The organism is Amycolatopsis samaneae (assembly GCF_039541975.1).
GTDB classification, from domain to species: domain Bacteria; phylum Actinomycetota; class Actinomycetes; order Mycobacteriales; family Pseudonocardiaceae; genus Amycolatopsis; species Amycolatopsis samaneae.
Genome location: NZ_BAABHG010000012.1, coordinates 113,653 through 226,601, shown reverse-complemented (window position 1 = coordinate 226,601; position 112,949 = coordinate 113,653). Strand labels below are relative to the sequence as shown.

General features: G+C 70.5%; 105 protein-coding genes and 1 pseudogene (2 of these 106 only partly in view). 63 read left to right on the top strand and 43 right to left on the bottom strand.

The window, feature by feature from the left end; all coding sequences use genetic code 11:
- Window positions 1-758, top strand: the 3' portion of a protein-coding gene (locus ABD987_RS29995) for a putative T7SS-secreted protein (protein ID WP_345401331.1). The gene continues 451 nt to the left of window position 1, outside the view; only the last 758 of its 1,209 coding nucleotides appear in the window; its start codon lies off the left edge, out of view; the stop codon is at window positions 756-758.
- A gap of 17 nt (window positions 759-775) precedes the next feature.
- Window positions 776-1,705 (top strand): hypothetical protein, encoded by a 930-nt coding sequence (locus ABD987_RS29990; RefSeq protein WP_345401328.1) that lies wholly within the window; start codon window positions 776-778, stop codon window positions 1,703-1,705.
- A gap of 108 nt (window positions 1,706-1,813) precedes the next feature.
- Here ABD987_RS29990 and ABD987_RS29985 read toward each other — a convergent pair whose 3' ends face one another.
- Window positions 1,814-2,404 carry a cysteine hydrolase family protein gene (locus ABD987_RS29985; protein WP_345401325.1) on the bottom strand — a complete coding sequence of 197 codons (591 nt, stop codon included), beginning with the start codon at window positions 2,402-2,404 and terminating at the stop codon, window positions 1,814-1,816.
- Window positions 2,405-2,533: 129 nt separating this feature from the next.
- On the opposite strand from ABD987_RS29985, the gene ABD987_RS29980 reads away from it, so the two are divergent.
- Window positions 2,534-3,520 (top strand): GlxA family transcriptional regulator, encoded by a 987-nt coding sequence (locus ABD987_RS29980; RefSeq protein WP_345401322.1) that lies wholly within the window; start codon window positions 2,534-2,536, stop codon window positions 3,518-3,520.
- Window positions 3,521-3,543: 23 nt separating this feature from the next.
- On the opposite strand, the gene ABD987_RS29975 is transcribed toward ABD987_RS29980, so the two are convergent.
- On the bottom strand, window positions 3,544-3,969 hold the full coding sequence (locus tag ABD987_RS29975) for a DUF6416 domain-containing protein (protein WP_345401319.1): 426 nt from the start codon (window positions 3,967-3,969) through the stop codon (window positions 3,544-3,546).
- A 117-nt stretch (window positions 3,970-4,086) separates the two neighbouring features.
- Here ABD987_RS29975 and ABD987_RS29970 point away from each other — a divergent pair, with 117 nt between their 5' ends.
- The gene (locus ABD987_RS29970) at window positions 4,087-4,287 is read left to right on the top strand and encodes a CopG family transcriptional regulator (RefSeq protein ID WP_345401316.1); all 201 of its coding nucleotides are present in this window, start codon (window positions 4,087-4,089) and stop codon (window positions 4,285-4,287) included.
- Window positions 4,287-4,667 carry a type II toxin-antitoxin system death-on-curing family toxin gene (locus tag ABD987_RS29965; RefSeq protein ID WP_345401313.1) on the top strand — a complete coding sequence of 127 codons (381 nt, stop codon included), beginning with the start codon at window positions 4,287-4,289 and terminating at the stop codon, window positions 4,665-4,667. The genes ABD987_RS29970 and ABD987_RS29965 overlap by 1 nt, the downstream gene beginning before the upstream one ends.
- Window positions 4,668-5,136: 469 nt before the next feature.
- On the opposite strand, the gene ABD987_RS29960 is transcribed toward ABD987_RS29965, so the two are convergent.
- Entirely contained in the window at window positions 5,137-6,498 is a 1,362-nt protein-coding gene (locus tag ABD987_RS29960; RefSeq protein ID WP_345401310.1) for a M20/M25/M40 family metallo-hydrolase, read from the bottom strand.
- Between the two features lie 166 nt (window positions 6,499-6,664).
- Here ABD987_RS29960 and ABD987_RS29955 point away from each other — a divergent pair, with 166 nt between their 5' ends.
- Window positions 6,665-6,970 carry a DUF1330 domain-containing protein gene (locus ABD987_RS29955; RefSeq protein ID WP_345401307.1) on the top strand — a complete coding sequence of 102 codons (306 nt, stop codon included), beginning with the start codon at window positions 6,665-6,667 and terminating at the stop codon, window positions 6,968-6,970.
- A 470-nt stretch (window positions 6,971-7,440) separates the two neighbouring features.
- Here ABD987_RS29955 and ABD987_RS29950 read toward each other — a convergent pair whose 3' ends face one another.
- On the bottom strand, window positions 7,441-7,731 hold the full coding sequence (locus tag ABD987_RS29950) for a 4a-hydroxytetrahydrobiopterin dehydratase (protein WP_345401304.1): 291 nt from the start codon (window positions 7,729-7,731) through the stop codon (window positions 7,441-7,443).
- Between the two features lie 180 nt (window positions 7,732-7,911).
- On the opposite strand from ABD987_RS29950, the gene ABD987_RS29945 reads away from it, so the two are divergent.
- The 3 genes from ABD987_RS29945 to ABD987_RS29935 are packed head-to-tail and all read left to right on the top strand — an operon-like array spanning window position 7,912 to window position 11,641.
- On the top strand, window positions 7,912-8,967 hold the full coding sequence (locus tag ABD987_RS29945) for a thiamine ABC transporter substrate-binding protein (protein WP_345401301.1): 1,056 nt from the start codon (window positions 7,912-7,914) through the stop codon (window positions 8,965-8,967).
- Window positions 8,964-10,595 (top strand): ABC transporter permease, encoded by a 1,632-nt coding sequence (locus ABD987_RS29940; protein ID WP_345401298.1) that lies wholly within the window; start codon window positions 8,964-8,966, stop codon window positions 10,593-10,595. The genes ABD987_RS29945 and ABD987_RS29940 overlap by 4 nt, the downstream gene beginning before the upstream one ends.
- On the top strand, window positions 10,595-11,641 hold the full coding sequence (locus ABD987_RS29935; protein WP_345401295.1) for an ABC transporter ATP-binding protein: 1,047 nt from the start codon (window positions 10,595-10,597) through the stop codon (window positions 11,639-11,641). Before ABD987_RS29940 ends, ABD987_RS29935 begins: the two co-directional genes overlap by 1 nt.
- A 41-nt stretch (window positions 11,642-11,682) precedes the next feature.
- Here ABD987_RS29935 and ABD987_RS29930 read toward each other — a convergent pair whose 3' ends face one another.
- The 7 genes from ABD987_RS29930 to ABD987_RS29900 form a co-directional block, all read right to left on the bottom strand.
- A complete protein-coding gene (locus ABD987_RS29930; protein WP_345401292.1) occupies window positions 11,683-12,288 on the bottom strand; it encodes a hypothetical protein in 606 nt (201 codons plus the stop codon).
- A 41-nt stretch (window positions 12,289-12,329) separates the two neighbouring features.
- Window positions 12,330-12,950 carry a hypothetical protein gene (locus ABD987_RS29925; RefSeq protein ID WP_345401289.1) on the bottom strand — a complete coding sequence of 207 codons (621 nt, stop codon included), beginning with the start codon at window positions 12,948-12,950 and terminating at the stop codon, window positions 12,330-12,332.
- A 6-nt stretch (window positions 12,951-12,956) separates the two neighbouring features.
- Window positions 12,957-14,297 (bottom strand): putative T7SS-secreted protein, encoded by a 1,341-nt coding sequence (locus ABD987_RS29920; RefSeq protein ID WP_345401286.1) that lies wholly within the window; start codon window positions 14,295-14,297, stop codon window positions 12,957-12,959.
- Window positions 14,294-14,668, bottom strand: a complete 375-nt coding sequence (locus tag ABD987_RS29915; RefSeq protein WP_345401283.1) for a hypothetical protein — start codon at window positions 14,666-14,668, stop codon at window positions 14,294-14,296. The genes ABD987_RS29920 and ABD987_RS29915 overlap by 4 nt, the downstream gene beginning before the upstream one ends.
- Before the next feature lie 363 nt (window positions 14,669-15,031).
- On the bottom strand, window positions 15,032-15,916 hold the full coding sequence (locus ABD987_RS29910; protein WP_345401280.1) for an ABC transporter permease: 885 nt from the start codon (window positions 15,914-15,916) through the stop codon (window positions 15,032-15,034).
- The gene (locus ABD987_RS29905; protein WP_345401277.1) at window positions 15,913-16,920 is read right to left on the bottom strand and encodes an ABC transporter ATP-binding protein; all 1,008 of its coding nucleotides are present in this window, start codon (window positions 16,918-16,920) and stop codon (window positions 15,913-15,915) included. The genes ABD987_RS29910 and ABD987_RS29905 overlap by 4 nt, the downstream gene beginning before the upstream one ends.
- On the bottom strand, window positions 16,917-18,023 hold the full coding sequence (locus tag ABD987_RS29900; protein ID WP_345401274.1) for a LolA family protein: 1,107 nt from the start codon (window positions 18,021-18,023) through the stop codon (window positions 16,917-16,919). Before ABD987_RS29900 ends, ABD987_RS29905 begins: the two co-directional genes overlap by 4 nt.
- A 142-nt stretch (window positions 18,024-18,165) precedes the next feature.
- Here ABD987_RS29900 and ABD987_RS29895 point away from each other — a divergent pair, with 142 nt between their 5' ends.
- From ABD987_RS29895 to ABD987_RS29885, 3 genes are read left to right on the top strand one after another with little or no spacing between them, the layout of a single operon-like run.
- Window positions 18,166-18,903, top strand: coding sequence for a response regulator transcription factor (locus ABD987_RS29895; protein WP_345401271.1), 738 nt, complete (start codon window positions 18,166-18,168; stop codon window positions 18,901-18,903).
- Window positions 18,900-20,216, top strand: a complete 1,317-nt coding sequence (locus tag ABD987_RS29890; protein WP_345401268.1) for an ATP-binding protein — start codon at window positions 18,900-18,902, stop codon at window positions 20,214-20,216. The genes ABD987_RS29895 and ABD987_RS29890 overlap by 4 nt, the downstream gene beginning before the upstream one ends.
- A gap of 11 nt (window positions 20,217-20,227) precedes the next feature.
- A complete protein-coding gene (locus ABD987_RS29885; protein ID WP_345401265.1) occupies window positions 20,228-20,656 on the top strand; it encodes an NUDIX domain-containing protein in 429 nt (142 codons plus the stop codon).
- 61 nt (window positions 20,657-20,717) lie between these two features.
- On the opposite strand, the gene trpS is transcribed toward ABD987_RS29885, so the two are convergent.
- The gene (gene trpS, locus ABD987_RS29880; RefSeq protein WP_345401262.1) at window positions 20,718-21,683 is read right to left on the bottom strand and encodes a tryptophan--tRNA ligase; all 966 of its coding nucleotides are present in this window, start codon (window positions 21,681-21,683) and stop codon (window positions 20,718-20,720) included.
- Between the two features lie 288 nt (window positions 21,684-21,971).
- Between trpS and ABD987_RS29875 the strand changes: the two genes are divergently transcribed.
- Complete coding sequence (locus ABD987_RS29875) at window positions 21,972-22,271, top strand: YciI family protein (protein ID WP_345401259.1); 300 nt, start codon at window positions 21,972-21,974, stop codon at window positions 22,269-22,271.
- 48 nt (window positions 22,272-22,319) lie between these two features.
- On the opposite strand, the gene ABD987_RS29870 is transcribed toward ABD987_RS29875, so the two are convergent.
- Window positions 22,320-22,478 (bottom strand): hypothetical protein, encoded by a 159-nt coding sequence (locus ABD987_RS29870; RefSeq protein ID WP_345401256.1) that lies wholly within the window; start codon window positions 22,476-22,478, stop codon window positions 22,320-22,322.
- Window positions 22,479-22,690: 212 nt separating this feature from the next.
- Here ABD987_RS29870 and typA point away from each other — a divergent pair, with 212 nt between their 5' ends.
- Window positions 22,691-24,619, top strand: coding sequence for a translational GTPase TypA (gene typA / locus ABD987_RS29865; RefSeq protein ID WP_345401253.1), 1,929 nt, complete (start codon window positions 22,691-22,693; stop codon window positions 24,617-24,619).
- A 183-nt stretch (window positions 24,620-24,802) separates the two neighbouring features.
- Here typA and ABD987_RS29860 read toward each other — a convergent pair whose 3' ends face one another.
- The gene (locus ABD987_RS29860) at window positions 24,803-26,035 is read right to left on the bottom strand and encodes an MFS transporter (protein ID WP_345401250.1); all 1,233 of its coding nucleotides are present in this window, start codon (window positions 26,033-26,035) and stop codon (window positions 24,803-24,805) included.
- A gap of 148 nt (window positions 26,036-26,183) precedes the next feature.
- On the opposite strand from ABD987_RS29860, the gene ABD987_RS29855 reads away from it, so the two are divergent.
- Window positions 26,184-27,056, top strand: coding sequence for a helix-turn-helix transcriptional regulator (locus tag ABD987_RS29855; protein WP_345401247.1), 873 nt, complete (start codon window positions 26,184-26,186; stop codon window positions 27,054-27,056).
- A 109-nt stretch (window positions 27,057-27,165) separates the two neighbouring features.
- The gene (locus ABD987_RS29850; protein WP_345401244.1) at window positions 27,166-28,017 is read left to right on the top strand and encodes an oxidoreductase; all 852 of its coding nucleotides are present in this window, start codon (window positions 27,166-27,168) and stop codon (window positions 28,015-28,017) included.
- Between the two features lie 194 nt (window positions 28,018-28,211).
- Here ABD987_RS29850 and uppS read toward each other — a convergent pair whose 3' ends face one another.
- A complete protein-coding gene (gene uppS, locus ABD987_RS29845) occupies window positions 28,212-28,976 on the bottom strand; it encodes a polyprenyl diphosphate synthase (RefSeq protein WP_345401241.1) in 765 nt (254 codons plus the stop codon).
- A 183-nt stretch (window positions 28,977-29,159) separates the two neighbouring features.
- On the opposite strand from uppS, the gene ABD987_RS29840 reads away from it, so the two are divergent.
- From ABD987_RS29840 to ABD987_RS29825, 4 genes are all read left to right on the top strand, one after another.
- Window positions 29,160-30,893, top strand: coding sequence for an ABC transporter family substrate-binding protein (locus tag ABD987_RS29840; RefSeq protein WP_345401238.1), 1,734 nt, complete (start codon window positions 29,160-29,162; stop codon window positions 30,891-30,893).
- A gap of 285 nt (window positions 30,894-31,178) precedes the next feature.
- Entirely contained in the window at window positions 31,179-32,987 is a 1,809-nt protein-coding gene (locus ABD987_RS29835) for an ABC transporter family substrate-binding protein (protein ID WP_345401235.1), read from the top strand.
- Window positions 32,988-33,164: 177 nt separating this feature from the next.
- Window positions 33,165-34,181 (top strand): ABC transporter permease, encoded by a 1,017-nt coding sequence (locus ABD987_RS29830; protein WP_345401232.1) that lies wholly within the window; start codon window positions 33,165-33,167, stop codon window positions 34,179-34,181.
- Window positions 34,174-35,103 (top strand): ABC transporter permease, encoded by a 930-nt coding sequence (locus ABD987_RS29825; protein ID WP_345401229.1) that lies wholly within the window; start codon window positions 34,174-34,176, stop codon window positions 35,101-35,103. The genes ABD987_RS29830 and ABD987_RS29825 overlap by 8 nt, the downstream gene beginning before the upstream one ends.
- Before the next feature lie 190 nt (window positions 35,104-35,293).
- Here ABD987_RS29825 and ABD987_RS29820 read toward each other — a convergent pair whose 3' ends face one another.
- Window positions 35,294-37,054: an ABC transporter ATP-binding protein gene (locus ABD987_RS29820; RefSeq protein ID WP_345401226.1), complete on the bottom strand. Its 1,761-nt coding sequence runs from the start codon at window positions 37,052-37,054 to the stop codon at window positions 35,294-35,296.
- 116 nt (window positions 37,055-37,170) lie between these two features.
- Between ABD987_RS29820 and mshB the strand changes: the two genes are divergently transcribed.
- Genes mshB through ABD987_RS29805 form a run of 3 tightly spaced genes read left to right on the top strand, consistent with a single transcriptional unit; the run spans window position 37,171 to window position 39,243 of the window.
- Window positions 37,171-38,010 carry an N-acetyl-1-D-myo-inositol-2-amino-2-deoxy-alpha-D-glucopyranoside deacetylase gene (gene mshB / locus ABD987_RS29815; protein WP_345401223.1) on the top strand — a complete coding sequence of 280 codons (840 nt, stop codon included), beginning with the start codon at window positions 37,171-37,173 and terminating at the stop codon, window positions 38,008-38,010.
- Window positions 38,011-38,012: 2 nt separating this feature from the next.
- Complete coding sequence (locus tag ABD987_RS29810) at window positions 38,013-38,462, top strand: hypothetical protein (RefSeq protein ID WP_345401220.1); 450 nt, start codon at window positions 38,013-38,015, stop codon at window positions 38,460-38,462.
- Window positions 38,455-39,243: a hypothetical protein gene (locus tag ABD987_RS29805; RefSeq protein WP_345401217.1), complete on the top strand. Its 789-nt coding sequence runs from the start codon at window positions 38,455-38,457 to the stop codon at window positions 39,241-39,243. The genes ABD987_RS29810 and ABD987_RS29805 overlap by 8 nt, the downstream gene beginning before the upstream one ends.
- A 10-nt stretch (window positions 39,244-39,253) precedes the next feature.
- Here the strand turns inward: ABD987_RS29805 and ABD987_RS29800 are convergent, their stop codons facing one another.
- Entirely contained in the window at window positions 39,254-40,018 is a 765-nt protein-coding gene (locus ABD987_RS29800) for a site-2 protease family protein (RefSeq protein WP_345401694.1), read from the bottom strand.
- Between the two features lie 311 nt (window positions 40,019-40,329).
- On the opposite strand from ABD987_RS29800, the gene ABD987_RS29795 reads away from it, so the two are divergent.
- Both ABD987_RS29795 and ABD987_RS29790 read left to right on the top strand, forming a co-directional pair.
- On the top strand, window positions 40,330-40,566 hold the full coding sequence (locus ABD987_RS29795; RefSeq protein WP_378214284.1) for a WhiB family transcriptional regulator: 237 nt from the start codon (window positions 40,330-40,332) through the stop codon (window positions 40,564-40,566).
- Between the two features lie 135 nt (window positions 40,567-40,701).
- Window positions 40,702-44,019: a glycosyltransferase gene (locus tag ABD987_RS29790; RefSeq protein ID WP_378214279.1), complete on the top strand. Its 3,318-nt coding sequence runs from the start codon at window positions 40,702-40,704 to the stop codon at window positions 44,017-44,019.
- Window positions 44,020-44,337: 318 nt separating this feature from the next.
- Here ABD987_RS29790 and ABD987_RS29785 read toward each other — a convergent pair whose 3' ends face one another.
- A complete protein-coding gene (locus tag ABD987_RS29785; RefSeq protein WP_345401691.1) occupies window positions 44,338-44,805 on the bottom strand; it encodes a metallopeptidase family protein in 468 nt (155 codons plus the stop codon).
- 86 nt (window positions 44,806-44,891) lie between these two features.
- Here ABD987_RS29785 and ABD987_RS29780 point away from each other — a divergent pair, with 86 nt between their 5' ends.
- The 6 genes from ABD987_RS29780 (at window position 44,892) to ABD987_RS29755 (ending at window position 50,091) form a co-directional block, all read left to right on the top strand.
- Complete coding sequence (locus ABD987_RS29780; protein WP_345401209.1) at window positions 44,892-45,245, top strand: DUF3499 domain-containing protein; 354 nt, start codon at window positions 44,892-44,894, stop codon at window positions 45,243-45,245.
- 76 nt (window positions 45,246-45,321) lie between these two features.
- A complete protein-coding gene (locus ABD987_RS29775; protein WP_345401206.1) occupies window positions 45,322-46,677 on the top strand; it encodes a phosphomannomutase/phosphoglucomutase in 1,356 nt (451 codons plus the stop codon).
- 86 nt (window positions 46,678-46,763) lie between these two features.
- Window positions 46,764-46,985, top strand: coding sequence for a Trm112 family protein (locus tag ABD987_RS29770; protein WP_345401203.1), 222 nt, complete (start codon window positions 46,764-46,766; stop codon window positions 46,983-46,985).
- A complete protein-coding gene (locus ABD987_RS29765) occupies window positions 46,969-48,063 on the top strand; it encodes a hypothetical protein (protein ID WP_345401200.1) in 1,095 nt (364 codons plus the stop codon). The genes ABD987_RS29770 and ABD987_RS29765 overlap by 17 nt, the downstream gene beginning before the upstream one ends.
- Window positions 48,064-48,139: 76 nt before the next feature.
- Window positions 48,140-49,363 carry a mannose-6-phosphate isomerase, class I gene (manA, locus tag ABD987_RS29760; RefSeq protein ID WP_345401688.1) on the top strand — a complete coding sequence of 408 codons (1,224 nt, stop codon included), beginning with the start codon at window positions 48,140-48,142 and terminating at the stop codon, window positions 49,361-49,363.
- A 161-nt stretch (window positions 49,364-49,524) separates the two neighbouring features.
- On the top strand, window positions 49,525-50,091 hold the full coding sequence (locus tag ABD987_RS29755) for a hypothetical protein (RefSeq protein WP_345401197.1): 567 nt from the start codon (window positions 49,525-49,527) through the stop codon (window positions 50,089-50,091).
- 222 nt (window positions 50,092-50,313) lie between these two features.
- Here ABD987_RS29755 and ABD987_RS29750 read toward each other — a convergent pair whose 3' ends face one another.
- Window positions 50,314-53,436: an AfsR/SARP family transcriptional regulator gene (locus ABD987_RS29750; RefSeq protein WP_345401194.1), complete on the bottom strand. Its 3,123-nt coding sequence runs from the start codon at window positions 53,434-53,436 to the stop codon at window positions 50,314-50,316.
- A 234-nt stretch (window positions 53,437-53,670) separates the two neighbouring features.
- On the opposite strand from ABD987_RS29750, the gene ABD987_RS29745 reads away from it, so the two are divergent.
- The 3 genes from ABD987_RS29745 to ABD987_RS29735 all read left to right on the top strand — a co-directional run bounded on the left by ABD987_RS29745 (window position 53,671) and on the right by ABD987_RS29735 (window position 57,147).
- Window positions 53,671-54,591 carry a cation diffusion facilitator family transporter gene (locus tag ABD987_RS29745; protein WP_345401191.1) on the top strand — a complete coding sequence of 307 codons (921 nt, stop codon included), beginning with the start codon at window positions 53,671-53,673 and terminating at the stop codon, window positions 54,589-54,591.
- 76 nt (window positions 54,592-54,667) lie between these two features.
- The gene (locus ABD987_RS29740; RefSeq protein WP_345401188.1) at window positions 54,668-56,188 is read left to right on the top strand and encodes an amino acid permease; all 1,521 of its coding nucleotides are present in this window, start codon (window positions 54,668-54,670) and stop codon (window positions 56,186-56,188) included.
- 275 nt (window positions 56,189-56,463) lie between these two features.
- The gene (locus ABD987_RS29735; protein WP_345401185.1) at window positions 56,464-57,147 is read left to right on the top strand and encodes an LPXTG cell wall anchor domain-containing protein; all 684 of its coding nucleotides are present in this window, start codon (window positions 56,464-56,466) and stop codon (window positions 57,145-57,147) included.
- A 90-nt stretch (window positions 57,148-57,237) separates the two neighbouring features.
- On the opposite strand, the gene ABD987_RS29730 is transcribed toward ABD987_RS29735, so the two are convergent.
- On the bottom strand, window positions 57,238-59,532 hold the full coding sequence (locus tag ABD987_RS29730) for a hypothetical protein (protein WP_345401182.1): 2,295 nt from the start codon (window positions 59,530-59,532) through the stop codon (window positions 57,238-57,240).
- Between the two features lie 85 nt (window positions 59,533-59,617).
- Here ABD987_RS29730 and ahcY point away from each other — a divergent pair, with 85 nt between their 5' ends.
- A complete protein-coding gene (ahcY, locus tag ABD987_RS29725) occupies window positions 59,618-61,090 on the top strand; it encodes an adenosylhomocysteinase (protein ID WP_345401179.1) in 1,473 nt (490 codons plus the stop codon).
- A 90-nt stretch (window positions 61,091-61,180) separates the two neighbouring features.
- Here the strand turns inward: ahcY and ABD987_RS29720 are convergent, their stop codons facing one another.
- Window positions 61,181-62,179, bottom strand: coding sequence for a hypothetical protein (locus ABD987_RS29720; RefSeq protein WP_345401176.1), 999 nt, complete (start codon window positions 62,177-62,179; stop codon window positions 61,181-61,183).
- A gap of 248 nt (window positions 62,180-62,427) precedes the next feature.
- Between ABD987_RS29720 and ABD987_RS29715 the strand changes: the two genes are divergently transcribed.
- On the top strand, window positions 62,428-62,712 hold the full coding sequence (locus ABD987_RS29715; RefSeq protein WP_345401173.1) for a hypothetical protein: 285 nt from the start codon (window positions 62,428-62,430) through the stop codon (window positions 62,710-62,712).
- Between the two features lie 107 nt (window positions 62,713-62,819).
- Entirely contained in the window at window positions 62,820-63,461 is a 642-nt protein-coding gene (locus tag ABD987_RS29710; RefSeq protein WP_345401685.1) for a dTMP kinase, read from the top strand.
- A gap of 16 nt (window positions 63,462-63,477) precedes the next feature.
- Here ABD987_RS29710 and ABD987_RS29705 read toward each other — a convergent pair whose 3' ends face one another.
- Window positions 63,478-65,844: a GcvT family protein gene (locus tag ABD987_RS29705; protein ID WP_345401170.1), complete on the bottom strand. Its 2,367-nt coding sequence runs from the start codon at window positions 65,842-65,844 to the stop codon at window positions 63,478-63,480.
- A 256-nt stretch (window positions 65,845-66,100) separates the two neighbouring features.
- The gene (locus ABD987_RS29700; protein WP_345401167.1) at window positions 66,101-66,886 is read right to left on the bottom strand and encodes an IclR family transcriptional regulator; all 786 of its coding nucleotides are present in this window, start codon (window positions 66,884-66,886) and stop codon (window positions 66,101-66,103) included.
- A gap of 302 nt (window positions 66,887-67,188) precedes the next feature.
- Between ABD987_RS29700 and mtrA the strand changes: the two genes are divergently transcribed.
- The 7 genes from mtrA to ABD987_RS29665 all read left to right on the top strand — a co-directional run bounded on the left by mtrA (window position 67,189) and on the right by ABD987_RS29665 (window position 78,203).
- The gene (gene mtrA / locus ABD987_RS29695; protein ID WP_345401164.1) at window positions 67,189-67,866 is read left to right on the top strand and encodes an MtrAB system response regulator MtrA; all 678 of its coding nucleotides are present in this window, start codon (window positions 67,189-67,191) and stop codon (window positions 67,864-67,866) included.
- A 7-nt stretch (window positions 67,867-67,873) separates the two neighbouring features.
- Window positions 67,874-69,658 carry an MtrAB system histidine kinase MtrB gene (gene mtrB / locus ABD987_RS29690; protein WP_345401161.1) on the top strand — a complete coding sequence of 595 codons (1,785 nt, stop codon included), beginning with the start codon at window positions 67,874-67,876 and terminating at the stop codon, window positions 69,656-69,658.
- Window positions 69,655-71,385, top strand: coding sequence for an LpqB family beta-propeller domain-containing protein (locus ABD987_RS29685; protein WP_345401158.1), 1,731 nt, complete (start codon window positions 69,655-69,657; stop codon window positions 71,383-71,385). Before mtrB ends, ABD987_RS29685 begins: the two co-directional genes overlap by 4 nt.
- A 369-nt stretch (window positions 71,386-71,754) precedes the next feature.
- A complete protein-coding gene (locus ABD987_RS29680; RefSeq protein WP_345401682.1) occupies window positions 71,755-72,519 on the top strand; it encodes a ComF family protein in 765 nt (254 codons plus the stop codon).
- Between the two features lie 537 nt (window positions 72,520-73,056).
- The gene (gene hpf, locus ABD987_RS29675) at window positions 73,057-73,749 is read left to right on the top strand and encodes a ribosome hibernation-promoting factor, HPF/YfiA family (protein ID WP_345401155.1); all 693 of its coding nucleotides are present in this window, start codon (window positions 73,057-73,059) and stop codon (window positions 73,747-73,749) included.
- A 207-nt stretch (window positions 73,750-73,956) separates the two neighbouring features.
- Window positions 73,957-76,872 (top strand): preprotein translocase subunit SecA, encoded by a 2,916-nt coding sequence (gene secA / locus ABD987_RS29670; protein WP_345401679.1) that lies wholly within the window; start codon window positions 73,957-73,959, stop codon window positions 76,870-76,872.
- Window positions 76,873-76,979: 107 nt separating this feature from the next.
- Window positions 76,980-78,203 (top strand): cytochrome P450, encoded by a 1,224-nt coding sequence (locus ABD987_RS29665; RefSeq protein WP_345401152.1) that lies wholly within the window; start codon window positions 76,980-76,982, stop codon window positions 78,201-78,203.
- Window positions 78,204-78,444: 241 nt separating this feature from the next.
- On the opposite strand, the gene ABD987_RS29660 is transcribed toward ABD987_RS29665, so the two are convergent.
- Window positions 78,445-78,918, bottom strand: a complete 474-nt coding sequence (locus ABD987_RS29660; protein ID WP_345401149.1) for an Rv3235 family protein — start codon at window positions 78,916-78,918, stop codon at window positions 78,445-78,447.
- 169 nt (window positions 78,919-79,087) lie between these two features.
- Between ABD987_RS29660 and ABD987_RS29655 the strand changes: the two genes are divergently transcribed.
- The gene (locus tag ABD987_RS29655) at window positions 79,088-79,492 is read left to right on the top strand and encodes an HAD-IA family hydrolase (RefSeq protein ID WP_345401146.1); all 405 of its coding nucleotides are present in this window, start codon (window positions 79,088-79,090) and stop codon (window positions 79,490-79,492) included.
- 1 nt (window position 79,493) lies between these two features.
- Here ABD987_RS29655 and ABD987_RS29650 read toward each other — a convergent pair whose 3' ends face one another.
- The gene (locus ABD987_RS29650) at window positions 79,494-80,264 is read right to left on the bottom strand and encodes a TrmH family RNA methyltransferase (RefSeq protein WP_345401142.1); all 771 of its coding nucleotides are present in this window, start codon (window positions 80,262-80,264) and stop codon (window positions 79,494-79,496) included.
- A gap of 34 nt (window positions 80,265-80,298) precedes the next feature.
- Here ABD987_RS29650 and ABD987_RS29645 point away from each other — a divergent pair, with 34 nt between their 5' ends.
- Window positions 80,299-81,705: a WS/DGAT/MGAT family O-acyltransferase gene (locus ABD987_RS29645; RefSeq protein ID WP_345401139.1), complete on the top strand. Its 1,407-nt coding sequence runs from the start codon at window positions 80,299-80,301 to the stop codon at window positions 81,703-81,705.
- Window positions 81,702-82,193: a DUF6912 family protein gene (locus ABD987_RS29640; RefSeq protein WP_345401137.1), complete on the top strand. Its 492-nt coding sequence runs from the start codon at window positions 81,702-81,704 to the stop codon at window positions 82,191-82,193. The genes ABD987_RS29645 and ABD987_RS29640 overlap by 4 nt, the downstream gene beginning before the upstream one ends.
- On the opposite strand, the gene lepB is transcribed toward ABD987_RS29640, so the two are convergent.
- The 4 genes from lepB to rsgA all read right to left on the bottom strand — a co-directional run bounded on the left by lepB (window position 82,190) and on the right by rsgA (window position 86,019).
- Window positions 82,190-83,095, bottom strand: a complete 906-nt coding sequence (lepB, locus tag ABD987_RS29635) for a signal peptidase I (RefSeq protein ID WP_345401134.1) — start codon at window positions 83,093-83,095, stop codon at window positions 82,190-82,192. The two genes, ABD987_RS29640 and lepB, sit on opposite strands and share 4 nt — an antisense overlap.
- A 99-nt stretch (window positions 83,096-83,194) precedes the next feature.
- The gene (locus tag ABD987_RS29630; protein ID WP_345401132.1) at window positions 83,195-83,986 is read right to left on the bottom strand and encodes an SCO4651 family lipoprotein; all 792 of its coding nucleotides are present in this window, start codon (window positions 83,984-83,986) and stop codon (window positions 83,195-83,197) included.
- A gap of 82 nt (window positions 83,987-84,068) precedes the next feature.
- Window positions 84,069-84,938, bottom strand: a complete 870-nt coding sequence (locus ABD987_RS29625; RefSeq protein WP_345401129.1) for an SCO4651 family lipoprotein — start codon at window positions 84,936-84,938, stop codon at window positions 84,069-84,071.
- Between the two features lie 76 nt (window positions 84,939-85,014).
- The gene (gene rsgA, locus ABD987_RS29620; RefSeq protein WP_345401676.1) at window positions 85,015-86,019 is read right to left on the bottom strand and encodes a ribosome small subunit-dependent GTPase A; all 1,005 of its coding nucleotides are present in this window, start codon (window positions 86,017-86,019) and stop codon (window positions 85,015-85,017) included.
- Between the two features lie 116 nt (window positions 86,020-86,135).
- Here rsgA and ABD987_RS29615 point away from each other — a divergent pair, with 116 nt between their 5' ends.
- Window positions 86,136-86,903 (top strand): SOS response-associated peptidase, encoded by a 768-nt coding sequence (locus ABD987_RS29615; RefSeq protein ID WP_345401126.1) that lies wholly within the window; start codon window positions 86,136-86,138, stop codon window positions 86,901-86,903.
- Window positions 86,900-87,508 carry an alpha/beta hydrolase family protein gene (locus ABD987_RS29610; RefSeq protein ID WP_345401123.1) on the top strand — a complete coding sequence of 203 codons (609 nt, stop codon included), beginning with the start codon at window positions 86,900-86,902 and terminating at the stop codon, window positions 87,506-87,508. The genes ABD987_RS29615 and ABD987_RS29610 overlap by 4 nt, the downstream gene beginning before the upstream one ends.
- Window positions 87,509-87,666: 158 nt before the next feature.
- On the opposite strand, the gene ybaK is transcribed toward ABD987_RS29610, so the two are convergent.
- Entirely contained in the window at window positions 87,667-88,143 is a 477-nt protein-coding gene (ybaK, locus tag ABD987_RS29605) for a Cys-tRNA(Pro) deacylase (protein ID WP_345401120.1), read from the bottom strand.
- 191 nt (window positions 88,144-88,334) lie between these two features.
- Between ybaK and ABD987_RS29600 the strand changes: the two genes are divergently transcribed.
- Window positions 88,335-88,970 (top strand): sigma-70 family RNA polymerase sigma factor, encoded by a 636-nt coding sequence (locus ABD987_RS29600; protein ID WP_345401117.1) that lies wholly within the window; start codon window positions 88,335-88,337, stop codon window positions 88,968-88,970.
- Window positions 88,967-89,299, top strand: a complete 333-nt coding sequence (gene rsrA, locus ABD987_RS29595) for a mycothiol system anti-sigma-R factor (protein WP_345401114.1) — start codon at window positions 88,967-88,969, stop codon at window positions 89,297-89,299. The genes ABD987_RS29600 and rsrA overlap by 4 nt, the downstream gene beginning before the upstream one ends.
- A gap of 61 nt (window positions 89,300-89,360) precedes the next feature.
- Here the strand turns inward: rsrA and ABD987_RS44620 are convergent, their stop codons facing one another.
- Complete coding sequence (locus ABD987_RS44620) at window positions 89,361-89,435, bottom strand: 50S ribosomal protein bL37 (RefSeq protein WP_098515123.1); 75 nt, start codon at window positions 89,433-89,435, stop codon at window positions 89,361-89,363.
- Between the two features lie 263 nt (window positions 89,436-89,698).
- On the opposite strand from ABD987_RS44620, the gene ABD987_RS29590 reads away from it, so the two are divergent.
- Window positions 89,699-91,216 carry a sensor histidine kinase gene (locus ABD987_RS29590; protein WP_345401111.1) on the top strand — a complete coding sequence of 506 codons (1,518 nt, stop codon included), beginning with the start codon at window positions 89,699-89,701 and terminating at the stop codon, window positions 91,214-91,216.
- A 402-nt stretch (window positions 91,217-91,618) separates the two neighbouring features.
- On the opposite strand, the gene ABD987_RS29585 is transcribed toward ABD987_RS29590, so the two are convergent.
- The gene (locus ABD987_RS29585; RefSeq protein WP_003059797.1) at window positions 91,619-91,873 is read right to left on the bottom strand and encodes a WhiB family transcriptional regulator; all 255 of its coding nucleotides are present in this window, start codon (window positions 91,871-91,873) and stop codon (window positions 91,619-91,621) included.
- Between the two features lie 258 nt (window positions 91,874-92,131).
- Window positions 92,132-93,070, bottom strand: coding sequence for a diacylglycerol/lipid kinase family protein (locus ABD987_RS29580; protein ID WP_345401109.1), 939 nt, complete (start codon window positions 93,068-93,070; stop codon window positions 92,132-92,134).
- A 348-nt stretch (window positions 93,071-93,418) separates the two neighbouring features.
- Here ABD987_RS29580 and ABD987_RS29575 point away from each other — a divergent pair, with 348 nt between their 5' ends.
- Window positions 93,419-93,907, top strand: a complete 489-nt coding sequence (locus ABD987_RS29575) for a hypothetical protein (protein ID WP_345401106.1) — start codon at window positions 93,419-93,421, stop codon at window positions 93,905-93,907.
- 258 nt (window positions 93,908-94,165) lie between these two features.
- Here ABD987_RS29575 and ABD987_RS29570 read toward each other — a convergent pair whose 3' ends face one another.
- Window positions 94,166-94,648 (bottom strand): GNAT family N-acetyltransferase, encoded by a 483-nt coding sequence (locus ABD987_RS29570; protein ID WP_345401103.1) that lies wholly within the window; start codon window positions 94,646-94,648, stop codon window positions 94,166-94,168.
- Window positions 94,648-95,238, bottom strand: coding sequence for an acid phosphatase (locus tag ABD987_RS29565; protein WP_345401100.1), 591 nt, complete (start codon window positions 95,236-95,238; stop codon window positions 94,648-94,650). Before ABD987_RS29565 ends, ABD987_RS29570 begins: the two co-directional genes overlap by 1 nt.
- A gap of 132 nt (window positions 95,239-95,370) precedes the next feature.
- Here ABD987_RS29565 and ABD987_RS29560 point away from each other — a divergent pair, with 132 nt between their 5' ends.
- Window positions 95,371-95,847, top strand: coding sequence for a hotdog fold domain-containing protein (locus ABD987_RS29560; protein WP_345401096.1), 477 nt, complete (start codon window positions 95,371-95,373; stop codon window positions 95,845-95,847).
- Here ABD987_RS29560 and ABD987_RS29555 read toward each other — a convergent pair.
- Window positions 95,844-96,275, bottom strand: coding sequence for a hypothetical protein (locus ABD987_RS29555; RefSeq protein WP_345401093.1), 432 nt, complete (start codon window positions 96,273-96,275; stop codon window positions 95,844-95,846). The genes ABD987_RS29560 and ABD987_RS29555 overlap by 4 nt on opposite strands.
- On the opposite strand from ABD987_RS29555, the gene ABD987_RS29550 reads away from it, so the two are divergent.
- Both ABD987_RS29550 and ABD987_RS29545 read left to right on the top strand, forming a co-directional pair.
- Window positions 96,261-96,560 carry a hypothetical protein gene (locus tag ABD987_RS29550; protein ID WP_345401090.1) on the top strand — a complete coding sequence of 100 codons (300 nt, stop codon included), beginning with the start codon at window positions 96,261-96,263 and terminating at the stop codon, window positions 96,558-96,560. The genes ABD987_RS29555 and ABD987_RS29550 overlap by 15 nt on opposite strands.
- Window positions 96,561-96,633: 73 nt before the next feature.
- Window positions 96,634-98,250: a GMC oxidoreductase gene (locus ABD987_RS29545; protein WP_345401087.1), complete on the top strand. Its 1,617-nt coding sequence runs from the start codon at window positions 96,634-96,636 to the stop codon at window positions 98,248-98,250.
- On the opposite strand, the gene ABD987_RS29540 is transcribed toward ABD987_RS29545, so the two are convergent.
- The 3 genes from ABD987_RS29540 to ABD987_RS29530 form a co-directional block, all read right to left on the bottom strand.
- The gene (locus ABD987_RS29540) at window positions 98,243-98,683 is read right to left on the bottom strand and encodes a MarR family winged helix-turn-helix transcriptional regulator (protein WP_345401084.1); all 441 of its coding nucleotides are present in this window, start codon (window positions 98,681-98,683) and stop codon (window positions 98,243-98,245) included. The genes ABD987_RS29545 and ABD987_RS29540 overlap by 8 nt on opposite strands.
- 13 nt (window positions 98,684-98,696) lie before the next feature.
- Window positions 98,697-99,107, bottom strand: a complete 411-nt coding sequence (locus tag ABD987_RS29535; RefSeq protein ID WP_345401081.1) for an SRPBCC family protein — start codon at window positions 99,105-99,107, stop codon at window positions 98,697-98,699.
- 66 nt (window positions 99,108-99,173) lie between these two features.
- The gene (locus tag ABD987_RS29530) at window positions 99,174-99,782 is read right to left on the bottom strand and encodes a dTDP-4-dehydrorhamnose 3,5-epimerase family protein (RefSeq protein ID WP_345401078.1); all 609 of its coding nucleotides are present in this window, start codon (window positions 99,780-99,782) and stop codon (window positions 99,174-99,176) included.
- A gap of 377 nt (window positions 99,783-100,159) precedes the next feature.
- On the opposite strand from ABD987_RS29530, the gene ABD987_RS29525 reads away from it, so the two are divergent.
- Window positions 100,160-101,365, top strand: a complete 1,206-nt coding sequence (locus ABD987_RS29525; protein ID WP_345401660.1) for an NAD(P)-dependent malic enzyme — start codon at window positions 100,160-100,162, stop codon at window positions 101,363-101,365.
- A 374-nt stretch (window positions 101,366-101,739) separates the two neighbouring features.
- On the opposite strand, the gene ABD987_RS29520 is transcribed toward ABD987_RS29525, so the two are convergent.
- Window positions 101,740-103,158 (bottom strand): bis-aminopropyl spermidine synthase family protein, encoded by a 1,419-nt coding sequence (locus ABD987_RS29520; RefSeq protein ID WP_345401075.1) that lies wholly within the window; start codon window positions 103,156-103,158, stop codon window positions 101,740-101,742.
- Between the two features lie 107 nt (window positions 103,159-103,265).
- Between ABD987_RS29520 and ABD987_RS29515 the strand changes: the two genes are divergently transcribed.
- The 5 genes and pseudogenes from ABD987_RS29515 to ABD987_RS29495 all read left to right on the top strand — a co-directional run.
- Window positions 103,266-104,354 carry an ABC transporter ATP-binding protein gene (locus ABD987_RS29515; protein WP_345401072.1) on the top strand — a complete coding sequence of 363 codons (1,089 nt, stop codon included), beginning with the start codon at window positions 103,266-103,268 and terminating at the stop codon, window positions 104,352-104,354.
- Window positions 104,354-105,049 carry an ABC transporter permease gene (locus tag ABD987_RS29510; RefSeq protein WP_345401069.1) on the top strand — a complete coding sequence of 232 codons (696 nt, stop codon included), beginning with the start codon at window positions 104,354-104,356 and terminating at the stop codon, window positions 105,047-105,049. The genes ABD987_RS29515 and ABD987_RS29510 overlap by 1 nt, the downstream gene beginning before the upstream one ends.
- Window positions 105,046-105,750: an ABC transporter permease gene (locus ABD987_RS29505; protein ID WP_345401067.1), complete on the top strand. Its 705-nt coding sequence runs from the start codon at window positions 105,046-105,048 to the stop codon at window positions 105,748-105,750. The genes ABD987_RS29510 and ABD987_RS29505 overlap by 4 nt, the downstream gene beginning before the upstream one ends.
- Window positions 105,747-106,643, top strand: a complete 897-nt coding sequence (locus ABD987_RS29500) for an ABC transporter substrate-binding protein (RefSeq protein WP_345401064.1) — start codon at window positions 105,747-105,749, stop codon at window positions 106,641-106,643. The genes ABD987_RS29505 and ABD987_RS29500 overlap by 4 nt, the downstream gene beginning before the upstream one ends.
- Before the next feature lie 529 nt (window positions 106,644-107,172).
- Window positions 107,173-108,339: pseudogene (locus ABD987_RS29495) on the top strand (S8 family peptidase); the annotation flags it as partial.
- Window positions 108,340-108,429: 90 nt separating this feature from the next.
- Here ABD987_RS29495 and ABD987_RS29490 read toward each other — a convergent pair.
- On the bottom strand, window positions 108,430-108,669 hold the full coding sequence (locus tag ABD987_RS29490) for a DUF397 domain-containing protein (RefSeq protein WP_345401061.1): 240 nt from the start codon (window positions 108,667-108,669) through the stop codon (window positions 108,430-108,432).
- Window positions 108,656-109,531 (bottom strand): helix-turn-helix domain-containing protein, encoded by an 876-nt coding sequence (locus tag ABD987_RS29485; protein ID WP_345401058.1) that lies wholly within the window; start codon window positions 109,529-109,531, stop codon window positions 108,656-108,658. Before ABD987_RS29485 ends, ABD987_RS29490 begins: the two co-directional genes overlap by 14 nt.
- Window positions 109,532-109,650: 119 nt before the next feature.
- Between ABD987_RS29485 and ABD987_RS29480 the strand changes: the two genes are divergently transcribed.
- A complete protein-coding gene (locus tag ABD987_RS29480; protein ID WP_345401055.1) occupies window positions 109,651-109,965 on the top strand; it encodes a hypothetical protein in 315 nt (104 codons plus the stop codon).
- A gap of 75 nt (window positions 109,966-110,040) precedes the next feature.
- Here the strand turns inward: ABD987_RS29480 and ABD987_RS29475 are convergent, their stop codons facing one another.
- Window positions 110,041-112,949, bottom strand: partial view of a multifunctional oxoglutarate decarboxylase/oxoglutarate dehydrogenase thiamine pyrophosphate-binding subunit/dihydrolipoyllysine-residue succinyltransferase subunit gene (locus ABD987_RS29475; RefSeq protein WP_345401052.1) — the 3' portion only. 802 nt of this gene lie beyond the right edge of the window; the window shows 2,909 of its 3,711 coding nt (coding positions 803-3,711); its start codon lies off the right edge, out of view; it ends in the stop codon at window positions 110,041-110,043.

Sequence of the window (112,949 nt, the reverse complement as noted above, 5' to 3'; positions counted from 1 at the left end):
GAGAGGCCAAGCGGCAAGCGGCCCGGGAGCAGCTGAACCGGGCCCGAGAGCAACTGGCTCAGGTCGGCGATGGCACGTCCCAGCTGCTGCACGACTCGGCGCAGGCGGCGCCTCAGGACTCGCAGAAGCAGGCGGACGCCAACTTCTACGGCGGGATCTGGAGCAGCATCAAGGGATTCGGTGAAAGCCTGTGGACGCTGGTCAGCGATCCGGGCGCGACCATCTCGGCCATGGCCCACAACATCACCCACCCGGTGCAGACTCTGAAGGACATGGTGGCCTGGGACGACTGGGCCTCCGGGCATGGTGACCGTGCCCTGGGCAAGGTCACCGGTGACGTGCTGGTCGGTGCTGCCACCCTTGGCGCGGGCAAGCTTCTGAAGTCGGCGGTCAAAGGCGCGAAAGGCACGCGGTATGTCCGAGACGGACCACTCCCCGAGGCCGGTCGGCTGATCGACAACGGGCAGGAGTGGACGGGGACCGGGCGAGGCGGCGGAAAAATGCCCACGGAGGGTGGGCCGCCGAACGGTGTCTACTATCGCAAGGATCCGCAAACCAGAAAAGTGACCAACTATTCCGTCTACGACGAGAACGGGAAGATTATCAAACGGGTGGACCTGGAGGGGCGCTCGCATGGCGGTGTCGATACGCCTCACGTAGTAGACTACAAGTTGAATCGGAATCCGCGGACCGGTCAGGAGTTCCCCGGTGAGGCTTCCAAGTTGCCTCGGCCCGCGAATCCCGACGAGATCCCGTGACGAAGGAGCGGCGGACCGTGAGCCGACCACGTAAGTTTCCCCGGTTTCTCGACGAGTGGCGCGAAGCCAACGGCGAGGGCTTCACGCCGCTGAGCTACCTCAACCAGCCGGACGCGGTTCCGTTCGCCATCGCTGCGCAATGGCTGTTCTCCCCTGACTTCGCGGAATATCGGGGCGGGATCTTCCGCACTGAGCTGCCGCAGGGGCTGACCGAGGATACCAGGCGAATCCTGGACCAGTGGTTCGACAAGTTCGGCGGCGATGTCGGCAAGGTGGAGCGGATTGCCAACCAGCTAACCTTGTGGGACCTCTTCGCCGCCACTGATGTCGAGCCGTATGACGAGGAACTTCGGCAGTTCGCCAGGTCTATCGGGCGATCGTGGAATGCGCTCCTGAAGACCGAGTTTCCGGACCGAGACTTCACTGTTGACGTATGCGACGAAGACGGTTCCTATGGTCCTCAGGTCACTTTCTCCAGTGTTCTGATTGTTGCCGACCAGTCGCCCGTGGTTGTTTATGAGACTGACTCGGGCTCGGCGGATACTACTGTCCACGGTATTCATGTCGACTTGCCGAGAACTGTTCTTGAACACTTGGCCGGGCGGCGGCTCGTTGATGAAGTTGACCTGCGTGGTGTCCTGGGCGTCGAAGGGCGACCTGACTTCGCCGGTGTTCAGCGCAGGATCGCCGGATTTCTGGTCGACGCGTCAGGTCGCCACCTCGCATTGACGGCATTCGAACAGTTGTGGTTCAAACAGCGTTCTTTTGCGATTCAACTGCTGGCTGGGCTGCTCCCGCAGCTCGACGCTGCCGGTCAATCCGGCCGGACCGTCAGTGTCGACCTGGTTGACCTTTCCGGCCGAGCCAAGGAGGAAGTGATCAACGAACTTCAGCGGCTCCGGGATCCGCAGCTCTCCGCACCGGTTTCAGTCTTCCGATACTCCTGACTATTCCCGCTGATCTAAGTACGTGCGTTTGCTGCTAGTGGAACAAGGCAGTTGATGACAGAGGCTCTCGGGTCACCGGCGGAAGGGTGACCCCGCCGGGGCGTCCGCTTACTTCAGATCGGAAACGGTGGGGACGACCACGCCGTACAGGTCGGTGATGGTCGCCAGCGCGCTGTGGTGCAGCTGCTCGGCGCTCACCTCCGCGACCGGCGTCGTCAGTGGCCGGGTGGCGCAGGCCTCGGCGACGACGGTCGGGTGGTTGCCGCGCAGGAACGCGCCTTCGGTGGTGAACGTGACGCACATGTTGGTCATGAACCCGGCGATGATCACGTTTTCGTGCCCGGCGGCGTCGACCCGCTCGCCGAGGTCGGTGCCCACGAAGGCGTTCGGCGCGCCCTTGACGACGACCGGCTCGCCCTCGGCCGGGGCGACGTCCGGGTGGATGGCGCCGATCTCGGCCCGCACGTCGTACGGGGTGCCCTCTCCGCTGTCGTGGACGACGTGGATCACCTTCGCCCCGGCCGCGCGGGCCCTGCCGAGCAGATCCTTGGCGGCGGTCAGCGCCGGCCGCCATCCCGCCAGCTCCATTACGCCGCGGGTGTAGGTGTTCTGGTAGTCGACCAGGATCAGCGTCGATTCGGCCAGTGTCGCCGGGGTCTGGTCGAACCCGCTCAGCTCCCGCAGCGTCGTCCTCGCCATGTTCGGATGTCCTCTCGTTCCGTTGTCTCCGCCTGACGTCCGGCCAGGCACAACCGACGCTAGGCTCGGGCATGGATGTCGGCAATGACATGCAAGGCGCAGAAACCGACATGACACCGGAGGGGCGTGATGGAGACACCCGAGAGACTCATCGTGGTGGTCCTGTTCGACCGGATCGACCTGCTCGACGTGACCGGTCCCGCCGAGGTTTTCTCCTTGCTCCAAAGGGAAATGGCGCCGCCGACCGGCTACCGCGTGGTCCTCGCCGCCGCGACGCCGGACCCGGTGACCACCTCCGCCGGGGTGCGGGTCCTGCCGGACGTGACCTTCGGGGAACTGTCCGGGAAGGCGATCGACACCCTGGTCGTGCCGGGGGCGGTCACGACCGGGGAGAACCGGGAGATCATCGCCCGCTGCGACCCCGAAGTCGTCGAGACGGTCCGCCTGCTGGCCGGGCACACCCGCCGGGTGGCGTCCGTCTGCGTCGGGGCGCACATCCTCGCCGCGGCGGGGCTGCTCGACGGCAAGCGTGCCACCACGCACTGGTCCACCGCCCGGCAGCTCGCCGAGGAACACCCGGAGGTCACCGTCGACGCCGACCCGATCTTCATCCGCGACGGCGCCGTGTGGACCGGGGCCGGGCTGAGCGCCTGCCTCGACCTCGCGCTGGCGCTGGTGGCCGACGACTTCGGCCAGGAGGCGGCCTCCCGGGTCGCCCGCCAGCTCGTGATGTTCCTGCGGCGGCCGGGCGGGCAGAGCCAGTTCAGCGTGTCACTCGAACCGGCGTCCGCGACCCGGCGGGTCGACGAGCTGCGCCACTACATCGCCGCGCACCTCGCGAAGCCGCTGACGGTCGCGGACCTCGCCGCGCACGCGCACGTCACGGACCGGCAGATCACGCGGGTGTTCAAGGCCGAGCTGGGGATGACTCCCGCCGCCTATGTCGAGCACGCCCGGGTCGAGGCGGCCCGGCAGCGGCTGGAGACCACCGACGAGACCTTGTCGCGTATCGCCGGGGCTTGTGGCTTCGGCACGGTTTCGACGCTGACGCGGTCGTTCCGGCGGACGTTGAACACGACGCCGGGCGAGTACCGGGAACGCTTCCGGATCGCGTAGCCGCTTTAAGCGTGAGGCGTCCGTCAGGAGACGGCGTCCCTGGCCTGGCGGAACAACGCGGCGAGCTCGGCGGTCATCCAGTAGCGGGCGGTCTCGCCGTCGGGGTAGTCCCACCGCCATGGCAGTTCGCGTCCGGCTGACAGGCAGTGTTTGCCGGGCGCGCCGAGCAGCCCGGCGATACTGCGCCTGCCGTGTGGAGCGTCGAGGAGCGTACCGAGCTCGTTCCCGCTGAACTTTCTGCCAGGGTTGTCCATGAGCACCGTGAACAGGCTTCTCGCTCGGTCGCTCAAGCTTCTCCAAAGCGTGGTGGCGGGCTCGACATCGCCGGGCCGCCACTCCACGAGAAGCGCGTCTTCGTCGGCCTCCCACTGCTCCGCCAGCCAGTTCCCGTACATCGTGTAGAAGTCCGCGATCCGGTCCTCCGGGACCTTGACCGTCACGTCGATCATGGGCTGCCTCCTACGCTCGGGTGATCCGGAGCGGCATCCTAGCCCGACGCGGGGACAGTCTTTCCCGCTGGCACAAAAGGAATCGCCGGTCGTCTCGCCCGTCGGTAGGTTGACGACATGGAGATGACACTGCGTTTGACGGAGGAGCAGGCGCACGCGCTCAGGCAGCTCGCCGAGACCGACGGCGTCGGTGAGCACGAGGCGGCGGTGCGCGCGATCACCGACGCTGCCACGCGGGCGCGGGCCGGGCGGGTCGCGGCCCTGTCCCGGGAGGGGCGCGCTCGGTACGCGTCGCTGCTCGATCGCCTGGCGCAGTGATGGTCACGTATCTGACCCTGGACGATCTCCTCGCGCTGGCCGCGGATCTCGGTGCGCCGGGCGTGCGTGACCCCGGGCTGCTGGAGGCGGCCGCGGATCGGCCGCGGACCTCTCTCATGGGCGAGGACGCCTATCCGGAGCTCCCCGAGAAAGCGGCCGTGCTGCTGGAGTCCGTCGTCCGCAACCACCCGCTCGTCGACGGGAACAAGCGGTTGAGCTGGATGTCCGCGTTCGTTTTCTGCGGACTCAACGGCCTCGACCTCGACGCTCCCGAAGACGACGCCTACGACCTGGTGATCGCGGCCGCGACCGGGGCAAGGGCGCACCGGGAAATCGCTGTCTCGCTGGCGGAGTGGGCACGTCCTGTCGTTGTCCCGTAAGGGAAAACGGGTTGGAAACGCGGACCCGAGGAACGCCGCGCACGTCACCTGATCGCGATGTGTAACGACAAAGCGCGACGGTCCGACGTCCTCGCAAACGAGGCGTTTCGCGGACCAAGGGGAACAGATGGAATGCCCACGATGCGGCCTGCTTGTCGGCTTGGGCTGTGCCTGCACAGCCGACCGGCGCCCCCGCTCCGGGAAACGGAAGAGGGAGAGCTCCCGGCCAGCGTCGGCTGCTCGGCCCTTCCGGGAACTGCACGGCCTGTTCCGGCAGGGCAGGCTTGCCTGGAGTGACCTCGATTCCGCTGAACGCGCTTCGCTGAGCCCGGAGCAACGCCGCCGGCTGCTGGACGCCGAAAACGACGTCCTCCAGCGCGGCGACCAGGACCTCCACGGGTCGACCTCGGTGTCCGCCAGGTCAGGTGGTCTGCCGACGCTCGGTCGTGACCGCTGACACCGGAGTCCGCTACGACCGGAGCAGGCGGTAGGCGGCCGCGCCGATCAGTTCCAGCGACACCTGAAGCCGTTCCAGGCTCACGTTGTCCGCGATGGTGTCCTCCGGGGTGTGATACGTCGGCTCCAGCGCGGCCGGGCCGCTTTCGCCACGCCAGCTGAAGTTCGCCGCGGCGATGCCGCGTTCGAAGAACGGGACGTGGTCGCTCGACCCGCGGGCCACCGGGCCGTGCACGCGCGGGTCGTAGCCGAGGCGCCGGGCGGCGTCCGCGACGGCCCGGGTGGTGGCGTTGTCGGCGCCGTCGACCGAGAGCAGCCAGTAGGCGGTCGCCGGGTCGTAGCTCGTGGCGACCATGTCGTTCTGGAAGCACCCCCTGATGCGCTTAGCGTCCACATCGGACAGTCCGGCGACGTAGTGTTTCGAGCCGATCAGGCCGTATTCCTCGGCTCCCCACAGGGCGAACCGCACCGCCTTCGTGGTCGGCAGGTGCCTTAGGACGCGGGCGAGTTCCAGGCACAGCACGGTGCCGCTGCCGTCGTCGTTCGCGCCTGGGGAGCCGGGGACGCTGTCGTAGTGGGCGCTCACCATGACGACGCCATCATCCCGGCCGGGGAGCGTGCCGGAGCGTTCGGCGAGCACGTTGTGCGAGATCAGGTTCCGGTGCTGGGCGGCCGAGGCGCGCACGCGCACCGGGCCCTCGGCGAGCCGCTTCCGGAGGCGTTCCACCTGCACCTGCGCGAGTCCGAGCACGGGCACGGTGACCGGGGTGGCGAGCGTGGGTGAGAACGCGGACAGCTTGCGCGCCGGGTCCGCGCCGACCCGGCCGAGCAGCACGGCGACCGCGCCGCGCTGCGCGGCGAGCAGGTACGCCTCCGCGTTGTTCTGCACGGCCGCGATGAGGACGATCTTGCCGGTCAGATCGGCGGGCAGGGTGTCCCCGGCGCCGACGTCGACCACGGCCGCCTCCCGCGTGACGTCCTGCAGCCCCTGCGGCGACGAGCCGGTCTGCCAGGTGTCGTGTCCCGCGCGCAGCGTGCCGAGGAACTTGTCTGCGATGGGGAAGGGCTGCACCGTGACCTGGTAACGCAGTTCGCGCAGTACGCGGGCGAGGTAGTCCTTCGCGCGTAGTTCCCCTTCGGTGCCGGCGACCCGGGGGCCGATCCGGTCACTGAGCACGCGCAGGTGTTCCATCGCGCGTCGCGCCCGTACGCGCGCGACGACCGGGTAGTCGCCGAAGTCGAGCGACGGCCCGTTCGGCGTCCCAGGGCGCTGCCGGTTCGCGGCGACGGCGGCGGGCGGGTTCAGCCCGATCGTCGCCGCGCCCGCCAGCACCGCCGCTCCCGCGAGCACGTCACGTCTGCGCAGACCCGCCATGGCACACCCTCACTCCGTCGACGCCGTGTCTGCGTAGCTAAGAGCGCCTCGAAGGGGAGCACAACCTCCGATCGGCCCTTTTTGTCCGTTTCGGAGTGTGCTTTGGCGTGGATACCGGTATCCGCCGCACCAGGTTCCGCTCGGAAAACGCGGCCATTATCAGGATATGAGCGCGTACGTGATCTCCGAATCCGAAGTCCTCGACGAAACCCTGGCGCAGCGCTACCGCGAGCTGGCGGCGGCCTCGATCGCGCGGTACGGCGGCACCTATCTGGCGCGCGCGGTGGATCCCGAGGTGGCCGAAGGCGAGTTCCCGCCCGCGCGTCGCGCGTTCGTCATCGAGTTCCCCGACCTCGCCCGGGTGCGCGAGTGGTACGACTCGCCGGAGTACACCGAGGCACGGAAGCTCGCCGCGAAGGCGCTCAAGCGGCGAATGCTGTTTGTCGATGGCGTGGTGCCGCCCGCAGGCTAGCTTTGGCGGCATCCGCCGGAGCTGACGGCCGCGCGGGACGCCTTCGACCGGGCGGCCGTCAGCCGAGCGCGCCGAGCACGATGATCGCGATCAGGGTGATCGCGGTCGCGAACACGGTGATCCACGTGCGCTGCGCGGCGTTGAGCGTGGTGGTGTCGTTCATGGGCTGTCCCTACGGAGCGAGGCCGGTACTTCCGCAGGAAAAGCGCGCTGATCAAGGCAAGCGTTACCGGCGGACGAGCAGTGTGGCCAAGGTCACTTCCCTGCTCGTCCGGTCAGGTGACAGGGGCGTCAGTTGTCCGACTGGCGGTGCCGCGCGGTGAACCACAGCACCCCGCCCGCGGCCGCCACCATCGCCACGAACGCCATGCCACCCACGATGATCGCCTGAGTCATCCCGCATCCTTCCGTCACGTCTTCGATGGGGAGACGCGCGAGGGTGACGATCATGTTGTCGCAGGTAGCGAAGGTCACAACGCCGCGATGACCCCGTCGATCTCGGTGGCCAGCGCGAAGTCCTTCGCCGTCAGCCCGCCCGCGGAGTGGGTGCTCAGCCGGAACACGAGGGTGCGCCAGCGGATGTCGATGTCGGGGTGGTGATCGGCCGCCTCGGCCAGGATGGCGACGCGGTCCACCACCTCGATCGCCTGCGGGAAGCTCGCGAGCTCCACCTTCAGCTCGATCGTCGACCCGTCGCGGCGCCAGCCCGCGAGGTCGGTGAGTGCCATGTCGGCCTGTTCTTCGGTGAGGAGTTCCGCCATGTCTCCATGGTGCTGCCTCCTCCGCTACGCTGCACGGTTGCCACGGGAGTCCGGTATGACCGGGCTGAGAGGCGGGCGTGTGCCGTCCGCGACCGTTCGCACCTGATTCCGGATCATGCCGGTCGGGGAGGGCCCTGCGTGCTGGGCGGCCTCCCGCCCGGCGAAGCAGCAGGAGGACAGATGAAACGCAGGGCCGTGCAGACGGCGGTCGCGCTCGGCACGGTGACCGTGCTCGCCGGTGCCTGCTCCCTGTCCGGCGGGTCGGGCCAGACAGGGCCGCAGACGGCGACGGTCACCCTGGTGACCCACAACTCGTGGGCCGCGCCGCAGGAGGTGCTCGACGCCTTCGAGAAGCAGTCCGGGATCAAGATCTCGGTGCTCAAGCAGGGCGACGCCGGCGCGCTCACGAACAAGCTGGTGCTCACGAAGGCCAGCCCGCTCGGTGACGTCGCCTACGGCGTCGACTCGACCTTCGCCTCCCGTGCGCTGTCCGAGGGGATCTTCGAGCCGTACACGAGCCCCGAGGCGGATCGCGGGCCGCAGCGCTACGCCGTCGACCAGGAGCACCGGATGTCCGCGGTCGACGTCGGTGACGTGTGCGTCAACATCGACACCGGGTACTTCCTCGCCAAGGGGCTGCCCGCGCCGGCCTCGTACGCCGATCTCGCGGACCCGAAGTACAAGGACCTGATGGTCGCCGAGGACCCGGCGACCGCGTCGCCCGGTCTCGCGTTCCTGCTGGGCACGATCGCGCACTTCGGCGAGGATGGCTGGCAGGCGTACTGGAAGAAGCTGAAGGCCAACGGGCTCAAAGTGGACAGTGGCTGGGAGGAGGCCTACACGAAGGACTTCTCCGGCTCGTCGGGCAAGGGGCCGCGGCCGATCGTGGTGTCCTACGCCTCGTCGCCCGCCGCCGAGCTCGGCGAGGACGGGAAGCCACGCACCAAGGCGCTGCTCGACACCTGCTACCGGCAGGTCGAGTACGCCGGGGTGCTCGCGGGCGGCAAGCAGGTCGAGCGGGCGCGCAAGGTCGTCGACTTCCTGCTGTCCCAGCAGTTCCAGGTGACGGTCGCGGCCAACATGTACGTCTACCCGGCGCGGCAGGGTGTGGACCTGCCCGCGGGCTGGGCCCAGGCGGCGCCGCTGCCGCAGCAGCCCGCCCAGTTGCCCGCGGACAAGGTCCAGGCTGGCCGGGAGAAGTGGATCTCCGAGTGGCGTTCACTCGTGGGGGCGTGACACCCAGGGCGGTGCTCACCGCCCGCGGCACGGGACTCGCGCTGCTCGGGGTGCTGCCGCTGGCGTTCCTGGTGGTGTTCTTCGCCTGGCCGGTGGTGGCGATCGTGGGCCGGGGGTTCACCGCGGGCGGGGTCGGTGCCGTGCTGGGCGACGCCGCGACGTGGCGGCTGGCCGGGTTCACCGTGGCGAGCGCGGCCGCTTCGACGGTGCTCGCCGTGCTGGCGGGCCTGCCGGTCGCGTATCTGCTGGCCAGGGTCCGGCTGCCCGGGGTGGGGCTGGTCCGCACGCTCGTGCTGGTGCCGTTCGTGCTACCGACCGTGGTGGTCGGTCTCGCGTTCCGCACGATCTGGCCGGACGGCGGGGTGCTCTCGCTCGTGCTGGCGAACGCGTTCTTCAACGTCGCCGTGGTCGCCAGGACGGTCGGTGGCCTGTGGTCGCAGGTGGACACCCGGGCCGCGGAGGCCGCCCGTGCGCTCGGCGCGTCGCCGTGGCGGGCGTTCCGCTCGGTGACGCTTCCGGCGCTCGCCCCGGCGATTTCGTCGGCGGCCGCGGTCGTGTTCCTCTTCTGTGCCACCAGCTTCGGGGTGGTGCTGATCCTCGGCGGCGCGCGGTACCGGACGCTGGAGACCGAGATCTACCTGCGCACGGTCGACCTGCTCGACCTTTCCGGCGCGGCCGCGCTCTCGCTCGTCCAGTTCGCCGCCGTGGTCGCGGCGCTGGTGGTGGGCGCGATCGCGCGCAGGCGCCGGGACGGCGCGGCGCGTGTCCGGTCCGGTGTGGACGGTGCGCGACGCCCTCGTGGCGGTGAGTGGTGGGTGGTCGCCGCGGCGGTGGCCGTGGTGGGGCTGCTGCTCACGCCGATCGTCTCACTGCTCGTAGCTTCGGTGTCCACACCGGACGGCTGGAGTCTCGCGGGGTTCCGGGCGCTCGCCGGGACCGGGGTGCGCGGCACGTTGCAGGTGACCGGCTGGGAGGCCGCGTCGAACTCGCTGCGCGCCGCGACCGACGCGACGCTGCTGGCCATGACGATCGGGGTGCTCGCGTCGGTGGTGCTGGTCGCGTTGCGCCGGGCGCCGGGACGGCTCGCGCGGGGGATGGGCGAGACGATGGACGCCGCGCTGATGCTGCCGCTCGGGGTGTCGGCGGTGACCGTCGGTTTCGGCTATCTCGTCACGCTCGACGCGCTTCCCGGTGATCTGCGGACCTCGCCGCTGCTGGTGCCGCTGGCGCAGGCGCTGGTGATCATCCCGCTGGTGGTGCGGATGGTGCTGCCGGTGCTGCGCGCGGTCGACGTCCGGCTGCGGCAGGCCGCGGCCACGCTCGGCGCGAGCCCCGGCCGGGTGTGGCGGGAGATCGACCTGCCGCTGACGCTGCGCTCGCTGGTCGCGGCGGCGGGGTTCGGCTACGTGGTGGCGCTGGGGGAGTTCGGTGCGACGAGTTTCCTGGCGCGGCCGGACGCGCCGACGCTGCCGGTGGCGATCGCGGGACTCCTCTCGCGGCCGGGGGAGCTGAACAACCAGATGGCGTACGCGGCGTGCGCGCTGCTGATGGTCGTGACCGTGCTCGCGGTCGTGTTGATCGACCGGTTCGGCGCGGTGCGCGGCCGGAGCGCGGTGGGAGAGTTCTGATGTCGTTGTCGGTACGGGATCTCACCGTCCACTATGGATCTTTCGCCGCCGTGCGGGACGTGCGGCTCGACATCGCCGACGGCGAGGTGCTGGCGCTGCTGGGCCCGTCGGGGTCCGGGAAGTCGACGTTGCTGCGCGCGATCGCGGGCCTGGAACCGGCAACGCGGGGCACGGTGAACTGGGACGGCGAGGACCTCGCGGCGGTCCCGGTGCACCGGCGCGGGTTCGGGCTGGTGTTCCAGGACGGGCAGCTGTTCGGGCACCGCGACGTCGCCGCGAACATCGCCTTCGGCCTGCGGATGCACCGGGTGCCGCGTGCCGAGCACGCCGCGCGGGTCCGGCGGCTGCTGGACCTGGTCGGGCTGGCCGGGTACGAGCGGCGCCGGGTGACCGAGCTGTCCGGTGGTCAGGCGCAGCGGGTCGCGCTGGCCCGCGCGCTGGCGCCGGAACCGCGCCTGCTGCTGCTCGACGAGCCACTGTCCGGTTTGGACGCGGGACTGCGGGAGCAACTGGCCATCGATCTGGCGGCGTTGCTGCGGCGCAGCAAGATCACCGCGCTGCTGGTGACGCACGACCAGGAGGAGGCGTTCACCGTCGCGGACGGGGTGGCGGTGCTGGACGGCGGCGAGATCCGGCAGGAAGGCGCCGTGCGAAGGGTGTGGCAGGGGCCCGCCGACGACGGTGTCGCGCGCTTCCTCGGCGTGACCACCTTCGTCGACGGTGTCGCGTCCGGTGGCTCCGTGCGGACGGCACTGGGCGAGGTGGCGCTCCCGGAGGTCGGCGACGGGCCGGTGCGGCTGGGCCTGCGGCCGCACGCGCTGCGACTCGCGGGGTCCGGAGGCGCAGGCTCCGGGGTCACCGGCTTCGGGGTCGCGGGCGAGGTCACGGCCGCGGTGCACCGGCGCGAACACCTGCGGCTGGTGGTGGCACTCGGCCTGCCCGAGATGTCCACTGTGGACGCCGTCGCCCCGGTGACGGCGGACCTGCGCCCCGGCGACACCGTGCGCCTGACACTGGACCCCGACGGCATCGCCGTGGTGGGCTGACCCTCATCGCGCGCGGCTTGACGGCGTGATCGCCTGGGGCCTCAGCCGGGGTTGCCGGCCCATTCGAAGGTGCCGAAGATTCCTCGTGCCAGATCGGCCACGTGCACCCAGTCCTCGGTGTTGTTGCTGGTCACGGCGAGGCCAAGCAGCACCTTCGTGCCGGGAATCCACGCGGTGATCGCGTGTTCGGTGATCTCCACGGTGTCCTCGCCCGCAGGGACGTCGCCGGACGTGACGGACTGCGTGACCACCGCCGGGCCAGCCGGGAGCTCCACTACCTCGACCGGCCCGTTCGCGGTGCCGTGGTGCAGTTCCTCCAGGCCGGCGATCGCGACCTCGGCCGAGGAGTGGTCGGATTCCAGGCAGAAGCAGTTGACCAGCGCCATGATCGGCCGGCCCGCGTCCTCTGGGGACCGGAAGAACCCCGCGGCGGTGTAGCTGGAACCCCCGGCCTCCGCCGCGGCGGCCGTGGTCGCCAGCATGACGGTGCTTTCCGCGAGCCCCTGATCGATCCCCGCGTCCGGGTGCAGCCCGAAGCGTTCCGCGATCGCGGCCGCCAGCGACCGGAAGCCCTCCTCGTCGAGGCTGCCGACCGGCAGTTCGATGAACCCGTCCGGCAGGGACAACGAGAAACCAAGTTCGGTCATGGCACGGTCCACCCATCCGTTCGACGTCGAGGCCCGGGAGGTCAGTGATCCCAGTGGACACCCCATCTGAGGTTGCTGCTCGAGTAGATTTTTCCGTCCCAGCACACGTATTCGTCCATGGTCACTGTCGAGCCGTCGGGCCAGCGCAGTGCGCGGTGCTCGCCGTCCGCGGCCGGAACCTTCGGCCCCTCGCCCGACCAGAGATGGGTCATCCCGGCGAAGTCTCTGCCGTGCGTTTCCAGCGTGGCGATCGTGACTCGTTTCGACGACCAGAGAACATACAACGTGTCGACGATCATCGCCTGCTGGTTCTTCCTGTTCACGTCGGAGAACTCCACCGCGGCGGAGTCAGGAGCGCCTTCGACGACACATCGCCGGTAGGAAACCGAGACGTCGCCGCCCAGGATCGCCAGTACGGACACCACGACGTCGCGGATCGGCAACAGGGTCCGGCCGAGGAACCAGCGAATACTGTGCTCGTCGGCGATCGACCCGTTCCGCCGCCGGCCGGCTACCTTGTAGGCCGGTCTGAAGTTGTCGATCTCGATACTGCGCACGTACCGCTCACCCCACTCCCGTGAGGCGTAGGCACGCAGGTAGGCATGCCGGTCGTCCAACGCGGACATGTCCGCCCAGGCGGGGAAACCGTCCGGATTCGTCATTGGTTGTCACCTCCCTCCGGTCACCTTGTCCACGCCGTAGTGCCAGCCTTCCTTGACACCCGTGCCGATCGCGGTCTGCGTCGCGATCCCGGTGATCAGGCCGGCCTTGGAGAACGGGTCCGCCACCCGGACGCCGACGAGCCTCGCGGTCTGCACCGCGTTCACGTGCGCGTACTGCGCGGCGTCCTGAACCGCTTTCGCCGGGTTCTTGAGGGCACTCAGTGAGATCGGCTCGACGACCCTGGGGGTGGCGATACCCGCAGCCTCCGAGGTCACCTTCTTCGTGATCTTCTGGCCGATCCCCGGGATGTTGTCCAGCACCTTTTCGGCGGTCTTGCTCACCCGGCCGACCCCGACCGTCACGCTCTTCTTCGTCGCCTGGATGGCCGCGTTCTTCGCTCCGGCGAGAGCCCTCCCGCCGGGGATGACGCCGATGGCGTCCATGCCGATGCTGCCCCAGGACACGTCGGCCCCGGCGGCCTTGGCGAGCAGCTTCGTGCCCGCCGCGGCGGCACTGACCCCGACAGCGGCGGCCGCGGTGACCTGGCCGACACCCGGGATCCACGAAGTGGCCAGCGCGACCAAGCCGAGCACGTTGCCGACGGTGGAGAGCACGTCGCCGATCTTGGCGATGACGTCGGCGTGCTTCTTGATCCAGTCCCAGGCCTTGCCCGCCAGGTTCTTGATGCCGTCGACCATCTTGCCGATGGCCTCGCCGATCCGGTCGAGGAGTCCCGGTTCTTCCGGGGCCTTGTCCTTGGCCTTGCGGAGTGCGGCGGCGACCTGGCCTGCCAGGTCAAGGTGCTGGGCGAGCAGCCGTTTCGCGCTCTCTTTCAAGGCGTCCAGGTCGCCCTGTGCCTTGTTCAGCTGTTGCTGGGCGTGCCCGAGTGCTTCCTGTGCCTGTTGGAGCTGTGCCGGGTCGGTGAAGGTCTGCCCGGCGAGCCGGAGGTTGGGGTTGGCCTGTGCCGAGGTCACCTGGGCCTGGGCGGCCTCAGCCTGGTGTTCCAGGTCGGCGGCCTGACGTTGCATGGTGCCCAGGTCCTCGGCCCACCTGGTCAAGGTGCCCGACGCGCCGGAGAGCGACTGGTGCGCCTTGTGCAGGTAGTCGGGGACCTCCCCGACGGTTTTCTGGAAGGATTGCGCACCGTCGCCTTCCCAGAACCCGTCGGACTTGCCGAGCCGGGTCAGATCCTCGTAAGCCTGGCCCATCTCGGCCGCGACCTGCCCCAGGGTGGTGGCCACATCCGCGACCCTGGCCACGGTGCCGGGCGCGGGGTCGAACCCCAGCGCCGGATAGTGACCGGTCTGCACCGGTGCGGCGGCGTCCAGGGCCCGGTCCAGGTTCATGCCCGCCCGTCCAGCCGGTCGCTGATCGCCGACTGCCCGGCGGGCGGCGCGGTAGTGGGCGGCGGCGCGGGCTGCCCACCACCGCCCTTGCCGAGCGCTTCGGTCACTTTCTGTTCCATTTCGGCGTAGAACTTCCTGGCCTTCGTCAGGCCGTCGGCCACGGTTCCGGAGAACTCGGCGATCTTGCCGATGCCGTACTCCCAGCGGTCCTGGAAATCGCCGCCCGCCGAGTCGATGTCCCGGCTGCCCATGTCACGGGGCGAGGTGTTCTTCAGCTTGTTGTTCGCGTTCGTCATGCGTTCCTTGGCCTGCTCCAGCGTCGTGATGAGTGATCCCATTCGATCCAGATCGACCCGGTAGCCGCCCGACATCCATGTCTCCCCTCGTTGGTACCGGTCATCTCACGAGCACGCGGTCAACGTGCGTGGCGAAGCTGATCCAACGGACCCGATGGTAGCGACTCGCGCACTTCTTGTCCGGAATACGGCGAATGCCGATAGGGGGATTTTCGGTGTTTCGGTGACAGTTTGTTTCACTTGTGTCGGTTAACTGTCGAATGATTGTCTCGCCGGTTCACGGTGCGTGGTTCGGTTTGTGTCGCTATCGGACGATTGACACGGGCGAGAACTGTATGGATCGCGAAGAGGAAAGGTTTGAAGGCAAACAAAGGGCGTTCAAGATCCGTTCGTGACGAAAGATCTTGAACGCCCTTCCGAGCGGCGGGCGACCGGACGTTATCCGTCCCGTGTGGACAGTCGGGCGTAGGCCAGCGACAGGCCGATCACGATGTAGCACGCGGCGCGCAGCGCGCCTTCGCCGAGCATCGACGTGCCGATCGGGTCCTGGAGGACCTCGGCGGGCGCGACCGACCAGTTCTGGGTCAGCAGGAACGGGTGCAACCACTTCAACGAGGACAGGAACCCGAGGATGGTGAACACGATGTCGGTGGCCAGCACCGTCGCGACGACGAGCATCGGGTGCTCGGTCCAGGTCGAAATCGCCAGTGCCACGGCGCCGACGGCCCACAGTTGCAGCACGATCCATCCCGCGATGAGCAGGATGCGCAGGAGCGCGCCGCCGAGCGACAGCGTCGTCCCGGACAGCGTGAACAGTGAGCCGCTGCCGTTGATGACGAGCCCCGTGAGCACGCCGGTGATCACCATGGCCAGCACCGAAACCACCGAGACGGTGGCGACGCCGAACGCCTTGACCGCCAGCAGCCTGCCCCGGCTCACCGGGGCGATCAGCCAGCCGCGCAGGGTGCCGTGCGCGGTCTCGCCCGCCACCGCGTCGGCGCCCGCCATCGCGGTCGCCAGTGGCAGCAGCAGGGTCAGCGTCATGGTCAGCGCGGCGATGGGCAGGATGAAAGCGTTGTTGACGGCCGAGGCGATCAGCGCGCCACCGCTGTTGTCCGGTGGCCCGTCGTTTCCGGGAGTCTCCGACACGAACGTCAGCCCGATGCCGATCACGACGGGGATCAGCGCGAGCAGCCCGAGCACCGCGAGCGTGCGCGGGCGGCGGAAGATCCAGCGCAGCTCGGCGCGGACGAGCCTGGCCAGCGGCACGGTGTCGTGCCCGGTGCGGGAGGGCGCCAGTGGCGCCGCGAGAGCCTGCGTCATGATTCCCCCTCGGCGGCCGTGTCGTCCATTGTGGACGAATCGGCCTGGGTCAGGCGCGCGAACAGGTCTTCCAGGCCGGTCCGTGCCCTGGCCGCCTCGTGCACGGCGACACCGGCGCGGACGAGCACCTCCAGCACCCGGGGAGCCGGGGTGGCGGTGAGGTCGGCGCGGACGCCGTCCGGCGTGAGCCGGGCACCGATCCTGTTCTCCCGCAACGTTTCCATCGCCAGTTCGGCGTCCGGGGTCCGGACCAGCAGCGCGGCGTTGCCGGATTCGAGCAGGTCCGTGAGCTCGCCCTGGGCGACCACGTTCCCGGTCTGCAGCACCGCGACGTGGGTGCAGGTCGCCTCGACCTCGGCCAGCAGGTGGGAGGAGACCAGCACGGTGACGCCGTCCGCGTGCAGTTCGGCGATGATCCGGCGGATCTCCCTGGTACCCGCCGGGTCGAGGCCGTTGGTCGGCTCGTCCAGTACCACCATCCGGCGCGGTACGAGCAGCACGCTCGCCAGCCCCAGCCGCTGTTTCATCCCGAGCGAATAGCCCTTGTACCGGCGGCGCGCGGCGACGGTGAGCCCGACGCGCTCCAGTGCCGCGTCCACCGCCGCCGGGATCGCCGCCGACGCGAGCCGGGGTTCGGCCGCCGCGAAGCGCAGCAGGTTGTCACGCCCGGACAGGAACGGGTGGAAGCCCGGCCCCTCGACCAGCGCGCCGACGTCGGGCAGTGCGTGCGCGGCGCCGTCGGGCATCGGCCTGCCGAGCAGTTCGACCTCGCCCTCGGTCGGGCGGACCAGGCCCAGCAGCATCCGGATCGTGGTGGTCTTGCCGGAGCCGTTCGGCCCGAGCATGCCGAGCACGGCCCCCTCCGGGACGTCGAGGTCGACGTGATCCACCGCGACGGTGCCCCGGTACACCTTGCGCAGCCCCCTGGTCCGCGCCGCCAGCGGAACCGCCGGGGCGGCTGCCTCGTTCGAGACAGCCGCCCCGGCATCGACCGTGCTGGTCACTTCGTGCCCAGCGCTTCGTAGAGGACCTGCTCCGGCACCGCGCCCGCGGCGAAGCGGCCGTCGTCGGTCAGCACGCCGGTGCCCACCTTCGTGGTGATCAGGTAGCCGCTGCCCCACGGGCCGTTGACCTTCTTGGCGAACCGCTCGAGCAGCGCCTTCGGGTCGGCGTTGCGGCCTTCGTGGCCCTGACCTTGGCCCTGGCCCTGCGGCGCCTTGAAGTTCAGCGCGTCCGCGGGCAGCTTACCGGTGATGACGGTGTCCCAGCCGTCCCCGAGGACCTTGGTGCTGTCGGCGAACTTCTCGGCCTCGGCACGGGTCTTGTCGTCGATCTTCGGCTGCTTCTCGGTCACCTTCGCGCCCGGCGGCGGGGTGAAGGTGAACAGGTCCGCCGGCTGGTCGGCGAACTTGATGTCGTCGAACGCGACCTCCAGCGCGGGCGTGGTCGTGCCGTTGCTGAGCACCGAGAGCCGCAGCGGCATCCTGGTCTGCGAGTCCACCGCGACCCGGATCTCGCGCAGCAGCGTGCGTTCCGTCGGCTTCGGCGTCAGGACCAGCTCGTACGCCGAGCGGTTGGCCACCGTGGCGGTGCCGTTGACCGCGATGTTGCTGGACTCGCGCACCTTCGCCAGCAGCTGCGAAGCGGCGGTGCTCGGGTCGGTGACCTGCGCGTCCTGGTGGGCCTTGGCCTTGTCGAGCGCCTCGGCCGGGATCGTCGTCTTGGTGACGCTGTTGTTCTTGGAGCTGTAGTCCCAGAGCGTCGTGCCGTCGCGCACGAACGTCTCCTGCGTGGTGCCGCGGGTGACCGACACCTTGCTCTTGCCGTTGCCGTCGGTGAACACGTGCGCGGAGTCGGCGTTGAGCGCGCCCATGCCCGGCAGCGCGTTCCCGGCCGCGGGCAGCCCGAGGTTGTTGGTCACCTTGAGCGTGCCGTCGAACGCCCCGTGCTTGGCGTTCACCACGGACTGGACGAGGTCGTCCGCGCTGACCGGCGGCAGCACGGGGGCGTCCCCGGCGCTCGCGGGCATCGCGGCGAACACCAGCCCGCCGACGCCGAGCGCGGTGCCCACGACCGCCGCGGTGATGGCCTTCTTCTTCGGATCCATGCGTCTCTCCCTGTCTCCCCGGACCCAGTGTGCCCGGCTCCCAGCGACGACACTTCCCCCTCGCGACTGAGATATCCCTGAAGGTCCACCCCCTCGGCTGAGATGGCGCTGAGAGCCTGCCCGTGATCCGGGCGAAACGGGAATGATGAGGGGCGTGAAACCTCGGGTACTGGTGGTCGACGACGAGCCGGGCGTGCGCAAGGCGCTGCAGCGCGGGCTGCGCGCGGAGGGGATGGACGTCGTCACGGCGGCGGACGGTCCGAGCGGGCTGGAGCTGGCGCGGACCGGCTCCTTCGACGTCGTGCTGCTCGACATCATGCTGCCCGGCCTGTCCGGTTACCGGGTGCTGGAGCGGCTGCGCGGAACGGGGATCGCGACACCGGTGCTGATGATCTCGGCCAAGGACGGCGAGGTCGACCAGGCCGACGGGCTCGACCTCGGCGCGGACGGTTACCTGGTCAAGCCGTTCTCGTTCGTCGTGCTGGTCGCGCAGGTCCGCGCGGTGCTGCGGCGCGCGGGGCCGGAGGCGGCCAGGGGCACGCTGCGGCTCGGCGCGCTCGAGATCGACCGGGGGCTGCGCCAGGTGCACTGGGCCGGGACGGAGATCCCGCTCAGCCCGCGCGAGTTCGCGCTGCTGGAGGTGCTGGTCGGGCGTGCGGGCACGGTGGTGACCAAGGACGAGCTGCTGCGTGCGGTCTGGGGTGAGGAGCAGGCCGTGACCCGCAACCTCGTCGAGGTCTACGTCGGTTATGTGCGGCGCAAGCTCGAATCGGCGGGCGCCGGCGCGTTGCTGCGGACCGTGCGCGGGCACGGCTACCTGGCCTCCGACGAGAACCTCGACGCGGCGGGCCGGGGCGCCGCGCCGGCGGGCCAGGGGTGATCGGCTCGCCGTCCTGGTGGCGCGGCCGGTCACTGCAGGTCCGGATCACCCTGCTGGCCACCGCGATCACGCTCGGCTGCCTGCTCGGGCTCGCCGCGCTCGCCGCGAACAAGCTCGAACCGCTGCTCGTCGACTCCGTCGACGGCGGGCTGGCCGGCGCGCTCGGCCCCGCGTCCGCCGAGATCGCCGCCGGGCACCCGCTCACCGGCGCGTCCCCGGTCACCGTCCGGGTGCTCGACATCGCGGGAGGCCCGGTGGACGGCCTGCCGCCGTCCGGTCTCGACGGCGAGCAGGTCGGCAGGCTCAAGGCGGGCGAGCCGGTGCAGACCGGGGGCGTCCGCTGGCGGGGGACCGTGGTCAGCGCGCCGGACGGGAGCCAGCGGCTGGTCGTGGCCGGTGCCGGGCTGGTCGGGTTCGACGCGGCGGTGCGCTACGGCGGGGTGTGGCTGGTCGTCGTCGCGTCCGCGGGGGCGCTGGTCGCGGGGCTCGCGACCTGGCTCGTGGTGCGGCTGGTGCTGCGGCCGGTGGCGCGGATGCGGGGCGCGGTGCGGTCGCTGCCGCCCGGCGCGCGGCTGCCCCTCCCGGATTCGCACGACGAGCTGCGGGCGCTCGCGGAGGAGTTCAACGCGCTGCTCGTCCGCCAGGAGCAGGTGAGCGAGCGGCTCCGGCGGTTCACCGGCGACGCGGCGCACGAACTGCGCTCACCCGTCGCGTCGATCCGGGTGCAGGCGGAGGTCGCCGTGACGAACCCGGATCCGGAACTCGCGCAGGAGACGCTGTCGGACATCCTCGCCGAGTCCGAACGCCTGTCCGCGCTGCTCGGCGGCCTGCTCTCGCTGGCGAGGTCGGACGCGGGGGAGGTGCCGCCGCCCGAACCGGTCGAGCTGGTGAGCGAGGTGCGCGCCGCGGTCGGCAGGCTGCCCGCCGGCGCTCCGGAGACGCGGGTGAGCAGCGCCGTCGCGCAGGCGTGGGCGTGGGCCGCGCACGCCGAGGCCGAGGTCGTGCTGGACAACCTGCTGCGCAACGCGTGCCGGTACGCGCGGAGCATGATCGTGGTGTCGGTGCTGGTGACGCGGTCGAGCGTGCGGGTCGTGGTGGACGACGACGGGCCGGGGATCGCGCCGGAACACCGGCCGAAGGTGTTCGACCGGTTCTACCGGGTCTCCGACGACCGCGCGCGGTCCTCCGGGGGCACCGGGCTCGGGCTGGCGATGGTGGCCGAGACGGTGCGGCGCCGCGGTGGGACGGTCCGGGTGGGCGAGTCGCCGGACGGCGGTGCCCGGTTCCAGGTGACCTGGCGGACGGCCCAGTAGGTTCTCCTTCCATGACGGACGTGATTGTCGGGGCGGCGCTGGTGCGGGCCGGGAAGCTGCTCGCGCAGCAGCGGGCCTGGCCCGAGCGGCACGCCGGACAGTGGGAGCTGCCCGGTGGGCGTGTCGAGCCGGGGGAGTCCGAAGAGGACGCGCTGGCACGCGAATGCCGCGAGGAACTGGACGTCGCGGTGTCCGTCGGTGGGCGGGTCGGCGCGGACGTCCCGCTGGGGCCGGCGAAGGTGCTGCGGATCTACGCGGCCGGGCTGGTGTCGCCGGGGGACGAACCGCGCGCGGTGGAGCACTCGGCGGTGCGCTGGCTGGGGCTCGACGATCTGGACGATCTGGACTGGCTGCCCGCCGACCGCGTGCTGCTGCCCGCCGTGCGTACGCTGCTCGCCGGTTCCTTCAGCTCTCTTTCCACAGCTCAGGACGGTCTCTGAAGGCCACCTTGAGGGAACTCAAGTCCCTCAAGGTGGCCTTCAGAGACCACTGCCGTGCTCTTCAGCCCGCGCCGAACAGGCGCAGCGCCGAGGACAGCCGGTGCGCGCCGCGCTCGGCGGCCCGGTCTGCGCCTGCCTTGCGGATCCGTTCCAGCTCGGTGACGTCGTCGAGCAGTGCCCTGGTGCGTTCCCGGACCGGCCGCAGCTCCTCGATCACCGCGTCCGCGGTGGCGTCCTTCAACGCCCCGTAGGACGGGTACCGCCCGGCCAGCGCGGCCGGCTCGTCCCCGGTACACGCGGACAGGATGTCCAGCAGGTTCGCGATGCCCGGCCGGGTCTCCGGCTCGTACGCGGGCGTCGAGCCGCCGTCGGTGACCGCCCGCCGGAACTTGCGGCGGATCAGGTCCGGTTCGTCGAGCACGAACACCACGCCCGCCGAGTCCCTGGTCGACTTCGACATCTTCCGCGTCGGCTCGGCCAGGTCCTTCACCCGCGCGCCCGCGGGCGGCAGCACCGCCTCGGGCATGGTGAACACCTCGCCGTAGGTGCCGTTGAACCGTTTCGCCAGCGCCCGTGCCAGCTCGACGTGCTGACGCTGGTCCTCGCCGACGGGCACCTGGTCGGCGCCCTGCAGGAGGATGTCCGCGGCCATCAGCACCGGGTAGGTCAGCAGCGAAAGCCGGACCCCGGCCTGGCCCTTCGACTTCTCCTTGAACTGGATCATCCGCGCGGCCTCGCCGTAGGCGCAGGTGCACTCCAGGATCCAGGTCAGCGCGCCGAGGTCGCGGGCGAGGTCGGACTGGACGAACGTCCGCTCCGGCTCGATGCCGGTGGCGACCAGCACGGCCAGCTGCTCCATCGCCAGCGAGCGGAGCTTCGCCGGGTTGTGCGTGGTCGTCATGGCGTGCAGGTCGGACACGAAGTACAGGTCGTCCGGCCCACCCTCGGCCGCCCACCGCCGCAACGCTCCGAGGTGGTTTCCGAGCTGGACGTGCCCCGACGGTGTGATGCCGGACAGCTTGATCATGGTGTTCCCCTCTCTCTGGGTTCGGCCCCGAGGGAAGACCCCCACACACTGAGAAGGCCACCCGTCGGGGCGGCCTTCGCGTGGTTAGCGCAAAACGTCGGAGCCGCCGGAGGGCGGCCACCACTGAGCGTTCGACGTGCGCATACACCCAGTCTAGCGGTTGCGGTACACGCTGGGAAACCGCGCGAAAAGGGCACATCACCCGATACGGTCACGCACCGTCAACACTTCGCATCGACCCGGCGCGCGCCGGTGCCCGTGGCGTCTGGCGGAGTTACCTTCATAGCCATGTATGTCGTGCTGCTGAACTACACCGCTCCCATCGAAGAGATCGACTACGCGCTCCCCGACCATGCCGAATGGTTGAACAAACAGTACGAACACGGCCATTTTCTGGCGTCCGGCAGGCGAAATCCGCGGAGCGGCGGCGTGATCATCACGCGGCCGATGGAGCGCGGGAAGCTGGACGCCATCCTGGCCACCGACCCGTTTTCCGTGCAGCACCTCGCGAAGTACGAGGTGATCGAGTTCTCGCCGACGAAGACCGCGCCGGAACTCCGTCTGATCAACGAGGCCGTCGCACACTGACGAGGCGGGAACGGGCAGCTCGCGACAGCGGCTGCCCTCCTGACGAGGTCAGGCGGCCTTCGCCAGCTGCTTCTTCGCCTTCTTCAGCGCGAGTACCGGGCACTTCTTGCAGCGTGACTCCGACCGGCAGCACTTCTTCTTGACCTTGCCGGCCTTCATCAGCTTGCGCACGACCGCTTTCGGGTCGTCCGGCTGCTTTTTGCCCACGGTCGCTCCTCACCGGCGACACCCGCCGTCGGCCTTCCAGGTTAGGTGAGGCTTACCGATTATGGGGCGTGGGGCTCCTCACAGTTCGGCTAGCGGTATCCTGGTGTGGTCCGCGTGTGGCCAAAGTCGGTCGCACCTTCGTACGCGGGTTACCGGCACGGCATTCCGGCGTCGCGGACACCCACCGTTCTTCACAGTTCAGGAGTCCTCGCGTGCCCGCAGCCAGCGCCACGGCGGTCGAAGCCGGCCAGACGTCCGGTAAGACCCGGCCCGACCTGCGCAACGTCGCCATCGTCGCACACGTCGACCACGGCAAGACGACCCTGGTCGACGCCATGCTCCGCCAGTCCGGCGCCTTCGCCGAACGTGCCGAGCTCGTCGACCGCGTGATGGACTCCGGTGAGCTCGAACGCGAAAAGGGCATCACCATCCTCGCGAAGAACACCTCGATCCACCGGCAGACCCCGGAGGGCCAGGTCACCATCAACGTGATCGACACCCCGGGCCACGCCGACTTCGGTGGCGAGGTCGAGCGAGGCCTGTCCATGGTCGACGGCGTCGTGCTGCTTGTGGACGCGAGCGAGGGCCCGCTCCCGCAGACCCGCTTCGTGCTGCGCAAGACCCTGGAGGCCGGGCTGCCGGTCATCCTGGTGGTCAACAAGGTCGACCGGCCCGACGCCCGGATCTCCGAGGTCGTCGAGGAGACCCACGACCTGCTGCTCGACCTCGCGGGCGACATCGAGGACGCCGACCTCGACGCGGTCCTCGACCTCCCGGTCGTCTACGCCTCGGCCCGCGCGGGCAAGGCCAGCCTGGAGCAGCCCGCCGACGGCGCGCTGCCCGAGAGCGAGAACCTCGACCCGCTGTTCGAGACCCTGCTCCGGCACGTCCCGCCGCCCGTCGCGGACGCCGATGCCCCGCTGCAGGCGCTGGTCACCAACCTCGACGCGTCGAACTTCCTCGGCCGGATCGCGCTCATCCGCATCCACGCGGGCAAGCTGCGCAAGGGCCAGACCGTGGCGTGGATGCGCGAGGACGGTTCGGTGCAGAACGTCCGCATCTCCGAGCTGCTGGTCACCGAGGCGCTCACCCGCGTCCCGGCCACCGAGGCCAAGGCGGGCGACCTGGTCGCGATCGCCGGTATCCCGGACATCACCATCGGTGACACCCTCGCCGACGTCGACGAGCCGGTGGCGCTGCCCCGGATCACCGTCGACGAGCCCGCCATCTCGATGACCATCGGCGTCAACACCTCGCCGCTGGCCGGGCGCAACGGCGGCGACAAGGTCACCGCGCGGCTGGTCAAGGCGCGGCTGGACCAGGAGCTGATCGGTAACGTCTCGATCCGCGTGCTGCCCACCGAGCGCCCCGACACCTGGGAGGTGCAGGGCCGTGGTGAGCTGGCGCTGGCGATCCTGGTCGAGCAGATGCGCCGCGAGGGCTTCGAGCTGACCGTCGGCAAGCCGCAGGTGGTGCTGCGCACCATCGAGGGCAAGCTGCACGAGCCGTTCGAGCGCCTCTACATCGACTCGCCGGAGGAGCACCTCGGCTCGATCACCCAGCTGCTCGCGTCCCGCAAGGGCCGCATGGAGGACATGAGCGGCAACGGCACCGGCCGGATCAAGCTGATCTACGTGCTGCCCTCGCGCGGCCTGATCGGCTTCCGCACCGACTTCCTCACCGAGACCCGCGGCACCGGCATCGCGAACCACGTGTTCGAGGGCTACTTCCCGTGGGCGGGCGAGATCCGTACCCGGCACAGTGGCTCGTTGGTCGCCGACCGGTCCGGCCCGATCACCGCGTACGCGATGATCCAGCTGGCCGACCGCGGCACGTTCTTCGTCGAGCCGGGTGCCGAGGTGTACGAGGGCATGGTCGTGGGCGAGAACCCGCGCTTCGAGGACCTCGACATCAACATCACCAAGGAGAAGAAGCTCACCAACATGCGCTCCTCCACCGGTGACGAGCTCGAACGCCTCGCCCGGCCGCGGAAGCTGGGCCTGGAGGAGGCGCTGGAGTTCTGCGCCGCCGACGAGTGTGTCGAGGTCGCGCCGGAGGTCGTCCGCGTCCGCAAGGTCACGCTCGACATCGGGACGCGCGCGAAGGAGCGTTCGCGCGCGAAGAGCCGCGAGAACGGCTGATCAAGCTCAAGGTCAAGCGCCCCAATGTGGCGTTCGGTGCGTCAGACGCACCGAACGCCACATTGGGTGCGTGGAATCAGGGCTGGACGCGCAGCGTCTCCGTTGAGGGTGGCGGTGGGGGCAAGGAGCGGAGCTCCCAATGCCACATTGGGGCGCATTTGTCCACGGCGGACAGTTGGACGCTCAGCTCGTCGAGAAGTCCTTGTGGCGCAAGGGGAACAGCCACAGCGCCGCGACGAGCAGACCGGCGGCGCCGATCCACAACGTCGTGCGCAGCCCGAGCGTTTCCCCCAACACCCCGGCGAGTATCGAGCCGATCGGCGCGATGCCGAACACCAGGAACCGCATCGTCGCGCTGACGCGCCCGCGTAGTTCCGGCGGTGTCGACGCCTGGGTGTGGCTGACCATCAGGATGCTCATCACCGTGATGCTGTACGCGCTGAAAAACCCGCTGAGCGCGAACAACGCGACGAGCCAGCCGGGCTGGGTGAGCGGCGCCAGTCCGGCGCCCAGCCCGAACACCAGCGCGACCACCCAGAGCACGCGCCCGGCGCCGAACCGCGCGCCGAGCCTGCGCGCGGTCGCGCTGCCGGTGAGCGCCCCGGTCAGCCCGAGGGTGCCGACGAGCCCGATAGCGCCGGGCGAGAGCCGGATGTCCTCCAACAGGAAGAGCGTGCCGAGCGTGAGCTGCGGCGCCTGGAACAGGCTGGTCTGCGCACTCGACGCGGCGAACGCGCGCAGATCGGGACGCCGGGCGAGGTAGGCGATGCCCTCGGCGATCTCCCTGCGCAGCGGCACGCGCTCGGGCCGCTCGGGCCGGGGCTCCCGCGTCCGGATCCGGCTCAGCCAGGTCGCCGACCACAGGAAACTGGCCGCGTTGACCGCCAGCGCGGCCGGGCCGCCGAGGTACTGGAAGAGGAAACCCGACGCCGTCGGCGCGGACACCGCCGCGACCGACAGGTTCGCCTGGAGCCGGGCGTTGCCCTCGGTCAGCTCCTCCCGCGCGACGAGCCGGGGGAGATAGGTCTGGTGCGCGACGGTGAAGAACACCGACAGCACCCCGGCGATCGCGACGACGACATAGAGCTGGGCGAGGCTGAGCACCCCGAACATCGCCGCGATCGGCACCGACGCGAACGCCGCGGCCTGCCCGAGGTCGGCGGTCAGCAGCACCGGGCGGCAGCGCAGCCGGTCGCACCACGCGCCGACCTGCAGGCCCAGCACGAGGTAGGCGGCGGTCTGCACGGTCCGCAGCAGGGACACCTCGAACGCCGACGCGTGCAGGGTGGTCGCCGCGAGCAGCGGTACCGCCACGAACGAGACGCGGTCGCCGAACTGACTCAATCCGTCGGCGAGCCAGAGCCGCCGGAAGTCGCGATGCCGGAGCAGGCCTCCCCGCCCGCGTGTGGTGATCACCACACCACTGTGGCAAGAAACCGGGCGGTGGCGCCGGGAATTCGCGGAAAGCGAGCAAGAAGGCCGGGTCTCGCACGATCCGGTGCGTGGTACTGGCAGGGCCAGCTACGCCCTTGGTGATCGACTGGGGAAAGCGCAGACTCGGGGCATGGGCAAGAACGACTTGGGCGAGTTCCTGCGGGCCCGCCGTGCGGGACTCACGCCGGACGAGGTCGGCCTGCCGGTCGAGTTCGGCGCCGGTCGCCGGGTCGCCGGTCTGCGGCGCGGCGAGGTCGCGCGGCTGGCCGGGGTGAGCGTCGAGTACTACACGCGGCTGGAGCAGGGCCGTGCCCGGCAGCCCTCCGAGCAGGTACTGCACGCCCTCTGCGACGCGCTGCGGTTCGACGACATCGAGCGGCGGCATCTGTTCGCCCTCGCGGGCACCGCGGCCGGGCACCGGGACCGGGACGAGCACGCGGCACGGCTGCGACCGGCGGTGCGGCAGGTGCTGGAGTCGATGGAGCTGGCTTCGGCTTTCGTCAGCGACAAGAACCTCACCGTCGTCGGCGGGAACACGATGTGGTCGTTGCTGTTTCCCGAGGTGGCCGCCATGCCGCGCCGGGAACGCAGCATGGCGCGCTGGACGTTGCTGGACCCCGGTGCCCGCCTGGTCTGGTGCGACTGGGAACGCGTCGCCCGCGACTACGTGCACGGGTTGCGGCTGGCCGCCGCGGCCCAGCCGCGAAACCGGCGCATCGCCAACCTGATCGGTGAGCTGATGATGCGTTCGCCCGAATTCCCGGCGTGGTGGTCGGAACACCGTGTCCAGGAACGCAGTACCGGCGCCAAACGTCTCCGCCACCCCGTCGTCGGTGACCTGGAACTGCAGTACGAGATCTTCACCTCGGTCGCCGACCCCGGCCACTCGCTCGTCGTCTACAGCGCGCCGCCGGGCTCGCCGTCCCAGGAACGCCTGCGACTGCTGGCCAGCTGGGGCAGCGACCCCGCCACCTCGCCCGCCCGGGACACCGCCGAGTCCTGACCGGGCGAACCGGTACCTCCCCTGTCTGACCCCGTCATCCCGCGGGGTCGATGCCGCCGTGCCCTCGCACGCCCGCGGCCTGACCCTCGTCCACGAAAGGACATTCATAGTGAGCAAGACATTCCTGATCACCGGCGTCAGCACCGGACTCGGCCTTGCCATCGCCCGGCGGGCACTCGCGGCCGGGCACCGGGTCGCGGGCACCGTGCGCACCGAGCAGCACGCCGCCGCCTTCCGGGCGCTGGACCCGGAGCGTGCCAGCGCCTTCGTCCTCGACCTGTCCGACGCGGACCGGATCGACCCCACGGTGCGGGCCGTCGAAGCGGAACTGGGCCCGATCGACGTGCTCGTGGCCAACGCCGGTTACGGGCTCGAAGGCACCTTCGAAGAGTCGTCGATGGCCGAGCTGCGCCGCCAGTTCGAGGTCAACGTGTTCGGCACGGTGGCGACCGTGAAGGCGGTCCTGCCCGGCATGCGGGAACGGCGCGGCGGCCACATCTTCGTCATCACCTCGATGGGCGGGCACACCACCTTCCCCGGGCTGGCGTTCTACGAAGGCAGCAAACACGCACTGGAGGGCATCACCGACACCCTCGCCCAGGAGGTCACCCAGTTCGGCGTGCGGGTCACCGCCGTGGCCCCCGGCGCGTTCAAAACCGACTGGGCGGGCCGGTCACTGGTCCGCGCGCCCCGCAGCATCGCCGACTACGACGCCCTGTTCGACCCGATCCGGACCCGGCGCCAGGCCCTCGCGGGCCAGGGTGTCGGCGACCCCGACCGCGCGGGCGACGCCATCCTCACCCTCCTGGACGCGAAGAATCCTCCCGTGCACATCCTGCTCGGCTCGGACGCGCTGCGCCTGGTCGCCGCCGGACGGCAACGCGTCCAGGACGACTTCGACGCCTGGGAGGACCTCAGCCGCTCCACCGACTCCACCGACGGCGGCGTCACGGTCGCCTGACACCCGATCGCGGCCCGGAAGCGGAGCAGGGGACCTTTGCTCTCGTTCGTTAGCGCGCTAATGATTGGCAAGCGAAGAGACGTGAGCAAAGGTCCCTCGCTCCCGGTGCCGGGGTTCAGGCGGCCGCCGGCGCACGACGTCCGGTGCGGGACAGCGCGAGCACGGCGCCGACACCGGTGACCGCGACCGCTTTTTCACCGGGCGGACGAGGTGGTCCTCGCCGCGAAGGTCCGCAGCGCGCGCAGGAAGTCGATCTCCCGGAAACCCGGCCAGTTCACGTCCACACAATGCAGCCGGGAGAACGCCGCCTGCCAGGTCAGGAATCCGGACAGCCGCTGCTCGCCGCTGGTCCGGATCACCAGGTCCGGGTCCGGTTTCCCGCTGGTGTAGAGGTGCGCGGCGATGTCGTCCGGGGTCAGCGTCGCGGCCACCTCCCGTGCCGACCGGCCGTCCGCGGCCGCCTCGTCGAGCAGGGAGCGGACCGCGTCGGCGATCTCGACGCGGCCGTCGTAACCGACCGCGAGGGTGAGCGTCGGCGAAGCGATCCCGCGGGTTTCCTCGACGGCCTCCTTCAGCACCCGCGCCGTGGTGTCCGGCAGGAGGTCCACATGCCCGGCGAGTTCGACGCGGCGGCCGGTGGCGGCGAGCACGGGCACGACCCGTTCGATGGTCCGCATCAGCGCGGCGGCCTCCGGGGCCGCGCGCTTGGCGAGGTTGTCGATCGAGACCCAGAACAGCGTGACGTGCCCGACACCGGCGGCGTCGCACCAGCGCAGAACCTCCACGACGTGCTCGAAACCCCGGCGGTGGCCGAGGCTGACGTCGTCGAGCCCCTGCTCGCGGGCCCAGCGGCGGTTCCCGTCCAGGACCATCGCGACGTGCCGGGGCACCGGCCCGCGCCGCACCCGCGTCCACAGCAGCCTGGTGTACTGGCGGTAGGCGATCCCGGCGAGCCCCATGCCGGTACGGTACCTCGGCCGATACCCCGGCCGGGGGAACCCGGACGGGCGGTGGTGCGTCCACCGGATGGCGGTACCCGATCGGGTCACGGCGATCCGGGCGGGATGTGGCAATCTCGTGCCGGGCCGGACGCGGACATGGCACCATGACGGGCTCCGGCGGTGATTGGGGAGGAACGTAGCGTGCGGGTGAGTCGCGTGGCGGCGCCGTTGGTGGCGCTTCTGGCGGTGGTCCTCGCCGCCTGTTCGAGTACTCCGCCCCCGTCCGCGCTGCCCTCGGCACCCCCGTCGTCGTCGGTCACCAAGGCGCCGTCGCAGATCGTCGTCGGCGTCGACGAGATCGCGGGCGGCTACAACCCGCACAATCTCGCCGACGCCTCCGAGGTGACCTCGGCGCTCTCGCAGCTGTTGCTGCCCTCGGTGTTCCGGCAGAAGGACGACGGCACAACCGAGCTCGACAAGAGCCTGATGAAGTCGGCGCAGGTGGTCTCGCAGTCGCCGTTCGTGGTGGCCTACGAGATCCGCCCCGAGGCCTCGTGGTCGGACGGCGCGCCGATCGCCGCCGAGGACTTCGCCTACCTGCGTGAGCAGATGCGCGACCAGCCGGGCGTGCTCGCCCCGGCGGGCTACCGGCTGATCTCCGACATCCAGTCCCGTGAGGGCGGAAAGCGCGTCGAGGTCTCCTTCGCGAAGCCGTACCCCGGGTGGCAGACGCTGTTCTCCGATCTGCTGCCCGCGCATCTGCTCAAGGACGCCCCCGACGGCTGGAAGGGCGCGCTCGCGTCGAACTTTCCGGCGATCGCGGGCCCGTTCTCCATCAAGAGTCTCGACCAGGCACGCGGTGAGGTGATCCTGGAACGCAACGAGCGGTACTGGGAGAAACCCTCGGCGATCGACCGGATCGTCCTGCGCCGGGCCGACCCCCAGGGGCTCGTCGGCGCGCTGCGCAGCGGCAACGACCAGTTCGTGCTCTCGCGCACGGACGGCTCCGCGGTACAGCAGCTCGGCGCGCTGGGTAGCGCGGTGGCCCTGCACACCATCGCCCGGCCGCTGGTGGCCGAGGTCCTGCTGCGCCCGGTCAGCCCCGTGCTGGCGGACGAAAAGGTCCGCGCCGGCGTCGCCGCGCTCATCGACCGCGCCGCGCTGATCACCGAAGGCGCCGCGGGCGGCCCGTCCGCGACGATGCGTGCCGACGCGCTGGTGCGGGCGCCGTCCGTGCCGGGCTACGCCGCGACCATCCCCGCCGGTCCTCCGTCCACACCGGACGCGAAGAAGGCGGAGGACCTGCTGAAGTCGGCCGGATACGCCAAGGACGCCGGGACCTGGCGCAAGAACGGGAAGAACCTTTCGCTGGTGATCGCGTCCCCCGGCAAGCAGGAGCCGTACGCGACGATCGCGAAGAAGCTTTCGAACCAGCTCGTCGCCGCCGGGATCGACGTCTCGACGGTCGCCCCCCAGCCGAGGGACCTGTTCTCCGGGCAGCTGGCGATGCCCGTGGCGGGCGGGATCCAGCAGAGCACGCCGGACGCGGCGGGCAACGTCGGCGTCGATATCGCGGTGGTCCCCCAGGCCGTCGGTGGTGACACCGCGTCAGTACTCGCTTCCACGTTCGGGTGCCGTCCGGAACAGACCGCGGCGGGAACGGACAAGAGCAAACCGGTGGTTCCCGGTAACGCGGCGGGGTTCTGCGATTCCGGACTGCAACCGTCGATTGACGCGGCATTGACCGGAACGACGCCGATCGCGGACGCGCTTTCTCGACTGGAACCCGAATTGTGGGGGCAGAACGTCGTAGTCCCGTTGTTCCAGCTGGCCGATACCCTCGCCATCGGTTCCGGCATTTCCGGTGTTACTCCCGGGCCGCCGATGGTCGGTCCTTTCGGGACGGCGGTGAACTGGACGCGGGGGCCCAAGTAGCCGTTCCGAGAACGTTCCGCCCTTCCGGGTGAACGATCCGGAACACGTCGGAGTGGCCCCGGAGATTCCAACTGGTAACCAAGGTATTTCCCGCCGTCAGCAGGAAGTTACCCTTTGGTCACGATCGACCGGGAGGTGGTGACTGTGGGTGCATTTCCTTTCTAGCGTGCACCGGCAGTGCGCCAATTGAGTGTCGCGTGGCGTGTCATAAGCTCCGGCTCATCCAACCGGAGCTGTGGGCCCCTGTTCCGATCTCGGGGGCTCAGTGCTAGGAGGGCACACTTCATGAGGAAGTCCAAGGCAGTTTCCGCCTTGTCGCTGGTCGCCGGATCCGCGCTGCTGTTGACGGCATGCGGCGGTGGTGGTGACTCCGGCAACTCGGACAAGAACGGCTCGTCGAACGACGTCAAACAGATGGCGGTCGGCAAGGCCGAAAGCGGCGACCTGTTCAAGCTCGCCGAGGCGCCGGCGTGGGACGGTACGATTACTGTCGGTATCGACGACGGGTACTCCGCCTACAACAACCAACTCCCGGACACCAACACGTCGTACAACAACTACATCTCTACGGCGATTCTCTCCGGCACGCTGAAGCTCGACGGCAACAACAAGGTCCTGCTCAACAACGACGTGTTCGACTCCTGGACGGTCACGTCGAAGGACCCGCAGGTCATCACCTACAAGATCAAGCCGAACGTCAAGTGGTCGGACGGCGCCGCCTACGACTGCAAGGACCTCTACCTCGCCTGGCTGTCGCAGAGCGGCAAGGCCATGGGCCCGGACGGCAAGGCCGCCTTCAACGCGGTGTCCACCAACGGGTACTCGCTGATCGACAAGGCCGTCTGCAAGGACAACCTGACCTTCGAGACGACCTACAGCGCGCCCTACCTGGACTACAAGGGCATCTTCAACGCGCCGGCGATCATGCCCGCGCACATCCTCGAGGCCAAGACCGGCATCGCGGACATCACCAAGCTCGAGCCCACCGGTGATGCCGCGCAGCTGAAGAAGGCCGGCGAGTTCTGGAACACGGCGTGGAAGGGCTTCAAGGCGGACATCATGCCGTCGTCGGGCCCGTACAAGATCACCTCCTTCGACGCGAACCAGAAGTCCGTCGTGCTGGAGAAGAACCCGCTGTGGATCGGTGCCAAGGGTGGTCCCGCCAAGATCGTCGTCCGGACGATGGAGGACACCAAGGCGATGGCCACCGCGCTGCAGAACGGTGAGATCGACGTCGCGGCGTCGACCCAGCCGGACGCCACCGCGGCGGGCACCATGAAGAGCCTCGCCTCGCAGGGTGTCACCTACGGTTCGGCTCCGCAGCTGACCTACGAGCACCTCGACCTGAACTACAAGCGCATGTTCTCCGACAAGGACCTGCGCAAGGCGTTCTTCGAGTCGGTCAACCGCAAGGAGGTCGTGGACAAGCTGCTCAAGCCGGTCCAGTCCGACGCCGAGCCGCTCAACAGCATCAACTTCTTCCAGGGTGAGCCCGGCTACACCGACCTCTACAGCAGCAAGGCGGGCCTCGGCGCCGAGGCCGCGGCCAAGACGCTGACCGACGCCGGCTGGACCAAGGGCGCCGACGGCATCTTCGCCAAGAACGGTGTCCGCGCCTCGTTCAAGATCGCGCACAACCAGAACGCCCGCCGTACCCAGACCGTCGAGATCATCATCTCGCAGGCCAAGGCGGCCGGTATCGAGGTCAAGGACGAGACCGACGCCAACTTCCTGAAGGGCGGCCGTCTCGCGGCCGGCGACTACGACGTGGCGCTCTTCGGCTGGTCGGCCCAGCCGTTCAAGGCCGAGCAGCGGACGATCTACATCTGCCCGGACAAGGGTGGTAACCAGAACTACCAGAGCCTGTGCGACCCGAAGATCGACGAGTCGTTCAACCGGGCGATCAAGGCGACCGACGAGCAGACCAAGGTCAAGGACTACCAGGAGGCGGACAAGGCGATCGCGGACCAGTACGCGACGCTCCCGCTCTTCGCGACGCCGTCGATGTGGGCCTGGAAGGGCATCGACCGCGTCTACATGCAGTCCTACGACGGCGTGCTCTGGAACGCCGGTGAGTGGGCGCAGAAGAAGTAGGCTCCGGCCTGCTGTTCCCACCCTCGGATGAACAGTCCCGGAACGCCGGGGCCCGGCCACGAGCCGGGCCCCGGCGCCAGCCGGAAGTAGCTGTTGACCGTAGGGTTACCCCCACTACGGTAGACAACCGGGTAGCGGTCCATGCTTCGCGACCAGGCCCGGATGAGGAGCAGTTCGTTGAACCTGGTGATCTACATCCTTCGCCGCCTGGCGATATCGATCCCCGTCCTGTTGGTCGGGACCTTCCTGTGTTTCGTCATGGTCGCCGGCACCGGCGACCCGCTGGGGGAACTCCGCAGCAATCCGCAGATCAGCAAGGAGGCGCTGGACGCCACCGCGCACCAGCTCGGGCTGGACCAGGGCATCATTCCCCGGTACTTCACCTGGCTGGGACACTTCCTCACCGGTGACTGGGGCATCTCGATCGCACAGGGCAACGCGCTCGCCCCGGTCGCGCCCAAGGTGATGGCCGCGTTCGGGGTCACCTTCAAGCTGGTGATCGGCGCCGAGATCCTCGCACTGGTCATCGGCGTCGCGGTCGGCGTGCTGGCGGCGGTCAAGCAGTACTCGATCGTCGACTACATCGCGACCACCCTCGCGTTCCTGTTGTTCTCGATGCCGATCTTCTGCATCGCGATCGTGCTGAAGAACTACGCGATCGAGATCAACGGCTGGATCCGTGATCTCGGCCTGAGCGACCTCCTCGGCAATCCATGGCTCCGCACGGTCAGTCCGGAGAACCTGAAAGCGGACGGGGTAGGCGACTTCATAATCAGTTATGTCGGCGCCTACCTGCTCCCGACGTTGTCCATCATGGCGATCAGCTTCGCCGCGTACAGCCGTTTCCAGCGGGCGTCGATGCTGGAAGTGCTCAGCGCCGACTACGTCAGGACCGCGCGCGCCAAGGGGCTGTCCGGCTCCCGGGTCGTCTTCCGGCACGCGTTCCGGAACGCGCTGATCCCGGTGACCACGTTGTTCTCCGTCAACTTCGGCGCGGTACTCGCCGGTGCCATCATCACCGAAACGGTGTTTACCTGGCACGGTATGGGCACATTGCTGGTCGAGGCCGTGACGAAGAACGATACCCAGGTGATGATGGGCTGGCTCGTGGTCGTCGCGAGCATGGTGATCATCGCCAATCTGATCGCCGACCTCGCGTACGGCATCCTGGACCCGAGGATTCGCGTTGGCTGACCTGAACTCTGTGCTCGCGAGCGAAACCGCCGCCGCGGAGGGCACGCTCCCGCCCGAGGCCCTGCCGGAACCCCGGAGCCAGGGCAAGCTGGTGCTGCGGAAGTTCCTGCACCACAAGCTCGCGATGGCCTCGTGTGTCGTGCTCGCGCTGATCGTGCTGATCACGATCATCATGCCGTTCTTCTGGCCGCACAACTACGAGGACAGCTCGTTCCCGTCGTTCGCGCCGCCGAGCGGGGACTTCCCGCTCGGCACCACGCAGGTCGGCAAGGACATGGTGTCGCAGATCCTGCGCGGCACGATGTACTCGCTGCTCATCGCGCTCACCGTGTCGATCCTCGCGACGGTGATCGGCGTGGTCCTCGGCGCCATGGCCGGTTACCTGCGCGGGTTCACCGACTCGGCGGTCTCCCGGGTGACGGACCTGTTCCTGATCATCCCGCAGATCGCCGCCGCGGCGATCCTGGCGAAGGTGTTCGGCGGCGGTACCTGGTACATCGTCGCGCTGGTGCTGGCGTCGTTCGCCTGGATGCAGATCGCCAGGATCACCCGCGCCGAGGCGATGTCGCTGTCCCAGCGGGAGTTCGTGGACGCGGCGCGGGCTTCGGGCGCCGGGACCGTCCGGATCGTGTTCAAGCACCTGGTGCCGAACATGGTCGGCAGCATCACGGTCAACGCGACCCTCGCGGTGGCGCAGGCCGTGCTCGCCGAGGCCGCGCTGTCGTTCATCGGGCTCGGCGTCCAGCTGCCGGACACCTCGCTCGGCCGGATCATCCTGGAGAACTTCGCGCAGGTGCAGATCCGCCCGGCGCTGTTCTTCGGCCCGTTCGTGGTGCTCGTGCTGATCTCGCTGACCATCAACTTCATCGGTGACGGTCTGCGTGACGCCTTCGACCCGCGTCAGCGGCGGATGAAGGCCTGACCCACCAACGAAAAGGGCGGGTGAGCTTCCGGCTCACCCGCCCTTTTCGTTGTCTGCTCCCGCCCTCGCTCCGGCTCTCGGCGCGTAGCGGGGGCTCATGCGCCCCAATGTGGCGTTCGGTGCGTTCAACGCACCGAACGCCACATTCGCTGCGTCCAGCGCACCCAATGCCACATTGGGGCGCTCGGCCTCAGTCGGCGACCGGGGCGACCTTTCCGGCCTCCCAGGCGGCGCGGCGCTCGGCCTGCAGGATCGGGTCCGCGACCGGGGCGGCCGAAAGCAGCCGGCGAGTGTAGTCCTGCTGCGGCGAGTGCAGCACCTGGTCCCGGGTGCCGACCTCGACCAGCTTGCCCTGCTGCATCACCGCGACGCGGTCGGCGAGCAGGTCGATGACCGCGAGGTCGTGGCTGATGAACAGGCACGCGAACTGCAGCGACTGCTGCAGGTCGAGGAACAGGTCCAGCACGCGGGCCTGCACCGAGACGTCCAGCGCGGAGGTCGGCTCGTCGGCGATCAACAGCGCCGGGTCGAGTGCCAGCGCCCGCGCGATGGCGACACGCTGGCGCTGCCCGCCGGACAGCTCGTGCGGGTAGCGGTTGAGGTAGTGCCCGCCCAGTTCGACCTTGTCCAGCAGCGAGGTGACCCGCTTGGTCTGCTCCTTGGTCGTGCCGACCTTGTGCAGCACCAGCGGTTCGGCGATGGACTCGCCGATCGTCATCTTCGGGTCCAATGTGGACGCCGGGTCCTGGAACACGATCGAGAAGTACCGGCGCAGCGGGCGGAGCTCCTTGGCCGACATCGTGGTGATGTCCCTGCCCGCGATCGAGACGGTGCCCGAGGTCGGGTTCAGCAGCCGGATCGCGCAGCGGCCGACGGTCGACTTGCCCGAGCCGGACTCGCCGACGAGGCCGAGGATCTCGCCCTTGGCGATGCTCAGCGAGACGTCGTCGACGGCGCGGTTCTTGGCCTGGCCGCGGCGGCCGGGGTACTCCAGCACCAGGTTCTTGATCTCCAGCGCCGGCGCGGTCTCCTCGATGACCGCCTCCAGTTCGGCGTCGGCCAGCCGGATCTCCTCGGCGATCTTGGCCGCCTCGTCGCTGTCGACGGCGATCGCCTCGTCGTCGAGTAGCCGCCTGCCCTCGGGCCGCTGGCCGAGCACCGGCACCGCGGCCAGCAGCTTCCGGGTGTACTCCTCCTGGGGCGAGGCGAACAGGTCGCGCACGGGCGCCTGCTCGACGATGACGCCCTGGTGCATGACCACGACCCGGTCGGCGAGGTCGGCCACCACGCCCATGTCGTGCGTGATCAGCACGATCGCGGTGTTCAGCGTGTCCCGCAGCTTGCGCAGCAGGCCGAGGATCTCCGCCTGCACGGTGACGTCGAGCGCGGTGGTCGGCTCGTCGGCGATGATCACCTTGGGGTCGCAGGCGATCGCCATGGCGATCACGACGCGCTGGCGCAGACCGCCGGAGAGCTGGTGCGGGTACTGCTTGAACCGCAGCGGCGGGTGCGGGATACCGACCATTTCGAGCAGCTCGATGGCGCGCCTGTCGGCCGCGTCCTTGGCGATGTCCTGGTGCGCGCGCAGGGCCTCGCGCAGCTGCCAGCCGACGGTGTAGACCGGGTTCAGCGCGGTCATCGGCTCCTGGAAGATCATCGCGACCTCGTTGCCGCGGATCTTGCGCAGGTCCTTGTCGGTCAGGTCGGCCAGGTTGCGCTCGCCGAGGCGCAGCTCACCGGCGATCCGGCTGGTCTTGGGCAGCAGGCCGAGCACGGACATCGAGGTCACGGACTTCCCCGACCCGGATTCGCCGACGACCGCGACGATCTCCCCCGGCTGGACGTCGAACCCGATGCCCTTGACCGCGTCGACGACGCCGTCCTCGGTCGGGAACGAGACCTTCAGGTCGGAAATGGACAGAACCGAACCCGACGTTGTTTCAGTGCTCACCTAAAGATGCCCTTCGTGGGGGTACAGACAGGTCACGGCACTATGGCCGTGACTCGCGCGAGGATATCCGAGGGATGGCCGACGAACGACGGTGAGCGGCAATTACTCTTCAAGACGTGATCTCCCGCGAGGCCCGACGGCTGCTTCTCGTCCACGCGCATCCCGACGACGAGAGCATCACCACCGGCGGCACCATCGCCCGCTACGCCGCCGAGGGCGCCGAGGTGACGCTGGTGACCTGCACGCTGGGGGAGGAGGGCGAGATTGTCCCGCCCCGGCTCGCGAAGCTCGGCTCCTGGGCCGCCGACCAGCTCGGCGGCTATCGCAGCGGTGAGCTGGCCCGCGCCTGCGCCGCGCTGGGTGTCACCCGGCACCGCTACCTCGGCGGGATGGGCCGCTGGCGGGACTCCGGGATGGCCGGGACCCTGGCCACCGCCCACCCCCGGGCGTTCGCCGGGGGAAGCCCCGGCGAACAGGCCGGGCAGCTCGCGGAGATTCTCGCCGAGGTCGCGCCGCAGGTCGTGGTCACCTATGACGCGTTCGGCGGGTACGGCCATCCCGACCACGTCCGCGCGCACGAGATCACCATGGCCGCGGCGACGCGGGCCGCGTCGGTCACGCGGGTGTTCCACGTCGTCACGTCGCGTACCGCGCTCCGCGAAGGGCTCGCCGCGCTGCGCGCCGACGGGACCTCGCCCTTCCGGGTGCCCGAGGACGGCGAACTGCCGGAGACACCCGACGAGGCCATCACGACCCGGATCGACGTCGACGCCCACCGCGAAGCGCGGCTGGCCGCGCTGCGCGCGCACGAAACGCAGCTCACCGTGGCCGACGGCCCGACCGTCCACTTCGCACTGACCAACGACGTCGCCCAGCCGATCCCGCCGCACGAGTACTTCGTGCTCGCCCACGGGCCCGCGGACGGCGCGGAGACCGACCTGTTCGGCAAGCTGTGAGTATGTCCGTCACCCCGGCCCCGGCCCGCCTGACCGTCACCCAGTGGCTGCTGCTCGCGTTGCTGTCCCTCGACGCCGTCCTGCTGGCGCTGCTGGAGCTGTTCTTCCTGCCGCTGCGGCTGGACGGCACGGCGCTGCCGAGAATGCTGGGCGACCTCCCGATGCCGCTGGCGATCCTGCTCGGCGCGGTCACCACGCCCCTGCTGGTGTCGGCGGCGGGGAAGCTCGTGCGGCCGGGCCTGTCGTTCGTGCCGCTCGTAGTGTGGGTACTGGTGATCTTCGTGGTCGGCCTGTTCGGCCCCGGTGGCGATCTGGTGCTGATCCAGGACTGGCGGGCGCTGCTGCTGCTCGGCGCGAGCGCGCTGCCCGCCGCGCTGGCGCTCGGCGGCGGGCTGGGCCGGGCGAGGGCGGCCGCGTCGGCACGGCCGGCTCAGGGAGGTAAACGTGGCTGAAGCCATTTCGGACGCGAACGTCGTCGCGGTGCTGCGGCCGTTCGTGCGTGCCTGTGGCCCGATGCTCGACGCGCTGCGCGAGTCCGACCCGTTCGGCCTGCAGGCGCGGGCCCGGCGCGAGGAGGACGAGCTCGCCGGGGTCGAGCCCGGGCTGAAGGACAAGCTGCTGAACGGGCTGACCTCGGTCAAGGTGCCGGGGACGGCGGCGTGGGCGGGCATGACCGGCTACCAGCGGTCCAGCTGGTGGATGAACCGGGTCGGCCGGTTCACCGCGCTGGTCACCTCGATCCCCGGCCTCGGCGGCGCGCTGGCCGACCGCCTGCCGGTGCAGGACACCCTCGGCGCCGCCTCGCAGGGCCTGCTGCTGTGCGCGCTGGCGGGGGAGTACGGCGTCACCGACGTCGGCGCCAGGGTGCGCCTGATCGCCTGGGTGCTGTTCGAGCGCGACATCGATCCCGAACTCGCCGCGGGCAGGCACGCGCAGCACGACGAGGCGGCCGAGGAGACCGAAACGGCCAAGCTCACCGAGGAACTCGCCGAGGCCGAACGCAAGCACGGGAAGGCGACGCTCAAGGCGTGCGCGGGCACGTTGTGGCGGCTCGGCCGGGCACTGCTCGGGATCACGGAGGAACTCGAGAAGCGCCCGCGCGGCAGGCTGTTCCACCGCGCGCTGGGCCTGCTGCCGGTGGTCGGCGCCGCCGGGGACTACCTCGGCGAGCGCTCCGGGCTGCGCGTCGTGTGGAAACGCGGCCACGAATGGCTCACCACGCACCCCGCGTGACCGCGGGGCCTCAGTGGCGCCAGAACATGAACACGTACTGACCGACCTGTGCCGCGTCCTCGACGCCGCCGACGGCGTTGAACAACGCGAAGGCGCCCTTCCACAGCGCGGTGTTGACCGGGGTGAGGAGGAACAGCGCGGCGAACAGGATCAGCGGGGCCCACGGCCGGGCCCGCGCGCCGAAGTCCCGCGCCTGCGGGGAAAGGTACGGCTCGATCGCGCCCCAGCCGTCGAGGCCGGGGATCGGCAGGATGTTGAGGATGAACGTGACGATCTGCAGCAGCGCCAGGTAGGACAGGCCCACCAGCAGGCCGATCGACATCGGCACCAGGTAACACACCAGGGTGATCGCCGCGCCGACCGCGAGGTTGCTCAGCGGCCCGGCGAGCGAGACCCACGAGGACGTCGACCGCGAACGCAGCGCGCCCCGGTTGATCCACACCGCGCCGCCGGGCAGCGGAATGCCGCCGATGACGAGGAAGATCAGCGGCAGCACGACCGACAGCATCGGGTCGGTGTACTTGCGGACGTCGAGCGAGAGGTACCCCTTGTGAGCGACGCTCTGGTCCCCGCCGCGGAAGGCGACGATCGCGTGGCCGAACTCGTGCAGGCTCAGCGACGCCACCCAGCCCGCCGCGACCAGGAGCACGACCCCGGTCACGAGGAGCGGGTCCTTGGGATTCAGGGAAAACCGGCTGGAGCTACTGAAAGCGGCAAGGACACCGCCCACGACGGCGAGCACGAGGATGCCGAGGAAGACGGGGCTGGGCCGCACTGCTGATCTCTGCACACCCCCAGTCTTCCGTATGCCCGATGTGAAGTTTCCGGCGTGTCCCCTTGCGCTGAACCGGAGAGATATCCCCCGAACTCGCTACTCGGCTTGACCAGACCGCACTACACAGGTGTAATCACAGTGATGTCATTCGCTGCAGGAAGGGGGCAGCGGATGTCGTTTCACCACCGCCAGCCTGGGGAGTGCGTAGGAGCGAGGAGGCGGACGTGCGGTTGGAAGCCGATGGAAGGGAATGGGGGCACGTCGTGGGTTGGGGAGAGAACCCCGAGCAGCAACTGGGTGATCTCACCGACATGTTCGACGTCGCCGAGGAGCAGGACTGGCAGGAGCGCGCCCTGTGCGCGCAGACGGACCCGGAGGCGTTCTTCCCCGAGAAGGGCGGTTCCACCCGTGAGGCCAAGCGGATCTGCCTGGGCTGCGAGGTCAAGGACGAGTGCCTTGAGTACGCGCTGGCCCACGACGAGCGCTTCGGCATCTGGGGCGGTCTGTCCGAACGGGAGCGTCGCAAACTCAAAAAACGTGTCGTGTAGGTGATCCCGGCCCCGGTCCACCCCGTGGAACGGGGCGGGGGCGCCCTCGCGTGAGTGACCGACGTCGTAGGGTGGCGGCACCGTTGTCCGCCGCCTGACGGGAGTCCGTCGTTGCCCCGCATCGCCTCATCTGCTTTGCGTACGGTTCCCGTGCTGGCCATCGTGGTCTGCCACAACGGCGAGCAGTGGCTGCCGCTGGCGCTGTCTTCCTTGCGCCGCAGCAACATCCGGCCCCGGCACGTGCTCGCGGTCGACACCGGATCGACCGACCGGACACCCAGCCTGCTGGCCGAAGCCGCCGATCCCGGCGGCGTCGACGCGGACCCTCTGCTGTCCGGCGTACTGACACTTCCGAGTGAAACCGGATTCGCCGCGGCGGTCGCGGCCGCGGTCGAGCACGCCGTCGAACGCTGGGGCGATCCCGGCGGCTGGCTCTGGCTGCTGCACGACGACTGCGCGCCGGAACCGGACTGTCTCGAAGAACTTTTGCAAGCTGCGGAAAGCAATTCCTCCGCGCGGGTGCTCGGCCCGCTCGCCCTCGACTGGGCCGATCCCCGGCTGATCGTCGAAGCCGGGCTCTCCACCGACGCCACCGGGCACCGGCAGCAGATCGCCGCACCGGGCGAGGAACCGGCAGAAGTACTCGCGGTACCCAGCGCGGGCTCGCTCGTGCGGCGCGAGCTGTGGCACGACCTCGGCGGCTTCGACCCCGAATTCTCCTTGCTGCGTGAGGATCTCGACTTCGGCTGGCGGGCCAACGCCGCCGGCGGTCGCGTGCTGTCGGTGCCCGCCGCGCGGCTGCGGCACGCCCGCGCGCTGACCACCGGGCAGCGGAAGCCGGACGCGGCGCCAGGGCCGCTGGCCGTCACGAACCGCGCCCACGGGCTGCGGGTGTTCCTGGTGAACTGCTCGCCGTTCTCGTTCTGGTTCGGCCTGATCCGCGTCCCGGTGCTGTCCGTGCTGCGGGCGCTGGCCTTCGTGCTGCTGCGCCGGACCGGCGAGGCGCGCGCGGAGTTCGCCGCCGTCGGCTACCTGCTCGGCGGGCGCGGCAAACTCCGTGCGGCACGGGCGAAACGGCGCGAGCGGCCGCGGCCGGGATCGGTGCGCGGACTGTTCACCGGGCGGATCAGGCGGCTGCGTAACGCCTTCCGTGCAGGCGTCGTCGGGCTGGTGCGTCGCGGGGTGGAGCGCGACGTCGCGCTCGGGACCGTGCCCGAGGCGGTCGCGCCCGAGACCGCGTGGATCACGCCGGAGGCGCTGGACGCCAAGTCCGCCCAGCCGGTCGGACCGGCCGCGTTGCCCGCGGGTGCGTTGCGGGGCATCGGTTCCCGGGGCTCGGGACTGCGCAGGCCGAGCGGGCTCGTCGCCGTCGCGATGCCCTCGGCGCCGGCACTCGCCGAGCCGGAGGCCGGTACAAAGACCGTCGCGGAGCCTGTCGCGGAGCCCATCACGGAGTCTGGGGAAGGGGAGGGCGCCGCGTCCCAACCGTCGGAGGCCGCCGCGGAACCGGGGCTGGTCTACGTCGAGGTGAACCGGCGGCGCGTGCTCGCCGCGACGGTGTTCGCTCCGCCGGTCGTGCTGCTCGTCCTGCTCACCGCGCTCGCGTTCGTGGTCAACCGCGGGCGGCTGGGGCTCGACCTGTTCGGCGGGAAGCTGCTGCCGGTCGGCGGGCTCGGCGAGATCTGGGCGTCGTACGTGGCGCCCTGGCACGCCGTCGCCGGCGGTACGGGCGCCCCGTCCGCCGCGACGCTTCCGGTGCTGGGGCTGCTCGGCGCCGTCTTCGCGCCGATCGGCGGTCCGGCGGCGCTGGTCGCCGTGCTTCTCATCGGTGACATCCCGCTGGCCGCGTTGAGCGCGTACGCGGCGACGCGGCGTCTGCGCGTACGGCGCTGGGTGCGTGCCGCCGTCGCGGCGGTGTACGCGCTGTTGCCCGCCGCGACGGCTTCGGTGGCGCAGGGACGGCTCGACGTCGTCGTGGTGCACATCGTGCTGCCGCTCGTCGTCGCCGGGATCGCCGGGCTGCTCACCCGCGCGGACACGCGCTGGTTGCACGTCTCCGCGCTGTCCGCGTTCGGGGTCGCGCTGCTCGGCGCGTTTTCCCCGCTCGCGCACGGGCTCGCGCTCGCGGGCCTGCTGATCGGATTCGTGGTGCTGCCCGCGCCGACCGGGCTGGCGCGGCGGATCGCGTCGGTCGGCATCGTGGTGCTGCTGCCGCTGGCGCTGCTGCTGCCGTGGCCGACCGTGCTGCTGAAGCATCCCGAACTGCTCGTCCACGGCCTCGGCGGGGGCGCGGCGCTGCCGTCCGGGACGGATCTGGCCGGGCTCGACCCCGGCGGCCCCGGTGCCTGGCCGATCGGGGTGGCGGTGATCGCGGCGGCGCTCGTCGCGCTGGTGGTGCGTCCGACGAAGCTCGCCGCCGGGGGGATCGCCCTCGCCGTGCTCGGCGCGGGCGGGATCGTGCTGGTGCGGCTGGTGAAACTCGCGCCGATGCAGGGCGGCGCGCCCGCGCACGGCTACGCGGGCGTCCCGCTGCTGCTGGTCGGGGCCGGGCTGCTGTGGGTCGTGCTCGCCGCCTGGCAGCGCGGCGGCACCGCGCCGGTGCCCGGACGGCTGCTGCCGCGCGTCGCGGCCGTCGCCGGGGTGGTGGTGCTCCTCGCGTTCGGCGCGGGAGCGGTGGCGACGGGTCACGAGGGACCGCTGCGGGCGGGCGGACGTCCACAGCTCGCGCCCGAGGTGGCCGCGGACCTCGCCGCGTCCGGCCGCTCGGTGCTGGACCTCGGCACCGACCAGGTCCGGCAGACCGGCGGGCGGCTCGCGCACTACGGGGACGACCAGCTCGCCCCCTCGCCCGGCACGGCCGACCGGCTCGCCGGGTGGCGACGTGACCTCGGGCAGGGCGGCGCGGACGCGGTCAAGCGCGCGCTGACCGCCGCGGCGGCCTCGGGAGTCCTCTACGTCGTCCTGCCCGCGGGTGTGGATCCCGCCGCGTACTCGACGCTGGCCAAGGACCTGGTCACCGTCGCGCCGCCGACCTCGGACGGCAGGCCGGTGCTCAAGCTGCTCCCGCCCGCCGGTCAGGTCGTGCTGATCTCGCCGGAGCTGGCGAAGGCCGCGGTGACCGGCGGTGCCGCGCCCGGCGTGTCCCCGGGTGTCTCGCCGGTCCAGGCGGGCCTGCCGGACGTGCGGGTCCGCGTCTCCGACGGCCCGACCGGGCGGCTGCTGGTGCTGGCCGCCGAACAGGAGGCGGGCTGGCGGGCCAGCGTCAACGGCGCCGGGGTGCCGATCGTGCCCGCGTGGGGCCACCAGGTGGCGGTCTCGGTGCCGCCCAAGTCGGCCGAGGTGAGTGTCGAGTACCCGGGGACCGAACGCGGGCTGCTGCTGCTCGCGCAGCTGGCCGCGGCGCTGTTCACCCTGCTCACCGCGGTCCCGTCGGCGACACGGCGCCGCACCTGACCACCGGCTCCGCGGTCTCGGGTCGCGCCGAGCGCCCCAATGTGGCATTGGGTGCGTTGGACGCACCCAATGTGGCGTTCGGTGCGTTGGACGCGCCGAACGCCACATTGGGGCGCACGAGCCACGGCCTGTACGGGAGCGGGGGACCTTTGCTACCGCCGGAGCGGAGCAAGGGACCTTTACTACCGTTGCATGCACGCGCATAGAACGAGAGCAAAGGTCCCTTGCTCTCTTTTCGCAGGTCAGGAGGGTCGCTAAGGCCGCCTTACGGGGCGTCCGACGCCCGCAAAGTGGCCTTAACGGCACGTCCGGGAGGAGCTATTCGCCCTCGATGACGTCCGGTTCGACGCCTAGATAGCCCGCGACCTGCTCGACCAGCACGTCGTGCACGAGTTCCGCGAGTTCCGACGGCTCCTTCGCGCGTGCCTCCAGTGGGCGCCGGTAGAGCACGATCCGCGCCCGCGTCGGCAGCCCGGCCCGGTCGACCCCGGCGGGGACCAGCCTCGACAGCGGTACGGCGCCGTCGTGCAGGACGCCGTCGGCGGGCGCCCTGCCGTCCGTCCTGACCTCGGGGACGTCGTCCACCGCCACGTCGAGTTTCGTCAGCTCGTGGCGCCAGCGGGCCTCGATCGGCTCCAGCGCGTCGAGCACCAGTGCGTCGAACCGCTCCGCCCGGCTGGCGGCCGCGGGCAGCGTCGACGGATAGAGCGCGCCACGCAGGCCCCGGCCGTGCCGGTCCCGTCGCAGGCGCCGCCGCTGTCGGTGATCACGAGCCTCGCGAGCCATTGCCACGGTCCGAAGTCTAGGCGGTCGGGGGCGCACCGCGCGTGTCGCCGGTACGCCGCGACGGCGACACGCTATCGTTCGTCTTCGTGCGGAGCGTTCGAAAGTGTTCGCGAACGGGTTGTCCCGAACCCGCTGTCGCGACGCTCACGTATGCCTACCGCGATTCGACCGCCGTCGTCGGACCTCTCGCCACGGCGTCCGAGCCGCATTCCTACGACCTCTGCGAAGCCCACGCGCTGCGGCTGACCGTGCCCAAGGGCTGGGAAGTCGTCCGGCACGAAGGCGCGTTCGCCGCGCCCGACCCCTCGGCCGACGAGCTCACCGCCCTGGCCGAGGCCGTCCGCGAGGCGGGCCGCTCCGACCGACCGCCGCCAGCCCCGGAGCCGGAGACGCCCTCGGGCAGGCGGGGCCATCTGCGGGTACTGCCCGGTCGCGCCTGAGGTCGGCCGCCGCCGGTAGGCTTTCCCGCGCGGCGCGACCCGGTGCCGTGACGAGGACTATCGGCGGGGAGACGGCGTGTCAGACCTTTCGGGCATCGTGAAGGCCTACGACATTCGCGGCGTGGTCGGCGAGCAGCTCGACGCAGCGCTCGTGCGGGACTTCGGTGCCGCGTTCGCCCTGCTCGTCAAGCCGGACGCGAGCGCGGTCGTGGTGGGTCACGACATGCGCGACTCCTCGCCGGAGCTGTCCGCCGCGTTCGCCGACGGGGTGACCTCGCAGGGCGTCGACGTCGTGTCGATCGGGCTCGCCAGCACCGACCAGCTGTACTTCGCCTCCGGCTCGCTCGATCTGCCGGGCGCGATGTTCACCGCCAGCCACAACCCGGCCAAGTACAACGGCATCAAGCTGTGCCGCGCCGGGGCCGCCCCGGTCGGGCAGGACACCGGGCTCGCCGAGATCCGCGACACCGTCGAGCAGGGCGTCCCCGCCTTCGACGGCGCGCGCGGCACGGTCTCCGAGCGCGAGGTCCTCGGTGACTACGCCGCCTACCTGCGCAAACTCGTCGACCTCACCGGCGGCCGTCCGCTGAAGGTCGTCGTCGACGCCGGGAACGGCATGGGCGGGCACACCGTGCCGACCGTGTTCGAGGGGCTGCCCGTCGAGGTCGTCCCGATGTACTTCGAGCTCGACGGCACCTTCCCGAACCACGAGGCCAACCCGCTGGACCCGAAGAACATCGTCGACCTGCAGGCCAAGGTGCGCGAGGTCGGCGCCGACGCCGGGCTGGCCTTCGACGGCGACGCCGACCGCTGCTTCGTCGTCGACGAGCGCGGCGAGCCGGTTTCGCCGAGCGCGATCACCGCGCTGGTCGCGGTGCGTGAGCTGGCCAAGGAGCCGGGCGGCACGATCATCCACAACCTGATCACGTCCAACGGCGTGCCGGAGATCGTCGCCGAGCACGGTGGCAAGCCGGTCCGCACCCGGGTCGGGCACTCGTTCATCAAGGCCGAGATGGCCCGCACCGGCGCCATCTTCGGCGGCGAGCACTCCGCGCACTACTACTTCCGCGACTTCTGGCGCGCCGACACCGGGATGCTCGCCGCGCTGCACGTGCTGGCGGCGCTCGGCGAGCAGAGCGGCCCGCTGTCCGAGCTGACCAGCGCGTACTCGCGTTACGCCGCCTCGGGCGAGATCAACTCGACGGTGTCGGACCAGGTCGCGCGCCTGATCGCGGTCAAGGACGCCTTCGCGGCCAAGCCCGGCACCGAGATCGACGAACTCGACGGGCTGACGGTGCGGCTGCCCGGCGGCGCGTGGTTCAACCTCCGCCCGTCCAACACGGAGCCGCTGCTCCGGTTGAACGTGGAGGCCGCGGACGTTAACGCCGTGCGCGCGCTCACCGACGAAGTCCTCGCCCTTGTCCGTGCCTGAATCCCGCCTGTCGCCGGGCGTCACCGGGCCGATTCGTTTCCGGAAGGTGCCCCTCATGTCACATCCTCGCGTGGTAGGGAGGAACCATGGCCATCACGCTTGACGCACAGCTGCTCGAGATCCTCGCGTGCCCCTCGCCGGATCACGCCCCGCTGCGTCCCGGCACCCCGGACGACCCGGACGCCGACGCGCTGACGTGCACCGAATGCGGCCGCGTGTACCCGGTCCGGGACGGGATCCCGGTGCTGCTGCTCGATGAGGCCATCTCACCGACCGATCCGGATGACTCCCATGCCGACGGTGCTTGACGACACGCTGCTCGACGATCCCGCGCGCCTGGCCGAGGCCGACAGCGCGGGGCTGTTGCGCGCCGCCGCGATGGCGGGCGCGCAGGTGCGGGCCACCGCCGAAGCCGCGGCGGAGCTGGAGCTGGCCGAGCGGCTCGACCTCGGCAGGCCGCGGGCGCTCGTGCTCATCGACCGGCCGGGGGTCAGCCGCACGGTGACCCGGCTGCTGGCCGCGCTGCTGACGCCCTCGTGCCCGGTGCCGGTGGTCGTCGCCGAGGCCGTGCCGAACTGGATCGGCGCCCTCGACGTCGTCTTCGCGCACACCGACGACGCCGGTGACCGCGAACTCGCCGCCTCGCTGGAGCGAGCCGCGCGCTACGGCGCGTCGGTGGTGCTCTCCGCGCCGGGGGAGGGGCCGGTCGCCGCCGCGGTGGCGGGCAAGGGCGTGCTGCTGAGCCCGCGGATCCCGGTGCCGCCGGAGCTCGCGTTCCCGCGCGGGCTCGCCGCCGGGCTGCTCACCGCGAACGCGCTGGGCCTGCTCGTCTCCGACGTCCAGCTGCTCGCCGACCAGCTCGACCTCGAGGCGGAGAAGAACTACCTGGCGCGGGAGACGTTCGCGAATCCCGCGAAGGCGCTCGCGCTGCGCGTCGCCGACCGGGTGCCGCTGCTGTGGGGGCTCGACCCGGTGGCGGTCGCCGTCGGCGAGCACGCCGCGCACGCCTTCGCCGCCCACGCCGCCACGGTCTGCGACGTCGAGGACTATCGTCAGGCGCTGGCGCGGCCGGCGCTGCGCCGTGCGGCGCAGGCGGGCGACACCGAGCGGGACATCTTCGCCGATCCGGACGACGGTCCCGCCGGGGCCAGGATCAGGCTGCTGCTGCTTTCCGTGCGCACGGGACCCGCGGCCGACGCCGCCCGCTTCCAGGCGGACGAGTTCCTGCCCGGTGCGGACATCATCGTCCCCGCCGAGGAGATCGAGGCGGACGAGATCGTCCGGGCCGCGGTGCTGGCGTTGCGGTTCGAGCTGGCGGCGGTCTATCTCGGGCTGGCCGCGGGCAGCATCGGCGGTGCCGGGCGTTACGAGCCCGCCACCGTCTGAGTCCCCGCGCGAGCGGGGCGGGGCGCGCCCGCGTGGCCGGAGCGCGCCGAAGTGAGGATTGGGAGTTGAGGTGACAGTGGAGCTGCTGCGCAACGCCGTGCGGCCCTACGCGTGGGGATCGAGAACGGCGATCCCCGAGCTGCTGGGACGTCCGGTGCCGGCGCCGCACCCGGAGGCGGAACTGTGGATGGGCGCCCACCCGGGCGACCCGTCGCACGTGATCGGCCCGGACGGCGCCGAACGGAGCCTGCTGGAACTCGTCGAAGCCGATCCGGCCGGGCAGCTGGGCGAACGCTGTGCGCGGCGCTGGGGCGGCAGGCTGCCGTTCCTGCTGAAGATCCTCGCCGCCGAAGAGCCGCTATCGATGCAGGCCCACCCGTCGGCCGAGCAGGCCGCCGAGGGACACGCGCGAGAGGAGCGGGCCGGGATCCCGCGTGACGCGGCGAACCGCAACTACCCCGATCCGACCGCGAAACCCGAGCTCGTGTGCGCGCTGACGGAGTTCCACGCGCTCGCCGGGTTCCGCGCCCCCGAGCGCACGATCGCACTGCTCCAGGCGATCGAGACGCCGGGCCTGGCGAAGTACGCGGTGCTGCTGGAGGCCCAGCCGGACCCGGCCGGGCTGCGCGCGTTGTTCACCACCTGGATCACCCTGCCGCAGGCCTCGCTCGACGAGCTGCTGCCGGAGGTGCTGGACTCGTGCGTCCAGCACGTCAAGGGGCACGGCGAGTTCAGCGAGGAGTGCCGGACCATCCTCGAACTCGGCGAAGCGCATCCGCGCGACGCCGGGGTGCTCGCGGCGCTGCTGCTCAACCGTCTCACCCTGCGCGCGGGCGAGGCGATCTACCTGCCCGCCGGAAACCTGCACCTCTACCTGCACGGCACCGCGGTCGAGATCCTGGCGAACTCGGACAACATCCTGCGCTGCGGGCTGACCCCCAAACACGTCGACGTGCCGGAACTGCTGCGCGTCGTGGACTTCGCGTGTGGCGAGATGCCGGTGCAGTCCGGGCGGGCGAACGGGCGGATCGCGGTGTACCACACCGACGCGCCGGAGTTCGAGCTGTCGCGGGTCGAGTGGGCCGCCGGGGACGGCGGCGAGGTCGCCCTCGACTGCGCCGGACCGCAGATCCTGTTGTGCACCGCCGGGGACCTCCTGGTGACCGCGGCCGACGGCGAGCAGGTCGAACTGCGCCGCGGCCACTCGGTGTGGCTGCCCGCCGCGGACCCGGCGGTCCGCGTCCGCCCGCTCCACGGCGCCGCCTCCCAGCTCTTCCGCGCCACTCCCGGCACCTGCTGATCGGCTCCTGACGCGCACCCCGGCGCCGGGGTGCTGTTTTGTCGTGCCCGGGGTGCGTGAGTGTGTTCGTTCCGTGTGGCGGTCTTCTCCACTATCACCCAATGGGGTGGTTCTGCCGGTCCGGTGACCGCCCAGGAGAACCGACGAAGGAGAACAAGCTCGTGACTTCCTATCCCGACGCGGCGGCCGGACAGCTGCGTCAAGGCCCGCCCGTGGCACCGGCGGCCCAGCGCCCGGGACGTCCCGGTGTGCTGTTCGCGGCACTCGGTGTCGGACTGCTTTCGGCGCTCGCCGCGATCGTCGACGGCGTCATCATCATGTCGGGCGGCCGTGACCTCGCCGCGGACCTCGCGGCGAAGGTCGTCGCCTCGGTGACCGGGGGATCGGCCGAGACGATCAAGGCCAAGGGCGGCATGCTCTTCGACGCCGCCGTGGAGCAGGCACAGTCCTCGCTCCAGGTTCGCGGCGTGGTGGCGATCGTCTTCGGGATCCTGCTGCTCGTCTGTGTCGCGCTCATGCAGGGCGCGGCCGTGTGGGCCCGTGTGCTCGTCACGCTGACCGCGGTGCTCAACGCGCTCATCGCGCTGCGCGTCGCGACCGACGACGAGGGCGGCACCGGCGCCATGCAGGGCGTGGCCTGGCTCGCCGTCGCCACCGCGATCGTGGCGATCGTGCTGGCCTGGCTCCCGACCAACCACCGCTACGCCAAGGCCCGCAAGGCCTTCTAGACGTTTCGGGGGTGGTGCCGGCTACCGAGGGGGGTCGGCACCAACCCCGATTCGGCGCGTCACCGGACAGGCCAGGAGTGACCCTCCTGCCGGTGTGCCCGCGAGGCCCCATGCCGGGCCCGCCCAGCGCACCGCGCCCCCACCCTCACGGGGGCGCGGTGCGCCGGGAACGCCGTCCCGCCAAGGAGTTCTCGGACTGGTGTCCGTTGTGGACATTCCGGCTCAGCGGCGGGGTTCGGCCAGTGTGAGCAGTGCCTTTTCGAGGACCGACGCGCTGGCGTCGCGGGGATCCCGCAGCCGCTCGGCCTCGCGGCGTGCCGCTTCGGCGGCCTCGGTGTCCCCCGCCGCCTCGTGCGCGCGGCCGAGGACCCGCCAGGTGAGGTCCGTCGCCGCGCGGCCGCCCATCGTGCGGAATTCGGCCAGGCAGTCGAGCAGGACCGGGATCGCCTGTGCCGCACGGCCTTCGCCGATCCAGCTCGCCGCGATCGCCCGGGTGCAGGACAGCTCCCTCGGCCGCTCGTCCAGCTGCCGCGCCAGGTCCAGCGCGCCCTCGAACGCCGCCACCGCCTCTCCGCGCGCGCCCAGCCCGGCGTGGATGGCGCCCTGGGTGCGCAACGACTTCGCCAGCGCGGACCGGGCCGTGGTGTGCCGCAGCAGCCGCACCGACTCGCCGATCGCCTCGGCCGCGTCCCCGGTCTTCCCGTTCAGCTGCAGGGACCACGAGAAACCCTGGAGCGCCACCCCGATCCGCCGGGCGTCCCCGGCCCGCTGTGCCAGCGCGAGCGTCGCCCGGTCCACTTCGAGTGCTTCGGCGACCCGGCCGAGCCGGTGCAGCGCTGCGGACTGCGCCCGCTGCACCCATTCCAGGCCCGCCACGTCACCGTCCACAGTGAACAGTGCGTGGGCGCGGCCGACGGCCTCCAGCGCCTCCTCCGCGCGCCCGAGCCCGGTCAGGCAGTGCGCGAGGTTCGCCTCGGTCCACGCCTGCGCCGGGCGATCGCCGAGCACGGCCAGCTCCCCGGCACACTCGCGATACCCGGCGACCGCCTCCGCGTACTGACCGTCGCTGTGCCGGAGCAGGCTCAGCGTGGCGGTGGCGAGCGACGCGCGGTGCTGGTCCCCGGCTTCGAGCGCGGCATCGCGCAGCACCCGGCTCGCCGAGCACAGGTCGGCGTAGTGCCCGTCCAGGTACACGTACGTGCTGAGCTTTTCCAGCAGCAGCAACGCGTCCGCGCGCCAGCCGACCGCGCAGAAGGTGCCGATCGCGGTGACCAGGTTGGCGCGCTCCGCGGCGAACCAGGCCTCCGGCCGGGCGAGCAGCCGTTCGACCAGCTCGGGATGCAGCGGCTGGGCGGGCAGCGGCCGGGCCGGTGCGGGCATCGGCACCGTGCGGGGGAGCCGCGCCGCCGCGGCGGCGGCCAGGCACAGCGCGGCGTCGGCCACGCCGCGGATCGCGGCGACGCGGTCGGCGTGGCTCTCCGCCTTCGCGGCCTGCTCGGCGGCGAACACCCGGACGAGATCGTGCATGCGGTAGCGGGGTTCGCCCGCCGGATCGGCGCCGGTCGGCTGGAGCAGGCTCGCCTCGATGAGCTCCTCGATGGCCTCGTCCGCGTCCTCGCCGTTGCCGATCCGACCGGAAGCAGGCGGATACGGTCCGCGGCCGACCTGCTCGCCGGGACCTGTTCCCGCCGTGGCTGCCGTCGGATCGGTACCGGAGGGCACAGCTCCGCCGATCAGGGTGACCGCGGCCCAGTGCGGGAGGTCGTGCCCCCGGCAGCCGCCGAGCCGCCGGAACGCGTGTTGCGCGGCCGGGCTCAGCGCCGCGTAGCTCAGTGCGATGCTGCCGCGCACCCGCAGATCGCTCACGGTCAGCTCGTCCAGCCTGCGTGCCTCGTCCTCCAGCCGGTCGGCGAGCAGGCCCAGCCGCAGCTGTGGCCGGACCGCGAGCCTGCTGCCCGCGATACGCAGCGCCAGCGGCAGGAAGCCGCAGGCGGCCGCGATGCGCTCGGCGTCGGCCCGCTGGCGGCCGACCCGCTCGGCGCCCGCGAGCCCGCGCAGCAACGCGCCCGCGTCGGCCGGGGACAGCGGGCCGAGTGCCAGCCTGCGTGCCCCGGCGAGCCCGCTGAGCCTGCGCCTGCTGGTGACCAGCACCGCGCTGCCGGGCGTGCCCGGCAGGAGCGCGCGGACGTGCTCCGGATCGGCGGCGTCGTCCAGCACCACCAGCACGCGGCGGTCGGCGAGCCTGCCGCGGTAGACGGCGGCGCGGGCCTGGACGTCGTCCGGGATCGCCGGGCCGGTGACGCCCAGCGCGCGCAGCAGATCGGTCAGGACGTCGCCGAGTGAGCGGGCCGCGGTGGCCCCGGCCAGCGGTACGTAGAGCTGACCGTCCGGATAGGACGCTCGCAGCAGATGCGCCGCGCGCACCGCCAGGGTGCTCTTTCCGGCGCCGGGCTCCCCGGTAATCACCGTGACCGGGACCTCCGCCCCGCCGCCCGCGACGAACTCCGCGAGTGCGGCGAGCTCGGCCTCGCGCCCGGCGAAGTCCGCGATGTCCGGCGGCAGCTGGCACAGCGGCCACACCGGGGGAGCCGCGACGGCCAGGCCCTGGGGCACCGGATCCTCACCACGCAGGACCGCCGCGTGCACCCGCCGTGCCTCGGCGCCCGGCTCGACGCCCAGTTCGTCGATCAGCGTGGTGCGCAGTCCCCGGTAGACGGTGAGCGCGTCGGCCTGGCGGCCCGCCCGGTGCAGCGCGATCATCAGCTGCGCGGCGAGTCTTTCCCGCAGCGGGTGTTCGGTGATCATCGCCTGCAGCTCGCCGGTCAGCTCGCCGTGGCGGCCGGTGGACAGCTCCGCGTCGACGCAGTCCTCGAACGCCGCGAGCCGCTCCGACTCCAGCCGGGCGATTTCCGCGTCCAGCAAGGGGATGTGCAGCCCGGCGAGCACCGGGCCCCGCCACTGGGCGAGCGCTCGCCGGAAGTGGCGGGCCGCCGTGGCCGGGTCGCCGGTGCGCGCGGCCTCCCTGCCGTGCGCCGCCTCGGCGCGGAACGCCAGCATGTCCAGCTCGTCCGGGCCGGCGCGGAGCCGGTAGCCGCGGGTGGAGTGCTCGACCCGCAGGCCCGCGATCCTGGCCCGCAGCCGGGAGACGTAGGTGTGCAGGTTGGACGTGTGGGACTTGGGCGGGCCGGCGGGCCAGAGCGCCTCGACCAGCCGGTCGATCGGGACCTGCCGGTCGGCCTCGAGCAGCAGCACGGCCAGCAGGGTGCGCTGGTGTTCCCCGCGCAGCGCGGGGAACTGCCCTGGTGGGCTTTCGACGCTGAGCGGGCCGAGCACGCCGAAACGCATCGAGATCACCTCCCCCTCCGGAGCCGGGCGGTCGAGACTAGCCAAGGTCGTCCCGGGTGCTGCACCCGAGCGGAGACGAAGCTAGCGGGCCCCACCGACAAAAACCGCGTTGCTCCAGGTCAGCGCCCGATTACTCAGCGGTTGGCGGCGGCCTCGCGCGAGGCGCGCGGACGCGCCCTCTAGGCTCCAACCCGGCAAACAGGGCGGCCAGGACATCAAGACGGGGAGCGTGTCGTGTCAGCTGGAGGCGGAACCAAGGCGATCATCGCCGCACTCGCGGCGAACGCGGGGATCGCGGTCGCGAAGTTCGCCGGGTTCCTGGTGACGGGCTCGTCGTCGATGCTCGCGGAGTCGGTGCACTCGCTGGCCGACACCTCGAACCAGGGCCTGCTGCTGCTCGGGCAGAAGACCTCCAAGCGCCGCGCCGACGCCGAGCACCCCTTCGGCTACGGCCGGGACCGGTACTTCTACTCCTTCATCGTCGCGCTGCTGCTGTTCACCCTCGGCGCGGCATTCGCGCTGTACGAAGGCATCCACAAGATCATCGAACCGGAGCCGCTGAGCTCGCCGATCGTCGCGGTGGTCATCCTGCTGGTCGCGATCTGCCTCGAGGGCTACAGCTTCAAGACCGCGATCGGCGAGTCCCGCAAGATCAAGGGCACGGCGAGCTGGTGGCGGTTCATCCGCCAGGCCCGCGAGCCCGAGCTGCCGGTGGTCCTGCTGGAGGACGCGGGCGCGCTGCTCGGCCTGGTCTTCGCGCTGCTGGGCGTCGGCCTCGCGCTGCTCACCGGAAACCCGGTCTGGGACGGCGTCGGCACCGTGTTCATCGGTGTGCTGCTCGGGATCATCGCGACCATCCTCATCATCGAGATGAAGAGCCTGCTGATCGGCGAGGGCGCCACCGAGGCCCAGCTCGGCACCATCGTCGACGAGCTCGCGGCGGGCAAGGTCGAGCGGGTCATCCACATCCGGACCCAGTACCTCGGGCCCGACGAACTGCTCGTCGCCGCCAAGCTCGCGCTGGTCCCCGGCCTGGACACCGCCGCCGTCGCAACCGCCATCGACGACGCCGAGGCACGGGTGCGCGCCAAGGTCCCGGTCGCCTCGCTGATCTACCTCGAACCCGACCTCGATCGCGATCTTCAGGCGCGGTAACGACGCTGGTGAGCCGGGTCGCGGTTCACGCGCTAGGGTGACCCACCGCGATACATGCGGTCTGAGGAGGTCAACGTTGCCCGGGACGGGTTTGTGGCGCACCAAATCCATCGAACAGTCCATTGCGGACACCGATGAACCGGATACCAAGCTCCGAAGAAACCTCAGCGCCTGGGATCTGACGGTGTTCGGCGTCGCGGTCGTCGTGGGCGCCGGGATCTTCACGCTCACCGCGCGGACCGCCGGTGACTTCGCGGGCCCCTCGACTTCGGTCGCGTTCGTGATCGCCGCGATCGCGTGCGCGCTCGCCGCGCTCTGCTACGCCGAATTCGCCTCGACGGTGCCGGTCGCGGGCAGCGCGTACACCTTTTCCTACGCCACGTTCGGCGAGTTCACCGCCTGGATCATCGGCTGGGACCTCGTGCTGGAGCTGGCCGTCGGCGCCGCCGCGGTGGCGAAGGGCTGGTCGCTGTACCTGGAGACGGTGCTCGGCTACATCTTCGGCAAGGGCACCAAGACCTCCTTCGACATCGGCGGGCTCACCGTCGACTGGGGCGCGCTGATCGTCGTCGTCGCGCTGGCCCTGCTGCTCGCGCTGGGCACCAAGCTCTCGTCCCGGTTCTCGATGGTGATCACCGGGATCAAGGTCGCGGTCGTGCTGTTCGTGATCGTGCTCGGCTTCTTCTACATCAAGGGCGCGAACTACCAGCCGTTCGTCCCGCCGGGCAGCACCGGCAGCAGCGCCGAGACCGGCGTCGACCAGTCGCTGTTCTCCCACCTCGTGGGTGGCGCCAGCAGCTCGTTCGGGGTGTTCGGCCTGCTGGCCGCGGCCTCGCTGGTGTTCTTCGCCTTCATCGGGTTCGACATTGTCGCGACCACGGCGGAGGAGACCAGGAACCCGCAGAAGGCCGTGCCGCGCGGCATCTTCGGCTCGCTGGCGATCGTCACCGTGCTCTACGTCGCGGTGTCGCTCGTGGTCGTCGGCATGGTGCCCTACACCGATCTGGCGACGTCGGCGGGCGACGGCAGCCACAAGACGCTGGCCACCGCGTTCGCGGCGAACGGCATCGACTGGGCGGCGAACATCATTTCGTTCGGGGCGCTGGCCGGGCTGACCACGGTCGTCATGGTGCTGATGCTCGGCCAGGTGCGGATCATCTTCGCGATGTCGCGGGACGGCCTGCTACCGCGCGGGCTGGCCAAGAGCCACCCCAAGAGCGGGACGCCGCGCCGGGCCACGATCCTGGTGGGCGCGCTGGTCGCGGTCGCGGCCACCTTCTTCCCTGCCGACAAGCTGGAGGAGATGGTCAACGTCGGCACGCTGTTCGCGTTCGTGCTGGTGTCGGCGGGCGTGATGGTGCTGCGCAAGACCCGTCCGGACCTGCCGCGGGCGTTCAAGGTGCCGTGGATGCCGGTGATCCCGGTGCTGGCGATCCTGATCTGCCTGTGGCTGATGCTGAACCTGACCGTGCTGACCTGGCTGCGGTTCCTCGCCTGGATGGCGCTCGGGGTGATCATCTACTTCGCCTACAGCAGGCGGAGTTCCCTGCTCGGCAAGCGGCTTCGCGAGTCAGGCCCGGTCGAGGTCAAGGACTGACGTCTTTCCACGCGGACGGCCCGTCGCCCCTTCCGGGGTGACGGGCCGTCCTTTTTTAGGTGACGTGTATCACGGATCGATAACCGGCTGATTCCGGTTCGGGGATCGCTCTCGCACTGAGGGTGAAGGAGACCGCCCGTTTGCGATATACCTGCCAGGCCCTGCGTCCCTCTGACGGGTTAATTACCTCTGAGTGATTCGTACTGAGAGTGGCCTTTGCCGTCGAGGGTGTGGTGCCTCCCCACTTTTTCTCCCCGTTCGGTACAGGAGTTTGAATGCCAGTCGTGTCCAGACGGTCCGTCCGCGCCGGCGTCGGCGTCGTCGCGCTGACCACCGTCGCCCTGCTCGGCACCGCGACGTCCGCCTTCGCGTGCCACACCGACGACGGCCGCGCGAAGCCCATCCCCGGCAGCGTGACCAAGTGCGACCAGGTGGGCAAGAAGGGACAGCTGTCCCACGAGGACGTCACCTTCACCGGTGGTGACGGTGAGAAGTACCTGAACATCACCGCCGTCGGCGAGGGTGTGAAGATCACCGAGATCGTCGTCGAGGGTGGCAAGGACGGCTACAACGTCTACCAGCCCGGCAAGCTCGCCGACCTGCCCTGGAAGGAGCTGCGGGCGCCGAAGACGGTCGACAACAAGGACGCCAAGATCGACCACTGGTTCCTCTGTGGCTCGAAGACGGAGAAGCCGACCAAGCCCGCGGAGCCGACCAAGCCGACGCAGGCGCCGACCAGCTCGGCGGCCCCGACCTCGGCCGCTCCGTCCACTTCGGACAGCGCGGCGCCGAGCAGCTCCGCCGTCCCGGCCCCCGCCGTCGATGCCGGTGGGGCCAACGGCGGTGGCCTGGCGAACACCGGTTTCGACAACGGCTGGCTGATCTGGGTCGGCGCGCTGCTGCTGCTCGGCGGCGCGGCCGTGCTGACGCTGCTGAAGCTCCGCCGCCGTACCCAGTAGTTCTGACGGTCCGTGGGGGTCTCCTTGAGGGACCTGGAGTCCTCAAGGAGGCAGGCCCCCACGGACCTTTACGCGGTCGCCAATGGACGGTCAGCGCGGCGTGGGGAAGTCGCCGAAGAGGGCGCCCTGCTCACCCCAGCGTTTCGACGGTTGTCCCGGCCGGGACAACCCCGCGGCCATCGCGACCGCGTTGTCCCATTCGGGATCGACCAGGTAGTCCCGTTGCTTCAGGACCCCGGGTGCCCAGCGATGACGCCCGGTCGGCGGACGCAGCGGATCCGGCAGCCAGTGGTCGCCGCCGAGGACGAGCACGCCGTGCGGATCCGGTTCGGCGGCGAGCGCGCCGGTCCCGCCTTCGGGCAGGTAGCCGTCGCCGAGCAGCTTGCCGGAGGTCACCTGGTGCCGCCAGGTCGTGACACCGCCGCCGAAGATGTCCGTCCCCCGGCACAGCGCCCGCCACCGGCCGTCCAGGTCGCCGAACAGCGCCGCCAGCGACTCCGGCGGCAGCAGCGCGGGAAAGGCCCGCTGGTAACCCCACTGCAACGGGGAGCCCGCGGTCAGCAGGCCGACGCGTTCGAGGTCCTCGTCCGGCAGCTCACCGGTCAGCCGTGACGCGGCGAGCACGGCGAGCAGGCTGCCCAGGTTGTTTCCCGAGAGCACGACGCGGGTGTTCGGTTCGGCGAGGTGTTCCTTGACCCGGCCGGCCAGCTCCGGCACCACCTTGAGCGCGTAGCACGGCGGGACGGTGGGATGGGCGGCACGCGGCCAGAAGCACACCAGATCCGCCAGCGCGCCGAGGTGCCTGCCGCGCTGCGGGTTCTTCGCCGCGGTGTAGACCACGCGCAGCAGCCCGGCCGCGAGGCCGGCGAGCGCGAACACACCGATGGCCGACAACGGCTCGAACCAGCCGGGGTCCAGGCGGAAACCGAAGCGCACCACCAGGAGCGCGATCCCGCCCGCGGCCATCGCCAGCGCGACGGCGAGCGCCAGGTGGTGCAGGTGGCGGCGTTCCCAGGACGATCGCGCCCACGCCGAGGCGGCGTCCGCCTCCTGCTTTTCGTCCACCTCCATCAGCGCCACGATCTCGGGCACACCGCGGCGGCGACGGCGCAGCGGGACGGCGATCGCGAAACCGAGGACGCCGAGTACGAGGGCCAGCGCCAGCCCGCCGCCCCACAGCACGGTGATCAGCCGGTAGGTGTCGGGGAGCCGGAGCCCGTCGGCGCCGGCCAGCCCGCGCACCGCGGCGGCGAGCCCGGCGCCGAAACCACCGCCGAGCAGGCCGGCGAGCGCGAGCACCGGCGCGGCCGTCCAGCCGCCCGCCCACGGGCGCAGCCGTCGTGGCTGGTCCTTCCAGGTACGCCGGGCCAGCAGCGCGGCCGGGATCAGCGTCAGCGCGAACAGCACGGTGACCACGAGCTGCGCGGCGCCGAGGCCCTCCACCGTCGGGTCCATGCCGGGCAGGCGGTGCCCGCCGCCGGGCAGCGGCAGCGCGCGGATCGCAGCCACCACGACCACGGCCCCCGCGAAGGCGATCAGGGCGCGGCGGGCGGCCGGGCCGGCGTCGGTGCCGATCGTGACGGTCACGATCGCGGCGAGCACCAGCGCGAGCGCGCAGATCCACACGACGATGTCGAACGGCGCGTCCGGCACCCGCAGCGGACCGCCGGTCAGCGGCAGCGCGACGCAGGCCAGCGCGGCGACGGTGTGCGTGACCCGCAGGCCCGGCGTGTCCGGATCGGTCCGCAGCCGGAGCGGCCCGGCGCGGCGCACCCCGTCCGGGGCGTGCACCTTCCAGTCCGTCGAGGAGATCCGGTGCAGCACCAGGATGATCGCGAACAGCGGGAGCACGCCGAGCGTCATCCGGAGCGGGGAGGACGCGCGCAGCCACGCCGGTGCCCAGGGGAGACAGCCCGAACCGGGGGCGAGGCACTGGGTGGCGAGCAGGTCGAGCGCGATCGCGGAGAGCTGGCTGACCAGCAACATGGTCAGCAGCAACGCCGCGATGCGGAGCAGACCCCGGCACAGCGCGCCGAGGAACGCGGCGAAGCGGCTGCCCGGCGGCACCGGCGGCAGCATCCAGAACGCGACGTTGGCCAGCGAAAACGGGAACAACAGCGCCCAGGTCGCCTTCGCCGCGCCTCCCGAGGTCATCCCGCTCCAGAGGTAACCCTCCAGCGTGCGGGGGATCGAGCGGCCCGGGGCGGGCAGCACCGGGCCGGGCGCGGGGCGGCGCAGCCGGTCGGCGGGACGGATGACCCGGCCGAGCCCGTCGCCCGCGACGGCGACCGTCGCGACCGAGTCCAGCAGGCTTTCGCCACTGGTGCCGACCAGCCCGGCGACGCGCAGTTCGACGACGCGGGTGTCGGGGCCTGGAAGCGGCACGATAAGGGTCTCCTCAACGTCTGACGAGCATCAAGGCGACAACGGTAGTGTTCGGATGTCGTCGAGTCTTGGAGGAACCGCCACTATGACCCCCGAAAGCGTTGCCCAGCGGCACCAGACCCGCAATGGCATCGAATTCGCCGTCGCCGACCTCGAGGCCGCCGAGTTCGGCCGCAAGGAGATCCGCCTCGCCGAGCACGAGATGCCCGGGCTGATGGCGCTGCGCCGGGAGTACGCCGAGGTCTACCCGCTGCGCGGCGCGCGCGTTTCCGGGTCGCTGCACATGACGGTCCAGACCGCGGTGCTCATCGAGACGCTGGTCGCGCTCGGTGCCGAGGTGCGGTGGGCCTCCTGCAACATCTTCTCCACCCAGGACCACGCCGCCGCGGCGGTCGTGGTCGGCCCGCACGGTACGGCGGAGGAGCCCAAGGGCGTCCCGGTGTTCGCGTGGAAGGGCGAGTCGCTCGAGGAGTACTGGTGGTGCACCGAGCGGATGCTCACCTGGGACGGGGACGGCCCGAACATGATCCTCGACGACGGTGGCGACGCCACGATGCTGGTGCACAAGGGCACCGAGTACGAGAAGGCGGGCGTCGTCCCCACTCCGGACGAGAACACCTCGGACGAGTTCCGGGTGTTCCTGGAGCTGCTGCGCGCGTCCGTCGCGGCCGACACCGGGAAGTGGACGAAGCTCGGCGAGGGTGTCCGCGGCGTCACCGAGGAGACCACGACCGGCGTGTTGCGGCTCTACCAGCTCGCCGCCGCCGGTGAGCTGCTGTTCCCGGCGATCAACGTCAACGACTCGGTCACCAAGTCGAAGTTCGACAACCGGTACGGCATCCGGCACTCGCTGATCGACGGCATCAACCGCGGCACCGACGTCCTCATCGGCGGCAAGGTCGCGGTCGTCTGCGGCTACGGCGACGTCGGCAAGGGCGCGGCGGAGTCGCTGCGCGGCCAGGGCGCGCGGGTGATCGTCACCGAGATCGACCCGATCTGCGCGTTGCAGGCCTCGATGGACGGCTACCAGGTCAAGAAGCTGGAGAACGTCCTCGGCGAGGCCGACATCATCATCACGACCACGGGCAACAAGGACGTCGTGATGGCCGAGCACATGGCGAAGATGAAGCACCAGGCGATCCTGGGCAACATCGGGCACTTCGACAACGAGCTCGACATCGCCGGGCTGGCCCGCTACCCGGGCGTGCGCCGGGTGAACATCAAGCCGCAGGTCGACGAGTGGGTGTTCCCGGACGGCAAGAGCATCATCGTGCTGTCCGAGGGCCGCCTGCTGAACCTGGGCAACGCGACCGGGCACCCGTCCTTCGTGATGTCGAACAGCTTCGCGAACCAGGTGATCGCGCAGATCGAGCTGTTCACCAAGCACGAGGAGTACGACAAGGAGGTGTTCCGCCTGTCCAAGAAGCTCGACGAGAAGGTCGCGCGGATCCACCTCGAGGCGCTGGGCGGCGAGCTGACCAAGCTCACCAAGGAGCAGGCCGAGTACATCGACGTCGACGTCGAGGGCCCGTTCAAGTCCGAGCACTACCGCTACTGACCTGACACGAGCAAGGGACCTTTACTACCACCCGGCGGCAGTAAAGGTCCCTTGCTTAGTCCCGCTGGCGGGACGCGGCGTACGGACGGCTCAGCCGTCGTTCCACTCCACGGCGACGCCGGCCAGGCCCGGCCCGGCGTCCCGGTAGTAGGCGCTGGTGACGCCCTGCGCGTCGCACGGCAGCTCCTCGGACTCGACCGGCAGCGCGTCGTCGCGCGCCCGGATCTGCCGGGTACACCGCGCGGGCAGGGCGTCCGCGGTGAACCGCAGTTGCAGCAGGTAGCTCGCGCACTGATCGCGCAGCATCCGGTAGTAGCCGGGCGAGGCCGAGCCCGAGTCGTCGCGGACCTCGAAGCAGAAGACGTGGATGTCGCCCTCGGCGAGCTTGCGGTCGAAGAGCAGCTCGGTCGCCATGGTGTCGTGCTCGGGGTTGCGCCGCATCCGGCCCGCCCGGCAGCCCTCGTCGGTGATCAGCTCGACGTCGGCGATCCGGCAGCCGGGGTCGCCGTTGTACACCGTGACGTAGCGGTCGGGACCGTGCCGCCGGGCGCGGGTCACCAGCCGGGTCCGCACGCTCACCTGGCGGTGCGCGGAGTCGAAGGTGATCGTGTCGTGCACCGACAGCAGTTCGAGGTCGGCGTTGTGCCGGTTGGTGGCGGGGTAGGCGCCGAGCTCGGCGAGCAGTTCGTCGACGATGGAGCCCATGTCGCCGGACCGCAGGTCGTGGAACGACGCGGCCATCTGGTGCCCGCGCGGGCGGCCCACCCGGGGGCCGATCAGCACCACGAGGGAGTTCGCGGGCAGCTGGAGCACCGCCTCCAGTGCGCGGACGGCGGGCAGCGCTTTCGGCACCTCGGGCTGACGCAGCCCGCGCTGCCAGTAGCTCAGCGTCGACTGTCCGATCTGGACACCCCGGAGGCTGAGGTGGGCGCGCAGCCTGGCCAGTGACAGGCCACGGTGCGCGATGGCCAGGCGCAGCGCCTGGTGGAACTCGCCGCCGCGCAGTGCCGCGGAAAGCTCCTTCGGCAGCTCGCCGGCCGGACGGCGGGCACCGTCGATGATCAAGGGGAGGTCTCCGTCTGTTGCCACCGCTCGTCCCTTCACCCGAACAGTGTGTGCGCTGGGCGTGAACACCGCGGAACGTTCACGTTAGCAGTGCCCGGGAACGCTGCCGACCCCCGTTCGGGGTGGCTGGGCGCGGAACCGCCTCCGTTCCGCGTTCCGGTGGCGGGGCGGAACGGTCCGTTCGTCCGGATGGCGTTCTTGCCCGGCGTGACCACGCTGTTCACCGTGGTGACCACCGAATGGTTCGCCCATATTCGAGCAGGAGGCCGTCCGTGCCAGTGATCTCGAATCGGGCTCGTACCGCCGCGGCGGTGAGCCTGGCCTTGTGGCTGGCCCTTCCCGCGACGGCGGAGGCGGCCGCGCTTCCGTCGTCCTATCAGGACACCATCGCGCGGGCGGAGACCGCGCGGCAGGTGATGCCCCGTGGCGGGGACACGCCCGCCCAGCAGAACGGTGACGACGGCGTCTGGGTACCCCTGTTGCTGCTCGGCGGCCTGCTGGTCGCCAGCGCGGGTGGCTACCTGGTGTACGCGTTGCGCCGTCCCGTCGAGACCTGACCGGTGGGCCCGGTGGTGAGCATCCCCGCCGGGCCCACCGGTCGACCACGTGAATAGATAGGTTCTTCGACGGGTCTGTCGATAGGGTCTTGTCCGTGGGCCGACTCGTGGTGATCGAAGGACTGGACGGTGCCGGGAAGCGCACCCTGACCGACCGGCTGACCGGTGCGTTGCACGCGGCGGGGGCGAGCGTCGGGAAGCTCGCGTTCCCGCGCTACGGCGAGAGCGTGCACGCGGACCTCGTCCGCGAGACGCTGCACCGCGGCCACGGCGACCTCGCCGACTCCGTGTACGGGATGGCGATGCTCTACGCGCTCGACCGCAGGGGCGCCGTCGCGGACATCCGCGCGCTGCTGGCCGCGAACGACGTCGTCCTGCTGGACCGGTACGTCGCCTCCAACGCCGCCTACGCCGCCGCGCGGCTGCGCCAGGACGCGCACGGCGAGGTCGTGCGCTGGGTCTGGGACCTGGAGGTCGAGCGGTTCGGCCTGCCACGCCCGAGCACGCACCTGCTCCTGCGGGTCGCACCGGAGGTCGCCGCCGAGCGGGCCGAACGCCGCGCGGTGACCGAAGCCGATCGGGCACGCGACGCGTTCGAGACCGACGACGCGCTCCAGACGCGCTGCGCCGCCGTGTACGACGAACTCGCGGCGTCGGGGTGGCTGGCTCCGTGGCACGTGCTCGACGGCGAGGGCGGCGCCGCGCACACCGACGCCGACTCGCTCGCGAAGGAACTGTTCCTCTCCTGACCGCTCGCGCCGGGGCTCAGCCGCGCCCGGCCGGGCCGTCGGACGGCTCGGCCACCACGACGGCCGGGACCCGCTCGGCGAAGTACTCGATCTCGACGGGCGTTCCCGGTTTCGTGTGCGCCACGGGCAGCCAGGCGTAGGCGAGGTTCTCGCCGGTCGTGTAGCCGTACGCCGCGCTCGTGACGTAGCCGGCCGGCCGGCCGCCCGCGTACACGGGTTCGTCGCCGAGCACCACGGCGTGCGGGTCGCCGACGAGCAGGCGGGTCAGCCGCCGGGTGACCGTCGCGGCGGAGCGGCCTTCGAGCGCGTCCCGGCCGAGGAAGTAGCCCTTGTCCGCCCGGACCGCGAACCCGAGGCCGGCTTCGTAGGGGTCGTGCTCGGTGGTCATGTCCGTGCCCCAGGTCCGGTAGCCCCGCTCCACGCGCATGCTGGTGAACGCCTCCCGGCCCGCCGCGATGATCCCGTGCGGCGCGCCCGCCTCCCAGAGCGCGTCCCACAGCCGCCTGCCGAGGTCCGCGCCGGTGTGCAGCTCCCAGCCGGGTCCGCCCACCGAGGACTGTCGCATCGCGAGCACCGGAACGCCGCCCACGTAAGTGAATCTGGCCTCGTGCCGGCCCATCACATGATGTGCGAAGTCCAATGTGGACAGTGGCTGGAGTACCCGTTTCGCGAGCGGGCCCCACAGGCCGACGCAGCAGGTGCCGGGGGTGGTTTCGTGGATCTGCACGGTGCCGTCGCCAGGCAGGTGCCCGCGCAGCCAGGCGAGGTCGAGCGGGCCGTTCACTCCGGCGTGGAAACGGTCGGCGGCCAGCCGGGCGACCGTGAGATCGCCGCGGACGCCGCCGTCCTCGCCGAGCAGCAGCGTGTAGGTGATCGTCCCGGGCGGCCGGTCGAGCTGGTTGGTGGTCATCGCCTGGAGGAACGGGAGCGCGCCCGGCCCGGTGACCTCCAGCCGCTTCGACGGCGTCAGGTCGAACAGCGCGACGCGTTCGCGGGCGACCAGCGCCTCGGCGCCGCCGATCGGCGACCAGTACCGCGCGGCCCATTCGTTGCGGTCCGGGATCTTCCCGACCTCGGGCAGGTCCGCGTTCCCGGCGTACCACTGTGGACGCGCCCAGCCGTCCGCTTCCCGGAAGTGCGCGCCCAGCTCGGCCTGGCGTTCGTGGAACGGGCTCGTCCGCAGCGGCCGCGGTCCGTCGCCCGGCTGCGCGGGATGGATGATGTCGTACACCTCGGCGAAACTCTGTCTGCTCCGGGCGTGCACGTACTCCGGTGCGAGCTGGACCGGTTCGAAGCGGGCGAGGTCGCAGGCGTGCACGTCGGTCCTCGGTTGCCCGTCGACGAGCCATTCGGCCAGCGCGCGGGCGACGCCCGCGGAATGGGCGACCTCGACGGCTTCGGCGACCCAGAACCCGTCGAGGTCCGGGTGCTCACCGAGCAGCGGCAGGCCGTCCGGGGTGAACGGGACCAGTACGTTGACGCCCTCGGCGACCTCCGCCCCGCGCAGCGGAGGCAGCAGTTCGGCGGCCGCGGCCCACGACGGGCCGAAGTCGTCCGGGGTGAACGTGAGCCCCGACAGCGGCGGCTGGTGCCCGTGCGCGCCGACGCCGAGCCGGTTCCCGTGCGTGCGGAAGGACAGCCCGGCGTCCTGGTGCCGCAGGATCGGCGGGGCCGCTCCGGAGAGCGCGGCCAGTGGTGTCGTCCTCGCGTACTGGCGTGCCATCGGGACCAGCGGCACGGTGAGCCCGACCAGATCGCCGAGCAGCGGCCCCCACAGCCCGGCGCACGACACGACGACGTCGGCGCGGAACCGGCCGCCGCCGGTGACCACGGCGGTGACCCGCCCGCCCGACCGTTCCACTCCGGTGACCCGGTGCCCGCCGAGGAACCGCGCCCCGCGCCCGGTCGCCCGGCGCGCCTGGACCTCGGCCGCGCGCCGGGAGTCCGCCAGCCCGTCGCCGGGGGTGTGGAAGCCGCCGAGGACCTTCCCCGCGTCGAGCAGCGGGTGCAGGGCGGCGCACGCGTCCGCGTCGAGCAGGGTGCCCGGCACGCCCCACGAGGTCGCCCAGCCGTGCCGGCGCCGCAGATCCGCCCAGCGCGCCGGGGTGGTGGCGACTTCGAGCCCGCCGACGTCGCGGAAGCACCGGCGGCCGTCGAGGGTGAGCCCGTGGTACTTCTCGGCGGTGTACCGGGCGAACTCGGTCATCGTCTTGTGGCGATGGGTGCGGAACACCAGCCCCGGCGCGGGCGGTACGGGTGCTCCGGACAGTTCGCCGCGTTCCAGCACCGTGACGTCGGTCCAGCCCCGTTCGGTGAGCTCGTCGGCGAGCGCGCAGCCGACGATCCCCGCGCCGACGACGACCACGCGCGGCCGTGCTGCCATCGGGTCCTCCTCTGCTGCCCGGATGTCCACAGTGGACTGACGGGCGCCTGGCTCGCGGGCGTGTCCCGCGGGAGGTTGCGGACAGGGGAGTGCGTTCCGTCTTCTGCAACAAAGTGCGCGATGCCGGCCGCGCTGTCAATCGTCCGAAAAGGTTGCTGCCACCGGGTGGTTGCCCAGGTGAACAGCACAGTCCGGCGAATGGGCGAGGTAACGGCACGGCCTCCCCCGTCGATTCGACCTCGGGGGAGTGGGCGCCTCATTCCGCGAAATAGCCGAGCTGGGCGGAAAGGTCCATCGCCGCGTCGGTCAGCGGGCGCACGATCTGCCGCACGCGTTGTTTCGAAAGCCGGTAGGAAGGTCCCGAAACGCTCATCGCGGCCACGACCTCGCCGCCGGGACCGCGGATCGGCACCGCGACCGCGTGCATGCCGAGTTCGAGTTCCTCGTAGCAGGCCACGTACCCGTCCTCGGTGACGCGGTCCAGCTCGGCGGTCAGCTCCTCCGGGTCCACGACGGTGCGCGGGGTGTACTGCTCCAGCTTGCGCCGCAGGAGGCGCTTCCGCTCCGTTTCGGGCAGCGCCGCCAGCAGGACCTTGCCGCTGGACGTCGCGTGCAGCGGCGTGCGCTGGCCGGTCCAGTTCTGCGTGGTGATCGCGGCCGAACCGCGGGCCTGGCTGATGTTGATCGCGACGCCGTCGTCGGCGATGGCGATGTTGACCGTCTCGCCGAGCGACTCGGCCAGCGTCTGGCAGCTGGCCCGGCCCAGCTTCGCGAGGTCCATCCGGCCGGTGGCGGCGCCCGCCAGCCGGACGATGCCGAAACCGATGGCGTACTTGCCGCGCTCGCCCAGCTGCTCGACGAGGCCGCGTGACTCCAGGACACTCAGCAGGCGGGACGCCGTCGACTTGTGGACCCCGAGCTCACCGGCGATCTCCGTGATCCCCGTTTCCCCGTTGCGGGCGAGCAGTTCCAGCACGCTGATCGCGCGGTCGACCGATTGCACCTGGCTTCCCGTTGCGTTGCGCGAGCCCTGGTTCCGCATGACGCAACACTAACGGCTGACGCCGAAAAAGTTCGGCTGAGCGGGCGAACCCGCAGCTCGGCGGCCTCCACCCCGGACCTCGCGCAGGACAGTCTCCGCCGGACTCGGCGCGTTGTCGGTGAAAAGCACGCTCGGGGTTCCGGTGACGCGGGTATGGTGGCGGCTGAAGGGACGGCCCGGGGGCGGCCGCCACCCGGAAGGCCCGCACCCGGATGGAGCAAATCGGCCCGATTTCGGATCTTTCCGGCCGCCGAAGCCCGGGTCGCGCGCCCACGTGCGGGCAGTAGTGCGAATATGTGTGCATGAAGGCACGTGTCTTGGTGGTCGATGACGACCCCGCACTCGCGGAGATGCTCACCATCGTGCTCCGTGGGGAGGGGTTCGACACGGCGGTGGTCGCCGACGGTTCCCGCGCGCTGCCCGCGTTGCGGGAGCTGAAACCCGACCTCGTCCTGCTCGACCTCATGCTGCCCGGGATGAACGGCATCGACGTCTGCAAGGCGATCCGGGCCGAGTCCGGCGTGCCGATCGTCATGCTCACCGCCAAGAGCGACACGGTGGACATCGTCCTCGGCCTGGAGTCCGGCGCCGACGACTACGTGGTCAAGCCCTTCAAGCCGAAGGAGCTGGTCGCCAGGGTCCGCGCCCGGATGCGCCGCACCGAGGCCGAGCCCGCCGAGTCGCTCACCATCGGCGACCTGTCCATCGACGTCCCCGGCCACGAGGTCACCCGCGAGGGCAAGGCCATCCCGCTCACCCCGCTGGAGTTCGACCTGCTGGTCGCGCTGGCCCGCAAGCCGCGTCAGGTGTTCACCCGCGAGGTGCTGCTCGAACAGGTGTGGGGCTACCGGCACGCGGCCGACACCCGGCTGGTCAACGTGCACGTCCAGCGGCTGCGGTCGAAGGTGGAGCGCGATCCGGAGCACCCCGAGGTGGTGTTGACCGTGCGCGGCGTCGGGTACAAGGCCGGCCCGCCGTGATCCGTCCATGACCGCGTCGGTCCCGTCGGCCCCGGAGCAGCCGGACGCCCCGGAGAACGCCGGGGCGTCCGAGGGTGATCGGGCGCCGGGTTTCGCCCGCTCGGCGGTGCGCCTCGTAGGGCGCGTCGCCGCTTTCGCGCGCCGTCGTGTCGTCGGGTTCAACGAGCTGTGGCGGCACTCGCTGCAGTTCCGGGTCACCGTGTCGACGCTGGCCCTGTCCTCGGCGGTCGTGTTCGTGCTGGGCATGGTGCTGCAGAACCAGATCACCGAGCGGCTGCTGGACACGAAGCGGACCGCGGCGATCGAGCAGACGCGGGCGCTGGCCGACACCGCGGCTTCGGAGCTGGTCGGCGTCGGCGGCGAGAACACCGACGCGATGCGGGCCCGGCTGGAGAACGCGCTCAAGAAGATCGCCAGCAGCCCGGCGAGCCAGGGCGGCGCGGGCTCGGCGGCGGGCACCTTCGACCCGGTGCTGGTCAGCGGCGGGCGGGACCAGGTGGGCAGCGTCCCGGTGGCGGCCGGGCCGTTCGCCAGCGTGCCCGAGCGGCTGCGCCAGTTCGTCGAGTCCAACCAGGTCAGCTACCTGGAACACACCGTCGACGACCCGAACGGCGGCCGCACGACCTACCTCATCGTGGGCACGCCGCTGAGCACCATGGCCAGCCCGTTGCAGCTGTACCTGCTGTTCCCGCTGACCAGCGAGCAGAACACGGTGTCCACCGTGCAGAACACGCTGCTCGTCGGCGGGCTGGTGCTGCTGCTGTTGCTGGCCGGGATCACCAACCTGGTCACGCGGCAGGTGGTACGGCCGGTGCGGCAGGCGGCGGCCGCCGCCGAGCAGTTCGCGGGCGGCGACCTCGACCAGCGGCTCGCCGTGCTCGGCGAGGACGACCTGGCGAAACTCGCCGTGTCCTACAACGAGATGGCGGCGAGCATCCAGCGGCAGATCCGGCAGCTGGAGGAGTTCGGCGGGCTGCAGCGGCGGTTCACCTCCGACGTCTCGCACGAGCTGCGTACCCCGCTGACCACCGTCCGGATGGCCGCCGACGTGCTGCACGCCTCGCGCGAGCAGTTCCCCGCCGGGCTCGCCCGCTCCACCGAGCTGCTGGTCGACGAGCTCGACCGGTTCGAGGCCCTGCTCGGCGACCTGTTGGAGATCAGCCGTCTCGACGCCGGTGTCGAGGAGCTGTCCGCCGAGTTCATCGACGTCCGGCCGATCGCGACCAGGGCCGTCGAGCAGGTGCGGGTCATCGCGGGGAACGCGGGCAGCTCGATCGAGCTGGTGCTGCCCGAGCAGGAGACGACCGCCGAGGTCGACGCCCGGCGCGTCGAGCGGATCCTGCGGAACCTCCTGGCCAACGCCGTCGACCACAGTGAGGGCAAACCGGTGGTGCTCACCGTGGGAGTCAACGACAACGCCGTCGCGGTGACGGTCCGGGACCGCGGTGTCGGGCTGCGGCAGGGCGAGGCGGAGCTGGTGTTCAACCGGTTCTGGCGCGCGGATCCCTCCCGCAACCGGCGCACCGGCGGCACCGGGCTGGGCCTGGCGATCAGCCAGGAGGACGCGCGCCTGCACGGCGGTCAGCTCGACGCGTGGGGCGAGCCGGGGTACGGCGCGTGCTTCCGGCTGGTGCTGCCGCGCAGGCAGGGCGCGGCGGTGGAGGAGAGTCCGCTGCCGCTGCCGCCCGCGGACCACGTCCCGCCCGCCGCCGAGCCGAAGGTGATCGGCACTCTCGAGGTGCAGCCCGCGCCGGACGCCCTGCTCGCCGAGCGTGAGGAGGTCGGCCGGTGAGGCGTGCCGTGCTGGCCGTGCTGTGCCTCGTGCTGCTCGCGGGCTGCGCGAACATCCCGCAGGAGTCCCAGCCGATGGTGGTGCCGGGGGACAAGCCGCCGCAGGCGATCGCCACCGTGCCGGATCCGCCCAAGGACATCGACGCGCTGTCGCTGGCCCGCGCCTTCGTCCGCGCGAGCGCGCTGCCGGGGCCGAACAACGCCGCGGCGAAGGTGTACCTCGACGAGCAGGCCCGTGCGAACTGGAAGCCGGGCCGCGGCATGACGATCATCGACGACATCTTCAACACCACCTACGACACCGAGAACCGGCCGCCGGATCCGAACGTGCAGGTGGTGAACGTGCACGGCTTCGCGCTGGGCGCGTTGAGCGGGGACAGCTCGTTCGTCCCGAACCAGGGGCCCTTCAAGCTCCAGCTGGAACTGCGCCGGCAGGGCGCGGCGGGGCAGTGGCGGATCGTCAACCCGCCGCCGAACCTGGTCGTCACCGACACCGACTTCTCGGTCAACTACATCCGCGTCCCGGTGAGCTTCTACTCGCAGGACGCCGGCACCTTCGTCCCCGATCTCCGTTACGTGGTCGCGAAACCGCAGTCGGGGCTGGCCGGCCGCGTGATGGACCTGCTGATGCTCGGGCCGTCCGAGGGGCTCGCCGGATCGGTGCGGAACTTCCTCGCCGATCCGATCACCATCGAGAACAACGTCAAGACCGCCGACGACGGTTCGGTCGTGGTGCCGCTGACCGGGCTGACCGGGGCGTCGCCGGAGTCGCGGAACCTGATCGCGGCGCAGATCGTGCTCTCGCTGCAGACCGTGACCTCGACCCGGATCCGGCTGCTCGCCGACGGCGCGCCGCTCGTGCCGGGGCACGAGTACTGGCGGGCGAGCGAGCTCCCGGCGTACGGCGCCGTGGCGTCGCCGAGCTCCGATCTGCTCGGCCTGATGACCGTGGGCGGGCGGGTGCGCTCGCTCGGCACCGGCGCGCCGGTCGAGGGCCCGGCGGGCGCGGGCGGTTACGACGTCGCCAGCGCGGCGCAGTCGATCGACGGGAAGCGGCTCGCGGTCGTCGAGCGCGCCGAGGGCCGGATGCGGCTGCGGGTCGGCGACTACGGCCGGGAGCTGCCGCAGACCGAGCTGTTCGGCGGCTCGCTCACCCGGCCGACCTGGCGCCCCGTCGCGCCCGGCGGCGACGCCTCCGGCGAGGTGTGGACGGTCGTCGATCACACGACGGTGGCGCGGCTGGTGGTGGCGCCCGGCGGGCACTGGGCGCCGCAGGGCGTGAACGCCAACGAGGTGACCGCGCTCGGCCCGATCACCGAACTCCGGCTCTCCCGTGACGGCGCGCGCGCCGCGGTCGTGGCGGGCGGGAAGCTGGTGGTCGCCGCAGTGGTGCGGACCGCGGATTCGGTGACGCTGCGGGCGCCGCGGCTGCTGCAGGGCCGTGATCTCAAGGACGTCGTGGACGTCGACTGGGCCACGCCCGACACCCTCGTCGCGGCCACGTCGTCGAACTCGCAGCCGGTGGTGAAGCTGCCGCTCGACGGGCTGCGGATGGACGCCTTCAACAGCTCGAACCTGACGCCGCCGGTGCACGCCGTCACCGCGGGCCCGAACCGGCCGATCGTGGTCGCCGACGGCGGTGGCCTGTGGGTCGCTTCGGAACTGGGCGAGGTCTGGCGTCCGCACGGCCACACCACTCCCGGCGCGGACCCCTTCTACCCCGGCTGAAGTCTTTCGCGGCTGTCCTCCGCGGGCTTCCGGTGCCGTCGGGCGATAGCAAAGGTCCCTTGCTCCCGGTTCCGCCGGGGCGGAGTGCTGAAGGACGCTTTCAGTGCATCTGGCGCACTGAGGGACGCCTTCGGTGCAGCCAACGCACTGATGGGCGCCTTCGGTGCGCTCCCCGCACCGAGGGACGCCCTCGTCGTGCCAGCGCACCAAGGGCGTCCCTCGGCACCACCCGGCGTCCGGGCCGCCGATCCGCCGGGCGGTGTCCCGAACGGCGCGTTCGGGACACTCAACGTCCCCAACGGCCCGTTCGCGACGGACGGGACCGCGCGGGGCCGGAAACTGTCGGTGCCCGCGTGGACACTCCCCGGCATGAATTCCCCGATGCTCGACCTTCTCGTCCCCGCCCGCTGCGCCGCCTGCGGTGTGCGCGGCGCCCCCTGCTGTCCCGAGTGCGGCCGGGTGTGGGGAGCGCTGACCGAGGTCACCCGCCTGCCGACGGCGGGCGTCGTGCCGGTCTACGCGCTCGCCCGCTACGAGGGCGTGGCCAAACGTCTCCTGCTCGCCTACAAGGAGCGCGGCCGCCGCGACCTCGGCCCGCCGCTCGGCCGGGCGCTGGCCGGCGCGCTGCCGTCGCTGCTCGCGGCCTGCGAGCCCGGCCCGGCGAGTTCCCCGAGCGATGGTCCCCGAACCGGGAAGCCCCGAACCGGGAATCTCCGGGCTGGGATTTCCGGAGGTGGGATTCCCACTTCCGGGATTTCCGCTTCCGGCGTCTGCCTGGTCCCCGCGCCGAGCAGACGCTCGGCGTCCCGGCTGCGCGGCGGCCCGCACGTCCGGCGGCTGGCCGAGGCCGCGGCCGGGACGCTGGCCCGCCGGGGCGTCCCGGCCGTGGTGGCCCCCGCGTTGCGGCTGGCGGGCGGCGCGAAGGACGCGGTCGGGCTGAGCCGCGCACAGCGGCTCGCGAACCTCGAAGGACGGCTCCGGTTCGTCCCGGCGGGACGGCCGCCGCCGGGGGTGCCGGTGGTGGTGCTCGACGACGTCGTGACCAGCGGTGCCACGGCCGCGGCGTGCGCGCGGGCGTTGCGTGCGAACGGGGTACGCGCGGTCGCGGTGCTCGCCCTGCTCGCGGCCGGGTGACCCGGGTGTCACCTACATGAGTGACCTTTGGCGGGAACGTCGCGGCGCTCGCCGCCGTTGTCGGGATATGAGGGTCTACCCCGGAAACACCTCGATGGCCGACCACTCCACCGGAGTGGCGGCTGTGCCGGGCGGGGTCGTCACCCTCGGTTTTCCTGGTGCTGAGGCATTGCGCCGTCCGCGTGAAAACGAGTCACGGGAACGGCGCCGGAACCGCGAGGATTTTGCGGTGATCACCCCGGCTTCACTGCGCGCCGTAACGGGTTCCCACCCCTCGACATCCCCCGGCTCGGGGGCTGTTGTAACGGCCGTGATGAAGCTAACGTGCTCCGCAATCAGCAATCCCCGCAGGCAGGGAGGTGACCAGCCCATGTCCCTGGCGCCGGAGGTGCGCTGAGTTCGCGCTCGGACATCCGCCGCGAGACGTCGCGACCGTCTGCCGAGTTCCCTCAGCCCGCGATCCGGGCTTCGTCCCCTCTTTACCGGCGCCCTGGTGAATCACAAAGCTCGCAGTCATTTCAGCGAGGGAGGTCGTGTATGGACATCGTCGTTAAGGGCCGCAACGTGGAGGTGCCCGAGCATTACCGGGCGCTCGTCAGCGAAAAGCTGGCCCGGCTTGAGCGCTACGACAAGAAGGTCATCCGGTACGACGTGGAGCTCTTCCACGAGCCGAACCGCAGGCAGGCCAAGAGCTGCCAGCGGGTCGAGATCACCGGAAAGGGCAGGGGCCCGGCCGTACGCGCCGAAGCGTGTGCCGCCGACTTCTACGCAGCGCTGGACTCCGCGGTCACCAAGCTCGAGAACAGGTTGCGGAGGACACATGACCGGAGGCGCGTGCACTACGGCCGCAGCCGTCCGGAATCGGTCGCCGAGGCGACCTCGATGGCGATGACGCCTGGCACGTCCCCGGCGAGTTCCGCCGCTCCCGCCGCGCGTACCGCGGTGTTGGAGGCACCAGAGGCCGAAATACTCGCGAATGGTTTCGCGGCCTCGAGTGTCGAAGAGATCCCCCAGCAACAGCGCTGGGAAGACGACGAGCTGAGCTACCAGCCCGGCCGCGTCGTCCGCGAGAAACAGCACTCCGCGGACCCGATGACGGTGGACCAGGCTCTCTACGAGATGGAGCTGGTCGGCCATGACTTCTACTTGTTCAACGACTCCGAAGCCGGCAGGCCGAGTGTCGTCTACCGCCGGAAAGGCTTCGACTACGGCGTGATCCGGCTCGGCTGAGCCCGCCCGGAAGACATCCGACGAGCGGCCCGCACGCACCCCGCGTGCGGGCCGTTCGCGTGCGTGCACGCAAGGTGCGTGCGCGTACGCTGTCCGGTTCCCTACGATGGGGGAACGCGACCGCGGCGCACGACGCCGTGATCGCCGCCGATGCTGCCCGGGACCGGCTCGGGCGCGATCATGAATCCAGCTAGTGAGGTCGACCGGATGGTGCTGAACCGCCTGCTCCGCGCGGGCGAGGGCAAGATGGTGAAGCGGCTGCGCAACATCGCCGCTCACATCAATACCCTCGAAGACGACGTCAAGGACCTGTCCGACGCCGAGCTGCGGGCGAAGACCGAGGAGTTCCGCAAGCGGTATCGCGAGGGTGAATCGCTCGACGATCTGCTGCCGGAGGCCTTCGCGGTCGCGCGCGAGGCGGGCAAGCGGGTGCTCGGCCAGCGGCACTACGACGTCCAGCTGATGGGTGGCGCGGCGCTGCACCTCGGCCAGGTCTCCGAGATGAAGACCGGTGAGGGCAAGACCCTGACCTGTGTGCTCGCGGCCTACCTGAACGCGATCCCCGGCGACGGCGTGCACATCATCACGACCAACGACTACCTCGCCAAGCGCGACGCGGAGTGGATGGGCCGGATCCACCGCTTCCTCGGCCTGGAGGTCGGCGTCATCCTGGCCGAGCAGTCGCCGGAGGTGCGGCGCCAGCAGTACAACGCCGACATCACCTACGGCACGAACAACGAGTTCGGCTTCGACTACCTGCGCGACAACATGACCTGGAGCCTGGACGAGTGCGTCCAGCGCGGGCACAACTTCGCGGTCGTCGACGAGGTCGACTCGATCCTCATCGACGAGGCGCGGACCCCGCTGATCATCTCCGGTCCCGCCGACCAGTCCTCGCGCTGGTACGTCGAGTTCGCCCGGCTCGCGCCGCTCATGCAGGGCATCGACACCACCACGATGGGCACGCGCGAGCGGGTCGAGAAGGCGAACCTGATCAACGGGAAGTACCACTACGAGGTCGACGTGCGGAAGCGCACGGTCGCGGTCACCGAGAAGGGCGTCCGGTTCGTCGAGGACCAGCTCGGCATCGACAACCTCTACGAGGCCGCCAACACCCCGCTGGTCGGCTACCTGAACAACGCGCTGAAGGTCAAGGAGCTCTACCACCGCGACAAGGACTACATCGTCCGCGACGGTGAGGTCATGATCGTCGACGAGTTCACCGGGCGAATCCTGGTCGGCCGCCGCTACAACGAGGGCATGCACCAGGCGATCGAGGCCAAGGAGAAGGTCGAGATCAAGGCCGAGAACCAGACGCTGGCCACGATCACGCTGCAGAACTACTTCCGGCTGTACAAGAAGCTGTCCGGGATGACCGGTACCGCCGAGACCGAGGCGGCCGAGTTCCACCAGACCTACAAGCTGGGTGTGGTGCCGATCCCGACGAACCGGCCGATGGTCCGCGCCGACCAGGCCGACCTGATCTACAAGAGCGAGCAGGCGAAGTTCGAGGCCGTGGCCGAGGACATCGCGGAGCGGCACGAGAAGGGCCAGCCGGTGCTGGTCGGCACCACCAGCGTCGAGAAGTCCGAGCACCTGTCGAAGCTGCTGCTGAAGCTGGGCGTGCCGCACGAGGTGCTCAACGCGAAGCACCACGACCGGGAGGCCGTGCTGATCGCCCGGGCGGGCCGGGTCGGCGCGGTCACCGTCGCCACCAACATGGCCGGCCGCGGTACCGACATCGTGCTCGGCGGCAACGCCGAGCCGATCGCCCAGGAAGTGATGAAGGAACGCGGCCTGGACCCGGAGCAGACGCCGGAGGAGTACAACGCCGTCTGGCCGGAGGTGCTCGAAGGCGTCAAGAAGGAACTGGACGCCGAGGAGAACGCCAACCAGGTCCGCGAGGCGGGCGGGCTCTACGTGCTCGGCACCGAACGCCACGAGTCGCGCCGCATCGACAACCAGCTCCGCGGCCGGGCCGGCCGGCAGGGCGACCCCGGCGAGTCGCGGTTCTACCTTTCGCTCGGGGACGAGCTGATGCGCCGCTTCAACGCGACCATGGTCGAGCGCGTGATGACCACGATGCGCCTGCCCGACGACGTGCCGATCGAGCACAAGATGGTGTCCAAGGCCATCAAGAGCGCGCAGACGCAGGTCGAGCAGCTCAACATGGAGACTCGCAAGAACGTCCTCAAGTACGACGAGGTCATGAACGAGCAGCGGAAGGTGATCTACAAGGAGCGCCGCCGCGTCATCGAGGGCGAGGATCTGCGCGAGCAGATCGAGCACATGCTCATCGACGTCGTCAACGCCTACGTCGACGGCGCGACCGCCGACGGGTACGCCGAGGACTGGGACCACGAGAAGCTGTGGTCCGCGCTCAAGACGCTCTACCCGGTCGGCATCGAGTGGGACGAGCTGATGGAGGACGGCGACCTCGACGCGGACGAGCTTCGCGCCGCGCTGGTCGAGGACGCGCACCGTGCCTACGACCGGCGCGAGGCCGAGATCGACGAGCTGGTCGGCGAAGAGGGCGCGATGCGCCGCCTGGAGCGTCAGGTGATGCTGACCGTGCTCGACCGAAAGTGGCGTGAGCACCTCTACGAGATGGACTATCTCAAGGAGGGCATCGGCATGCGGGCGCTCGCGCAGCGCGATCCGCTGATCGAGTACCAGCGCGAGGGCTTCGACATGTTCCGCGCGATGCTGGACTCGCTGAAGGAGGAGGCCGTCGGCTTCCTGTTCAACCTCCAGGTCGAGCGCGCCGAACCGGCGCCGGTCGCCGAGGAGGCCGCCGCGGCGCTGCCCACCGGCGTGCACGGCAACGGCAACGGCCAGGCCCCGGAGAACGAGGGCAGGCACGCCCGCCCGGCGCCGCCGCAGCCGCCGACGACCGACACCGACTCGGTGCCCTCGGCCCTGCGGGGCAAGGGCCTCGGCGGTGGCGGCGGACAGACCGGGCTGACCATGTCCGGCCCGTCCGAGGACGGCAGCGTCGAGTCCCATTCGGACAGTGCCGCGGACGAGGCGGCCGGTGGTGGTGCGGGTGGTGGCACCCGCCGGGAGCGCCGCGCCGCGCAGCGCGCCGAGGCGAAGAAGGGCAAGAAGGGCCCGCGCCGCTGAGAAGCAGGTAGTCACCGGAGGGCCGTCGCGTACTGGAACGCGGCGGCCCTCCGGCACGTTCTCCCGGTGTGCGGGCGAGGTGCCCGGGAGGCGAGCGAAGGGGAGCCGTGTCCACCACACCGGTCGAAAATGATTTGTCGACTTTCATCGGACTGTTCGGTGCGGAACGGCGTCCCGATCCGTATCCGGACTACCGTCGCTGGCGTGAGCGCGCCGCGGTCGCCGTGCTCCCCGGCGGGATGGTGGCGGTGAGTGGCCTGGCCGAGGCGACGCAGGTGCTGCGCGACTCCGCGTTCGGCCACCCGGACCCCGAGTTCCTCGCGCCCGAGGACCGGCGCCCGGACGAGCCGGTGGACGAGCGGGGCCGGGTGGTCCGGTCGTTTCTCGGGCTCAACCCGCCCGACCACACGCGGCTGCGGCGGCTGGTGTCGAAGGCGTTCACCCCGCGGACGGTCGAGCGGCTCACCCCTCGGATCGAAGAGCTGGCCGCCACGATGGTGGGCCGGATCGCCGAGGCCGGTGAAGCCGACCTCATGGCCGAGCTGGCGGCGCCGCTGCCGGTCGAGGTGATCAGCGAGCTGCTCGGCGTCCCGCTCGACGACCGCGAGCGGTTCGCCGCGTGGTCGCACGCGATGGCACGCGCACTCGACCCCGATTTCCTGCTGGCGCCGGAAGTCCGCGAGCCCGCGGTCCGCGCGCGGCAGGAGTTCGTCGCCTACTTCCGGGAACTCGCCGCGGTCCGGCGCCGCGACCCCGGCGAGGATCTTCTGTCCACTTTGGTCACCGCGGCCGACGACGGGGACCGGCTCAGCGAGGGCGAGCTGCTCGTCACGCTGACCCTTCTGCTGACCGCGGGCCACGAGACGACCACGAACCTCATCGGCAACGGTGTCCTCGCGCTGCTGCGGCACCCCGACGGCGTCGGCGCGCTCGGCCCCGGCGGCGAACTCGCCGAGGGGGCCGTCGAAGAGGTGCTGCGCTACGACTCGCCGGTGCAGCTCACCATGCGGACGGCGCTGCGGGACACCGTCGTCGGCGACGTCGCGGTCGCCGAGGGCGGTCAGGCGATCGTCCTCATCGGAGCCGCGAACCGCGATCCCGCCGTCAGCGCCGACCCGGACGTGTTCGACCCGTCCCGCGAGCCGGGCCGTCACCTCGCTTTCGGACAGGGCATCCACTTCTGTCTCGGTGCCCCGCTTGCCCGGCTGGAGGGCCGGGTCGTCTTCCGTGAACTGGCCAGGCGTGTCCCGCAGCTGCGTCTGGCCGGTGAGCCGCGCTGGAACCCGACCACCACGCTGCGCGGCCTCGCCGCCCTCCCGGTCACTCGCTGACCCCGGGCTCCGGAGCGCCCCAATGTGGCGTTCGCTGCGTCCAACGCACCCAATGTGGCGTTCGGTGCGTCCAACGCACCCAATGCCACATTGGGGCGCTTGAGTCCGCTCCGGAACGGGAGCAAGGGACCTTTGCTCACACTTCGTTAGCACGCTAATCGTTGGCGCGCTGAAGAACGCTAGCAAAGGTCCCTTGCTCCACTTCGACGCCGGAAGGTGTCGCTGAACTGGGAAGATGGCGTCAGGCCACCAGGCGCTGGGCCGTGGCGAACGGGTCCAGCAGGTCGAAGCGCACGCATCGCCAGCGGCCACCGGAGCGTTCGAAGCGGGTGGCGAGGGCGATGGTGCGAGGGCCGGTCTCGACCCGCGCGCAGGCCTCGACGACGTCTTCGGCGGGGGCACACAGGCGCACGCTCCGCACGCGGTGCCGGGCGGCCGACCGGGTCCGGCCCCGCGTGCGGAGCCGGTCGAACAACGCGCGGTCCACCAGCGGTTCGAGCTGGGCCGCCGGGCGGTGCCCGTCGTGCGTTTCGAGGATCGCGGTCAGCACGGTCGCGATCTGGGGCCCGTCCAGCGGGGGCGCGGGCTCCCGGACCACCGCCAGCGCGCGGCGCGCCGGCAGCCGCCGCACCGGCGCGAGCGGCGTGGTCGCGCGGCCGTGCCCCGGACGCGGTTCGTAGCCCGTCAACGTTTTCAGACGGTGTTCGCTGTCCATGATTCCCCTCTCGTACCGGGCGGTCTGCCCGGCACGGGTTAGTGGCCTCCGAACGCCGTGAACCGGACAGGGATCGCCATATTCGGGGAAATGCGCGGAATCGGTTGCCTGGCGCCGCGGATTGCGTTATCCGCCACGCGTGCCCGTCCACCGGGCTAGGGTGTTCGGGATGTTGAAGGGCCTAGTGATCGACTACGCCGGGGTGCTCACCGAGCCGGACGCCGCACTGCTCTACACCTATCTCGAAGCGGCTCGTGATCGCGGCCTGCGCACCGCGCTGCTGTCCAACGCGCCCGGCGCTCCCGGCCCGGCGAAGAACGCGATGAGTCCCTATTTCGACGCACTGGTGTTCTCGGGCGAGATCGGGGTCGCGAAGCCGAACCGTGAGGCCTATCTGATCACCGCGGCGATGCTGGGCCTGCCCGCCGGGTGCTGTGTGTTCGTCGACGATTCGTCCGCCAACGTCCGCGGCGCGGTCGGCGCGGGCATGGTCGGCGTCCACCACACCACGGTCACCGGGACGCTGGCCGAACTGGCCGCGCTGTTCCCGGCGGAGCGCGCCCACCGCGAGTGACTCAGCGGAAGCGACGGACCAGTTCGAAGGAGAGCACCGCCGCCGCGGCCGAGACGTTCAGCGACTCGACGTCACCCGGCATCGGGATGCGCAGCCATTCGGTGACCAGCTCGCCGACCTCCTCGCCGACGCCGTCGGTCTCCCCGCCCAGCACGAACGCGGTGCGTTGCGGCAGCTCGACGTCGAACACCGTCGACTTCGCCGAAGCACCCAGGGCGTAGATCGAGTAACCGGCTTCGGTGAGCAGCTCCGCGGCCTCCCGCGCGCTGCCGCAGCGCAGCACCGGCGCGCGGAACGCGACCCCGGCGGACGCCTTGACCACCATCGGGTCCAGCGCGGCGACCCCGCGCCGCGGCACGATCACGCCGTCGAGGCCCGCGGCGGTGGCGGTGCGCAGGATCATCCCGACGTTGGCCGGGGTGGTGATGCCGTCCAGCAGCAGGACTCGCGCGGGCGGGCGCCGATCCGCGAGCGCGGTGGCCAGCGAGCGCATGCGCGGCGCGACGACGTCGGCGAGCACGCCCTGGTCCTGTTTGCCGTTGCCCGCCAGCACCTTGACGCGGTGCGCGCTCGCCCGCTGCACCGGCACCCCGGCCGCCTTGGCGGCGCGCTGGATCTCGGCGGCGCCCGGACCGCGCACGGTGTCGGCCAGGATCACCTTGTCCACTTCGAGCCCGGTGTCGGCGAGCGCCTCCAGCACCGGTTTGCGTCCGTAGACGGTCAGGAAGCGGTCCTTCGGCGAAACCGCGGACGTCGCAGAGTCATCACCCACACCGGGCAGTCTCGCATTGTGTAAGGATCGGCCCATGCCCGACCGCCTTTCCGCGCTGGACGCGTCGTTCCTGTACGTCGAGGACCACGCGACGCCGATGCACGTCGGCGGGGTGGCCATCTTCGAACGGCCCCGGACCGGGTTCGGCTACGAGCAGATGCTCGCGCTGATCGGCCAGCGGCTGGCCTTCCTGCCGCGGTACCGCCAGCGCGTGCAGGAGATACCGGGCCGCCTGGCGCGGCCGGTGTGGGTGGACGATGTCGACTTCGACCTCAACTACCACGTCCGCCGGTCCGCGCTGCCCCAGCCGGGCAGCGACGAGCAGCTGTTCGACCTCGTCGCCCGGCTGATGTCGCGACGGCTGGCCCCGGAGCGCCCGCTGTGGGAGGCGTACTTCATCGAGGGGCTCGGCGGGGACAGGGTCGCGCTGGTGACCAAGACCCACCAGTCCGTTGTGGACGGTCTGGGCACGATCGAGCTCGGCCAGATCGTCCTCGATCCCACCCCGGCGGAGGTGGAGCCGTTCGACGACACCTGGACGCCCCGGCGGGAGCCGAGCCGCACGCAGCTGGTCATGGACGCGGTCAGCGAGACCGTGCAGCGCCCGACCGAGCTGGTGGAGAACGTCCGGTCCGCCGCCAACGACGCGGTCGCGACGGCGGGGAAGGTGGCCGAGGCACTCGGCGGAGTGGCCACGGCCCTGCGCACCGTGGTGCACCCGGCGCCCGCCGGGCCGCTGAACGTCCGCGTCTCCGGCGGCCGGATGTTCGCGGTGGTCCGCACCCGGTTGGAGGACTTCCGCAAGATCCGCGCCGAGCACGGCGGCACCGTGAACGACGTCGTGCTCGCGGCGGTCACCGGTGCGCTGCGGGAGTGGCTGCTGTCTCGTGGCGAGACGCTGACCCCGCAGGACACGGTGCGCGCGCTGGTGCCGATGGCGGTCCGTGACGCGGAGACCGCCGAGTACTCGACGCCGGCGCTGGTCGGCAACCAGGTCGCGGCCTACCTGGTGGATCTGCCGGTCGGCGAGCCGAATCCGGTGCTGCGGCTGCAGCACATCGGGCACGCCATGACCGACCATCTCGACTCGGGCCGTTCGGTCGCCGCGCGGGGCCTGCTCAAGGTCGGCGGGTTCGCCCCGGCGACGCTGCACTCGCTCGGCGCGCGGGCGGCGGGATCACTCTCCGGGCGCATCTTCAACCTGATGGTGACGAATTCGCCCGGCCCGCAGGTGCCGATGTACGCGGGGGAGGCGAGGATGGTCGAGATGTTCCCGGTGATGCCGCTGCTGCGCAACCAGGCGCTCGCGATCGGGGTCAGCTCGTATCACGGCGGCGTCTACTTCGGACTCAACGGCGACCGCAAGGCGGTCAGTGACGTGGAGGTGCTGGCCGGGATGATCGAGGAATCGTTGGAAGAGCTGAAGGGTGCGCACTGGTGAGGGTCTATCTTCCTGCCACGATCGCGATGTTGCGTGAGCTGAACACCACTGGTGAGTTCCGCGCGCGGAGCGGGACGGGGTTCGCGCTCACGCCCGCGCTGCGCGAGGCCTACGCCAGCGGCTCCGACGAGGAGCTGGAGTACGCGGCGCTGCTCGACGCCGCGCGGGCGTCGCTGCGGCTGATCGCGGCCGAGGAGAAGGGCGAACCCCGCCGGGCCGTGGTGTCCGCCGATGTCGAGGACGCGACACACCGGCCCGACCTCGACGCCGCCGTCGTGCGTCTGGCCGGGCCGGTGCCGCTGAGCCGGATCGCCGCGATCCACGTGGACGCGGCCGAGGCCGAGGAGGCCGTCACCGCGGCGGCCGCGGTGATCGACGCCGCCGACCTGGGTGACCCGGACGCCGAGTTCACCCTGGGCGACGCCGAGGACCACGAGCTCGCCTGGTACGCGCCGCAGGAACTCCCGTTCCTGTTGGAACTGCTCTAGCGACGCTTCCGGCCCGCCGCCTTCCGGACGCCCGCGGCCAGCTTCCGGCCGGTGAACAGGACCGGCCAGGCGGCGGCGAGGCCGACCCCGAGCGGGAGCCCGCTCTGCCAGGCGGGGGCACCGAGCGCGACCGGCTGCGCGGCGGCCTGCGGGTCGTGGTCGGTGATGCCGCCCCACCGGCTCGGCGGCAGCACGATGACCCGGGCCTTGCCGATGATGTTGTCCACCGGGACGACGCCGTTCAGCCCGCCGCCGCCCTGGCAGCGCGAGTCGCAGGAGTTGTTGCGGTTGTCGCCCATCACCCACACGCTGCCCGCGGGCACCGTGACCGGGGAGAACTGCTGCCGGTCCTGGAGGATCTCGCCCTCCCAGTGGACGTAGGGCTCGTCGAGCGCCTTGCCGTTCACGAGGACCCTGCCCTGTGCGTCACCCTGCACGGTCTGGCCGCCGGTCGCGATCACCCGCTTGACGAAGTCCTGCTCGTCCGGGGGCGCGAACCCGACGAGCGAGCCGAGCCCGCGCAGCGCCTTGACGACGATGTTGCTCGACTCCTGCGACGCGATCTCGTGCGTCGACCAGGATTCCGGGCCCTTGAACACCACCACGTCGCCCGGCGAGGGGTCGGTGAAGTCGTAGGTGACCCGGTCGACCAGCACGCGGTCGTTGGTGCAGCCGGTGCAGCCGTGGAGCGTGGTCTCCATCGACCCCGACGGGATCAGGAAGACCTTCGCGAGAAAGCTCTGGATCAGGATCGTGAGCACGAGCGCGATCACGAGCAGGATCGGGAGTTCCTTCCAGAACGACCGCTTCTTCTTGTCCTTCTTCGGCCGCCCCTTCGCCCAGCCCCGGTCCGGTCGATCGGGTTCGTCTTCGGGCGCGTTCTGCGATACGGGTTCCACCACGTTGTCACGCTATCGGTGATCCGGTCGGCGTGGTGTGAACCCGGGCCCAACTTCCCCCGACCCGGGTCACCCCGGCCTCGCCGAAATGGGACGTATCGCTCATCCCGGCGTCGTGGCGACCTGCTCGACGGGTGGTGGCTCGACGTCGACGGCCGAACCCCAGTCCGTGTAGCGGGTGGTGATCCGCGCGCTCGCCCCGTCCGGGGCCCCGGCCGCGGTGAGGATCGGCGAGAGGTCGAGCACGATCTGCCGGGGCCGGTTCGCGTCGTCGACCCACAGTTCCATCCCGAACGCGCCGGCCTTGCCCCGCAGCTGTGCCACCGCCTCCGCCGACAGCCCGGCGGGCAGCTGGCCGCCGAGCTTTTCCAGGTCGAGCTTGAGCCAGTAGTGCTCGACCGAGGTTCCGTCGAGCTCGACGCGCTCGGCCGTGGTGATGGCGCCCGCGGCGCGGAGCTGGCCGACCGTCCGCAGCGGATCGTTCTGCCCGGCCAGCTGGCCGAGGCTGCCGCCGAGCACCTGGGAGAACTGGTCGGTGCCGTCGGGGGAGACGGCGATCCACGGCTTACCGCTCTCGTCCCCGCGCGAGCCCTCGGGCACCTTCGCGAAGAGTTTTCCTTGTGTCAGGCGGAGTTCCAGCGGATCGCCGAGCACGTCGGTGGTCATCGCGAGCGCGGTGCCGTCCTCGGCGAACCGGGCCTGGCCCTGTCCCTTCGACTTCACCGCGCCCGCGTTCACGTCGGTGCCGAACTTCGCCGAGCGGCCCGCGATCGTGCCCGTGCGGACCGCGTCGGCGAGTGCCTTCGCGTCGGTCATCGCGGGCGGCGTGTCGTCGTCGCCGGCGCACGCGCCGAGCAGGAGGACGCAGGCGAGCGCGACGGCCGGTCTCCACATAGGGCCCAGACAAACACAGCGGGTCCCCCGAACACGTTCGGGGGACCCGCTGCTACGGAGAGTCTTCTGGTAGGCCGGTGGCTCAGCGGCCGCCGGGCTTCATTTCACTGGCGTCGGCGACCTGGTCGGCGGGCGGGGCCTGCACGTCGACCGGCTTGCCCCAGTCGGTGTACTTGACGGTGACCTTGCCCGCTTCGGCCTCGCCGGGGACGCCGGCGGCCTTGATCATCGCGGAGGAGTCCACCACCATCTGCACCGGCAGCTGGTCCTTGTTCAGCCACAGCTCGACCGGCATCTTGAGACCCTTGAGCTTCTCGGCCAGCGCATCCTTGGCCTCGGGCGGAGCGTTGTCCAGCACCTTGGTCATGTTCTTCCCGAGGTCGATCTCGGCGACGTAGTGGTTGACCGGCTCGCCGTTCAGCTCCGTCTGGTCGGAGCTGATGATCTTGCCGCCGTTCCCGATCTGCTCGAGGATCTTGGTCGGGTCGCTCTGGTCGGAGCTCTCGGCCGTCGACTTGCCCAGTGCCTTGGAGACCGGGTCGTCGCCGTTCGGGTTGATCTTCACCCAGGTCTTGTCGGTGCCCATCTTCTTGAGCTGCTCTGCGGGCATCTTCATGTACGTGGTCTTGTCGACCATCCGCAGCTCCATCTGCTGGCCCATCATGTTCATGGACATCGCCACGGCGGTGTTCTCGCCGTCGAACCTGATGGCACCGGTCATGCTGATGGACTGCCCCGCGACCGACGCCTCCATGCTCATCTTCGCCGACTTGGACTTCTGCGTGCCCTCCTTGGACGCGCTGGCCAGCTGCAACGCGTCGGCGAACGGCGCGGAGAGGCCGGAAGCCTTGTTTTCGGAAATCTGGGAACCGATGCCGCCGTTGTTCCCGCCGCACGCGGTGAGCGTGAGGACGAGCGCGGCGCCGGCCGCGACGAGAGTCGTCTTGCGCAAGGTCTTGCCCCCTCGAAAGTTGATGTACTCCATCCGGGTATCGCCCGAACGGGGAAAGAGTTACCACATGTCCGCTTTACGACTCCACGCCGCTGCGGGAAGCGAGCAGCCTGCGCAGGGACAACAGCCGGTCGGGCCGGGCTTCGCCGTCGGTGACCACGGCGTCGAGCGCGCAGTCCGGGTCCTCGGGCGCGCCGAGGTGGCCGCAGCCGGACGGGCACTCCTCGGCCGCCTCGGCGAACTCCTCGAAGGCCAGCACGATGTCGTCGGCGGTGACGTGCGCGAGGCCGAACGACCGCACGCCGGGCGTGTCGATCACCCAGCCGCCGTCGGGCAGGGGCAGCGCCACCGCCGCGACCGAGGTGTGCCGTCCCTTGCCGACCGCGCTCACCACCCCGGTGGCCAGGCCCGCCTCCGGCACGAGCCGGTTGACCAGCGTGGACTTGCCAACACCGGAGTGCCCGACCAGCGCGGTGACCCGGCCCTTGAGGCGTTCGGCGAGCCCGGCGGGCTCCTCGTCGTAGCGGGTCACCAGCGCCGGGAGGTCGAGGCCCGCGTAGCCGTCGAGCAGGTCCGCGGGGTCGGCGAGGTCCGCCTTGGTCAGGCAGAGGACCGGCTCGACCCCGCCGGCGTAGCAGGCGACCAGGCAGCGGTCGATGAAGCCCGCGCGCGGCGGCGGATCGGCCAGCGCGGTCACGATGAGCAGTTGTTCGGCGTTGGCGACCACGACCCGCTCGTACGGATCGGTGTCGTCGGCGGTGCGGCGGAGCACGCTCGTCCGCTCGTCGACCCGCACGATCCTGGCCAGTGTGTCCGGCCGCCCGCTGACGTCGCCGACGACGGCGACCCGGTCACCGACCACCACGGACACCCGGCCCATCTCCCTGGCCCGCATCGCGGTGATCACCCGATCGGGATCGGCGTCGATCGCGCAGGTCCAGCGGCCCCTGTCCTTGCCGATGACCATCGCGGTGACCGCGTCGGCGTGTTCGGGGCGGCGCTTGCTGCGCGGCCTGGTGCCCTTGCCGGGACGTACTCGCACATCGGATTCGTCCAGCCTGCGCCAGTCGCTTCGCGCCAATCCGCCCACGTCCTCCCGGTCACCGTCCCCACGGAATGATCCCATGCGGCTCGCCAGGGCCCTGGCCTGCGTGTAACCATGACTACCCCGGGAACGACACCGCGAGGAGGTTGGCGATGTGCGGCCGCTATGCCGCCACGAAGGATCCGGCGGCGCTGATCGACCAGTTCGCGGCGGTCGACCTGACCGAGGGCCGGGCCAGGACCGACCACAACGTGGCACCGACGAAGAACGTGGTGACCGTCGTGCAGCGGCATCCGCGGGACGCCGAGGGGCAGGTGCTCGAGGACGAGCCCGCCGAGCGTTCGCTGCGGCTCATGCGCTGGGGCCTCGTGCCGTTCTGGGCGAAGGACCCCTCGGTGGGCTCGCGCATGATCAACACCAGGGCCGAGACGGCGAAGGAGAAGCCCGCCTTCCGCCGCGCGCTGTCCTCGCGCCGGTGTCTCGTCCCGGCCGACGGCTGGTTCGAATGGCGCCGCACCGGCAAGGAGAAGGAGCCGTTCTACATGACCGGCCCCGATTCCGCCTCGCTCGCGTTCGCCGGGATCTGGGAGAGCTGGCGCCCGAAGGACGATGACGCTGCGGATCCATTGATCACCTTTTCGATCATCACGACCGACTCGACCGGGCAGCTCACCGACATCCACCACCGGATGCCGCTGATCGTGCCGAAGGCGCAGTGGGATCCGTGGCTCGACCCGGACCGCGCCGACGTGACCGACCTGCTGGTGCCCACCGCGCCGGAGATCGTCGAGTCGCTGGAGCTGCGCCCGGTCTCGTCGAAGGTCAACAACGTCCGGAACAACGGCCCCGAGCTGCTGGACCGCGTCGACCCGGGGCCCGGTCTCGACGAGGACGCGCTCTTCGAGACGCCCCGGCCATGACCACCCTGGAGATCGACACCGGCTACGGCCCGGCCAGGGCGGAGCTGCACTGCGCCGAGGAGGGCACCGCGGTGCTGATGCTCGGCCACGGCGCGGGCGGCGGGATCGGCGCGAAGGATCTCGTCGCGGTGACCCGCGCCGTGCAGGCGATCGGCGTGCACGTGGCGCTGGTCGAGCAGCCGTACCGGGTCGCCGGGCGGCGTGCCCCGGCGCCCGCGAACCAGCTGGACAGCGCCTGGCTGACCGTCGCCGACGACCTCGCCGAGCGCTTCGACGGTCTGCCGCTGGTGTTCGGCGGCCGGTCGTCGGGGGCGCGGGTGGCGTGCCGGACGGCGTCGGCGGGGCAGGCGGTGGCGGTGCTGTGCCTTGCGTTCCCCGAGCATCCGCCGGGCAGGCCGGAGAAGAGCCGCCAGGACGAACTCGACGCCGTCGAGGTGCCCACGCTCGTGGTGCAGGGCGAGCGTGACCCGTTCGGGCGACCGGCGGCCGGGCCGCACCACGAGATCGTCGTCCTCGACGGCGACCACACCCTCACCGCCGACCTGGACGGCGTCTCCCGCGCCGCCTCGGAGTGGCTGACCCGCGTGCTCCGCCTGTTCTCGTAACCCGCTCTTCAGTGGTCCGTGGGGGCCTCCTTGAGGGACTCTAGGTCCCTCAAGGAGGCCTCCACGGACCGTCCCTGACCTGCGAAAAGAAAGCAAGGGACCTCTGCTCTCGCTCTATGCGCACGCATACAACGGGAGTAAAGGTCCCTCGCTCTCGCTCAGCCCGCGATCGGTGCCACCACGGCGCCGGTGAGCCGCACCAGGTCGGCGGGGGCGAGTTCGACCTCCAGCCCGCGTCGCCCGCCCGAGCAGAACACGGTCTCGAACCCCTCGGCCGTCGCGTCGATCACCACCGGGATCCGGCTGCGGTGCCCGAGCGGCGAGATCCCGCCCAGTACGTACCCGGTCGCCCGCTGTGCCGCGGCCGGATCGGCCATTTTCGCCTTCTTGCCGCCCGCCGCGGCGGCGAGCGCCTTCAGGTCGAGCTGGCCGGTGACCGGCACCACCCCGACGGTCAGTTTGCCGTCGACGTCGGCGACCAGGGTCTTGAACACGCGCGCGGGGTCGAGGCCGAGCGCCTCGACCGCCTCCGAACCGAACGACTCGTGACGCGGGTCATGTTCGTAGGAGTGCACTTCGTGGGCCACTTTCTGCTTCGCGAGCAGCGCGGTCGCCGGTGTTCCCTTGCCAGCCATGGCCGCAGAGTCTAGAAGGGCGGGGGAATGCGGCAACCCCGTTTCCGGTTGTAGCCGGTGTGACCACGACGCTCACCCCTCCCCACACCGGCCGGCTCCGTCCCGAGCGCCCGGGCCCGACCAAGGCCCGCGTAAACTCGGGGGTGCCGTATGCGCGCCCGCGCATCGGCCCCGACCGGGAAGGGAACGGTTTGCCGAGCACGCAGAATTCCGCGCCGGAGGAGGTCGCGGAGGTCCAGGGAGCAGCCGAGCGTGCCGAGCGCTTCGAGCGGGACGCGATGCCGCTGCTCGATCAGCTGTACTCGGCCGCGATGCGGATGACCCGAAACCCCGCCGACGCCGAGGACCTGGTCCAGGAGACCTACCTCAAGGCCTACGGGGCATTCGCCTCCTTCAAGGAGGGCACGAACCTCAAGGCGTGGATGTACCGCATCCTCACCAACACCTACATCAACGGCTACCGCAAGCGTCAGCGGCAGCCGGTGCAGCAGCCGACCGAAGAGATCAGCGACTGGCAGATCGCCAAGGCCGAGAGCCACACCTCCAGCGGACTGCGCTCGGCCGAGGTCGAGGCGATGGACAACCTGCCGGACGCCGATGTCAAGGCCGCGCTGCAGAAGCTGCCCGAGGAGTTCCGGCTGGCTGTCTACCTCGCCGACGTCGAGGGCTTCGCGTACAAGGAGATCGCCGAGATCATGGACACGCCGATCGGCACCGTGATGTCCCGTCTGCACCGTGGCCGCGCGCAGCTGCGTGACCTGCTCGCCGACGTCGCGCGCGAGCGGGGCTTCATCCGGCGGGACCGGCAGGAGGTGGCGGGCCGATGAACTACTGCGAAGACGCGGGGGACGAAGACGCCAAGGTCCGCTGCGAGGAGGCGCTCGCCGAGATCTACCTCGTGCTCGACAAGGAGTGCAGCCCGGAGCGGGACGCGGTGCTGCGCAAGCACATCGAGGACTGCCCGCCGTGCCTTGAGGAGTTCGGCATCGACGAGCAGCTCAAGCAGCTGCTCGCGCGCAAGTGCGGTGGTGACCACGCGCCGGACGACCTCAAGAGCAGGCTGCGCGCGTCCATCCGCAAGACGGTCGCGACCCGCGGCAACGTCACGGTGGAACGCACCGAGATCAGCATCGAGCAGCAGCAGAGCGCCGAGTAGGCGCCAGAAAACGGCGACGGCCCCCGCACCGGAAGGTGCGGGGGCCGTTTCACGCCGGTGCTCAGGCGTTGGGCTTCTTGCCGTGGTTCGCGCCGTTCTTCTTCCGGTCGCGACGCTTACGGGCGCGCTTCGACATCGTTCACTCCTTGCGTATGTTCCAGACCGTGGGTGGCCACTGCGGGGCGCTCGCGCGCCTGCCGGGCTCGGGTCAACCTCCCTAGTGTGGCATGCGCGCCTCTCGCCTGGTCGGGCGCCTGTGCCGATGGTTGGATGGTGGCCGGACAGGCAGGAGGACGTCGATGGCCGAAAACAGGGCGGAAGTGGCCGCCACCGTGTGCGACGGGGGCGCGGTGACCGTCGTCCGGCGGGGCAACCCGCTCGGGACGGTCGAGTAACCCGGTGTCCACGCTCGCCGATCTGCTCGCCGACAACACCGGCCTCCCCGGCGCGGCGGCGGATCACCTCCAGACCGTCGTCGCCGAGTGGCAGCTGCTCGCCGACCTTTCGTTCGCCGACTTCCTGCTGTGGGTCCCGGTCGCCAGGGACCTGCAGCCCGAGGGCGGCGACTTCGTCTGCGTCGCCCACGCCCGGCCGACGACGGCGCCCACCGCGCATCCCGAGGACGTCGTCGGCACCCGCTTCACCGTCGAGGAGCATCCGCAGCTCGCGCGCGCCATGCGGGAGAAGCGGATCTGCCGCGAGGAGGACCCGCACTGGTACCGCGATCTGCCGATGCGCCGCGAAGCCGTTCCGGTCACCTACGGCGGCGAGGTCATCGCGGCGCTCAGCCGGGAGACGAACCTGGCGGCGCCACGGGTCCCGAGCCCGCTGGAGATCGCCTACCTCGGCAGCGCCGGTGACCTGTGCCAGATGATCGTCGACGGGACTTTTCCCAGTCGTGGCAACGAAACCGACACGCACACCAGCCCGAGGGTCGGGGACGGGCTGATCCGGCTCGACCCGAGCGGGACGGTCGTGTTCGCCAGTCCGAACGGGCTGTCCGCGTATCACCGGATGGGGCACGAATCGGATCTGGTCGGGACCAGGCTGGCGCCGCTGACGCGATCGCTGATCCGTGACCCGTTCGACGCGACCGAGGTGTCGCACCGGATCATCGAGGCACTCGACGGCAAGCCGAGCAGCCGGACCGAGGCCGATTCGCGTCGCGGCGCCGTGGTCCTGTTCCGCGCGCTGCCGCTGCGCCCGGCCGGGCAGGCCGCGGGCGCGCTGGTGCTGGTGCGCGACGTCACCGAGGTCAAACGGCGGGACCGCGCGCTGCTGTCCAAGGACGCGACGATCCGGGAGATCCACCACCGGGTCAAGAACAACCTGCAGACCGTCGCCGCGTTGCTGCGGCTCCAGTCCCGGCGGACGAGCTCGGAGGAGGCGCGGCTCGCGCTCGCCGAGTCGGTGCGGCGGGTGACGTCGATCGCGCTGGTGCACGAGGCGCTGTCGATCTCCGTGGACGAGCGGGTCGACCTGGACAGCCTGCTCGACAACGTGCTGCCGATGGTGGGCGAGGTGGCCACCGCGGAGTCCCAGGTCAGTCTTTCCCGGGAGGGTTCCTTCGGCGTCGTCGTCGCGGAGATCGCGACACCGCTGGTGATGGTGCTGGCCGAGCTGGTGCAGAACGCCGTCGAGCACGCGTTCCCGAATGGACGGTCGGGCAAGGTCGAGCTGATCGTGGAGCGCTCGGCGCGCTGGCTGGACGTGCTGATCCGGGACAACGGCCGCGGCCTGCCGTCCGGGTTCTCGCTGGAGCGCAGCGACGGGCTGGGCCTGCAGATCGTGCGCACGCTGGTGGAGTCGGAGCTGCGTGGCTCGCTTTCACTGCGGAAGGTCCGCACGGACGCGGAAACCCCGCGTCCCGCGGGCACGGAAGCCGCGCTCCGCATCCCGCTGTCCCGCCGTCTCTGACGAGAACTCCGCCTGAGCACACGAGATCTCCGCTCAAGCACGCGAAAGTCCCGATCGGACACTGGAGTGTCCCTTGTGGACCCTGTGCGAGAGGAGGGAACTCGCGTGAGCAGATGGAGAACTCGCGTGATTAAGGGCGTAACTCGCGTGATCGGATGGAGAACTCACGAGGAAGGGCCGACACCTGAGGGTGTCGGCCCTTTCCACGTGGTGCGGGAGGACTTGAAGTCCTGGCGAGGCTACGTGGTACCCGTGCCCGGGCGGTTTCGCCTCGCTTGATAAAATTGAGTCGGGTAGGTGTCACCGTGGACGACGCGGGCGCGCTGCTACCGCGCCGGGTGAATTTCCCGGCTTCGTGGGTCGAACTGTGGTGCTGTGCTGAAGCGGTGTTGCGGGGGAACTTCAGGCGTTGGTGCGCGTGCCGATGTGCGTGCGGCGGCGCTTGAGGGCGCGTCGCTCGTCCTCGCTCATGCCGCCCCACACGCCGGCGTCCTGGCCGCTGGCCAGAGCCCAGGCCAGGCAGTCGGAGGCGACGGTGCAGCGGTGGCACACGGCCTTCGCCTGCGTTACCTGCGACAGAGCAGGACCGCTGGTTCCCACGGGGAAGAACAGCTCGGGGTCCTCGTCTCGGCAGGCCGCGTCGTGGCGCCAGTCCATGTTCGTGAGCTCCTTCATAACGGCGCGGTACTCCGCGCCATAGTCGTCATGGCGGTCGTGTTTTTGGGTGCTTGTGAATGCTTTCACGAAGCACCGCTTTCGACAAGGGTTTTCCGAAGATCGGTGAGTCAGCTCACCCGGCCGAGCGACGCGTCTGACCTGCGGTTTCGTTCCGAAACAGCCTTCTGTTGGGAAGGCTGATGCGGTGAGTGGAGGTTCTGCGTCGACGAACGGCAGATGGCACTTTGCCGCAGGCGATCAAAGGTCCGGTGGCGACACGACTACCGTGAGTGCATCCGGGACACTGACGAACTCCACCTCGGTCCGCTGCCCGACCAAGTCGCCGTCCACCTGGAAGTGTACCGGTTCAGCTGCGTCGATGCGGATCTTCGCGAGGTCATCGTGACGAAGGAGACGCCGCCCCCGTTGGTTGCTCTCGGTGAGCAAAGCTTGCCGTACATGCCTGAACACGGTCGGCAAACCCATACCGTTCAACGCGAACAGGCCGAGCCCGGCCTCGAACGAGCAGCCGCTGTTGAGATGCACGGCGCGGTTGCCCAGGTAGGTCCACGGATCGGTGTTGGACACGAAAGCGGTCAACGCCTCGGCGGGTTCCTGCTCACCGGGTAGCTGGATGGTGAGCGGCGGGCGCCCGAGCGGCGGCCGGAAGTAGCTGCCGACGGCGGCGCGGAGGTACAGGGCCGCGCTCGTCTGCTTGCCGCGGCGTTTCGCGACCTTCCCGACGACGTCGGCGTCCCAGCCGAGCCCGGCGTTGAAGGTGAACCAGTGCCCGTCGGCGAGGCCGAGACCGATCCGGCGGGAGTCGTCGTGCTCCAGCGCATACAGCAGCTGATGGGTGGCCTCGACGGGATCGGGGGAGATGCCCAGTGCGCGGGCGAAGACGTTGGCCGAGCCGCCGGGCACGACGCCGAGCATCGGGCCCTCGGTCATTTTCGCGGGGTCGGCGTCCGCCAGCAGGCCGTTGACGACCTCGTTCACGGTGCCGTCCCCGCCGTGCGCCACGACGAGGTCGAACCCGTCCCGTGCCGCCGCCCTGGCCACCGCGAGCGCGTGCCCCCGGTAGTCGGTTTCGACGACGTCGAGCTTCACCTGGCTGGCGAGCGCGTGCGCCAGCACGTCCCGGCCACCGGCGGTGGTCGAGGTGGCTTGGGGGTTCACGACGAGGATCGCGCGCACTACCGCAGGGTAAGTGACGTCCGGCGGGCGGAGAACCTTCCAGCGCGCAAGGGTGACCAGAAGCTCAAGCCCGCGAACCGGCACAGCCGGCGGGTGGCGTCCTCGCAACAGCACCGAATGACCCTGTGGCGGGCGGCCCTCCTTCTGCTGCCGGTGAGTGTCCGCTCGTCGTGACAAGTGCACCCGGGCCGACCGCCCGCTCATCGACGACACTGCTGATTTTTGCCGTCCGGCGGCCCCGCGAAAACGGCCGACCGGGTGGCATACCATCGAAAGTGCTCACGTACGGTGACTCGCCCAGGTCGAGGCCACCGCGCCCCGGAAAAGCAGCCAGGAAGGCCGCCCGACGTGCCCCTCGCCGACAAGCTCTCGCCCGCTCCTCGTGAGGTCCGGCTGGCCGGCGCCCTCGCCGCCCTGCCCTCGCTCGGGCTGCTCGTCTTCGGGGTGATCGTGCTGGTCAGGGGGCTCCGGGAGCCCGCGCTGCCCGGTAACAACATCTACGCCGAGGTCGGCACCTACCTCGTGCTGGGCCTGCTGTTCCTGGCCGCCGCGGTGGGGCTGGTCCTCGGGAAGACCTGGGCCCGGTCGCCCGGCGTGGTCGTCGGGCTGATGCTCGTCGGGATCGGCTGGTACATCCTCGGACCGTCCGGTCGCCCGGCGTGGGGTGTGCCGCTGGCGATCCTCGGTATCGCGACGCTGGTGCTGCTGTTCCGCCGTCCGGCCCGCGCGTGGGCGCTGGGGATGCAGGACGGCGAGTCCGAGGAGGATGCCGCCGAGCGTGGCGGCCTCGCCGGACGCCGCGCCGAACGCGAACGCCGCGAGCAGGAGCACGACTGACCAGCGGTTTTTGCCGGGCAGGTGAGAGCAAGGGACCTTTGCTCTCGTTCTATGCGCGTGCATACAACGGTAGTAAAGGTCCCTTGCTCCGCTCCGGCGGTAGCAAAGGTCCCTCGCTCCCGTTCCGGCCGTGGCTCATGCGCCCCAATGTGGCGTTCGGTGCGTCCAACGCACCGAACGCCACATTGGGTGCGTCCAGCGCACCCAATGCCACATTGGGGCGCTCGACCGCCGGGGAACAGCGCCGGGTGAGTGCGGTCAGGCCTGGGCGGCCAGAGTGCGCAGGGAGTCGTCGGTGAGGCGGTTCACGGTCCATTCGTCCATCGGGACCGCGCCGAGGGACTTGTAGAACTCCGTCGCCGGGTTCCAGTTCAGCACCCACCACTCCAGCCGGGCGTAGCCGCGCGCGACGCATTCGGCGGCCAGTGTCGCGAGCATCGCCTTGCCCAGCCCGGTGCCCCGCTGTGACGGGCGGACGTAGAGGTCTTCCAGGTAGATCCCGTGCACCCCGCGCCAGGTCGAGAAGTTCAGGAACCACAGCATGAACCCGACGATCTCGCCGTCGACCACGGCGACGTGCCCGAACAGGGCCGGGGACTCGCCGAACAGCGCCGCCCGCAGCTGGTCCGCGGTCAGGTGGCACTCGTCCGGGGCGCGTTCGTACTCGGCGAGGTCGTGGACCAGTTCGACGACGGCGTCGACGTCCTCTTCGCGGACGCGGCGGATGCGCTCGTCGGGCATCAGGCCTCCAGCAGCGGCAGCAGGTTGAGGTGCTCGATCTGCGGTTCGCCGCGTTCGTCGCCGAGCACCGCGATACCGGCCGGGTCGAGTCCGAAGTGGACACCCGAGGTGGCGGGCAGCCCGAGCCAGCGGGCCACCAGCACCCGGCTGAAGTGCCCGTGGCCCACCAGGACGACGTCGCCGTGCTCGATCTCGCGCCGGGCGCGGTCGAGCAGCTTGTCCGCCCGTGCCCGTACGTCTTCGGCGCTTTCGCCGCCCGGCATCGGGTGCGTCCACACCGTCCAGCCGGGAACCGTTTCGCGGATCTTCGGGGTGGTGATGCCCTCGTAGTCGCCGTAGTCCCATTCGGCGAGGTCCTCGGTGACCTCGTCCACGCGCAGCCCGGCCAGCTCGGCCGTGCGCTGGGCACGGGCGCGCGGGCTGGACAGGACGAGCGCCGGGCCGCCGACCAGCATGCGCAGGGTGCCGCCCGCCGCGCGTGCCTGGCCTTCGCCCGCGGCGGTCAGCGGGATGTCGGTGCGTCCGGTGTGCCTGCCGTTGACCGACCATTCGGTCTGGCCGTGCCTGAGAAGAAAAAGCCGATGAGCCACGGGCCCGAATATACGGCTCCCGGCCCGTTCGCGAAGCCGGTTCCCCACTGGGGAGACCGGGAGCACAACGACCGGGTGAACGGTCGCGAGTACAGTGCCTACTGGCTAGTAGGTTTGTGGACGGAGACAGACATGGCAGACAACGCGACGTTCGCGCTGTGGCGCAAGCTGACCGCGAAACCGGGCGGGAAGCAGCTGTTCTCCGCCGCGATGTGCCTGCGGGTGCCCTACTTCCGCACCGTGCTGCCCTCGGTGCGCGAGCTGCGGCCCGGGCACTGCGAGGTGACCGCGCCGAAGTGGTGGGGCGTCTACAACCACATCGGCACCTTCCACGCGATCGCCGCGTGCAACCTCGCCGAGATCGCGATGGGCATGCTCGCCGAGGCCACCGTCCCGGCGACGCACCGCTGGCTGCCTAAGGGCATGACGGTCGCGTACGTCGCCAAGGCGGAGACGAGCCTGCGCGCGGTCGCCGAACTCCCCGAGCTGCCCGAGTTCGGCGAGGACGGTTTCGAGCTGCCCGTGCCGGTGACCATCACCGACACGAACGGTAAACCGGTCGTGACGGCGACGATCACCATCTGGGTCACGCCGAAGAAGAAGTCCTAGTACCACTTGTACTGCACGAATGACTCCTGTTTGAACACGTTGTGCCCGGAGGGTGACGGCAGGCCGAGGCGGTGGTCGACGAGGGCGCCGAAGGGCCCGCAGTGCTGTGTCGCGGGCAGTGCGAGCTGCTGATCGATGATGCCGAAGAAGTAGGTCTCCGGCTTCGGGGAAATCACCACGGGATCCACAGTGTCGTCGTTGTATACGACCGAACGCACTGGTTTCCCTGGCGTGCCGATCGAACATTCGCGACCGAGCAGTGGATGCCGCAGTGTGGCGTAGAGGTCGAGTTCGCCGCGGCGGTTCCCGATCGTCAGGAAGTCGAAGTGGCCGCCGTAGTGCAGCTGGATCGTCGCGCCGGGGAGACCGGGAATCGGGGCGGGCGAGTGGTGCAGGGCGCCCCAGACCTGGGCGTGTCGCCCCTGCACCTTGCCTTCGGCGAAGTCATCCGCATCTCGCCGAGCGGGATCTCCCGGCCGCGGATGGCCAGGGATCCCTGGGAGACGAAGTTCTCGCACCGCCAGGTGCCGGGGTCCGCGCCCGCGGGCGGTGCCGGGCAGTCGCGGAAGTCGAACGCGGGCACCGGTTTCGGAGTGCCCGCCGGGGGTGTCGGATTCAGGGTCAGTGCTGCTGCGGTGAGTCCGGCGGCGGCCAGCGTGAACAACGTCATGGCGTTCAGCCTGCTGTGGCGTGCACCACACCGCATCGGGTGAATCACCCAGGGGAAACCCGGAAAATCGGACTCAACTAAACGGCGTTTACCAACTTGGTGCGACGATCGCGGGCATGTCTGTCTTCAGCCGTCGCCGTTTTCTCGGCCTCGCCGCGCTCAACACCGCCGCCGCGCTCGGCGTCACGACCGTTTCGGCCAGGACGGCCCGCGCGGAGAGCGCGCCCCTGCCCGAGGAGGTGCCCGCCGTCGTGATCGGCAGCGGCTACGGGGCAGCGGTCACCGCGCTGCGCCTCGGCGCTGCGGGCGTCGACACGCTGGTGCTGGAGATGGGCCGGCTCTGGAACGGCACGGGCGCGGACGGGAAGACCTTCTGCGACATGCTGAAACCGGACGAACGCTCGATGTGGTTCGCCGGCCGCACCCAGGCGCCGCTCGCCTCGTTCCTCTGGCTCGACGTGGTGAACCGCGACATCAGGCCCGCCGCCGGTGTCCTGGACCGGGTGAACTACGGCGACATGTCCGTCTACGTCGGCCGCGGTGTCGGTGGCGGCTCGCTGGTCAACGGCGCGATGGCGGTGACGCCGAAGCGGGACTACTTCACCGAGATCCTGCCCGAGGTCGACGCGGACGAGATGTACCGCGTGTACTTCCCGAGGGCCAACGCGGAACTCGGCACCAACCACGTGGATCCCGGCTGGTTCGAGAGCTGCAAGTCCTACCAGTACGCGCGGGTGTCCAGGAAGGCGGCGCGACGGGCCGGGCTGACCACGACCTTCGTGCCCAGCGTGTACGACTTCGGCTACCTCCAGCGGGAGGAGGCCGGCCTCGTCCCGCGCTCGGCGCTGGCGTCCGAGGTCATCTACGGCAACAACCACGGCAAGCGTTCGCTCGACAAGTCGTACCTCGCCGCCGCGCTCGGCACCGGGCACGTCACCATCCAGGCGCTGCACCAGGTCCGCGAGATCCTCCGCCAGCCCGACGGCCGCTACACCCTCGTCGTGCGCGAGATCGACGCCGACGGCACGGTGCTCGTGACCAAGCACGTCACCACGCGGTTCCTGTTCCTCGGCGCGGGCAGCCTCGGATCCACCGAGTTGCTGGTGCGGGCCCGCGAAACCGGTCGCCTGCCCGCGCTGAACGACCAGGTCGGGCAGGGCTGGGGCACCAACGGCAACGTCATGCTCGGCCGGGCGAACCACGTCTGGGACCTCACCGGCGCGAAGCAGTCCTGCATGCCCGCGCTGGGTATCGACAACTGGCACGATCCCGAGCACCCGGTGTTCGCCGAGATCGCGCCGATGCCCGCCGGTCTCGAAAACTGGGTGAGTCTCTACCTCGCGATCACGAAGAACCCCGAGCGTGGCCACTTCGGCTACGACGCCGCCACCGACTCCGCCCGGTTGCACTGGACGGCCGGGCAGGGCCAGTCCTCGATCGACGCGGCGAAGTCGTTGTTCGACCGGATCAACCGGGCCAACACCACGATCTACCGGCGCGACCTCTTCGGCGACACGAGGGCGTTCGAGAACCGGTTCACCTATCACCCGCTGGGCGGACTGGTGCTGGGCAAGGCGACCGACAACTACGGCCGGGTGAAGGGCTACCGGAACCTGTACGTCGTGGACGGTTCGCTCATCCCGGGCAGCACCGGCGTGAACCCGTTCGTGACGATCACCGCGCTGGCCGAGCGCAACGTCGAGCGCGTGCTCGCGGAGGATGTGCTCAGCTGAGCTCGCCGAGCGCGGCCACGAATCCGTCGGCGCGGTCACCGAGCCGGGCGAAGAACTCGGCGTCGGCCGCCTCGACGTCGGTGAGGGCCTTGGCGACCACGGCAAGTCCGGCCTCGGTGAGCCGAAGCCGCTTCGCGCGGGCATCCGCCGGATCATCCTCGCGGGCCAGCAGGCCGCGTTCGGCGAGTTTGCGGACCACCTGGCTGGTCATCATCGTGTCGGTGCCCGCCTGCTCGGCCAGCTGCCGCTGTGTCGGTGGCTCGCCGGACTTGGCGAGCCACCACGTCGAGGTCAGCAGCACGAACTGGACGTGGGTGAGGTCGTGCGGGGCGAGCGCGGCCCGCATCGCGCGCTGCCAGGTCAGCGTCACCCGCCACAGCAGGAAGCCCGGGCTCCGGTCGGGTCCCGGCAGTCGTGAATCCGGTCCGTTCATGCGGTCGGCTCGCTCATGCCACCGAGCATGCCTCAGCCCGCTTCGCCAGCGCGCGCATGGCGTCCGGGGTGTCCTCGGTGACGGCGGGCCCCAGATCCGCCGGGCCGTCGACGGTGATCCGATAGTGGATCCGGGTGCCTTCGTCGAGATCCTCCAGCCGGTGCTCGAACCGCAGCGTGGCGTCCGGCAGGCGGGTCTCGTCGGTGAAGCCGCGGCCGGGCTCGACCTCGATCAGGGTGAACGGTACGGGCCGCCCGTCGATCACCATCGTGCCGCTCGTGCCCACGGCGAACGGTCCGCTCATCGTCACCGAGGTGACCGATCCGTCCCATTCGGCCCAGGTCGCGGTGTCCGCCCACAGGGCCCACACCGCGGCCGCCGGCGCGCTCGTCGTCTCACTGTGCTCGTACTCGTAAAATGCCATGCAGGCAGACTATATGCGCGCTTACTAAATGGCAAAGCCGGTAAAGGACACGCCTCCGGAGGACGGTCAGCGGGGAATCGAGCGCAGCTTGTCGTAGTACGCGACGCAGTCGTCGTACACCGGGAGGAGCCCCTGTTCGCGGGCCTCGGCCACACTCGGCGCGACGCGGTCCTTTTCGGAAAGGATCGGCGTCAGGTCGGCGGGCCACGGCAGGTCGAGCTCGGGGTCGAGCGGGTTGACGCCGTGTTCTCCCGACGGGTTGTAGGGCTCCGAGCACAGATAGCTCATGGCCGTGTCGTCCTCGAGCGCGACGAACCCGTGTCCGAGGCCCTCGGCGATGTACACCGCGCGGAAGCTGGTGGCGTCCAGCAGGACCGAGTCCCACTGACCGAAGGTAGGGGAGCCGACGCGCAGGTCGACGATGAAGTCGAGCATCGAGCCCTGGGGGCAGTACACGTACTTCGCCTGACCGGGCGGCGTGTCGGCGAAGTGGATGCCGCGGATCACCCCGCGCCGCGAAACGCTGTGGTTCGTCTGGCAGAGCCGGAGTGAGTGCCCGACCGCCGCCCGCAGCGTGTCCTCCTGATAGGGCGCGCTGAACGATCCGCGTTCGTCGGGGAATACGCGAGGCGTGAACTCGTAGGCATCAGGGACGCGCAACCGCCGGAAATCCATTGGCACACCTTATCGGGAACCTCTCAAAAACCGGACGGACGTCTTGGGTAAGGGAAAAGAAGATCGCCCTGTGACATCAGCCGCACCTCGGGGTCCGGCCCGGCCGGGGTCCTGTCACAATGAACGAACCGCCGCGTCCGCGGTCATCGCCCAACTCACGGCGTCGATGGCCGCCGAGACGCCCGGCGACAGGCCGGCGCTACCGCGCTGGGCTGCCGTGCCGGAGGACATGTCCCATGGGTGCTTTGGTGCGCCTTCGCACTGGCCCTTGTGGTCCCCCGCTCGCAGTCCCAGGAGAAAATCAAGTGACAAGCATTCGATCCGCGAGTTCCGTCTTCTCCACTGAGGAGATGACGGAAGCGACGACAGGAACGACGATGGACAACCAGGTCCGCAGCGCGGGCGACACCGGCGGTGCGCACCCGGCCCCGGTCACCGACGAGGAGATCTTCGAGCGCCACGAGGGCGGCAAGCTCGCCGTGGCGGCCACCCGGCCGATCTCCGACCCGCGCGATCTCGCCATCGCGTACACCCCGGGCGTGGCGAAGGTGAGCCGTGCGATCGCCGAGGACGCCGCCAAGGCCAAGCGGTACACCTGGGCGGACCGGCTCGTGGTCGTGGTGAGCGACGGGACCGCGGTGCTCGGGCTCGGCGACATCGGCGCGAGTGCCTCACTGCCGGTCATGGAGGGCAAGTCCGTGCTCTTCAAGACCTTCGGCGGGCTCGACTCGATCCCGCTGGTGCTGGACACCACCGACGTGGACGAGATCGTCGAGACACTCGTGCGACTGCGGCCCTCCTACGGCGCGGTGAACCTGGAGGACATCTCGGCGCCGCGCTGCTTCGAGCTGGAGGACAAGCTCAAGCAGGCGCTGGACTGCCCGGTCATGCACGACGACCAGCACGGCACCGCGATCGTGACGCTGGCCGCGCTGCGCGGGGCGAACCTGGTGCTGGGCCGCGACATCGCCGCGGAGCGCGTTGTCATCTCCGGCGCGGGCGCCGCCGGGGTGGCCTGCGCGAAGATCCTGCAGGCCGCGGGCGTCGCCGATGTCACCGTGCTGGACTCGCGCGGCATCATCCACGGAGGCCGGGACGGGCTGAACCCGGTGAAGACCGAGCTGGCTCGCACCACCAACGCCGCGGGGCTGACCGGCGGGCTGGCCGAGGCGCTGGACGGCGCCGACGTCTTCGTCGGGCTCTCCGGCGCGACCATCGACGAGACGCTGCTGGGCCGCATGGCCGACGACGCGATCGTGTTCGCGCTGTCCAACCCGGACCCGGAGGTCCACCCGGAGGTCGCGGCCCGCTACGCCTCGATCGTGGCCACCGGCCGCAGCGACTTCCCGAACCAGATCAACAACGTCCTGGCGTTCCCCGGGGTGTTCCGCGGTGCGCTCGACGCCGGCGCGCGGGCCATCACGGAGAACATGAAGCTCGCCGCGGCGGACGCGATCGTGGCCGTCGCCCAGGACGACCTCGGCCCGGACCGCATCGTGCCGAGCGCGCTCGACCCCCGGGTGGCGATCGAGGTCGCCGCCGCGGTGTCGAAGGCCGCCGAGGCCGACGGCGTCACCGGCTGACGGATTCGACCAGCGTGCTCTGAAGGCTACCTTGAGGGACTTGAGTTCCCTCATGGTGGCCTTCAGCGCGTTTGCCGAGGAGGAGCAAGGGACCTTTACTAGCGTTGCATGCGCGCGCATAGAACGCTAGTAAAGGTCCCTTGCTCTCTTTCCCCAGGTCAGGACGGGGCCGAGACACGGATTAGGGCCCCAATATGGCCTTTCCCGGCGTCACGAGCGGGCCACTCGAGACACTCGATGCTGCTGGTCGGCGTCCCGGGGCAGGCCGGGTGCCGAGGGACGCCTTCGGTGCATCCACCGCAGCGAGGGACGCCCTTGGTGCATCCAACGCACCCAGGGCGTCCCTCGGCGCGCCAACCCCGCGCCGGCCGGAACTAGCCGAGGCCCAGCAGGGCGGCCAGGCGGTGGCGGGGGACGTCGACGAGGCGGAGGTCGCGCAGGTCGTCCGGGACGTCGAGGGAGACGTTCGCCAGCCGCGCGTGCGCGCGCGTGAGGATTTCGTCGGGGTGCTCGACGGCGTCCGCGACCACGATCGCGTGCTTGTTGTCCGGGGTGCTGCGCAGGAAGCGGAGCCGGTACTTCGCCGCGGTCAGCGACGTCAGCGCCGCCTGCGAGGCGGCGTCCCCGAGGTCCGGGTGCGCGTTGGGGACCAGCAGTGCGAGCCGCTGCGCGTTCGTGCCCAGCAGGGTGCGCAGCAGCCACGGCCCCGGATCGGCCGACAGGTCCATCGCCACCGCGTCACCCTCCGGCCCGGACGCGGACCAGTCCACCGGCCGCGATTCCAGCGAGAGCCCGCCCGCCGTGGCGGTTTCGCGCAGCGCTTCGAGCAGTGCCGGTTTCGTCCCGGCCGCCTCCACCGACTGTGGACCGTGCGTGTAGATCGCGGATTTCCCTTTGCCACCACGGTTTTTCTTCGCCTTGGCGGTGGGCTGGCAAACATAGAGGTCCGCGGCGCTGCCGATCGCCTGCGCGCCGAAGTAGCGGTTGAAGTCCGGCAGGATGGCCTCGAACGTCAGCCCCAGCGTCGCCAGCGACCGCTGTACCTGCGCGCCCAGCGCGGGGTGCCGCGGGCTGTACCCGTAGGCGAACAGCAGCCTGCCCTCGCTTGGCTCGCGCAGCGCCTGCACGCCCCGCGCCGCGAACAGGCCCATGCCGTCGGCGGTGTACGGCGGATCGCTGAACACCAGGTCGGCCCGGCCGGACACCGCGGGCGGCAGGCCCACCCGCAGATCGGCGTGCACGGTGCGGACCGTCCGCTCACTCAACTCGTCCACATAGGACAGTACGCGCTCGTCGAGGTCCACCACGGTGAGTTCGGCGGCCGGGCACACCGCCCGTACCGCCAGCGACGTCAGGTCGTGGTCGCCGAGGAACAGCAGCCGCGCGCTGCTCAGGTCGTAACGTGCGTTCAGCCACAGCGCCCGGCGCAGCACCGTCTCCGGGGTCGCCTGGACGTGGTCGAGCGCGGCGAGCGGCGGCGGCACGCGCTCGACGTACCCGGTGAGGGTCGCGAGCAGGTCGGCGTGCGCGGGATCGAGGGGATCGTCGGAGATCGGAAGGGTGTAGCGCGCGTAGGACTCCGCGGCGTGCGGGGCGATCCGGAAACCGGTGTCCGTCCGATCGAGATCGTCGCCGAGCGCGGCCAGTACGTCCTCGACACTGCGCCGGGGCGCGGCGGTGCGCCGGACGAGTTCGCCGAGGTCGTGGCGACCGTCACGGAGCAGGGTGATCACCTGGTACAGCGGGCGGACGCCGACGCCGTGTGCGGCGAAGACGTCGTCGAGTGCGCTCACGGACGTACAGCGTAGCCGTCGGTCCGCCACGCCAGTGGGTGGAACGGCCGTGCCGAAGTCCCCGATCTCGGATACGGTCGATTGCCACCGGATGTGGGGAGTGACGTGTGACAATCCAATTCCGCGACGTGACCAAGCGGTATCCGGACGGAACGGTCGCCGTCGACGAACTCAACCTGACCGTCGAGGACGGCACGATCACCGTGTTCGTCGGTCCGTCCGGCTGCGGCAAGACGACGTCGCTGCGGATGATCAACCGCATGGTCGAGCCGACCTCGGGCGCCGTGCTGCTCGACGGCAAGGACGTCAGCGAGGGCGATCCGGCGTTGCTGCGCCGCGGCATCGGCTACGTCATCCAGCACGCCGGGCTGTTTCCACATAGGACGGTGCTGGACAACATCGCCACCGTGCCGCTGCTGGCCGGCTGGGACAAGCGCAAGGCCCGCGACCGCGCCGTCGAGCTGCTGGAGACCGTCGGCCTGCCCGCCGAGCTCGGCAAGCGGTACCCCGCGCAGTTGTCCGGCGGCCAGCAGCAGCGGGTCGGGGTGGCCAGGGCGCTCGCCGCCGACTCGCCGGTGCTGCTGATGGACGAGCCGTTCTCCGCGGTCGACCCGGTGGTCCGGGAGGGACTGCAGGACGAGCTGCTGCGGTTGCAGTCCCAGCTGGGCAAGACGATCGTGTTCGTCACCCACGACATCGACGAGGCGGTGCGGCTCGGCGACAAGGTCGCGGTCATGCGCGTCGGCGGGAAGCTCGCCCAGTACGGCACCCCCGCCGAGGTGCTGCGGCATCCGGTGGACGACTTCGTGGCCTCCTTCGTGGGCCGCGACCGCGGCTACCGCGGGCTTTCCTTCCTGCCCTCGACCGGCGTCGAGGTCCAGGACGTCGCGCAGATCGCGCTGGGCAGCACGCTTTCCGCGCCGAACGACGGCTGGCTGCTCGCGGTCAACGCGGACAAGCAGCCGAGAGGCTGGCTGCCCCCGAAGTCCACTGTGGAGGGCGAGCTGACCGAGGCCGATCTGGTCGCGGGCGGCTCGCTCTACGTCCAGGGCACGCCGATCCGGGGCGCGCTGGACGCCGCGCTGTCCTCGCCCGCCAGCCTCGGCGTCGTCGTCGACGACGAGCACCGGGTGCTCGGCGCGGTGGTGGCGCGGCAGGTCCTCGAGGTGATCGAAGCGTCGCCGCAGGGGTCCTGATGGGTGACTTCTTCGAGGAGCTCGGCAGCTACCTCGGCAGCGCCAACAACCGCGCGCAGCTGCTCGGCAACCTGCTCGACCACATCTACCTGTCCCTGGTGCCGCTGGTGCTCGGCATCGTGGTGGCGATCGCCGCGGGCTGGCTCGGGCATCGGTTCCGGCAGGTCCGCAGTGTCCTTTTCGTACTGTCCAATCTGCTCTACACGATCCCGTCGCTGGCGTTGTTCGTGGTGATCCCCGGCCTCATCGGCACCCGGATCCTGAACAGTGTCAACGTGATCGTCGCGCTCACCATCTACACCGCGGCCCTGCTGGTGCGCCCGGTGCTCGACGCGCTCGACGCCGTGCCGCCGCACATCACCGCGGCGGCCACCGCCATCGGCTACCGCGCGCCGCGCCGGTTCCTCGGCGTCGAGCTGCCGCTGGCGGTGCCGGTGCTGGCGGCCGGGGTGCGGGTGGCGTCGGTGAGCAACATCAGCCTGGTCAGCGTCGGCGCGCTGATCGGCACCGGCGGTCTCGGGGTGCTGTTCACCGACGGCTTCCAGCGGGAGTACTTCTCCCCGATCGTCGTGGGCATCGTGCTCACCCTGCTGCTGGCGCTGGTGGTCGACCTGGTGCTGGTGCTGCTGCGCAACGTCCTCACGCCATGGGAACGGGCGGGTAAGACACCCGTGCTGGAAGGGGCGGCGGCATGATCTCCGACCTGTTCTCCTGGTTCGGCGACCCGGCGCACTGGCAGGGGCCCGACGGCATCGGCACCCGGCTCGCCCAGCACCTCGGCTACATCGGGCTGGCGCTGGTGATCGCGCTCGTCATCGCGCTGCCGCTGGGGCTGTTCGTCGGGCACACCGGGCGGGGCGCCGTCCTGCTGGTCAGCGCGGGCAACGCGATCCGCGCGCTGCCGACGCTGGGCCTGGTGACCTTCCTGTTCCTGCTGTTCACCGAAAGCACTACGGCGACGGTGATCGGGCTCGTCGTGCTCGCCGTGCCTCCGGTGCTCGCCGGGACCTACGCCGGGATCCAGGCGGCCGAGCACGACGTCGTCGACGCGGCGGAGGGCATCGGCATGACCGGGCCACAGACCTTGTGGAAGGTGGAGCTTCCGATCGCGCTTCCGTTGGTACTGGGCGGAATTCGTAACGCCGTGCTGCAACTGGTCGCGACGGCCGCGGTGGCCGCGTACGTGGGGCTCGGCGGGCTCGGCCGGTTCCTGCTCGACGGACTGGCCATTTTGGACTACACCGAGGTGGTCGCCGGCGCGATCCTCACGGCGCTGCTGGCGATCGTGCTGGACGTCGTGCTGGCGGCACTGCAACGGGCGCTGGTGCCCAGGGGAGTCCGGCTCGCCGCGCACGCGGCGTCCGGGAAGGCCGTCGCCGCCGGAGGTGTCGCGTGAAGCGGGTACTCGCCGTTCTGACCGCCGGGCTGGCCCTGTTCACCACGGCGTGCGGGAATCCGCTCGCCGGTGGTGGCGAGGGCGGCAGCACCGGAGACATCGTCATCGGCGCCTCCGACGTGGGGGAGAGCCTGCTGCTCGCGCAGATCTACGCGGGCGCGCTGCGCAACGCGGGCGCGGAGAACGTCACCGTGCACCCGCCGGTCGGCAGCCGCGAAGTCGTGGTGAAGGCGTTGCAGGACAAGTCGCTCTCGGTGGTCCCGGACTACAGCGGGAACCTGCTGCGGTACTTCGACAAGAACGCGACGGTGACCACCTCCCAGGAGGTCTACGCGGCGCTGAAGGAGAAGGTCCCCGCCGGGTTCGAGGTGCTGGCGCAGGCCCCGGCCGAGGACAAGGACCTGCTCGTGGTCGGGAAGCAGCTGGCCGAATCCGGGGTGCGGACGTTCTCCGACCTCGGGCCGCGCTGCAAGGACCTGGTGCTCGGCGGGCCGGGCCAGTGGAGCAGCCGCTGGAAGGACCGGATCAAGCAGCTCTACGGCTGCGAGTTCAAGGAGATCCGCACGACCGACACCGGCGGCCCGGTCACCGTGGCGGCGCTCAAGTCGGGCGAGGTCCAGGTGGCGGACCTGTTCAGCACGTCGTCGACCATCGCGGCCAACGGGTTCGTCCCGCTCGTCGACGACAAGAACATGTTCCCCGCGCAGAACATCGTGCCGCTGGTGGCCAAGGGCACGCTTTCGCCGGGGGAGACCGACGCGCTGAACCGGGTGTCCGCGGCGCTGACCACCGAGCAGCTGACCGAGCTGAACGTCCAGTTCACCGAGCGGAAGCGCAACCCGCTGGACATCGCCGACGAGTTCCTGACCCGGAACGGCTTGAAGAAGGACTGATCGGCGACAGCATCGGAAGCGCGGCGCCGCGTCCGAGGGACGCCCTGGGTGCGCTGGATGCACCAAGGGCGTCCCTCGCTGCGCTGGACGCACCGAAGGCGTCCCTCGGCACGGCCGGGCACAGCTTTCGGGGCAGAACCTCGGGGTGACCGTTTCCTCTGCCACCAACGTCGGCGACTTTGGTAGTCGGCCGTTCGAGTGAGCATGGGCGCCGGGAGATTGCTACCCAACGTGTTGGTTGCGGTAGTGGGTTACTTTCCGGCAAACCCTGCTGGTTCGCCCAGTGCAAGGTGGTCGGCTGTTCGCCGACATGGCGGCGTACGAATGGCCTAACGCCGGAAAAGTCCGAAAAGGACCGGCAAGGATCGTTCTTTCTCGCTCGGCGCGCCGCGTCCTAATCTCGGCGTTACGTTCCTCGTGAACGAGCTTCACGTATTCGGCGCTCCAGACACGCCCCATCGGCGGCCCGGCCGGGCCGTCCGATCGCTCATGCCCAGGAGGACGAGTCTTGCGGAAATCCCTCGAGAAAATGGGTAAGCGACTCCCAGTCGTAGGAATCGCTGCAGCCGTCGCGGTCGTTACCGTGCTCGGTGGAAATGCTGTCGCGTCGGCGAAGGAGGGGACAGTTCGGGGCGCCGGGAGCGCCAACGCGGTGCAGGACAGCTACATCGTCGTGCTGAAGGACGGGCTCTCCCTCGGCAGCGTGGCGAAGCAGGTCACCAACCGGCACGGTGGGGCGATCGCGAAGACCTTCTCGACGCTGCACGGCTTCTCCGGCCGGATGAGCGAGACGCAGGCGAAGCGGATCGCGGCCGACCCGGACGTCGCCTTCGTCGAGCAGAACAAGGTCGTGCACGTCGCGACGGACCAGGCGAACCCGCCGTCGTGGGGCCAGGACCGCGTCGACCAGAAGAACCTGCCGCTGGACAAGAAGTACAGCTACGAGGCGAGCGGTTCGGGTGTCACGGCCTACGTGATCGACACCGGGATCTACACCCAGCACGCCGACTTCGGCGGGCGCGCGACCTCGGGCCACGACTTCGTGGACAACGACGACGACGCGACCGACTGCAACGGCCACGGCACGCACGTGTCCGGCACCATCGGCGGCAAGACCTACGGCCTGGCCAAGGACGTCAAGCTGGTCGGCGTCCGGGTGCTGGACTGCCAGGGCTCGGGCACCCTCGAAGCCGTCACCGCCGGGATCGACTGGGTCACCCAGAACGCCAAGAAGCCCGCCGTGGCGAACATGAGCCTCGGTGGCGGGGTTTCGGACGCGCTCGACGCCGCGGTGAAGAAGTCGATCGACGCCGGTGTCACCTACGGCATCGCCGGGGGCAACAACAACGGCGACGCGTGCCAGAACTCGCCCGCCCGCACGCCGGACGCGATCACCGTGGGCGCGACGGCCAAGGACGACTCGCGCGCCACCTACTCCAACTACGGCAAGTGCCTCGACATCTTCGCGCCGGGCACGGACATCACCTCGTCGTGGATCGGTGGCACCAGCGCCAGCAAGACCATCAGCGGCACGTCGATGGCGACGCCGCACGTGGTCGGCGCGGCCGCGCTGTACCTGTCGAAGAACACCTCGGCGACGCCGAAGCAGGTGCGCGACGCCCTGGTGAACAGCGGCACCAAGGACAAGGTCACCAACCCGGGGACCGGCTCCCCGAACGTCCTGCTCTACACCGGCGCCTGATCTCTTGACGCGCTGAGACGGTCCGTGAATGCCACATTGAGGGACTCTGAGTCCCTCAATGTGGCATTCACGGACCTTTGCCGGTTAGGCGGTGGTGCGGGTGAGCAGGGCGCGCCACTGGGCGTGACCGACGGAGAGGGTGCCGCCGTCGCGGTCCTTGGTGTCGCGGATCAGGACCTCGTCGGGCTTCGGGGCCACCTCGACACAGTTGCCTTGACCGGCGGTGTGGGTGGATACACGCCAGCCGACCTCGACACAGTTACCGTTGCCGGTCGTGTAGCTGCTCGTTCGCCAGCCGATGGCGAACCGCTCACGGGAGGTCATCGTGTTCCTCTCGAGTTCCGGACAGCTCGATTGCCAAGCTGCGAATCCTGTCCATCGATTGTGCCTCTGACAGTGCACTTTTCGCTAGCGCCGCAACGATCTGCTGGTATGCCGTGATTTCCTCGGGCTCCTCCATGAAGTTGGTTGAGGTCACGCTCTCGACGTAGACGACCGGGTTGATGTGCTGGAACTCCATCAGTGTGAAGGAGCCAGCGGTACCGGCATGTGCGCCGAACGAAGCGGGGAGCACGCGCAATGCGATGTAGGGGCGCACCGACATGCGCAGAAGATGGTGCAGTTGATCAGACATCACGTTTTTGCCGCCGACGGGCAGGTGCAGCACGAACTCGTGGACGTAGAAGACGAACTTCGCGGGGCGGGGGCGGCTGAAGATCTCCTGTCGGGCCATCTGTGTCGCAACACGTTCGTCCACTTCCTCGGCGGGAATGTTGACGATGCGGGTGATCACTGCCCTGGCATAGTCGGCCGTCTGGAGCGAGCCCGGCAGCAGTAGCGCCTGAAAGTCGTGGATGGTGACAGCTTTGTCCTCGTGGTCGAGGTAGGTCCGAAGCTGGGGCGGGAGGCGGGAGCCGTGCTGCTGGTACCAGCCGGGGCGGTTCGCCTCGCGGCACAGCGCCTCCAGGCGTTCCTTCTCCTTCCCGGACACGCGGCAGAGGCCGAGCAGATGCGCGACCTCCTTTTCCTTCACCGCGCGTTTTCCGGTCAGCATCCGGGAAACCTCGCTCGGCGAACACCCGAGGTGCCGGGCGACCTCCTTGCCGGTGAGCCCGGCCGCTTCGATGACGCGGCGAAGTCCTTCGCCGAGTTCCCGGCTCTTCACGGTGGTTTCGTGGTCCGCCATGCGGTCACGCTAGAACCGCGCCGTCGGCGTTTCCGGCAGGAACACGACGGTTCCACCGGAACGGGCCATCGATTGGCCGAGCCGAAATCGGTTGACTGGCAGCCAGGAGGTTCAACGAAATGAAACCAATTTCGCAGTCCCACCAAAGGGCGTTGTGGTTGCTGCGTAACGAGATCTACCAGCAGCTCGACGAGGTGGAGTTCCTGGCGATGCGGTCGGCGTTGTGGACCGAGGACGAGCAGCTCACGGCGGGCCGGGTGTTGGGTGATCTGGTGACGGTGCTGCGGACGTTCGTCGCCCGCCACGCCGAGGACGAGCAGGGCCAGTGCCGGGTGTGCGAAAAGCCGTGGCCGTGCGGGAACATCGACGCCATCCACGAGTCCATGCGGGACCCCGGCGCCGAATTCCTCAAGCTCGCCGGCGTCCTGACCTGACCCCAAACGCTCTGAAGGCCACCTTGAGGGAACTCAAGTCCCTCAAGGTGGCCTTCAGAGGCTTTTATGCGCGGATTATTCGAAGGCCTTGGCGATCAGGGCCTTCTGCTCGACCTCGTGCACCTTGGACGAGCCCGCCGACGGCGCCGCCATCGGACGGCGCGCCGAGATCTCGAGTCCGCCGAACTGCTCCGGGAACTTCCGCGGCAGGTTGAGGCCGAAGAACGGCCAGGCGCCCTGGTTTTCCGGCTCCTCCTGGACCCACATGAGCTTCGCGCCCGCGTAGCGCTCGACCGCGGCGAGGAGCTTCTTCTTGGGCAGCGGGTAGTACTGCTCGATCCGCACGATCGCGATGTCGTCGACACCGCGCTTGGCGCGCTCGGCGACGAGCTCCCAGTACATCTTCCCGGAGGTCAGCAGCACCTTGCGGATCTTGCCGGGGTCGGCCGTGGCGTCGTCGATGACCGACATGAACTTCGACTGGTCGGTGAAGTCCGCCACCGCCGACTTGACCGCCTTGTCCCGCAGCAGGCGCTTCGGGGTGAAGACGATCAGCGGCCGCTGGATGCCGTCGAGGGCGTGCCGGCGCAGCAGGTGGAAGTAGTTCGCCGGGGTGGACGGCACCGCGACGGTCATCGAGTTCTCCGCGCACAGCGAGAGGAAGCGCTCGATGCGGCCGGAGGTGTGGTCCGGGCCCTGGCCCTCGTGGCCGTGCGGCAGCAGCAGCACGACGTCGGAGCGCTGGCCCCACTTCGCCTCGCCGGAGGAGATGTACTCGTCGATGACGGTCTGCGCGCCGTTGACGAAGTCACCGAACTGCGCTTCCCACGCCACGAGCGCCTCGGAGTTGGCCACCGAGTAGCCGTACTCGAAGCCGACGGCCGCGTACTCCGACAGCGCCGAGTCGTAGATCATCACCCGGCCTTGGCCCTCGGCCAGGTTCTGCAGCGGGGCGTACTCCTTGCCCGTCTTGCGGTCGATGAACACCGAGTGCCGCTGGGTGAAGGTCCCGCGTCGCGAGTCCTGGCCGGACAGCCGGACCAGGCGGCCCTCCAGCGCCAGCGACCCGAACGCGAGCAGCTCGCCGAAGGCCCAGTCGATGTCGCCCTCGCGCGACATCTTGAGCCTGCGCTCCATGACCGGCTTGACCCGCGGGTGCGGCGTGAAGCCCTCGGGCACGTCGACGAAGGCGTCGCCGATGCGCTCGATGGTCTCCTTGCTGACCGCCGTCGGCACCTTCGCCGGGATCTGCTGCTCGTTCTCGACCGAGGGGCTGGCCTTCGGCGGGTGCTTCTCCAGCTCGCGGACCTCGTTGAAGACGTGCTCCAGCTGGCTGGAGAAGTCGCGCAGCGCGGCCTCGGCCTCCTCGACGGAGATGTCGCCACGGCCGATCAGCGACTCGGTGTAGCCCTTACGGACCGAGCGCTTGGTGTCGATGATGTCGTACATCGCCGGCTGCGTCATCGACGGGTCGTCGCCCTCGTTGTGGCCGCGGCGGCGGTAGCAGATGAGGTCGATGACGACGTCCTTGTGGAACGCCTGCCGGTACTCGACGGCCAGCTGCGCCACCCAGTGCGCGGCCTCCGGGTCGTCGCCGTTCACGTGGAAGATCGGCGAGCCGATCATCTTCGCGACGTCGGTGGCGTACTGCGAGGAGCGCGAGTGCTCCGGCGCGGTGGTGAAGCCGACCTGGTTGTTGACGATGACGTGCACGGTGCCGCCGGTGCGGTATCCGCGCAGCAGCGCCAGGTTCAGGGTCTCGGCCACGACGCCCTGGCCCGCGAAGGCCGCGTCGCCGTGCATCAGCACCGGCAGCACGGTGTAGCCCTCGCCACCCTTGTCGAGGATGTCCTGCTTGGCGCGGACGATGCCCTCCAGGACCGGGTCGACGGTCTCCAGGTGCGAGGGGTTCGCGGTCAGCGACACCTTGGTCTCGCCGTCGCCGAACATCCGGAAGTACTTGCCCTCGGCGCCGAGGTGATACTTCACGTCACCGGAGCCGTGCGCCTGGCCGGGGTCGAGGTTGCCCTCGAACTCCTGGAAGATCTGGCTGATCGGCTTGCCGACGATGTTGGCCAGCACGTTCAGCCGGCCGCGGTGCGGCATGCCGATGACGACCTCGTCAAGCTCGTGCTCGGCGGCCTTGTCGAGGATGGTGTCGAGCAGCGGGATCGCCGTCTCGCCGCCCTCCAGCGAGAACCGCTTCTGGCCGACGTACTTGGTCTGCAGGAACGTCTCGAACGCCTCGGCGGCGTTGAGCTTGGAGAGCACGTACTTCTGGACCGCGGGGTCCGGCTTCTCGTGCGGCTTCTCGACGCGGTCCTGGATCCAGCGGCGCTCCTCGGGGTCGAGGATGTGCGTGTACTCGATGCCGACGGTCCGGCAGTACGAGTTGCGCAGCACGCCCAGGATGTCGCGCAGCTTCATCCGCTCCTGACCGGCGAAGCCGCCGACCGGGAACTCGCGGTCCAGGTCCCACAGGGTGAGGCCGTGGGAGAGGACGTCGAGGTCGGCGTGGCTGCGCTGGCGGTAGTTCAGCGGGTCCGTGTCGGCCATCAGGTGACCGCGGATGCGGAACGCGTCGATCAGCTCGATGACGCGCGCGGTCTTGTCGACCGGGCCGTCCGGGATGTCGGCGACCCAGCGGATCGGCTCGTACGGCAGCCGCAGGCTGGTGAAGACGTCGTCGTAGAAGCCGTCCTCGCCGAGCAGCAGCTGGTGGATGCGCTTGAGGAACTCGCCGGACTCCGCGCCCTGGATGATGCGGTGGTCATAGGTCGAGGTCAGCGTCATGATCTTGCTGATGCCGAGGTCGACCAGCGTCTTCTCACTGGTGCCCTCGAACGCGGCCGGGTACTGCATGGCGCCGACGCCGATGATCGCGCCCTGACCGGCCTGTAGGCGCGGCACCGAGTGGTTGGTGCCGATGCCGCCCGGGTTGGTCAGCGAGATCGTGGTGCCCGCGAAGTCGTCGGCGGTCAGCT

What these genes read in the sequence shown, in the direction of transcription:
- ABD987_RS29630 (WP_345401132.1), bottom strand. Translation starts at nt 83,986, where the DNA reads ATGTGGAGACCGGCCGTCGCGCTCGCCTGCGTCCTCCTGCTCGGCGCG.
- hpf (WP_345401155.1), top strand. Translation starts at nt 73,057, where the DNA reads ATGGACATCGTCGTTAAGGGCCGCAACGTGGAGGTGCCCGAGCATTAC.
- secA (WP_345401679.1), top strand. Translation starts at nt 73,957, where the DNA reads ATGGTGCTGAACCGCCTGCTCCGCGCGGGCGAGGGCAAGATGGTGAAG.
- ahcY (WP_345401179.1), top strand. Translation starts at nt 59,618, where the DNA reads ATGACCCCCGAAAGCGTTGCCCAGCGGCACCAGACCCGCAATGGCATC.
- ABD987_RS29875 (WP_345401259.1), top strand. Translation starts at nt 21,972, where the DNA reads ATGTATGTCGTGCTGCTGAACTACACCGCTCCCATCGAAGAGATCGAC.
- rsrA (WP_345401114.1), top strand. Translation starts at nt 88,967, where the DNA reads ATGAACTACTGCGAAGACGCGGGGGACGAAGACGCCAAGGTCCGCTGC.
- ABD987_RS29610 (WP_345401123.1), top strand. Translation starts at nt 86,900, where the DNA reads ATGACCACCCTGGAGATCGACACCGGCTACGGCCCGGCCAGGGCGGAG.
- ABD987_RS29750 (WP_345401194.1), bottom strand. Translation starts at nt 53,436, where the DNA reads ATGCGTTTCGGCGTGCTCGGCCCGCTCAGCGTCGAAAGCCCACCAGGG.
- ABD987_RS29920 (WP_345401286.1), bottom strand. Translation starts at nt 14,297, where the DNA reads ATGAACCTGGACCGGGCCCTGGACGCCGCCGCACCGGTGCAGACCGGT.
- ABD987_RS29525 (WP_345401660.1), top strand. Translation starts at nt 100,160, where the DNA reads ATGGACAACCAGGTCCGCAGCGCGGGCGACACCGGCGGTGCGCACCCG.
- ABD987_RS29930 (WP_345401292.1), bottom strand. Translation starts at nt 12,288, where the DNA reads ATGACCGAACTTGGTTTCTCGTTGTCCCTGCCGGACGGGTTCATCGAA.
- ABD987_RS29505 (WP_345401067.1), top strand. Translation starts at nt 105,046, where the DNA reads ATGATCTCCGACCTGTTCTCCTGGTTCGGCGACCCGGCGCACTGGCAG.
- ABD987_RS29945 (WP_345401301.1), top strand. Translation starts at nt 7,912, where the DNA reads ATGAAACGCAGGGCCGTGCAGACGGCGGTCGCGCTCGGCACGGTGACC.
- ybaK (WP_345401120.1), bottom strand. Translation starts at nt 88,143, where the DNA reads ATGGCTGGCAAGGGAACACCGGCGACCGCGCTGCTCGCGAAGCAGAAA.
- mtrB (WP_345401161.1), top strand. Translation starts at nt 67,874, where the DNA reads ATGACCGCGTCGGTCCCGTCGGCCCCGGAGCAGCCGGACGCCCCGGAG.
- ABD987_RS29480 (WP_345401055.1), top strand. Translation starts at nt 109,651, where the DNA reads ATGAAACCAATTTCGCAGTCCCACCAAAGGGCGTTGTGGTTGCTGCGT.
- ABD987_RS29885 (WP_345401265.1), top strand. Translation starts at nt 20,228, where the DNA reads ATGACGGACGTGATTGTCGGGGCGGCGCTGGTGCGGGCCGGGAAGCTG.
- ABD987_RS29560 (WP_345401096.1), top strand. Translation starts at nt 95,371, where the DNA reads ATGGCAGACAACGCGACGTTCGCGCTGTGGCGCAAGCTGACCGCGAAA.
- ABD987_RS29485 (WP_345401058.1), bottom strand. Translation starts at nt 109,531, where the DNA reads ATGGCGGACCACGAAACCACCGTGAAGAGCCGGGAACTCGGCGAAGGA.
- ABD987_RS29655 (WP_345401146.1), top strand. Translation starts at nt 79,088, where the DNA reads ATGTTGAAGGGCCTAGTGATCGACTACGCCGGGGTGCTCACCGAGCCG.
- ABD987_RS29980 (WP_345401322.1), top strand. Translation starts at nt 2,534, where the DNA reads ATGGAGACACCCGAGAGACTCATCGTGGTGGTCCTGTTCGACCGGATC.
- ABD987_RS29985 (WP_345401325.1), bottom strand. Translation starts at nt 2,404, where the DNA reads ATGGCGAGGACGACGCTGCGGGAGCTGAGCGGGTTCGACCAGACCCCG.
- ABD987_RS29700 (WP_345401167.1), bottom strand. Translation starts at nt 66,886, where the DNA reads ATGCGGAACCAGGGCTCGCGCAACGCAACGGGAAGCCAGGTGCAATCG.
- ABD987_RS29915 (WP_345401283.1), bottom strand. Translation starts at nt 14,668, where the DNA reads ATGTCGGGCGGCTACCGGGTCGATCTGGATCGAATGGGATCACTCATC.
- ABD987_RS29530 (WP_345401078.1), bottom strand. Translation starts at nt 99,782, where the DNA reads ATGGATTTCCGGCGGTTGCGCGTCCCTGATGCCTACGAGTTCACGCCT.
- ABD987_RS29570 (WP_345401103.1), bottom strand. Translation starts at nt 94,648, where the DNA reads ATGCCCGACGAGCGCATCCGCCGCGTCCGCGAAGAGGACGTCGACGCC.
- ABD987_RS29645 (WP_345401139.1), top strand. Translation starts at nt 80,299, where the DNA reads ATGCCCGACCGCCTTTCCGCGCTGGACGCGTCGTTCCTGTACGTCGAG.
- ABD987_RS29895 (WP_345401271.1), top strand. Translation starts at nt 18,166, where the DNA reads ATGATGAGGGGCGTGAAACCTCGGGTACTGGTGGTCGACGACGAGCCG.
- ABD987_RS29900 (WP_345401274.1), bottom strand. Translation starts at nt 18,023, where the DNA reads ATGGATCCGAAGAAGAAGGCCATCACCGCGGCGGTCGTGGGCACCGCG.
- ABD987_RS29765 (WP_345401200.1), top strand. Translation starts at nt 46,969, where the DNA reads ATGCCGACGGTGCTTGACGACACGCTGCTCGACGATCCCGCGCGCCTG.
- ABD987_RS29660 (WP_345401149.1), bottom strand. Translation starts at nt 78,918, where the DNA reads ATGGACAGCGAACACCGTCTGAAAACGTTGACGGGCTACGAACCGCGT.
- ABD987_RS29735 (WP_345401185.1), top strand. Translation starts at nt 56,464, where the DNA reads ATGCCAGTCGTGTCCAGACGGTCCGTCCGCGCCGGCGTCGGCGTCGTC.
- ABD987_RS29795 (WP_378214284.1), top strand. Translation starts at nt 40,330, where the DNA reads ATGTTCGACGTCGCCGAGGAGCAGGACTGGCAGGAGCGCGCCCTGTGC.
- ABD987_RS29970 (WP_345401316.1), top strand. Translation starts at nt 4,087, where the DNA reads ATGGAGATGACACTGCGTTTGACGGAGGAGCAGGCGCACGCGCTCAGG.
- ABD987_RS29935 (WP_345401295.1), top strand. Translation starts at nt 10,595, where the DNA reads ATGTCGTTGTCGGTACGGGATCTCACCGTCCACTATGGATCTTTCGCC.
- ABD987_RS29950 (WP_345401304.1), bottom strand. Translation starts at nt 7,731, where the DNA reads ATGGCGGAACTCCTCACCGAAGAACAGGCCGACATGGCACTCACCGAC.
- ABD987_RS29955 (WP_345401307.1), top strand. Translation starts at nt 6,665, where the DNA reads ATGAGCGCGTACGTGATCTCCGAATCCGAAGTCCTCGACGAAACCCTG.
- ABD987_RS29490 (WP_345401061.1), bottom strand. Translation starts at nt 108,669, where the DNA reads ATGACCTCCCGTGAGCGGTTCGCCATCGGCTGGCGAACGAGCAGCTAC.
- ABD987_RS29535 (WP_345401081.1), bottom strand. Translation starts at nt 99,107, where the DNA reads ATGGCATTTTACGAGTACGAGCACAGTGAGACGACGAGCGCGCCGGCG.
- ABD987_RS29545 (WP_345401087.1), top strand. Translation starts at nt 96,634, where the DNA reads ATGTCTGTCTTCAGCCGTCGCCGTTTTCTCGGCCTCGCCGCGCTCAAC.
- ABD987_RS29510 (WP_345401069.1), top strand. Translation starts at nt 104,354, where the DNA reads ATGGGTGACTTCTTCGAGGAGCTCGGCAGCTACCTCGGCAGCGCCAAC.
- ABD987_RS29855 (WP_345401247.1), top strand. Translation starts at nt 26,184, where the DNA reads ATGGGCAAGAACGACTTGGGCGAGTTCCTGCGGGCCCGCCGTGCGGGA.
- ABD987_RS29540 (WP_345401084.1), bottom strand. Translation starts at nt 98,683, where the DNA reads ATGAACGGACCGGATTCACGACTGCCGGGACCCGACCGGAGCCCGGGC.
- ABD987_RS29910 (WP_345401280.1), bottom strand. Translation starts at nt 15,916, where the DNA reads ATGACGCAGGCTCTCGCGGCGCCACTGGCGCCCTCCCGCACCGGGCAC.
- ABD987_RS29770 (WP_345401203.1), top strand. Translation starts at nt 46,764, where the DNA reads ATGGCCATCACGCTTGACGCACAGCTGCTCGAGATCCTCGCGTGCCCC.
- mtrA (WP_345401164.1), top strand. Translation starts at nt 67,189, where the DNA reads ATGAAGGCACGTGTCTTGGTGGTCGATGACGACCCCGCACTCGCGGAG.
- ABD987_RS29705 (WP_345401170.1), bottom strand. Translation starts at nt 65,844, where the DNA reads ATGGCAGCACGGCCGCGCGTGGTCGTCGTCGGCGCGGGGATCGTCGGC.
- ABD987_RS29585 (WP_003059797.1), bottom strand. Translation starts at nt 91,873, where the DNA reads ATGGACTGGCGCCACGACGCGGCCTGCCGAGACGAGGACCCCGAGCTG.
- ABD987_RS29615 (WP_345401126.1), top strand. Translation starts at nt 86,136, where the DNA reads ATGTGCGGCCGCTATGCCGCCACGAAGGATCCGGCGGCGCTGATCGAC.
- ABD987_RS29960 (WP_345401310.1), bottom strand. Translation starts at nt 6,498, where the DNA reads ATGGCGGGTCTGCGCAGACGTGACGTGCTCGCGGGAGCGGCGGTGCTG.
- ABD987_RS29835 (WP_345401235.1), top strand. Translation starts at nt 31,179, where the DNA reads ATGAGGAAGTCCAAGGCAGTTTCCGCCTTGTCGCTGGTCGCCGGATCC.
- ABD987_RS29965 (WP_345401313.1), top strand. Translation starts at nt 4,287, where the DNA reads ATGGTCACGTATCTGACCCTGGACGATCTCCTCGCGCTGGCCGCGGAT.
- uppS (WP_345401241.1), bottom strand. Translation starts at nt 28,976, where the DNA reads ATGGGGCTCGCCGGGATCGCCTACCGCCAGTACACCAGGCTGCTGTGG.
- ABD987_RS29785 (WP_345401691.1), bottom strand. Translation starts at nt 44,805, where the DNA reads ATGGCTCGCGAGGCTCGTGATCACCGACAGCGGCGGCGCCTGCGACGG.
- ABD987_RS29810 (WP_345401220.1), top strand. Translation starts at nt 38,013, where the DNA reads ATGTCCGTCACCCCGGCCCCGGCCCGCCTGACCGTCACCCAGTGGCTG.
- ABD987_RS29975 (WP_345401319.1), bottom strand. Translation starts at nt 3,969, where the DNA reads ATGATCGACGTGACGGTCAAGGTCCCGGAGGACCGGATCGCGGACTTC.
- ABD987_RS29680 (WP_345401682.1), top strand. Translation starts at nt 71,755, where the DNA reads ATGAATTCCCCGATGCTCGACCTTCTCGTCCCCGCCCGCTGCGCCGCC.
- trpS (WP_345401262.1), bottom strand. Translation starts at nt 21,683, where the DNA reads ATGATCAAGCTGTCCGGCATCACACCGTCGGGGCACGTCCAGCTCGGA.
- ABD987_RS29925 (WP_345401289.1), bottom strand. Translation starts at nt 12,950, where the DNA reads ATGACGAATCCGGACGGTTTCCCCGCCTGGGCGGACATGTCCGCGTTG.